This window comes from Janthinobacterium goodfellowi, assembly GCF_051380695.1.
In the GTDB taxonomy this organism is placed as follows: Bacteria; Pseudomonadota; Gammaproteobacteria; order Burkholderiales; family Burkholderiaceae_D; genus Janthinobacterium.
Map to the genome: position 1 here is coordinate 167,523 of NZ_JBNYXN010000008.1, position 102,581 is coordinate 270,103.

General features: G+C 63.2%; 100 protein-coding genes, 1 other RNA gene and 1 riboswitch (1 of these 102 only partly in view). Of the genes, 62 read left to right on the forward strand and 39 right to left on the reverse strand.

The window, feature by feature from the left end:
* The 4 genes from ACQ4WQ_RS25690 to ACQ4WQ_RS25705 form a co-directional block, all read left to right on the forward strand.
* Nucleotides 1–94, forward strand: partial view of a hypothetical protein gene (locus tag ACQ4WQ_RS25690; RefSeq protein ID WP_326458233.1) — the end only. It extends 347 nt beyond the left edge of the window; the window shows 94 of its 441 coding nt (coding positions 348–441); the start codon falls outside the window, past its left edge; its stop codon occupies nt 92–94.
* Nucleotides 95–130: 36 nt separating this feature from the next.
* The gene (locus ACQ4WQ_RS25695) at nt 131–3,829 is read left to right on the forward strand and encodes a tubulin-like doman-containing protein (protein ID WP_436500950.1); all 3,699 of its coding nucleotides are present in this window, start codon (nt 131–133) and stop codon (nt 3,827–3,829) included.
* A gap of 285 nt (nt 3,830–4,114) precedes the next feature.
* Entirely contained in the window at nt 4,115–5,095 is a 981-nt protein-coding gene (locus tag ACQ4WQ_RS25700) for a hypothetical protein (protein ID WP_436500952.1), read from the forward strand.
* 16 nt (nt 5,096–5,111) lie between these two features.
* Nucleotides 5,112–5,858 carry a hypothetical protein gene (locus tag ACQ4WQ_RS25705; RefSeq protein WP_326458236.1) on the forward strand — a complete coding sequence of 249 codons (747 nt, stop codon included), beginning with the start codon at nt 5,112–5,114 and terminating at the stop codon, nt 5,856–5,858.
* Here the strand turns inward: ACQ4WQ_RS25705 and trmL are convergent, their stop codons facing one another.
* Entirely contained in the window at nt 5,859–6,329 is a 471-nt protein-coding gene (trmL, locus tag ACQ4WQ_RS25710; protein ID WP_133988631.1) for a tRNA (uridine(34)/cytosine(34)/5-carboxymethylaminomethyluridine(34)-2'-O)-methyltransferase TrmL, read from the reverse strand.
* Between the two features lie 42 nt (nt 6,330–6,371).
* Nucleotides 6,372–7,121, reverse strand: a complete 750-nt coding sequence (locus tag ACQ4WQ_RS25715) for a phosphoribosyltransferase family protein (protein WP_436500954.1) — start codon at nt 7,119–7,121, stop codon at nt 6,372–6,374.
* Between the two features lie 57 nt (nt 7,122–7,178).
* On the opposite strand from ACQ4WQ_RS25715, the gene ACQ4WQ_RS25720 reads away from it, so the two are divergent.
* The 7 genes from ACQ4WQ_RS25720 (at nt 7,179) to ACQ4WQ_RS25750 (ending at nt 13,238) form a co-directional block, all read left to right on the forward strand.
* Nucleotides 7,179–8,102: a methyltransferase domain-containing protein gene (locus tag ACQ4WQ_RS25720; RefSeq protein WP_436500956.1), complete on the forward strand. Its 924-nt coding sequence runs from the start codon at nt 7,179–7,181 to the stop codon at nt 8,100–8,102.
* Nucleotides 8,103–8,566: 464 nt separating this feature from the next.
* Nucleotides 8,567–9,775 (forward strand): cytochrome c oxidase subunit II, encoded by a 1,209-nt coding sequence (coxB, locus tag ACQ4WQ_RS25725; RefSeq protein ID WP_326458240.1) that lies wholly within the window; start codon nt 8,567–8,569, stop codon nt 9,773–9,775.
* A 13-nt stretch (nt 9,776–9,788) separates the two neighbouring features.
* Nucleotides 9,789–11,393: a cytochrome c oxidase subunit I gene (ctaD, locus tag ACQ4WQ_RS25730; protein ID WP_436500958.1), complete on the forward strand. Its 1,605-nt coding sequence runs from the start codon at nt 9,789–9,791 to the stop codon at nt 11,391–11,393.
* 51 nt (nt 11,394–11,444) lie between these two features.
* Complete coding sequence (locus ACQ4WQ_RS25735) at nt 11,445–11,552, forward strand: cytochrome oxidase small assembly protein (RefSeq protein WP_216354567.1); 108 nt, start codon at nt 11,445–11,447, stop codon at nt 11,550–11,552.
* A complete protein-coding gene (locus tag ACQ4WQ_RS25740; protein WP_436501073.1) occupies nt 11,549–12,121 on the forward strand; it encodes a cytochrome c oxidase assembly protein in 573 nt (190 codons plus the stop codon). Before ACQ4WQ_RS25735 ends, ACQ4WQ_RS25740 begins: the two co-directional genes overlap by 4 nt.
* Before the next feature lie 9 nt (nt 12,122–12,130).
* Complete coding sequence (locus ACQ4WQ_RS25745) at nt 12,131–12,337, forward strand: DUF2970 domain-containing protein (RefSeq protein ID WP_131387350.1); 207 nt, start codon at nt 12,131–12,133, stop codon at nt 12,335–12,337.
* Between the two features lie 40 nt (nt 12,338–12,377).
* Nucleotides 12,378–13,238, forward strand: a complete 861-nt coding sequence (locus ACQ4WQ_RS25750) for a cytochrome c oxidase subunit 3 (protein WP_070222559.1) — start codon at nt 12,378–12,380, stop codon at nt 13,236–13,238.
* A 123-nt stretch (nt 13,239–13,361) separates the two neighbouring features.
* Here ACQ4WQ_RS25750 and ACQ4WQ_RS25755 read toward each other — a convergent pair whose 3' ends face one another.
* Nucleotides 13,362–13,562: a twin transmembrane helix small protein gene (locus tag ACQ4WQ_RS25755; RefSeq protein WP_046683386.1), complete on the reverse strand. Its 201-nt coding sequence runs from the start codon at nt 13,560–13,562 to the stop codon at nt 13,362–13,364.
* Nucleotides 13,563–13,598: 36 nt separating this feature from the next.
* Here ACQ4WQ_RS25755 and ACQ4WQ_RS25760 point away from each other — a divergent pair, with 36 nt between their 5' ends.
* The 6 genes from ACQ4WQ_RS25760 to ACQ4WQ_RS25785 are packed head-to-tail and all read left to right on the forward strand — an operon-like array spanning nt 13,599 to nt 18,761.
* Complete coding sequence (locus tag ACQ4WQ_RS25760; protein ID WP_326458242.1) at nt 13,599–14,345, forward strand: SURF1 family protein; 747 nt, start codon at nt 13,599–13,601, stop codon at nt 14,343–14,345.
* Nucleotides 14,326–14,955 carry an SCO family protein gene (locus tag ACQ4WQ_RS25765; RefSeq protein WP_436500961.1) on the forward strand — a complete coding sequence of 210 codons (630 nt, stop codon included), beginning with the start codon at nt 14,326–14,328 and terminating at the stop codon, nt 14,953–14,955. Before ACQ4WQ_RS25760 ends, ACQ4WQ_RS25765 begins: the two co-directional genes overlap by 20 nt.
* Before the next feature lie 18 nt (nt 14,956–14,973).
* A complete protein-coding gene (locus tag ACQ4WQ_RS25770; RefSeq protein ID WP_436501075.1) occupies nt 14,974–16,149 on the forward strand; it encodes a COX15/CtaA family protein in 1,176 nt (391 codons plus the stop codon).
* Nucleotides 16,150–17,049, forward strand: a complete 900-nt coding sequence (cyoE, locus tag ACQ4WQ_RS25775) for a heme o synthase (RefSeq protein WP_070222556.1) — start codon at nt 16,150–16,152, stop codon at nt 17,047–17,049. It begins immediately after the preceding gene.
* Complete coding sequence (locus tag ACQ4WQ_RS25780) at nt 17,046–17,639, forward strand: SCO family protein (protein WP_326458244.1); 594 nt, start codon at nt 17,046–17,048, stop codon at nt 17,637–17,639. The genes cyoE and ACQ4WQ_RS25780 overlap by 4 nt, the downstream gene beginning before the upstream one ends.
* Nucleotides 17,640–17,681: 42 nt before the next feature.
* Complete coding sequence (locus ACQ4WQ_RS25785; RefSeq protein WP_326458245.1) at nt 17,682–18,761, forward strand: AI-2E family transporter; 1,080 nt, start codon at nt 17,682–17,684, stop codon at nt 18,759–18,761.
* Here the strand turns inward: ACQ4WQ_RS25785 and ACQ4WQ_RS25790 are convergent.
* From ACQ4WQ_RS25790 to nhaR, 3 genes are all read right to left on the reverse strand, one after another.
* Nucleotides 18,758–20,098: a hemolysin family protein gene (locus tag ACQ4WQ_RS25790; protein WP_326458246.1), complete on the reverse strand. Its 1,341-nt coding sequence runs from the start codon at nt 20,096–20,098 to the stop codon at nt 18,758–18,760. The genes ACQ4WQ_RS25785 and ACQ4WQ_RS25790 overlap by 4 nt on opposite strands.
* A 119-nt stretch (nt 20,099–20,217) precedes the next feature.
* Nucleotides 20,218–21,552 (reverse strand): MFS transporter, encoded by a 1,335-nt coding sequence (locus ACQ4WQ_RS25795; RefSeq protein WP_436500964.1) that lies wholly within the window; start codon nt 21,550–21,552, stop codon nt 20,218–20,220.
* A gap of 123 nt (nt 21,553–21,675) precedes the next feature.
* A complete protein-coding gene (gene nhaR, locus ACQ4WQ_RS25800; RefSeq protein WP_436500966.1) occupies nt 21,676–22,590 on the reverse strand; it encodes a transcriptional activator NhaR in 915 nt (304 codons plus the stop codon).
* 117 nt (nt 22,591–22,707) lie between these two features.
* On the opposite strand from nhaR, the gene ACQ4WQ_RS25805 reads away from it, so the two are divergent.
* From ACQ4WQ_RS25805 to ACQ4WQ_RS25825, 5 genes are all read left to right on the forward strand, one after another.
* Entirely contained in the window at nt 22,708–23,781 is a 1,074-nt protein-coding gene (locus ACQ4WQ_RS25805) for a DUF475 domain-containing protein (protein ID WP_070222545.1), read from the forward strand.
* A 131-nt stretch (nt 23,782–23,912) separates the two neighbouring features.
* The gene (locus ACQ4WQ_RS25810) at nt 23,913–24,488 is read left to right on the forward strand and encodes a TerD family protein (protein WP_436500968.1); all 576 of its coding nucleotides are present in this window, start codon (nt 23,913–23,915) and stop codon (nt 24,486–24,488) included.
* A gap of 73 nt (nt 24,489–24,561) precedes the next feature.
* Nucleotides 24,562–25,257, forward strand: coding sequence for a TIGR00266 family protein (locus ACQ4WQ_RS25815; protein ID WP_436500970.1), 696 nt, complete (start codon nt 24,562–24,564; stop codon nt 25,255–25,257).
* 38 nt (nt 25,258–25,295) lie between these two features.
* Complete coding sequence (locus ACQ4WQ_RS25820) at nt 25,296–25,877, forward strand: TerD family protein (RefSeq protein WP_326458250.1); 582 nt, start codon at nt 25,296–25,298, stop codon at nt 25,875–25,877.
* A gap of 93 nt (nt 25,878–25,970) precedes the next feature.
* Nucleotides 25,971–26,189 carry a hypothetical protein gene (locus tag ACQ4WQ_RS25825; protein WP_034784905.1) on the forward strand — a complete coding sequence of 73 codons (219 nt, stop codon included), beginning with the start codon at nt 25,971–25,973 and terminating at the stop codon, nt 26,187–26,189.
* A gap of 85 nt (nt 26,190–26,274) precedes the next feature.
* On the opposite strand, the gene ACQ4WQ_RS25830 is transcribed toward ACQ4WQ_RS25825, so the two are convergent.
* The 4 genes from ACQ4WQ_RS25830 to ACQ4WQ_RS25845 all read right to left on the reverse strand — a co-directional run bounded on the left by ACQ4WQ_RS25830 (nt 26,275) and on the right by ACQ4WQ_RS25845 (nt 31,738).
* Nucleotides 26,275–27,915, reverse strand: coding sequence for a patatin-like phospholipase family protein (locus tag ACQ4WQ_RS25830; RefSeq protein WP_436500972.1), 1,641 nt, complete (start codon nt 27,913–27,915; stop codon nt 26,275–26,277).
* An 84-nt stretch (nt 27,916–27,999) separates the two neighbouring features.
* A complete protein-coding gene (locus ACQ4WQ_RS25835) occupies nt 28,000–30,321 on the reverse strand; it encodes a CPBP family intramembrane glutamic endopeptidase (protein WP_436500974.1) in 2,322 nt (773 codons plus the stop codon).
* Complete coding sequence (locus tag ACQ4WQ_RS25840) at nt 30,318–31,043, reverse strand: ABC transporter ATP-binding protein (protein WP_436500978.1); 726 nt, start codon at nt 31,041–31,043, stop codon at nt 30,318–30,320. Before ACQ4WQ_RS25840 ends, ACQ4WQ_RS25835 begins: the two co-directional genes overlap by 4 nt.
* Nucleotides 31,040–31,738 (reverse strand): ArsR/SmtB family transcription factor, encoded by a 699-nt coding sequence (locus tag ACQ4WQ_RS25845; protein ID WP_436500980.1) that lies wholly within the window; start codon nt 31,736–31,738, stop codon nt 31,040–31,042. Before ACQ4WQ_RS25845 ends, ACQ4WQ_RS25840 begins: the two co-directional genes overlap by 4 nt.
* 76 nt (nt 31,739–31,814) lie before the next feature.
* Here ACQ4WQ_RS25845 and ACQ4WQ_RS25850 point away from each other — a divergent pair, with 76 nt between their 5' ends.
* Both ACQ4WQ_RS25850 and ACQ4WQ_RS25855 read left to right on the forward strand, forming a co-directional pair.
* The gene (locus ACQ4WQ_RS25850) at nt 31,815–32,921 is read left to right on the forward strand and encodes a cytochrome P450 family protein (protein ID WP_436500982.1); all 1,107 of its coding nucleotides are present in this window, start codon (nt 31,815–31,817) and stop codon (nt 32,919–32,921) included.
* On the forward strand, nt 32,918–33,265 hold the full coding sequence (locus ACQ4WQ_RS25855) for an antibiotic biosynthesis monooxygenase family protein (RefSeq protein ID WP_436500984.1): 348 nt from the start codon (nt 32,918–32,920) through the stop codon (nt 33,263–33,265). The genes ACQ4WQ_RS25850 and ACQ4WQ_RS25855 overlap by 4 nt, the downstream gene beginning before the upstream one ends.
* On the opposite strand, the gene ACQ4WQ_RS25860 is transcribed toward ACQ4WQ_RS25855, so the two are convergent.
* Complete coding sequence (locus ACQ4WQ_RS25860) at nt 33,262–33,714, reverse strand: hypothetical protein (RefSeq protein ID WP_326458258.1); 453 nt, start codon at nt 33,712–33,714, stop codon at nt 33,262–33,264. The genes ACQ4WQ_RS25855 and ACQ4WQ_RS25860 overlap by 4 nt on opposite strands.
* Before the next feature lie 177 nt (nt 33,715–33,891).
* On the opposite strand from ACQ4WQ_RS25860, the gene ACQ4WQ_RS25865 reads away from it, so the two are divergent.
* Nucleotides 33,892–34,158 (forward strand): hypothetical protein, encoded by a 267-nt coding sequence (locus tag ACQ4WQ_RS25865; RefSeq protein ID WP_034748940.1) that lies wholly within the window; start codon nt 33,892–33,894, stop codon nt 34,156–34,158.
* An 88-nt stretch (nt 34,159–34,246) separates the two neighbouring features.
* Here the strand turns inward: ACQ4WQ_RS25865 and rpoH are convergent, their stop codons facing one another.
* The 5 genes from rpoH to ACQ4WQ_RS25890 form a co-directional block, all read right to left on the reverse strand.
* Complete coding sequence (rpoH, locus tag ACQ4WQ_RS25870; protein WP_070222520.1) at nt 34,247–35,140, reverse strand: RNA polymerase sigma factor RpoH; 894 nt, start codon at nt 35,138–35,140, stop codon at nt 34,247–34,249.
* A 408-nt stretch (nt 35,141–35,548) separates the two neighbouring features.
* On the reverse strand, nt 35,549–36,469 hold the full coding sequence (ftsX, locus tag ACQ4WQ_RS25875; RefSeq protein WP_070222518.1) for a permease-like cell division protein FtsX: 921 nt from the start codon (nt 36,467–36,469) through the stop codon (nt 35,549–35,551).
* Nucleotides 36,466–37,209, reverse strand: a complete 744-nt coding sequence (locus tag ACQ4WQ_RS25880; RefSeq protein ID WP_326458260.1) for a cell division ATP-binding protein FtsE — start codon at nt 37,207–37,209, stop codon at nt 36,466–36,468. The genes ftsX and ACQ4WQ_RS25880 overlap by 4 nt, the downstream gene beginning before the upstream one ends.
* A gap of 8 nt (nt 37,210–37,217) precedes the next feature.
* The gene (gene ftsY, locus ACQ4WQ_RS25885; RefSeq protein ID WP_436500987.1) at nt 37,218–38,276 is read right to left on the reverse strand and encodes a signal recognition particle-docking protein FtsY; all 1,059 of its coding nucleotides are present in this window, start codon (nt 38,274–38,276) and stop codon (nt 37,218–37,220) included.
* A gap of 164 nt (nt 38,277–38,440) precedes the next feature.
* Complete coding sequence (locus ACQ4WQ_RS25890) at nt 38,441–39,382, reverse strand: MerR family transcriptional regulator (protein ID WP_436500989.1); 942 nt, start codon at nt 39,380–39,382, stop codon at nt 38,441–38,443.
* 204 nt (nt 39,383–39,586) lie between these two features.
* On the opposite strand from ACQ4WQ_RS25890, the gene ACQ4WQ_RS25895 reads away from it, so the two are divergent.
* From ACQ4WQ_RS25895 to ACQ4WQ_RS25940, 10 genes are all read left to right on the forward strand, one after another.
* The gene (locus ACQ4WQ_RS25895; protein ID WP_436500991.1) at nt 39,587–40,897 is read left to right on the forward strand and encodes an NAD(P)/FAD-dependent oxidoreductase; all 1,311 of its coding nucleotides are present in this window, start codon (nt 39,587–39,589) and stop codon (nt 40,895–40,897) included.
* Complete coding sequence (locus ACQ4WQ_RS25900) at nt 40,887–41,684, forward strand: DUF1365 domain-containing protein (RefSeq protein WP_436500993.1); 798 nt, start codon at nt 40,887–40,889, stop codon at nt 41,682–41,684. Before ACQ4WQ_RS25895 ends, ACQ4WQ_RS25900 begins: the two co-directional genes overlap by 11 nt.
* Nucleotides 41,681–42,922, forward strand: coding sequence for a class I SAM-dependent methyltransferase (locus ACQ4WQ_RS25905; protein WP_436500995.1), 1,242 nt, complete (start codon nt 41,681–41,683; stop codon nt 42,920–42,922). The genes ACQ4WQ_RS25900 and ACQ4WQ_RS25905 overlap by 4 nt, the downstream gene beginning before the upstream one ends.
* Nucleotides 42,923–42,924: 2 nt before the next feature.
* Nucleotides 42,925–43,473: a chalcone isomerase family protein gene (locus ACQ4WQ_RS25910; protein WP_436500997.1), complete on the forward strand. Its 549-nt coding sequence runs from the start codon at nt 42,925–42,927 to the stop codon at nt 43,471–43,473.
* Entirely contained in the window at nt 43,470–44,750 is a 1,281-nt protein-coding gene (locus tag ACQ4WQ_RS25915; RefSeq protein ID WP_436500999.1) for an MFS transporter, read from the forward strand. Before ACQ4WQ_RS25910 ends, ACQ4WQ_RS25915 begins: the two co-directional genes overlap by 4 nt.
* Nucleotides 44,738–45,295 carry a DUF3833 domain-containing protein gene (locus ACQ4WQ_RS25920; RefSeq protein ID WP_436501001.1) on the forward strand — a complete coding sequence of 186 codons (558 nt, stop codon included), beginning with the start codon at nt 44,738–44,740 and terminating at the stop codon, nt 45,293–45,295. The genes ACQ4WQ_RS25915 and ACQ4WQ_RS25920 overlap by 13 nt, the downstream gene beginning before the upstream one ends.
* Entirely contained in the window at nt 45,292–46,059 is a 768-nt protein-coding gene (locus tag ACQ4WQ_RS25925; RefSeq protein ID WP_436501003.1) for an SDR family NAD(P)-dependent oxidoreductase, read from the forward strand. Before ACQ4WQ_RS25920 ends, ACQ4WQ_RS25925 begins: the two co-directional genes overlap by 4 nt.
* Nucleotides 46,056–46,493 (forward strand): nuclear transport factor 2 family protein, encoded by a 438-nt coding sequence (locus ACQ4WQ_RS25930; RefSeq protein WP_436501005.1) that lies wholly within the window; start codon nt 46,056–46,058, stop codon nt 46,491–46,493. Before ACQ4WQ_RS25925 ends, ACQ4WQ_RS25930 begins: the two co-directional genes overlap by 4 nt.
* Nucleotides 46,494–47,467: 974 nt before the next feature.
* On the forward strand, nt 47,468–48,532 hold the full coding sequence (locus ACQ4WQ_RS25935; RefSeq protein WP_215405644.1) for a porin: 1,065 nt from the start codon (nt 47,468–47,470) through the stop codon (nt 48,530–48,532).
* Between the two features lie 151 nt (nt 48,533–48,683).
* Nucleotides 48,684–49,223, forward strand: coding sequence for a hypothetical protein (locus ACQ4WQ_RS25940; protein WP_436501007.1), 540 nt, complete (start codon nt 48,684–48,686; stop codon nt 49,221–49,223).
* A 73-nt stretch (nt 49,224–49,296) separates the two neighbouring features.
* On the opposite strand, the gene ACQ4WQ_RS25945 is transcribed toward ACQ4WQ_RS25940, so the two are convergent.
* Nucleotides 49,297–51,000: a thiamine pyrophosphate-binding protein gene (locus tag ACQ4WQ_RS25945; protein ID WP_436501009.1), complete on the reverse strand. Its 1,704-nt coding sequence runs from the start codon at nt 50,998–51,000 to the stop codon at nt 49,297–49,299.
* Between the two features lie 200 nt (nt 51,001–51,200).
* Between ACQ4WQ_RS25945 and rnpB the strand changes: the two genes are divergently transcribed.
* From rnpB to ACQ4WQ_RS26030, 17 genes are all read left to right on the forward strand, one after another.
* Nucleotides 51,201–51,540: RNase P RNA component class A (gene rnpB / locus ACQ4WQ_RS25950), an RNA gene on the forward strand.
* Between the two features lie 663 nt (nt 51,541–52,203).
* Nucleotides 52,204–52,632 (forward strand): division/cell wall cluster transcriptional repressor MraZ, encoded by a 429-nt coding sequence (gene mraZ / locus ACQ4WQ_RS25955; RefSeq protein ID WP_034748899.1) that lies wholly within the window; start codon nt 52,204–52,206, stop codon nt 52,630–52,632.
* Between the two features lie 9 nt (nt 52,633–52,641).
* Nucleotides 52,642–53,619 carry a 16S rRNA (cytosine(1402)-N(4))-methyltransferase RsmH gene (rsmH, locus tag ACQ4WQ_RS25960; protein WP_436501011.1) on the forward strand — a complete coding sequence of 326 codons (978 nt, stop codon included), beginning with the start codon at nt 52,642–52,644 and terminating at the stop codon, nt 53,617–53,619.
* Nucleotides 53,616–53,885, forward strand: coding sequence for a cell division protein FtsL (ftsL, locus tag ACQ4WQ_RS25965; RefSeq protein ID WP_326458273.1), 270 nt, complete (start codon nt 53,616–53,618; stop codon nt 53,883–53,885). Before rsmH ends, ftsL begins: the two co-directional genes overlap by 4 nt.
* Nucleotides 53,885–55,663, forward strand: a complete 1,779-nt coding sequence (locus ACQ4WQ_RS25970) for a peptidoglycan D,D-transpeptidase FtsI family protein (protein ID WP_152254313.1) — start codon at nt 53,885–53,887, stop codon at nt 55,661–55,663. Before ftsL ends, ACQ4WQ_RS25970 begins: the two co-directional genes overlap by 1 nt.
* A gap of 8 nt (nt 55,664–55,671) precedes the next feature.
* A complete protein-coding gene (locus ACQ4WQ_RS25975) occupies nt 55,672–57,180 on the forward strand; it encodes a UDP-N-acetylmuramoyl-L-alanyl-D-glutamate--2,6-diaminopimelate ligase (RefSeq protein ID WP_436501013.1) in 1,509 nt (502 codons plus the stop codon).
* Complete coding sequence (locus ACQ4WQ_RS25980; protein WP_436501015.1) at nt 57,180–58,610, forward strand: UDP-N-acetylmuramoyl-tripeptide--D-alanyl-D-alanine ligase; 1,431 nt, start codon at nt 57,180–57,182, stop codon at nt 58,608–58,610. The genes ACQ4WQ_RS25975 and ACQ4WQ_RS25980 overlap by 1 nt, the downstream gene beginning before the upstream one ends.
* A gap of 2 nt (nt 58,611–58,612) precedes the next feature.
* Nucleotides 58,613–59,788, forward strand: coding sequence for a phospho-N-acetylmuramoyl-pentapeptide-transferase (gene mraY / locus ACQ4WQ_RS25985; protein WP_326458275.1), 1,176 nt, complete (start codon nt 58,613–58,615; stop codon nt 59,786–59,788).
* Entirely contained in the window at nt 59,788–61,344 is a 1,557-nt protein-coding gene (gene murD / locus ACQ4WQ_RS25990) for a UDP-N-acetylmuramoyl-L-alanine--D-glutamate ligase (protein WP_436501017.1), read from the forward strand. Before mraY ends, murD begins: the two co-directional genes overlap by 1 nt.
* Nucleotides 61,344–62,555: a putative lipid II flippase FtsW gene (ftsW, locus tag ACQ4WQ_RS25995; RefSeq protein WP_326458277.1), complete on the forward strand. Its 1,212-nt coding sequence runs from the start codon at nt 61,344–61,346 to the stop codon at nt 62,553–62,555. Before murD ends, ftsW begins: the two co-directional genes overlap by 1 nt.
* Nucleotides 62,552–63,646 (forward strand): undecaprenyldiphospho-muramoylpentapeptide beta-N-acetylglucosaminyltransferase, encoded by a 1,095-nt coding sequence (murG, locus tag ACQ4WQ_RS26000; protein WP_436501020.1) that lies wholly within the window; start codon nt 62,552–62,554, stop codon nt 63,644–63,646. Before ftsW ends, murG begins: the two co-directional genes overlap by 4 nt.
* Nucleotides 63,647–63,656: 10 nt before the next feature.
* Nucleotides 63,657–65,060 (forward strand): UDP-N-acetylmuramate--L-alanine ligase, encoded by a 1,404-nt coding sequence (gene murC, locus ACQ4WQ_RS26005; protein ID WP_035824839.1) that lies wholly within the window; start codon nt 63,657–63,659, stop codon nt 65,058–65,060.
* Between the two features lies 1 nt (nt 65,061).
* A complete protein-coding gene (locus tag ACQ4WQ_RS26010; RefSeq protein WP_436501022.1) occupies nt 65,062–66,030 on the forward strand; it encodes a D-alanine--D-alanine ligase in 969 nt (322 codons plus the stop codon).
* Between the two features lies 1 nt (nt 66,031).
* The gene (locus ACQ4WQ_RS26015; RefSeq protein ID WP_230506305.1) at nt 66,032–66,850 is read left to right on the forward strand and encodes a cell division protein FtsQ/DivIB; all 819 of its coding nucleotides are present in this window, start codon (nt 66,032–66,034) and stop codon (nt 66,848–66,850) included.
* Between the two features lie 49 nt (nt 66,851–66,899).
* Nucleotides 66,900–68,132, forward strand: a complete 1,233-nt coding sequence (ftsA, locus tag ACQ4WQ_RS26020) for a cell division protein FtsA (RefSeq protein WP_010394955.1) — start codon at nt 66,900–66,902, stop codon at nt 68,130–68,132.
* Between the two features lie 154 nt (nt 68,133–68,286).
* Nucleotides 68,287–69,495 carry a cell division protein FtsZ gene (gene ftsZ, locus ACQ4WQ_RS26025; protein ID WP_436501024.1) on the forward strand — a complete coding sequence of 403 codons (1,209 nt, stop codon included), beginning with the start codon at nt 68,287–68,289 and terminating at the stop codon, nt 69,493–69,495.
* A gap of 223 nt (nt 69,496–69,718) precedes the next feature.
* Nucleotides 69,719–70,225 (forward strand): peroxiredoxin, encoded by a 507-nt coding sequence (locus ACQ4WQ_RS26030; RefSeq protein WP_070290164.1) that lies wholly within the window; start codon nt 69,719–69,721, stop codon nt 70,223–70,225.
* A 158-nt stretch (nt 70,226–70,383) separates the two neighbouring features.
* Here the strand turns inward: ACQ4WQ_RS26030 and ACQ4WQ_RS26035 are convergent, their stop codons facing one another.
* Complete coding sequence (locus ACQ4WQ_RS26035; protein ID WP_436501027.1) at nt 70,384–71,151, reverse strand: class I SAM-dependent methyltransferase; 768 nt, start codon at nt 71,149–71,151, stop codon at nt 70,384–70,386.
* A gap of 104 nt (nt 71,152–71,255) precedes the next feature.
* Between ACQ4WQ_RS26035 and ACQ4WQ_RS26040 the strand changes: the two genes are divergently transcribed.
* The 3 genes from ACQ4WQ_RS26040 (at nt 71,256) to lpxC (ending at nt 74,043) form a co-directional block, all read left to right on the forward strand.
* On the forward strand, nt 71,256–72,029 hold the full coding sequence (locus ACQ4WQ_RS26040; RefSeq protein ID WP_326458280.1) for a helix-turn-helix transcriptional regulator: 774 nt from the start codon (nt 71,256–71,258) through the stop codon (nt 72,027–72,029).
* 160 nt (nt 72,030–72,189) lie between these two features.
* A complete protein-coding gene (locus tag ACQ4WQ_RS26045) occupies nt 72,190–73,032 on the forward strand; it encodes a DMT family transporter (protein ID WP_436501078.1) in 843 nt (280 codons plus the stop codon).
* Nucleotides 73,033–73,107: 75 nt separating this feature from the next.
* Nucleotides 73,108–74,043, forward strand: coding sequence for a UDP-3-O-acyl-N-acetylglucosamine deacetylase (gene lpxC, locus ACQ4WQ_RS26050; RefSeq protein WP_436501029.1), 936 nt, complete (start codon nt 73,108–73,110; stop codon nt 74,041–74,043).
* 109 nt (nt 74,044–74,152) lie between these two features.
* Here lpxC and ACQ4WQ_RS26055 read toward each other — a convergent pair whose 3' ends face one another.
* Nucleotides 74,153–74,662, reverse strand: coding sequence for a DciA family protein (locus tag ACQ4WQ_RS26055; RefSeq protein ID WP_436501031.1), 510 nt, complete (start codon nt 74,660–74,662; stop codon nt 74,153–74,155).
* A 291-nt stretch (nt 74,663–74,953) separates the two neighbouring features.
* Between ACQ4WQ_RS26055 and secA the strand changes: the two genes are divergently transcribed.
* Nucleotides 74,954–77,722 (forward strand): preprotein translocase subunit SecA, encoded by a 2,769-nt coding sequence (gene secA / locus ACQ4WQ_RS26060; protein ID WP_326458283.1) that lies wholly within the window; start codon nt 74,954–74,956, stop codon nt 77,720–77,722.
* An 80-nt stretch (nt 77,723–77,802) separates the two neighbouring features.
* Here the strand turns inward: secA and ACQ4WQ_RS26065 are convergent, their stop codons facing one another.
* Complete coding sequence (locus tag ACQ4WQ_RS26065; protein ID WP_436501033.1) at nt 77,803–79,056, reverse strand: alpha/beta hydrolase; 1,254 nt, start codon at nt 79,054–79,056, stop codon at nt 77,803–77,805.
* Between the two features lie 330 nt (nt 79,057–79,386).
* Here ACQ4WQ_RS26065 and argJ point away from each other — a divergent pair, with 330 nt between their 5' ends.
* The 5 genes from argJ (at nt 79,387) to ACQ4WQ_RS26090 (ending at nt 82,673) form a co-directional block, all read left to right on the forward strand.
* A complete protein-coding gene (gene argJ, locus ACQ4WQ_RS26070) occupies nt 79,387–80,625 on the forward strand; it encodes a bifunctional glutamate N-acetyltransferase/amino-acid acetyltransferase ArgJ (RefSeq protein ID WP_436501035.1) in 1,239 nt (412 codons plus the stop codon).
* Nucleotides 80,622–81,503 carry an ATP-binding protein gene (locus ACQ4WQ_RS26075; RefSeq protein ID WP_326458285.1) on the forward strand — a complete coding sequence of 294 codons (882 nt, stop codon included), beginning with the start codon at nt 80,622–80,624 and terminating at the stop codon, nt 81,501–81,503. Before argJ ends, ACQ4WQ_RS26075 begins: the two co-directional genes overlap by 4 nt.
* Nucleotides 81,500–81,922: an NUDIX domain-containing protein gene (locus tag ACQ4WQ_RS26080; protein WP_230506300.1), complete on the forward strand. Its 423-nt coding sequence runs from the start codon at nt 81,500–81,502 to the stop codon at nt 81,920–81,922. Before ACQ4WQ_RS26075 ends, ACQ4WQ_RS26080 begins: the two co-directional genes overlap by 4 nt.
* Before the next feature lie 121 nt (nt 81,923–82,043).
* The gene (locus ACQ4WQ_RS26085) at nt 82,044–82,253 is read left to right on the forward strand and encodes a FitA-like ribbon-helix-helix domain-containing protein (protein WP_436501038.1); all 210 of its coding nucleotides are present in this window, start codon (nt 82,044–82,046) and stop codon (nt 82,251–82,253) included.
* A 3-nt stretch (nt 82,254–82,256) separates the two neighbouring features.
* On the forward strand, nt 82,257–82,673 hold the full coding sequence (locus ACQ4WQ_RS26090) for a PIN domain-containing protein (RefSeq protein WP_436501040.1): 417 nt from the start codon (nt 82,257–82,259) through the stop codon (nt 82,671–82,673).
* A gap of 3 nt (nt 82,674–82,676) precedes the next feature.
* Here ACQ4WQ_RS26090 and yacG read toward each other — a convergent pair whose 3' ends face one another.
* The 6 genes from yacG to ACQ4WQ_RS26120 all read right to left on the reverse strand — a co-directional run bounded on the left by yacG (nt 82,677) and on the right by ACQ4WQ_RS26120 (nt 88,093).
* Nucleotides 82,677–82,868, reverse strand: coding sequence for a DNA gyrase inhibitor YacG (gene yacG, locus ACQ4WQ_RS26095; RefSeq protein WP_034785391.1), 192 nt, complete (start codon nt 82,866–82,868; stop codon nt 82,677–82,679).
* An 18-nt stretch (nt 82,869–82,886) separates the two neighbouring features.
* Entirely contained in the window at nt 82,887–83,642 is a 756-nt protein-coding gene (gene zapD / locus ACQ4WQ_RS26100) for a cell division protein ZapD (RefSeq protein ID WP_326458287.1), read from the reverse strand.
* Between the two features lie 62 nt (nt 83,643–83,704).
* Nucleotides 83,705–84,352, reverse strand: a complete 648-nt coding sequence (gene coaE / locus ACQ4WQ_RS26105; protein WP_121668509.1) for a dephospho-CoA kinase — start codon at nt 84,350–84,352, stop codon at nt 83,705–83,707.
* Nucleotides 84,353–84,374: 22 nt separating this feature from the next.
* A complete protein-coding gene (locus tag ACQ4WQ_RS26110) occupies nt 84,375–85,244 on the reverse strand; it encodes a prepilin peptidase (RefSeq protein ID WP_070219386.1) in 870 nt (289 codons plus the stop codon).
* 106 nt (nt 85,245–85,350) lie between these two features.
* Nucleotides 85,351–86,547, reverse strand: coding sequence for a type II secretion system F family protein (locus ACQ4WQ_RS26115; protein WP_436501042.1), 1,197 nt, complete (start codon nt 86,545–86,547; stop codon nt 85,351–85,353).
* Nucleotides 86,548–86,620: 73 nt separating this feature from the next.
* Nucleotides 86,621–88,093, reverse strand: a complete 1,473-nt coding sequence (locus ACQ4WQ_RS26120) for a DHA2 family efflux MFS transporter permease subunit (RefSeq protein WP_326458289.1) — start codon at nt 88,091–88,093, stop codon at nt 86,621–86,623.
* A gap of 206 nt (nt 88,094–88,299) precedes the next feature.
* On the opposite strand from ACQ4WQ_RS26120, the gene ACQ4WQ_RS26125 reads away from it, so the two are divergent.
* Nucleotides 88,300–89,445, forward strand: a complete 1,146-nt coding sequence (locus ACQ4WQ_RS26125) for a hypothetical protein (protein WP_436501044.1) — start codon at nt 88,300–88,302, stop codon at nt 89,443–89,445.
* Between the two features lie 68 nt (nt 89,446–89,513).
* Here ACQ4WQ_RS26125 and ACQ4WQ_RS26130 read toward each other — a convergent pair whose 3' ends face one another.
* From ACQ4WQ_RS26130 to cobT, 13 genes are all read right to left on the reverse strand, one after another.
* Nucleotides 89,514–90,968, reverse strand: coding sequence for a cobyric acid synthase (locus ACQ4WQ_RS26130; RefSeq protein WP_436501046.1), 1,455 nt, complete (start codon nt 90,966–90,968; stop codon nt 89,514–89,516).
* Nucleotides 90,965–91,771 carry an ABC transporter substrate-binding protein gene (locus ACQ4WQ_RS26135; protein WP_436501048.1) on the reverse strand — a complete coding sequence of 269 codons (807 nt, stop codon included), beginning with the start codon at nt 91,769–91,771 and terminating at the stop codon, nt 90,965–90,967. Before ACQ4WQ_RS26135 ends, ACQ4WQ_RS26130 begins: the two co-directional genes overlap by 4 nt.
* Complete coding sequence (locus ACQ4WQ_RS26140; protein WP_436501050.1) at nt 91,768–92,679, reverse strand: cobalamin-binding protein; 912 nt, start codon at nt 92,677–92,679, stop codon at nt 91,768–91,770. The genes ACQ4WQ_RS26135 and ACQ4WQ_RS26140 overlap by 4 nt, the downstream gene beginning before the upstream one ends.
* Nucleotides 92,676–93,662 (reverse strand): threonine-phosphate decarboxylase CobD, encoded by a 987-nt coding sequence (gene cobD / locus ACQ4WQ_RS26145; protein WP_436501052.1) that lies wholly within the window; start codon nt 93,660–93,662, stop codon nt 92,676–92,678. Before cobD ends, ACQ4WQ_RS26140 begins: the two co-directional genes overlap by 4 nt.
* The gene (gene cbiB, locus ACQ4WQ_RS26150; RefSeq protein WP_436501054.1) at nt 93,655–94,608 is read right to left on the reverse strand and encodes an adenosylcobinamide-phosphate synthase CbiB; all 954 of its coding nucleotides are present in this window, start codon (nt 94,606–94,608) and stop codon (nt 93,655–93,657) included. The genes cobD and cbiB overlap by 8 nt, the downstream gene beginning before the upstream one ends.
* Nucleotides 94,602–95,168, reverse strand: coding sequence for a bifunctional adenosylcobinamide kinase/adenosylcobinamide-phosphate guanylyltransferase (gene cobU, locus ACQ4WQ_RS26155; RefSeq protein WP_436501056.1), 567 nt, complete (start codon nt 95,166–95,168; stop codon nt 94,602–94,604). The genes cbiB and cobU overlap by 7 nt, the downstream gene beginning before the upstream one ends.
* A 7-nt stretch (nt 95,169–95,175) precedes the next feature.
* Nucleotides 95,176–95,808, reverse strand: a complete 633-nt coding sequence (cobO, locus tag ACQ4WQ_RS26160) for a cob(I)yrinic acid a,c-diamide adenosyltransferase (RefSeq protein ID WP_326458297.1) — start codon at nt 95,806–95,808, stop codon at nt 95,176–95,178.
* Complete coding sequence (locus ACQ4WQ_RS26165) at nt 95,805–96,578, reverse strand: ABC transporter ATP-binding protein (protein WP_326458298.1); 774 nt, start codon at nt 96,576–96,578, stop codon at nt 95,805–95,807. Before ACQ4WQ_RS26165 ends, cobO begins: the two co-directional genes overlap by 4 nt.
* A gap of 7 nt (nt 96,579–96,585) precedes the next feature.
* Nucleotides 96,586–97,611, reverse strand: coding sequence for a FecCD family ABC transporter permease (locus ACQ4WQ_RS26170; RefSeq protein WP_436501059.1), 1,026 nt, complete (start codon nt 97,609–97,611; stop codon nt 96,586–96,588).
* A gap of 88 nt (nt 97,612–97,699) precedes the next feature.
* Nucleotides 97,700–99,571, reverse strand: a complete 1,872-nt coding sequence (locus ACQ4WQ_RS26175; RefSeq protein ID WP_436501061.1) for a TonB-dependent receptor domain-containing protein — start codon at nt 99,569–99,571, stop codon at nt 97,700–97,702.
* Nucleotides 99,572–99,698: 127 nt separating this feature from the next.
* A riboswitch (cobalamin riboswitch) is annotated at nt 99,699–99,940 on the reverse strand.
* Between the two features lie 44 nt (nt 99,941–99,984).
* Complete coding sequence (locus ACQ4WQ_RS26180; protein WP_326458301.1) at nt 99,985–100,539, reverse strand: histidine phosphatase family protein; 555 nt, start codon at nt 100,537–100,539, stop codon at nt 99,985–99,987.
* Nucleotides 100,540–100,543: 4 nt separating this feature from the next.
* A complete protein-coding gene (locus ACQ4WQ_RS26185) occupies nt 100,544–101,350 on the reverse strand; it encodes an adenosylcobinamide-GDP ribazoletransferase (RefSeq protein ID WP_436501063.1) in 807 nt (268 codons plus the stop codon).
* Between the two features lie 4 nt (nt 101,351–101,354).
* Nucleotides 101,355–102,395 carry a nicotinate-nucleotide--dimethylbenzimidazole phosphoribosyltransferase gene (gene cobT / locus ACQ4WQ_RS26190; protein ID WP_436501065.1) on the reverse strand — a complete coding sequence of 347 codons (1,041 nt, stop codon included), beginning with the start codon at nt 102,393–102,395 and terminating at the stop codon, nt 101,355–101,357.
* Nucleotides 102,396–102,581 lie beyond the last annotated feature (186 nt).

Consider the following 102,581-nt stretch of genomic DNA (forward strand, 5'->3'; position numbering starts at 1 on the left):
TGCGCATAAATTCCTCGCGCCATTGTTCATGGGACCGCTGGTGCTGGTGGGCCTGGTCGCTTTACTGTTGACCTTTACTTCCAGCCGCCGCTAAGAATACGCCGTTGCACGCATCATCGAAGGAATCACCATGGCAGAGAACCTGAACCAAACCATCACCGGCGGCGCCAGCGAGCGCAAGCAGGACAAGATCATCGAACTGCGCCCGACCCTGTTCATCGGCATCGGCGGCACGGGCATGCAGGTGCTGATGCGCGTGCGCCGGCGCATCCTCAACACGCTGTGGGGCGGCGCGGGCAACCGCACGCGCATCGAGGGCCTGGCCGACTTTCCCATCGCGCAATTCATCCATTTCGACCTGGACAATGGCGCCGTGATCGAAAGCGGCGAGTCGCAGGCGAAGGACTTGCAGTTCGACCAGGTGAAGTTCACGGATGACGACAAGGTGGTCGAATCGTTCGACATGGACAAGTACAGCCGCGATGAAGATTCCCTGGAGAAATATCCGCACATCAAGGAATGGCTGCCGCTGACGCCGCAGCGCATCCGCGAACTGCGTTTCGACATGAGCAGCGGCGCCGGGCAGATCCGCGCCGTGTCGCGCCTGTATTTCTTCGACAAGTACGCGAAGATCCGCGACAAGATCCGCTTGAAATTGAAAGCATTGAAGGCGGGCCTGTCGCACGAGCGCCAGCTGGCCGAACTGGGTTTGCGCATGGAAACGAACCGTTTCCGCATCGTCATCGTCGGTTCCGTGGCGGGCGGCACGGGTTCCGGTTCCTTCCTCGACATGGGCTTGCTGGCGCGCTGGCTGGCGCGCAGCGAAGTGGGCGCGGCCGACGTCGAGCTGATGCTGTTCTTGCCGACCGGCTACACCAAGGCCAACAAGGACCGGGTCGAGGCCAACGGTTATGCGGCGCTGATGGAGCTGGAATCGGCCATGATGGGCAACAAGGGTTATGTGGGCCGCTGGGATGCGTATGACCGTCCGGAACTGACGCGCGAGCCGTACAGCGAGGTCTACCTGATCGATTCGGGCAACCTGGCCCAGCAGCACACCAAGGATGTCAGCGACGTCTACCACATGGTGGCCGATTCGCTGTTCGAGGATTTCGCCTCGGCCGACTTCGCCCGCGCCAAGCGCTCGATCGCCGTCAACCAGGCGCAGCACAAGAACTCGCTGTACAACGCGCCCGTGCCGCAAGACCGCTTCGGCGACATGCGCCTGTATTTCTCGAAGCGCTTTTCCTCGTTCGGCATGGCCGTGCTCGATACGCGCCAGGAAGCGGCGCGCGACGAGCGGGCCCACCGCTGGGCCGGCGCCATGCTGCAGGCGTTCTTCGGCGTGGGCGGCACGGATGCGGGCGCCAACCGCGCCACGGATACGCAGCGCGATAATTTCCTCGCCGCTAATATGTTCCTGAAGGGCACGCCCTTCAGCGATTTCCCCGAGTTTTCCGACAAGAGCATCGAACTGAAGCGCTCCAGCGGCGACTTCATCGATTTCCGCGTCGTCGACGAATTGCTGGAAGACCGCCACGGCCACCTGCTGGCCGGCGTGGAAAACCGCGTCAACACGCGCATCAACGATATCCGCACGGGGTTCGACCGCAGCGAATGGCCGGCGCAGGTGCGCGACGCCATGAAGCACCTGGAGCGCGACGCCGTGCGCGACCAGGATTCCACGGCCGACACGACGGAAGACCGCATCAGCAAGCGCCGCCGTGAAGTGCTCGACGACGTCAAGAAAGTCGTGCGCGACCAGCTGTACGGCTATCTTGATAATAAAGAATTCGGCGGCCTGGAATACGTGCTGTCGCTGGTGGAACAGATCAAGGACCGCATCGAGGCGCCGGGCAGCGGCTTGACAGCGCAGATCGGCGCGAATGCCGAGCGTTACCGCGAAATCAAGGAAGCCGTGCGCTCGCGCGAATACGAGCGGCTGCTGAACAACCTGGAACAGACGCGCAGCACATTCGGTTTCCTCAGCAATGGCGAAAAGCAGGCGGGCGTGGTGATGGACCATCTGCGCACGGAAATGGCGAATGCGCTGAAATTCCATCTGCGGGCCAAGGCGGCGGACGAATCCGTCATCCTGCTGGGCGACCTGTCGCGCTGGCTGGGCAACCGGATCGGCGTCGATGCGCAGGGCCGCGCGCAGTGGAATGGCCTGGTGGGCGAACTGCAAACGGGCCGCGAAGGCGTGCTGGCCATGCTGGCGGAATTGAAAACGGCCAATACCATCTTGCAAAAGGACCTGGACAAGGAACACGCGACCCTGATCGTCATTCCCGTCACTGAAAAAGACATCGCGCTGCCGTCGGCGGCCACCTTGCGCCAGTGGGCCGATGAAGCGTTCAAGGACATGGGCGGCTCGAAAGCGCTGTTCCCCATGCTGGGCGAACCGGCGCAACGGGGTTTGATCCTGGCCAAGGTCACGCGCATGGCCGAGAACATGATCGCCACGGCGGGCCTGGCGGAAGGGGCGACGAGCACGCCCGACCCGCTGTTCGAAGCGCTGGAACAGATGGACGTGTCCGAACGCCTGGACCGCTTCCGCAAGCTGCTGGCCTGCTCCATGCCGTGGATCGACGCCAATATGGCGGGCGACTTCACGGTCGTGTCGGACCAGTTCAAGTGCGTGATCGGCGTGGCCAACGCGGCCGCCTTCAAGGCGAAGTTCGGCGCCGAGCTCGAATCGTGCGTGCCGACCCAGGTGGGCATCACGGTGAGCCAGCTGGAAATCGTCGAGACGGGCATCCGCGGGCGCGCCGTCTGCTATTGCGAGCTGGCGGGCGTGCCGATGACGGTGCTGCGGGGCCTCGAAGGCTGGCGCACCAGCTACCGCAAGGAAGGCGACAACGACAAGGCGCCGACGCACACGCATATCGATCCGACGCAATTCACGCACCCGATCGCGCCGAACACGGACGAGATGAAGCGCCTGGCCGAGGATTTCGGCGAGTTCCTGCAAGCGATCATGCTGGGCGTGCTGACGCGCCATACGGGCAGGGTCGTACCGCCTGGCCAGTACCAGTTTGCCGTCGAACCGGGCGACTTGCGTCGCATCGGCAATGAGCGGGCCATCCGCCAGAACGGCATGCCTGCTTCGTACGAGAAAAATATCGCGCTGCGCATCGAAGAAAAATTGACGGCGCTTGACGCCGTGCAGACGGCGGCGCTGGCGGCGCTGGCAAAATACTATGAACGCACCGTGTATGCGCCCAAGCTGGTGGCGCAGGCCGATGGCTCGCAGCTGCCCTACGTCGGCTTTGGCAGCGCCATTTCGGCCGAAGTGGGCGCGCGGTTGCGCGAATCGGCGCGCCGCAAGGGCATGGCCAGCGATGAGCTCGACCGCACGGTGCAAGCCTTGCTGGGCCGCCTGAAGGAGTGGGCGAACGTCATCGGCGACTCCGACAGCGATGCCTACGACTGGGAAGTGCGCGAGCCGGAAGCGGACGGCCAGCCCCGGCTGAAATATACGATCAAGGGGGAAATGCTGGAAGCGGGGCGGCTCGAGCAATTGCTGCGCCCGGCCAGCACGCCGGCGGCTGGCGTGGCGCCGGCCTTCGGCATGGCGCCGCCACCGCTGGGCGGCATGCCGCCGCCCCTGGTGGAATACCAGTATTTCCTGGGCATAAACGGCCAGCAGCAGGGACCGTTCACGGCCCAGCAGATCGTGCAGTACGTCCAGGCAGGGCAGGTCGCACCCGGCACCACCAAGGTGTGGCGCGCCGGCTTGCCGGCCTGGGCCGAGCTGGCCCAGTTCCCCGAGCTGGCGCCCTTGTTCCTCAGTGCGCCGCCACCGTTGATGCCGCCGCCTTTGTGAACGCTGGAATGACGTTGGAATGAAGGATTAGTTTTGGATATCTGCAACAAATGCAAGACGGGCCTGTGGACCGTTGTTAGCCATTGCCCGTACTGCGGTCAGGCGCAGGCCGGCGCAGCCAAGTCAGCCGCGGCCGTGCTGCCGCCGCTGCCTGTGCCCGCGCCGGTGCCTGTGCCTGTGCCAGTATCACCGCCAGTGGCGCCCAAGCCGCCGCCCCAGCCGGTGGCGCCCGCGCCTGCGCCGAAAGCGCCGCCCAAGCCGGCTCCGGCTCCGGCTCCGGCTCCGGTGCCGCCGCCAGCCGCGCCGAAGCCCGTGCCGGTGCCGCCATCGGCGCCTGCACCGACAGTCCCAGTCCCGCCGCCGCCGCGCAAGTGGCTGCGCTGGCTGGGCGGCGCCGTCGTGCTGGCGGCCGTCATTGTCTATATGAATGGCAAGCCGGGCGGCAAGAGTGAATCGGCCTGCAACGACGCCATCGACAGCGGCTTGAAACTGGTGGCGAACGGCAGCCTGGACGGCGCCCGCCAGAAGCTGGCGACGGCGAAGAATGTGTGCACGGGCAAGTCCAGCGCCAAGGCCGACGATTTGCAGGCGGCGATCGGCAAGGCCGGTGCCGCATCGGGCAGTTGCCAGCGCGGCGTGCGCGCCATCGAGCGCGCTATTGACGGCCATCAATTGCAAAGCGCCGCCAGGGGCATTGCCGGGCTCGACATCGATTGCGCGGGCGCTGCCAGCGTGGATTCCTTGCGCAAGCAGCTGGCGCGCCAGCAGGCGGCAGCGGCGTCCGTGCTGGTCGGCGTGCGCCAGGCGCTCGATGGCAAGGATGCCACGGCGGCAAGCAATGGCATCGCCAGGCTGGAAGCGATCGACCGCGAAGCGGCGGAATTGCCGCAGCTAAAGGCCGACGTGCAGGCGCTGTCGGCGGCCGCTGTGCCTGCCCCCGCGCCCGTTTCAGCCCCGGCGCCGGCAGCAATGCCGGCACAGCAGGAACCGGCGCCCGCGCGCGCGGTCGAACGTCCAGCGTTGACCGAACGCCGTCCGCTGGAAACGTCGCCCGTCGATAGCGGCGCAGCCATGCGCAACGAGATGGCGCAATCATTCCTGCGCGATGCCGAGCGCTCTTTGCTGGAAGGTAAGTTCGATGCGGCCAAGACCTATCTGGAAAGTGCGCGCCGCGTCGATCCGGGCAATGCGCGCATCGACAACCTGTCGCGCCGCATCCGCGAGCGCGAACGGCAAGTGCTGCAGACGGAAACAACAATCAATTAGTCATCTGGGAGTCACCATGCTGAATCACACCACCTTGCGCGCGACCGCCGCACTGACCATCGCGGCCATGCTGGCCGGCTGCGCCACGGCGCCGATGAACCCGAATGGCGTGCGCCAGGACAATTCCTATCCGCAAGGCGGCGCCCAGGCGGCCACGGATGAGGACCCGTGCAGCGTGGGCACGTCGGCGGCGGCCGGCGCGGCCGTGGGCGCGCTGCTGGGGGCATTGGCGGGCGGCAAGAATGGCGCGCTGAAAGGAGCGGCCATCGGCGGCGGCCTGGCGGCGGCCGGTTGCCTGGCCATCAATGTCAATTCGCGCCAGACCAAAACGGCGGCGCAGGCGGACCGCGACTACATCCGCTCGCGCGGCGCCTTGCCGCGCGAGCCGCAAGTGGTGTCGTATACGCCGCAGCTGAGCGCGTCGACCGTCAAGCGCGGCCAGCCGTTCAAGGTCAATTCGGTGGTGGAGCTGGTCAACGGCAGCGCGCAAAGCGTCAACGACGTGCGCGAAGAACTGGTGGTGCTCGACCCGCAAGGCCAGCCATTCAAGTCCGGCTCGAAGGCGCTGGCCAGCAACAACAAGTCGGGTGGGCGCTTTGAAAACTCGTTCGAGCTGACCTTGCCGGCCGGCGTGTCGCAAGGCGTGTACGGCGTCAAGACGAATCTGTACGTGAACGGCAAGCTGGCCGCCACGCGCGACTTGCGCACGCAGCTGGTGATGCTGGAGGCGGACGGCGCCGCGCCCCAGCTGGCGCTGCGTTAGTTAAGCGCCCCCAGAGTATCCGTGCTGGCGCCAGGCCTCGTAGACGACGACGGCCACCGTATTCGATAAATTCAAACTGCGGTTGTCAGGGCGCATGGGCAGGCGGATGCGCTGTTCGGCAGGAAAGCCGTCGCGCAGGGCCGGATCGAGGCCCTTCGTTTCCGAGCCGAACACGAACACGTCGCCCGGCAGGAAGGCCACGTCGCCGAATGGGCGCGAGCCGCGCGTGGTCATGGCGAACATGCGGGCCGGATCGGGCTGGGTGTCGGCCAGGAACGCTGCCCAATTCTTGTGCACCTTCATCTTGGCGTAATCGTGGTAATCGAGGCCGGCGCGCTTCATCTTGGCGTCGTCGAGGGGAAAGCCCAGCGGTTCGACCAGATGCAGCTGCGCGCCCGTGTTCGCGCACAGGCGGATGACGTTGCCCGTATTGGGCGGGATTTCAGGTTCTACCAAAACAACGTGAAACAAAATGCTCTCCTTGGGTCTATCTGTATCTAATATGTCGCTCATCTAATGCGGCGGCGTGCGCGCCACGACCAATATGCTGACCCTGGCCGCCCCTGCGCGCTTGCAGGCGGCCGCCAGCGCGTTGACGGTATGGCCGCTGCTCATCACGTCGTCGACGATGCCCACATGGCATCCTTGCAATAACGGCGCGTATTCCGGTGCGATGGCGAACGCGTGCGCCAGGTTGGCTTGCCGTTCCTGCGGCGCCACGCCGCTTTGCGCCCGCGTTTCGCGCACCCGCAGCGCCAGGCGGGGCTGCAACGGTACGTCCAGCAGGCGCGCCAGCGGCCGCGCGATTTCCAGCGCCTGGTTGTAGCCCCGCTCGGCCAGCCGGGCCGGGCCCAAGGGCACCGGGCACAGCAACTGCGGCGCCTGCCATTCCTGTTGTTGCTGAATGGCAACATGCAGCAGTTCGGCCAACAGGGGCGCCAGCGCCAGGCGCGCGCCGAATTTCAGCTGCAGCAGCAACTGGTCGACTGGCGCCGCATAGTCAAACGCCGTGACGGTGCCGTCATACGCGGGCCGCTGGCGCACGCAGCGGCCGCACAGCAGCGCCACATCGTCGAGCGGGTTGGCGCACTGGCGGCAGCGCCTACGCCTGTGTCCCAGGTATTGCGCGCGACAGGGCGAACACAGCACTTGCGGGCAGCCGATGCCGCACAGCGCGCATTGCGCCGGCAGCAGCGTGGCGCCCAGCCACAGTCGCAGCGCCTGCCAGGCGCCATCAAGGCGTTGCCGGTTGGCGGTCCGCATCGCGATGGCGTCGTTCCATGTACACTGCCGACATTATCTCACCTCACCCGATTCAACATGCCAGTTCCCACCACTCCGCCCAAAATGAGTGCGCCCATCGATGCGGTGCAAGTACGCGATTTCTTTTCCCGTCCGGCGCGCGTCGCGCCGTCGGACTTCCTGCGCCGCGAAGTGTCGGCGCGCATGCACGAGCGCCTGGAGCTGGTGAAAATCACGCCGCATCGCGTGCTTGACGCCGGCTGCGGTCCCGGCGCGGACCTGGCGCAGTTGCAAAAGGATTATCCCGCCGCGCAGATTATCGGTCTCGATGCAGCGCAAGCGATGATGCACGCGGCGCGCGCGCCCGCGTCGAAACTGGCCAGCCTGAACCAGTTCCTCAGCAAATTATTGCCGGCCAAGACAGGCGTGGATTTGTTGTGCGGCGACCTGGGCGACCTGCCGCTGGCGCAGGGCAGCATCGACCTCGTGTGGTCCAACCTGGCGCTGCATTGGCATGCCCAGCCCGACCGCGTATTTGCCGAATGGCGGCGCGCACTGCGCCTGGATGGCTTGCTGATGTTTTCCTGCTTCGGCCCCGACACCTTCCGCGAAGTGCGCGACGCGTTTGCCGAGGCTGATTTATATCCGCATGCCTTGCCCTTTGTCGACATGCACGACTTTGGCGACATGCTGGTCGAGACGGGCTTTTCCACACCCGTGCTGGACATGGAGATCATCACCGTCACCTACGATACGGCGGAAAAGCTGCTGGCGGACGTGCGCGCCTTTGGCGGCAACCCGCTCACCACGCGCCGGCGCGGCCTGATGGGCAAGGCGGCCTGGCAGCGCATGCTGGCCGCGCTGGAAAAGACGCGCCGTCCCGACGGCAAGCTGGGCCTGAGTTTCGAGGTCATCTATGGCCACGCCTTCCGTCCCGCGCCGCGCGTGACGCGCAATGGCGAGGCCATCATCCGCTTCGACCTGCCGCGCAAACCGCAATAAAAGCATAAAGAAACCGACACTTGGTCGGCATCCGCGCGCAATGTGGCAGCTTGGCGTTGCAAAGCGCGCGGCGGCCGGCAGAAGGGCGCGCACAAAGCCGATTATTGCTTGATGGATTCAAGTTTACTTGATTATAATCGTTGATTGTTTGTCAGCTTGTTAAGTACAAAAAACAAGGGCTGCATACAAAATAAAAAAACAAAGCGAGACTAATTCGAAGTTACTGCATTAGTATAGTAACCATCTTCCACACGGAGACATTTCACTGTGGGGCAGAAAAACAGGGTTCCAGCATGGTTGCGCGCCGCCGTTTTTGCTGCGGCAGCCAGCATGGAATTCGCTGGTGCTTGACGCACATGGCCATGTTTTGGCCGTGTTGCTTTCATGGAGGAGCGGCAGCGGTCCAGTACGGAGAAATCCGCAGCCGTTTAAAATATCATTATTTTTGGGTGGTTGGGGAAAACATGACACATGCAAAGCGACTTCAATCGTTGCTGCTCGGGCTGTCTTTGACAGCGTTTGGCATCGGGCGATGGGCCACGGCGGCACCGGCTGCCGGCACCTATCCCGGCACCGGCGGTCCCGTGCCGTTCGAAATGAATCTGCAACCGCCGGCGACACAGATCGCCCATGAAATCTACGATTTGCACACCCTGATGATGATCATCTGCCTGGTGATCTTCGTAGCCGTGTTCGGCGTCATGTTCTATTCCATCTTCAAGCACCGCAAGTCCCTGGGCCACAAGCCGGCCACCTTCCACGAAAGCACCACCGTCGAGATCGCCTGGACCGTCGTGCCTTTCCTGATCGTCATCGGCATGGCCCTGCCTGCCACGCGCACCGTGGTCGGCATGAAGGACACCTCGAACGCCGACATCACCATCAAGGCCACCGGCATGCAGTGGAAATGGGGCTATGACTACCTGAAAGGCGAGGGCGAAGGCATTTCCTTCCTCTCCAATCTGGCTACGCCGCGCTCGCAAGTGGGTGCGCCGGGCGCGCCGCCGACGGAAAAACGGGGCGAAAACTACCTGATCGAAGTCGATAACGAAGTCGTCGTGCCGGTCAACAAGAAGATCCGCGTGGTGCTGACGGCCAACGACGTCATCCACGCCTGGTCCGTGCCCGCCTTTGGCGTCAAGCAGGATGCGATCCCCGGTTTCGTGCGCGATACCTGGTTCAAGTCCGACCATATCGGCACCTTCCGCGGCAATTGCGCCGAACTGTGCGGCAAGGAACATGCGTTCATGCCCATCGTCGTCAAGGTTGTCTCCGCCGACGACTACAAGGCCTGGGTTGATGTAAAACAAAAGGAAATGGCCGCATTGGCTGATGATCCAAGCAAGGTGTGGACCATCGACGAATTGAAGGTCAAGGGCGAGAAAGTGTATACGGCCAACTGCGTGGTCTGCCACCAGGCGACCGGCAAGGGCGTGCCCGGTGCCTTTGCAGCACTGGACGGCTCGGCAGTGGTGAACGGCCCGAAAGCCGATCAGATCCACGTCTTGCTGAACGGGCAGAAGAGCGGCAAGTATCCCGCTGAAATGCCGGCATGGAAACAGCTGTCCGACACGGAAATTGCCGCAGTGATCACTTACACGCGCAATTCCTGGTCGAACAAGGCCGCAGAGAACATCGTTCAACCAGCCGAAGTCGTGGCTGCACGCAAGTAATTAGGAGCCGCAGATGAGTACTAGCACGAGCACCTTGGACCACGCCGGTCACGATCACGATCACGACCATGCCCACGACCACCCGAGCGGCTACCGCCGCTGGCTGTTTGCCACCAACCACAAGGATATCGGTACCCTGTACCTGTGGTTCTCGTTCATCATGCTGCTGTCGGGCGGCGTGCTGGCCCTGATGATCCGTACGGAACTGTTTCATCCAGGCTTGCAATTCTTTCACCCGGAATTTTTTAATCAACTGACCACCATGCACGGCCTGGTGATGGTGTTTGGCGCCATCATGCCGGCCTTCGTCGGCTATGCCAACTGGATGATCCCGCTGCAAGTGGGCGCGTCCGACATGGCGTTTGCCCGCATGAACAATTTCTCGTTCTGGCTGCTGCCGCCGGCCGCGCTGCTGCTGGCCACGTCCTTCCTCGTGCCGGGCGGCGCCACGGCTGCCGGCTGGACCCTGTATGCGCCGCTGTCGACGCAGATGGGCCCCGGCATGGACATGGCGATTTTTGCCATGCACCTGATGGGCGCCTCGTCCATCATGGGTTCGATCAACATCATCGTCACCATCCTGAACATGCGCGCTCCCGGCATGACCCTGATGAAAATGCCGATGTTCTGCTGGACCTGGCTGATTACCGCGTATCTCTTGATCGCCGTCATGCCCGTGCTGGCCGGCGCCATCACCATGACCTTGACGGACCGCCATTTCGGCACTTCCTTCTTTAATGCGGCAGGCGGCGGCGACCCCGTCATGTACCAGCACATCTTCTGGTTCTTCGGCCATCCCGAGGTCTACATCATGATTCTGCCGGCTTTCGGCATCGTCTCGCAGATCCTGCCCGCGTTTGCCCGCAAGCCCCTGTTCGGCTATGCCTCGATGGTCTACGCCACGGCGTCGATCGCGATCCTGTCCTTCATCGTCTGGGCGCACCACATGTTTACCACCGGTATGCCGGTGACGAGCCAGCTGTTCTTCATGTACGCGACCATGCTGATCGCCGTGCCGACGGGCGTGAAAGTGTTCAACTGGATCGCCACCATGTGGAAGGGCTCGATGACGTTCGAAACGCCGATGCTGTTCTCGGTCGGCTTCATCTTCGTGTTTACCATGGGCGGCTTCACGGGCCTGATCCTGGCGGTGACGCCGATCGACATCCAGCTGCAGGATACCTATTACGTGGTGGCGCACTTCCACTACGTGCTGGTGGCCGGTTCGCTGTTCGCCCTGTTCGCCGGTTTCTACTACTGGTCGCCGAAATGGACGGGCCACATGTACAACGAGACGCGCGGCAAGATCCACTTCTGGCTGTCCCTGATCACGTTCAACGTGACCTTCTTTCCGATGCACTTCCTGGGCCTGGCCGGCATGCCGCGCCGCTACGCCGATTATCCGGCGCAGTTCACGGACTTCAATATGATCGCCTCGATCGGCGGCTTCGGTTTCGGCCTGATGCAGGTGTACTTCCTGTTCTTTGTTGTCTTGCCGACCATCCGCGGCGGCAAGGCTGCGCCAGCGAAACCATGGGAAGGCGCGGAAGGCCTGGAATGGACCGTGCCGAGCCCGGCGCCTTTCCACACGTTTGAAACGCCGCCGACAGTGAAATGAGGTATCGCGGGCCGGCGTGTTGCGCGGCCCGTCCTGAATAAAGTGCCTGTCATGACCGAACGTAAAAAACCGAACAACCTGCGTACCGGGCTGATCTTGGCCGCCCTGGCGGCCTTCTTCTTCCTGTCCGTGTTCGCCAAGCGGCTGTGGCTGACGTGACGACGCCCGCGCAACAGGAAACACGCGGCCTGAACCGCAAGATGCTGGGCAAGCTGCTCGTCATTGCCGTGCTGATGTTCGGCTTTGGCTATGCCCTGATTCCCGTCTACAAGCAGATTTGCGAAGTGATGGGCATTAACGTGCTGACGCAAAAAGATGGCACGGTGGCTTACGACAACAATACGCAGGTCGATACGACGCGCAGCATCACCGTCGAGTTCGACGGTAATGCGCAGGGCCCATGGCGCTTCCGCCCGACCGTGTCAAGCATGCAGGTGCATCCGGGCGAGCTGGTGACCGTCCTGTATGAAGTGGTCAACACGCAAAACCGCATCGTCAACGCGCAAGCGATCCCCAGCTACGCGCCGCAGAGCGCCACGCCGCATTTCAAGAAGGTCGAGTGCTTCTGCTTCAAGCAGCAGACCTTGAAGCCCAACGAAGCGCGGCAGATGCCGGTGGTGTTTTTCCTCGATCCGGCCCTGCCGAAAGAAGTGAAGACCATCACCCTGTCGTACACGTTTTTCGAGATTGCCGGTCTGAGCCAGGCTCAGACGCCGGCCGTCCAATAGGAGAGTGCCATGGGCGAATCCAAGCAGCCTGAAAAAGCATCGTTCCTGTATTCGCTGCGGGCCGTCGTGTGGTCGTTCACGGGACTGCGCCGCAAGAGCGATTTCGACACGGATTCGGCCAAGCTCAATCCCGTGCACATCGTCATCGCCGGCTTTCTGGCGGTGGCTTGCCTGATCGGCATCCTGATTTCAATTGTTAAATTCGTCGTTTTATAAATTATAAAAAACCACCCTACAAGTTTTTGAGGAGATGATGATGAGTTCCAACCACGCCGCCGTACCCTATTATTTCGTGCCCGGCCCGTCGCGCTGGCCCATGCTGGGCGGCGCCAGCCTGCTGCTGACCATGATCGGCGCCTCGGCCTGGGTCAACGACGTCTCCTGGGGCCCATACGTGAATTACCTGGGCATCGCGGGCATCCTGCTGGTGCTGTATTTCTGGTTTGGCGACGCCATCAGCGAATCGGAGCAGGGACTGTACAGCGAGCGTATCGACCACTCCTTCCGCTGGAGCATGAGCTGGTTCATCTTTTCGGAAGTCATGTTCTTCGCCGCCTTCTTCGGCGCCCTGTTTTACGCGCGCAGCATCTCCATGCCATGGCTGGCCGACCTCGACCACAAGGTGATCTGGCCCGATTTCGCCGCCCACTGGGGCAATACGGGCCCGGCCGGCACGGTGCAGGAATTCACCACCATGACGCCGTTCTGGATTCCGACCATCAATACGGCCCTGCTGCTGACGTCGGGCGTCACCCTGACGATTTCCCACCACGCGCTGCGCGCCGGCCACCGCGCCATGACGGCCCTGTTCCTGTTCGCCACCATCGTGCTGGGCGCCATCTTCATGGGCTTCCAGGTCTACGAATACATGCACGCCTACAGCGAACTGAACTTGAAATTGACGTCCGGCATCTACGGCGCCACCTTCTTTATGCTGACGGGTTTCCACGGCTTCCACGTGACCTTGGGCGCCATCATGCTGTCCGTCATCCTGTACCGCGTGCTGAAAGGCCACTTCACGCCCGAGCACCACTTCGGCTTCGAAGGCGCCGCCTGGTACTGGCACTTTGTCGACGTCGTCTGGCTGGGCCTGTACGTGGTCGTGTATTGGTTATAATGGCGGGGCAGGGCGCGCGTTGTTGAGGGGCGCGCCGGCACCATAAAAAAAGCCGTACCGGGACATCCTGGGTACGGCTTTTTTCTTAGTGTGAAGATTTTGCCAATCAGGCAATGCCGGGCCTTAATGAATTCCTGTCGGCTGGATGTAACCCAGATGATGCGCCAGCAGGATCAGCAAAAACAGGGTGATCGACAAGCCCACGCGCAGGGCCAGCGCCTGCACGGTGCGGTTGCTCTTGCCCTTGTCGCGCATGAGGAAGAACAGGGCCGAGCCCAGGCTGCCCAGGATCAGGATGAAGGCGATGGCAACGAGGATTTTCATGGATGGTAGCGCCAAGCTTGAGGAGGTTTCATTGTAATGCGTATCCGCTTCCATTTTAGATGGATTCCATTTGTTGTAATGCTGCTACTGGTGGCGCTGGGCGTGTCGCTGGCGCAATGGCAGCAGCGCCGTGCCGATGAAAAAGTCGCCCGCGCGGCCAAACTCGAGGCGGGCAACCAGGCTGCGCCGCTGGCCTTGACGGCCGCGCCCCTGCTGCCGGACGATGCGCAAGCGATCGAATACCGCCGCGTTACCGTTACGGGTCATTTCGTGCCGGCCTGGACGGTCTATCTGGACAACCGCCCCTACAAGGGCCAGGCGGGTTTCCACGTGCTCACGCCATTTCAAATAGACGGTTCCGCCATGCACGTGCTGGTGGCGCAGGGCTGGTTGCCGCGTAACAATGCCGAGCGCACGCGCATCCCCGACTACGCCACGCCGGCCGGCACCGTCACCATTACGGGCATCGCGCGCCTGAACGCGGGCCATGTGATGGAACTGGGCACGGCGCCGGCCCTGGCGCCGCACGCCATCGTGCAAAATGCCGATATCGGCCAGCTGGCCCGGGCCAGCGGCCTTGCCTTGCAGCCATTTATTCTCGAACAAACAGTCGACCCAGCAGCGGCGCCAGCGTCCGGCCAGCTTCCCGTGCGCGACTGGCCGGCACCCGACCTGGGCGCCGACAAGCACCGCGGCTATGCTTTCCAGTGGTACGCACTGGCACTGATGGCTTTTTTATTTTTTGTCTTTACAGGATTTCGACGTGCAAACAAACAGCCCTGAAGCATCGCAAGACAACGGCAACAAGCAGCTGCAGAACACGGGACGGTGGAAACTGCTGGCCGTCGTGGCCGTGTGCGCCTTTCCCATCATCGCTTCGTATTTCACGTATTACATCATCAAGCCCACGGGCCGCAACAATTATGGTGCCCTGATCGACCCCCGCTTGTACCCGATACCGGAAGCGCAGCTGCAGGTGGCGGAACTGGACGGCAAGCCCGCGCCGCTGGCCCAGTTTAAGGGCAAGTGGGTGCTGCTGCAGACGGGACCGTCCGATTGCCAGGAAGCGTGCAAGAAGCAATTGTTTGACATGCAACAACTGCGTTTGATGCAAGGCAAGGAACGGGAACGTCTGGAACGGGTCTGGCTGGTGACGGATGGCCAGCCGCTCGACACGCTCGTGATGCGCGAATTCGACGGCACCAGCATGCTGCGCGTGAATAACGATGCCCTGAAATCCTGGCTGCCCGTGGAGCCGGGCGGCAAGACCAGCGACCATTTGTATTTGATCGATCCGCTGGGCAACCTGATGATGCGCTTTCCGAAAGACGCGGACCCGAACAAGATCAAGAAAGACATCGCCAAGCTGCTCAAAGCTTCGGCGATCGGTTGAGGAGTCTGCATGCCGACGATGCATCTCTCCGCGCTGGCCCAGCTGGGCCTGACGGGTCTGCTGGTGGCGCTGCTGCCGCTGACCATGGTCTGGGTGTCCGCGGACGCCAATAAATACCGCAAGCTCGTGTGGGTCGCCGTCTTCCTGACGGTCGACCTGATCATGTTTGGCGGTTTTACTCGGCTGTCCGATTCCGGCCTGGGCTGTCCCGATTGGCCAGGCTGTTATGGTTCCGCTAATCCTTTCCTGGCGCACGAGCACATCGTGGCAGCGGAAACCCTGATGCCGACGGGACCCGTGACGGTGGTGAAAGCGTGGATCGAAATGACGCACCGCTACCTGGCCATGGCCATCGGCGTCTTGATCGTGGCGATGATGGTGCAGGCGTGGCGCCAGTGGAAGAAAAACAAACGCGAGGAATTCGCCCCGGCCCTGCCGACGGCGCTGTTTTTGTTCGTCTGCCTGCAGGGCGCGTTCGGCGCCTGGACGGTGACCCTGAAACTGCAACCGGTGATCGTCACCATCCACTTGTTGCTGGGTATGGGCTTGCTGGCCATGCTGACGTGGCTGGGCGGGCGCCAGGACCATGCCGTCAAACCCTTGCTGCGCGCCGATGCGGATGCTGCCGTGCTACGCCCCGTGCGCGCGCTGGCCGTCATGTCGCTGGTGCTGCTGACGGTGCAGATCGCGCTGGGCGGCTGGGTGAGCACCAACTACGCCACCCTGGCCTGCACGGATTTCCCCCTGTGCGGCGGCAAGGTGATTCCGGAGATGGATTTCGAGCATGGTTTCCATCTGTGGCGCGAGCTGGGCAAGACGGCCGCCGGCCATTATCTGCCGTTTTCCGCGCTGACAGCGATTCACTGGGTGCACCGCAACTTCGCCTTCATCGTGCTGGCCGGCGTCGGCTATACGGTGTTACGCGCATGGAAACTGCCTTCCCTGCGCGGCACGGCCCGCTGGGTGGCGCTGGTGCTGGCCTTGCAGGCGGCCACGGGCCTGGCGACGATTTACCTGAGCTGGCCATTGTCGATTGCCGTCCTGCATAACGGCGGGGCGGCGCTGCTCGTGTTGTTGCTGACCATGTTAAACTACAAGGCTAAATTTCAACTCGATGTTGCGCGCAATGTTCAGCGCGCTTGCGCCGCCGCGCCAGTGCCCCCGGCACCAGCCAGTCCTTCCCGTACCGCATAAATGACTACTCAGACCATCAGCCGTAAACCATCCCCCCGCATCGCCCAGTACTGGGCGCTGACCAAGCCCCGCGTGACGCAGCTGGCCGTATTTTGCGCCGTCATCGGCATGTTCCTGGCCAGCGAGGAGTTGCCTGACTGGCACGCGGTGGTGTTCGGCACCATCGGCATCTGGCTGCTGGCCGGCGCCGCGTTTGCCGTCAATTGCCTGGCCGAGCGCGAGATCGATGCGCGCATGGCCCGCACGGCGCGCCGCCCGATGGCCATGGGCGACATCACGGTGAAACAGACGGTGGTGTTCGCGCTCGTGATCGGCGGCCTGGGCATGGCGATTTTGTATCACCTCGTCAATCCGCTGACCATGTGGCTGACCTTCGTCACGTTTGTCGGCTATGCCTTGATCTATACGATGGTGCTGAAACCGGCCACGCCGCAAAACATCGTCATCGGCGGCCTGTCCGGCGCCATGCCGCCCGCGCTGGGCTGGGCGGCCGTCGCCAACGACGTGCCCATGCAGGCGTGGCTGCTGGTCCTGATCATTTTCGTGTGGACGCCGCCGCACTTCTGGGCGCTGGCCATGTACCGGCGCGACGATTACGCGCGCTCGGGCCTGCCCATGCTGCCCGTCACGCACGGCATGCAATTTACGCAATTTCACGTCTGGCTGTACTCGATCGCGCTGGCCGCCACCACCTTGCTGCCGTACGCCGTGCGCATGAGCGGCCTGATCTACCTGGCTGCGGCCGTAGTGCTGAACGCCGGCTTCCTGTATTACGCGTGGAAGATGTATCGCCACTACACGGACTTGATCGCGCGCAAAGCGTTTACGTTTTCCATCATCTACCTGGCATTGCTGTTCGCAGCCTTGCTGGTCGATCACTACATTCCCCTCGGCACATGAAAAAATACCTGACCTTGTTGTTGGCGGCCGCGCTGGCCGTCGTCCTCGCCGGCTGCGGCAAGCCTGCCGCACCGAAGCTGGAATTCAAGAATACGGACGTGACGGGCCTGGGCTACGCGCGCGAGTTCGCGCTGACGGACCACACGGGCCACCCGCGCACCCTGGCTGACTACAAGGGCAAGCTGGTGCTGATGTTCTTCGGCTACACGCAATGCCCGGACGTCTGCCCCACGACCATGGCCGACATGGCGCAGGTGATGCAGGAAATGGGCCCGCAGGCGGACCAGGTGCAGGTGCTGTTCGTCACCGTCGACCCCGAGCGCGACACGCAGCAATTGCTGGCGCAGTACGTGCCCGCCTTCGACAAGCGCTTCGTGGGACTCTATGGCAGCCTGGAAGCGACGGCCAAGGTGGCCAAGGAATTCAAGGTGTATTACGCCAAGGTCGAGGGCGAGACGGACAGCAGCTACACGGTCGACCACACGGCCGGCACCTATGTCTTCGACCGCGAAGGCAAGATCCGCCTGTTCGTGCGCCACGGCGAAAAGCCTGCCGCCATCGCGCACGATCTTAAACTTCTGCTATCCTGATCCGGTCGCGCCCCCGGGCGCCATCTTCAGGATACGCAGTACATGGATAAACGTTTCGAGCCGCACGCCCGCCTGGCAGCCATCATCTTCTTGTTGATCGGCTGCTTTTTCGTCTTGCGGCCCTTCCTCGCCGCCATGCTGTTTGCCGCTTGCGTGGGCATTTCCAGCTGGCCCCTGTATATCCTCCTGCTCGACCGCCTGAAAGGCCGGCGCAACTGGGCGGCCGCCATCATGACCCTGTCATTGCTCCTGGTCATCGTGCTGCCGCTGGCCCTCGTCACCTACAACCTGGCCGATAACGTCTCGCGCATCTATGAACAGTTGCGCGCCGCGCTGGAAGCGGGCGGCCTGCATCCGCCGGCCTGGCTGGCCAGCATTCCCGTGGTGGGCGAAACCATCGACGGCTATGTGCGCCGGCTGCTGGACGACCGCGAGGAATTATTGAATTTGGGCAAGACCATGCTGGAGCCGGCGCGCCACTTCCTCGCTTCCGGCGGCATCCTGCTGGGCACGGGCCTGGCGCAGACCAGCCTGGCCGTGTTCGTCAGCTTCTTCCTCTACCGCGACGGCCAGCAGCTGAGCCGTGCCTTGATGACGGGCGCCGGCCGCATCATCGGCGACAGCGCACCGGGCGTGGGTCTGACCATCAGTCGCACCGTGCGCGGCGTCATGTACGGCTTGCTGGGCACGGCGCTGGCGCAGGCGCTGGTGGCCGTGGTGGGCTTCCTGATCGCCGGCGTGCCCGCCGTCGCGCTGCTGGGCGTGGCCACCTTCATCTTTTCGCTGATTCCCGTCGGTCCGCCCCTGATCTGGGGCGGCGCCGCCATCTGGCTGTTTTCAGACGGCCAGACGGGCTGGGGCATTTTCATGCTGGTGTGGGGCGCCTTGCTGATCAGCGGCGTGGATAATGTGGTCAAACCCATGCTGATCAGCCGCGGCAGCAGCCTGCCGTTCTTGCTGGTGCTGCTCGGTGTGCTGGGCGGCGTGCTGGCCTTCGGCTTCGTCGGCATCTTTATCGGCCCGACCCTGCTGGCCGTGCTGTACAGCCTGCTGCAGACGTGGACGGTGGGCGAAACCACCGTGCCGCAGGGCAAAGATACGATTACCTTGAAAAAAGACTAATCGCGCAAGTCCGCGTCGAGGTCGCGTTCCTGCTTCGGGATCACCTTGATCAGCACGATGCGGGGCCCGTTCATCTTCTTGACGACGATGTCGAAGTCGACGAAGGTGATGCGCTGGCCCTGCTTCGGAATGTCGCCCAGCTTGACCATGATCAAGCCGCCCACCGATTCCACGTCGTCCAGCCCCAGTTCCTCGTTTTCAATATCGATGCCGAGGATGCGTTCGAGCGAGAAGATGGGCAGGCTGGCCTTGCCGATCAGGGTGCCGTCGCTTTGCTTGAGCCAGTCGTTTTCATTGCGGCGGAATTCGTCGCGGATTTCACCGACCATGGCGCCGAGCAAGTTGTCCAAGGTGATGAATCCCAGCGGGCGCTTGCCCTTTTCGCCGATCAGGGCGAAGTGCGGCGCGCCGTCGCGAAAGCGGCGGAACAGCTCGAGCGCCGGCGTGCGCGCGGAAATGATGTCGACGGGACGCAGAAACGGCGTGAGCGAGGTGATCGGCTTGCCTGCCTGCTGGGCAAAGAACAGGTCCTTCAGGTGCACCACGCCCAGCACGTCGTCTTCATTCGTGTCGAAATACGGGTAGCGGCTGAAGCGGTTGCGCAGCACCGTGTCGAGGTTTTCTTCCAGCGTGTTCGAGGCGTGCAGGGCGATCACTTCATTGATCGGGCGCATCAGGTCCGATACCGTCATCTGTTCGAAATCGAGCGACTGGGCCAGGATGTTGCGCTCGTCGCGCGTAAACTTTTCGCCGGGCTGGCTGGTGCGCAGGATCAGTTTCAATTCTTCGGACGAATAATGGGCATCGTGGCCGCCCTTGCCGGACAGACCCGCCAGGCGCAGCACCCAGTTGGCGCTGGCGTTGAGCAGGTAGATGGCCGGGTACATGGTCCAGTAGAAGCCGTACAGGGGAATCGCGCTCCACAGGCCGACGGCTTCCGGGTTGCGGATGGCCATCGATTTGGGCGCCAGTTCGCCCACGACGATGTGCAGGAAGGAAATCACGCTGAAGGCGAGGACGAAGGAGATGCCGTGGATCAGCTCTTGCGAGGTGACGCCGACGGCGCCGAACAGCGGCTCCAGCAAGCCGGCGAACGCCGGTTCGCCGACCCAGCCCAGGCCCAGCGACGCCAGCGTGATGCCGAGCTGGCAGGCGGACAGGTAGGCGTCCAGCTGGCCATGCACCTTGGCCAGGATGCGGCCCCGCAGCCCTTGCGTCTTGGCGATGGCGCGGATGCGCGTGCGCCGCAAGGTGACGATGCCAAACTCGGCGGCAACAAAAAAACCGTTCAGCGCGACCAGGAAGAGGGCGAGCAGGACTAGCAAGACATTGTGCATGGGGGCGCAAAAGATGGGCTGTTAAAACGTCATCTTAAACGACGAAGGCCGCCATAGCCTAATTTAGCCGCGCGCCCCACCCGTGCAGGCGGGCGCGCGCGGCGGGTTTTTCGCGCTTTTCAGCCTTTGGCAGCCGTTTGCGGCCCGCCTCGCATGGCAAAGACCATGACGGCCGAGACGATGGCGGGGATGGCGACGACGAGGAAAATCGTGCTGTTGGGCCAGTTCAGGCGGATCAGCTCGCCACCGAGCACAGGGCCGATGATGGAACCGATGCGGCCCACGCCCAGGCTCCAGCCGATGCCCGTCGAGCGCAGCGTGGTCGGGTAGTAGCTGGCCGCCAGGGCGTTGACGGCAGGCTGGCCGCCCACCACGCAGAAACCGGCGATGAAAATCGTGATGAACAGGAAAGCCAGCGACACGTCCGGACGGCCGATCAGGGCAATGGCGACTGCAGCAACCAGGAAGCACGGCAGCAGGATGCGGCGGAAGCTGGAACGGTCGATCAGCTGACCCATGACGAGGGTGCCGATGGTGCCGCCCACTTGCAGCGCCGTGCCGGCCAGCACGGCGTTGGCCGTCGACAGGCCCGCTTCCTTGGCGATGGTCGGCAGCCAGTTGGACAGGAAATACAAGTTCAGCAAGTTCATGAAGTTGATGACCCACAACAAAATCGTCATCTTCGCGCGGCCGCCCGTAAACAATTGCAGCACGGGCGCGCCCTTGTGTTCCTTTTCATGCACGACGTATTGCGTGTCAGCCGTGATGTTGACGGTGGGATCGATGCGTTTGAGCCACTTGGCGACTTTATCCAGCTTGCGTTTCTTGAGCACCAGAAATTGCATCGATTCCGGCAGCAGGAAGAACATCAGCACGCCGATGACCAGCGGCACCACGCCGCCCACGTAAAACACGGATTGCCAGCCGAAGGCGGGAATCAGCGCGGCGGACAATAATCCGCCCAGCACGGCGCCCAGGGTAAAGCCGCACGAGACGAGCATCATCAGGGTGACTTTCTTGCGCAGGGGGCTGTATTCGCCGGCCAGCGCCATGGCGTTCGGCATCACGGCGCCCAGGCCCAGTCCCGTGATAAAGCGGATCAGCTGCAATTGCTCGATGGTGGTGGCCAGCGGCGTGACCAGCATGCACAGCGCAAAGAAGATGGTCGAGCCGATCAGCACGGGACGGCGGCCGAACTTGTCGGCCGTGATGCTGAAGACGAGCGAGCCGACCAGCATGCCCAGCAAACCCGCGCCAAACACGGGGCCCAGGTTGGCTTTGCTCACGTGCCAGTCGGCAATGATGGCGGGCGCCACATAGCCCATCGCCTGCACGTCGAAGCCATCCATGATGACGCACAGCCCGCACAGGATCAGCATGCCGATCTGGAAGGAGCCGATCCTGTTGTTATTGATGAGATCGGGAATATCGATCGTCTTGCCTGCCGTGGACATGGTGATGCTCCTGTTTTTTATGGTGATCGCGCCCTGCCGGCGAGGGAGGGGCGCGCGTTTGTCTCAGGCTTTATTACAATCGCTTTTGATTGATTATTCAAACGTTATTTTCGAATGGATTTATCAGTTTTCCTTGTGAATCTTTGGGTGGCCCTGGATGGCGGCCAGGATCACATCGAGTGCCGGGTGCATGATCTTGCGTTCGTTCGAAATCACATAAAACTGTTCGCGCAGGGACGAGGCGTCGCCCACCAGCACGGCGCCGAATTGCTCCTCGATATCGGCCGCCAGGCTGGCCGAGGCGAAGAACAGGCCCAGGCCCTTGCGGCCAAACGCGTTGAGCATGGCGTTGTCCTCGAATTCGCCGACCACGTCGGGCCGCACGCCCTGCTGCACCATCCATTCATCGATGCGCCCGCGCAAGGCGTTATTGCGCGCCGGCAGCAGAAATGGCGCGCCATGCAGGCTGTGCGGGAAATTGCCGCGGTATTGTGCGGCCAGCGCGGGGATGGCGAACAGCTTCATGGCACTTTCGCCCCACAGGTGGCTGGACACGCGCAGGCTGGCGCCGGCCGGCACGGCGCGGTCCGTCAACACCAGGTCCAGCTTGTGCAGGGCCAGGTCGGCCAGCAAGGATTCGAATTCGTCTTCCAGGCACACGAGCTTGACGGGCTGGTCCAGGCTGCGCGTGGCGTCGAGCATGCGGTAGGCCATCAGTTTCGGCAGGGAATCGGAAATGCCCACCGTCAGGCGCATCTTTTCCGCGTCCGTGTCGGCCAGTGCATCCTGCATCTGCTCGCCCAGCAAAAAAATCTGGTCCGCATAGCCGAGCGCCAGCCGGCCCGCTTCCGTCGGCACCAGGCGGCGTCCCTGCGGCTGCAGCAGCGAGCGGCCCAGTTCCTTTTCCAGCAAGGCCAGCTGGGTGCTGATGGTTTGCACGGCCAGTCCCAGCCGTTCAGCCGCGCGCGTCACGCCGCCTTCCTTGGCGACCACCCAAAAGAAGTACAAATGGCGGTAATTGAAGCCCGTGGTTTTCATCGCTGCATCCTCTATCTTCTGTTTTTACGAAGTAATACTTCCATTATCTTCTATTTTTAAATGTGTCACACGTCCCTATACTACGTTCCATTGAATTTGGATATAGAGGAACTATCGATGAAACATTTCAGAGTGTCATTTCTCGTGACATTCATCTGCCTGGGCATTTCCGCCTGGTGGGGTTACACGCACGGTGGCGTGCAGACGATGCTGGCGGCGCTCGGTATCGCGGTGATCCTGGGCGTGATGGAAGTCTCGCTGTCGTTCGACAACGCGGTGGTCAACGCCTCGGTGCTGAAGAACTGGGATAAATTCTGGCAGAACCTGTTCCTGGGCGTGGGCATCATCATCGCCGTCTTCGGCATGCGTCTGCTGTTCCCGCTGGTCATCGTGGCGCAAGCGGCGGACCTGGGCTTGATGGAAGTATGGAATCTGGCACTGAGCAATCCGGAACAGTATTCGATGCACCTGACGAATCACCATGCGGAAGTGGCGGCTTTCGGCGGCATCTTCCTGCTGCTGGTCTTCCTGAACTTCCTGCTGGACTCGGAAAAAGAAACGCACTGGCTGGGCCGTATTGAAGAAAAACTGGGCGCGCTGGGCAAGATCTCGTCGATTTCCGTGATGATCGCGCTCGGTACCCTGATGGTCAGCCTGTCGATGATCGAAGAAGGCCAGAAACTGGTGGTCTTGACGGCCGGCTTGTGGGGTATTTTGACCTACGTGGGCGTCGATGTGATCAGCGGCTTGCTGGAAGGCGATAACGGCGACGGCAACATGGGCGACATCATCAAGCGCGGCGGTATTGGCGGCTTCCTGTACCTGGAAGTGCTCGACGCCTCGTTCAGCTTTGACGGCGTGATCGGCGCGTTCGCCATCACCAAGGATGTCGTGATCATCATGCTGGGCCTGGCGATCGGCGCGATGTTCGTGCGTTCGATGACGGTGTTCCTGGTGCGCAAGGGCACGCTCGACGAGTTCGTTTATCTGGAGCACGGCGCGCACTATGCGATCGGTATCCTGGCCGTGATCATGTTGGTCAGCATGAAGTTCCACATTCCCGAGATTTTCACGGGTCTGATCGGGGTGGCCTTCATTCTCGCCTCGCTGTGGTCGTCGATCCGCTACAAGCGCAGGATGGCCCTCGAAGAAGGCCGCACGGAAGCGCTGGAAGCGGTCAAGGCAGTGTAAAGAATGCGCGGCAAACGACTACACCCGTTTGTCGGCAAGTTGCAGCAAGCGTCGCCGCCGGCCTGGGGAGTCAGGCCGGTGGAGGGCGCCAGGTGTTTGGTCATATACAACCCACATAGGAGAAATACATCATGGCAATCAGTCTGCAAAAAGGCGGCAACGTCAACCTGAGCAAGGAAGCCCCTGGCATTTCGAAGATGATCATCGGCCTGGGCTGGGATGCCCGCGCCACCGATGGCGCCGCGTTCGACATCGACGGTTCCGTGTTCCTGCTGAAGGCCGACGGCAAGGTTCGCGCCGACGTCGACATGATTTTCTACAACAACCTGAAGTCGAGCGACGGTTCCGTCACCCACTCGGGCGACAACACCACGGGCGCCGGCGATGGCGACGATGAAACCGTCGCCGTCGACCTGGCCACGGTGCCGGCCGAGATCGACAAGATCGCCGTCTGCGTCACGATTCACGATGCCGAAGCGCGCAAGCAAAACTTTGGTATGGTATCGAAGGCCTACGTGCGTTGCGTCAATGCCAACGGCAACACGGAAATCGCCCGCTTCGACCTGTCGGAAGACGGTTCGGCGGAAACGGCGATGGTTTTCGGCGAAATCTACCGCAATGGCGGCGATTGGAAATTCAAGGCCATCGGCCAGGGCTACAAGGGCGGTCTGGGCCCACTCGCCGCTTCATTTGGCGTCGGCGTGTAAGTCGTCAATAACAAGGGCGGTCCGCAGTACGGACCGCCGCCATCACCATCATCGTTGAGGAAGGAACAGTCAGATGCCAGTTTTTACTATTACCGGGGACGTTGACCCGTTCCTGCATGTGTCGCTTGCCAAGGGCGAGAAGATTTATTGCGAATCCGATGCGATGGTGATGATGGAAACCAATCTTGAGCTGAAAGGCAAGATGACGGGCGGCATAGGCGCCGCGCTGATGCGCACCTTTGCCAACGGCGAATCGTTCTTTCAGCAGCATATCGAGGCCATGCGGGGCGACGGCGATTGTTTGCTGTCACCCACCTTGCCCGGCGCGATGCGGGTGCTCGAGGTTGGCACCCAACAATACATGATCAGCGACGGCGCCTTCGTGGCCGCCAGTGCTGGCGTGGAATTGAAGGTGCGCACGCAAAGCCTTGGCAATGCGCTGTTTGCCCAGAGCGGTGGTTTTTTCATCACCGAGACGGCAGGCAGCGGCCAGTTGGCGGTGTCCGGTTTTGGCGCGATGTCGGAACTGGAAGTGACGCCTGGCAAGGACGTGGTGATCGATAACTCGCACGTCGTATGCTGGGACAACCGCCTGCAGTACGAAATTTCCATCACGACCGGCAGCAGCGGCGGCTTTCTGGGTAATTTGATCAATAGCCAGACCAGCGGCGAAGGCATGGTGCTGAAGTTTTCAGGCACGGGAAAAATCCTCGTGTGCTCGCGCAACCGTGCGGCCTTCCTCGCCTGGACGCAAAGCAAGCCGGCGTAAGAGTAGTTGATGCAACCAACCAAACAGGAGCTATGCGTATGTCTGTCAATTTGAGCAAGGGCCAGAAGATTTCTCTGGACAAAGAAGCTGGTGCCACCCTGACCCGTATCACCATGGGTCTGGGCTGGGATGCCGTCAAGACCAAGGGTTTCCTCGGTTTCGGTTCGAAGACGGAAGCCGTCGACCTGGACGCCTCGTGCGTCATGTTTGACGAGAACAAGGGCACGTCCGACATCGTCTGGTTCCGCCAGCTGAAAAGCAAGGACGGCAGCATCGTTCACACGGGCGACAACCGCACGGGCGCGGGCGACGGCGACGACGAACAGATCAATGTCGATCTGTCGACAGTGCCGGCGCACGTGAAAAGCCTGGTCTTCACCGTCAACAGCTTTACTGGCCAGAACTTCTCGCAGGTGGAAAACGCCTATTGCCGTATCTTGAATGCCAGCAATAATCAGGAAGTCGCGCGTTTCAACCTGTCTGTGCAAGGTTCCCACACGGCACAGATCATGGCCAAGCTGTACCGCCATAACGGCGAATGGAAGATGCACGCCATCGGAGAAAACGGCAACGGTCGCACATTTGACGACCTGATGCCGCAGATTGCCGTGCATCTATAAATTGTAGTTGTAAGGAGCAGTACGCAGCGGGCGGGGGACGGACCGGATACCGGCCCTTGTCCGCTGCTCTATTTTGAAGGAGAGTATGTCGTGATGCGATTGCTGATAGCCTTGCTACTTCCGTGTCTCACGTTTTTCATGCTGGGGCGCCCGCTGGCCGGTGCCGCCGCCTTGATCTTGCAGTGCACTGTGATCGGCTGGGCGCCGGCGGCCCTGTGGGCCCTGTACACGGTAAACCAGCATAAAACGGAGCAGGAACTGGAAGGTGCGTTAAGCCGCAGCTACATGCGCAGGCGTAGTCGCTTGATTTAAGGTCGAATGATCTAAATCAACCGGGCGCTTGGAATCCTTGCGCTAAAGCCCGTACGAGCGATCGTGCGGGCTTTTTTGTGCGCGCTCACTTCTTGCAGCGTATCGGCACGTTCACGGAATTGCCGTCCGAACTCAGGTTGCGGTACTGCAAATCTTCGCTTTCGATGGCGAAGCGAGGCACGGCGTGCACGTAGCGCTGCTTGCAGACGGTGTCGTCATTGATCAGCTTGCCCGCCAGCATGTAGTCGCACAGGGCGAAGCGCGATTCCTCGTCGTCGAGGATCAGCACGCGCGCGGCGCTGTACAAGGCCGATTGCAAGACGTCCGGGCTGCAATTTTCCGGCCCCGTCAGTTTCAGATGGGTTTTCGTCTGCGTGGCCAGGCGCTGCAGCTTGACGAGGGCGGCGCGCTCTTCCTTGCGCGCACTGTCGATTTGCGCATCGCCGCTGGACAGGCGCAGCGCCAGCGAGGCGATCTGGTCGATGGAAATATGCCAGGCAAAGCCTTCCAGCCACGTGCGGATCTGGCCGGGCAGCGGATCGGCCGCATCGACTTCGCAGCGGAACTGGCCCAGGTGGGGGCGGCACAGCACGGGGATGGCAAAGGCCGAGGTGCGCTTGCCCTTGACGAATTTCTGGCTCAGGTCGCCGAAGTTTTCATGCGTGATGGTATCGAAGCGGGCTTGCCCAAAACCCATCTTGACGAGGTTTTCCTTGCGCTGGCGCGAAAACAGGGCGTCGACGGCGTCGTAGATATTCTTGTTGAAGATGCGGTCCAGCGGCTGGCGTTCGTCCGACATCTTTTCGAATACGGCGCTGGAATTGGGGGCGTTGGCATCGATGGAAATGAGGATGAAGGGCTTGCTGTTCAGGCGCGGCGGCACGACGGCCATGTCGTTGCCGTACAGTTGCGTCAGGGCCACGTCCCACAGGGTTTCCACGCCCAGGTTGTCGGCCGCGCCGCCGTCGAACAGGTGCACGTAGGACGGCGATTCGCGCGACTCGGAACCGAGTTCCGGCACGAACGTATTTTTTGGACGGAAACGCTCGAAGGTGACGGAATCGAACACGCCGGGAAAGGCGGCCGAGGTGGCCACGGCCGTGGCCAGGCGGATATCCTGGATCGGCGAATGCAGGGTGCCGTAAAAATACTCATAGGAAAATACCACGCGCTTGCCGCCATCGGTGGCATCCGTCGCGTTGGCCAGGAAAATGGGGCCGTCGTGCGGCAAGTCCTCGTAGGTTTTCTTGTCGTACAGCACATCGTCGAACACGTCGGACAGGAACGAGGTGCGCGTCTTGTTCGTCAACAACATCGTCGTCAGGTTGGCCGGTTTCAAGATGGTCTGGCCAAAGAAATCCGTTTTCAGCTTGCTGCGCAGCAAAGGCCAATCCGTCTGCTTGCCATGCAGCGCATAGTAGCCGCCCGCGATGGCGCCGCCCGAGACGCCGGAGATGGCCGAGGCCCCGCTGACGAGACCGAACTGCTCCAGCTGCTCCAGCGAGGCGGCCGAGAAATTGGCTGCGCGGCTGCCCCCGCCGGACAGGGCGATGCCGATGAAGTGGTCGTTGGGCATGGGCTGCTGGATGCGCGCCTTGGGTGCGTCGATGCGCAGGCGCGGGGCTTCCTGCACGGTGAACGTGCGGTTTTCGACGCCGCTGTTGGGGCGCAGGGCGAGTACCGTGCAGCCGCTCAGCAGCGCAACGAGGATAAATGGGGTGAACAAGCGTGGCTTCATGCGTGATCTGTGCGTAGTCATTGGTTGGGATACGGACGGAAACGAGTGCGATTCTAGCAAAACCGGTGGCAATCACCTATTGAGCTGATAGCCGAGCATGGCGGCGTTGTACAGCGCGTGCGTGAGCATGGGCGCCAGCAGCGCGCCGCTGCGCTCGTACGCGATGCCCGTGCACACGCCCAGCACGAAGACGGGCAGCATCGACGCGGGGGGATGCACGATGGCAAACAGGGCGGCGCCGGTGCCGATCGCTTGCCAGGCTGGCAGCGAGCGGCGCAGGCCGCCCTGGATCAGGCCGCGGAAAATGAATTCCTCGCACAGGGGGGCGGCCAGCACGCCCAGGGCCAGCAGCCACAGGCTGTCCCACGAACTGCCGCCCACTGCCGCCGCAGGCGGTTGCAGCACGAGCGTATAGGCGATGCCGCAGAGAGCCGATACTGCCGCGCCTGCCGTACCCCAGCGCCAGGGGTGCCGGCCCCGTGCCATGCGCGGCACGCTGGCAGTCTTGCTGCGCCAGTAGACCAGGCGCAGCAGCACATACGTGAGCGCGCCAGCGCCGCCGAAGGCGATGGCCATTTGCGCCAGCGGCGCGGCCACCTTGCCTTTGAGCAGGAGCAAGGCCAGGGTCTGCAGGGTGAAGAACAGCATGGCGGCGATCAGGCCGTCCGACGCGGAAACGCGGGCCGGTGGCGAGGCGGCCGGGTCGAGCAAGTAGGGCACTTCATCGCGTGCTTTTTGCCACAGGGCCACGGCCAGCGCCGCCGCCAGCACGACAAACACCAGCTGCTGCGCCAGGCTGCCGGCCGCCAGCGCGGCGATGTACAGGCCGGTCAGCAGCAGGTATAGATACGTGTAGGCGGGCCTTATCTTTACCGCCGCCTCGGTGGCCAGCGGATCGCTGGCAAACACGCCCAGCGCCACGGCGATCGCCGAGTACAGGGGGATGCCGGCCAGGGCCAGCAGCATCAAACCCGCCATGTCCCACCGCCAGGCGTCTTGCCAGGCCAGCGCCGCGCCGAACAGGATCAGGGGGTAGAGCAGGGCCAGCGCGGCCCACAGCTGGGCTTTTTGCCGCAGCGCCTGGTCGACGGCGACGGGAAACGTGTACAGCAGCCACAGCGCGCCGCCTTCCTTGTTGATGGTCTGGAAGGCCGACATCATCAGCACATAAGTGCCGAGGAAAAAGCCGGTAGAGGCCAGCAAGGCGGGATTGGACAGCAGCGCGTGCAGGTCGCGCGCCTGGCCCGAGAACAGGGCCTGGCCACCGAGGATCAGCAAGGGCATCAGCAGGGTTTGCACGAGAAAGTTGCGGTCGCGCAGCAGCAAGGTCAGCTCGCGGCGCTGGATCACCGTGCCGATGCGGGCGCGCCACTGGCCAGCGTGCAGCGCCGCCGGCGAACGCTTGCGGCTGGCTTCGCGCTGGCCCGCGCCCACGACGCCATGGCGCAACTGGCGTCGCAGCAGGGCCATGCCCAGCAACATCAAGCACAGGCATTGCGCCAGCAGCAGGACGGCCGGCAAGGCCGCTGCCGCACCTTGGGCATTGAGCAAACTCACCAGCAGGCCCGGTGGCGTCCAGGCGCTCCAGGCCGGCATGGCCGCCGCCCACTCGTGGGCAAAGCCGCCCGCGCCCATGCCGAACGACATGCCCATATACATGGGAAACAGGCCGGCCACCGACAGCAGCGCCTGCAAGTTGCCCAGCTGCGCAGGATTGAGCGACAGGCGCAAGCCCGTGTCGATCAGGGTACGCAACATGGCCGCCAGGGCCAGCAGGAGCAGGCAGGCAAACAGCCCCGACAGCGGCGAAAACCAGCCCTGGCCCGAATACCAGGCGATCATGGTGGTGCCGGGCCACAGCACCAGCAGGCCGAGCGGGTTGACCAGCGTGCTCTCGAGCACGCGCGCCCACAGCAGGGTGCCCTTGTCGACGGGCAGGGTGACCAGCCATTCCAGGTCCCAGTCCGGTTTCGACAGCTCGCCCATGCCTAACGGCAACAAGACACTGACCAGCCACAACAGCATCAATTGCAGGGTCAGGCCGCCTGCCAGCGCCGTACTGAACGGGTGCCCGATCAATTCGGCGATGACGGGCGCCAGCAGGCGTTCACCCGCCTGCATGCTGCCTTGCGCTTGGCAGGCCGCCACCTGGTCGAGCAGGCAATGCATGTTGAGCACGCCATGGCGCGCGATGGTGCCGAAGGAAAACAACATCGGCAGCAATAGCAGCGCACCCGGCAGCCATCGGCCCCGTTTCTTGCCCGGCGTGGCGGGGCGGCTTTTATTGTTTTTCGTGAAGGAAAAGCCCCGGCCGCTGACATTGAGCAGGCGCTGCAGGCGCAAGCGTGTCAGCAGCCAGACGGCGCGCCAGGCGGTGGGCGGCGCCGGTGTCATGCGGTTTCGTCGGTGAGTTGCAAAAAGATCTCTTCCAGGCTGCCGTCGCTGGACAGCTGCTGGCGGATCTCGTCCAGGCTGCCGGTGGCGACCAGGGCGCCACGGTGGATGATGGCGACCCGGCTGCACAGCTTTTGCGCCATATCGAGCAAATGCGTGGAAACGAAGATCGTCGTGCCGGCGGCGGCGCAGCGCAGCAAGCGTTCCTGCACGTCGCGCGAGGCACGCGGGTCGAGGCCGTTGATTGGTTCGTCGAGGATCAGCACGGCCGGATCGTGGATCAGCGCGCAGGCCAGGCCCAGTTTTTTCTTCATGCCCAGCGAGTAATTGACGGCAAAATCCTCGCTCGCCTCGTCGAGGCCGAATTCCGTCAGCAGGCGCGCGGCGCGCGCGCCCGCCTCGGCGCGTGGATAGCCGTGCATTTCGGCCACGAATTGCAGGATTTCGCGTCCCCGCAAATAATCGTAGAAGATGGGATTGTCGGGCAGATAGCCCACCTTGCGCTTGACGGCCGCGCCATCGCGGTGGCAATCGAGGCCATCGATCAGCACGCGCCCGCTGCTGGGCACGAGGATGCCCATCAGCATGCGGATGGTGGTGGTTTTACCGGCCCCGTTCGGGCCCAGGAAGCCGAACACTTCTCCTTTTCCCACTTGCAAGGTCAGCGGCTTGACGGCCTCGAAGGTGCCGTACTGTTTGGCCAGGCCTTCGAAGGCGATCATGGCGCAGCCAGGGCGGCCAGCAGGCGCCGTTCGCCATCGGGCGTGAGGCGCAGAGCGCGGCTGTCGAGTTCGCGCTCGGCCCAGCGCTGGCGCAGGGCCAGCTGCAGCAGGGCCGCCCCCAGCGCGCCGCCCAGGTGGGCGCGCCGTTCGCTCCAGTCCAGGCAGGCACAGGCAAAGCGGCGGCGCTGGCGCTGCAATTGCGGCACGTCGATGCCCAGCGCCGCCATGCCGGCCGCGCCCGCTTCCGACAGGCAATATTCGCCTTCGCCGTCATCGTCGAGCAGCCAGCCTTGCGCGTGCAACTGGTCGTGCATGGCGACGGCGACCGTGCCGGCCATGTGGTCATAGCAGGTGCGCGCATGGCGCAAGCGGTCCGGCGTGGAGGGCGTAAACGGCGTTGCGGCTACGCCGGCCACCACCAGCAGCGCTTCCAGCGCCCGCGCCACCTCCACGCTGGCCAGGCGGTAATAGCGGTGCTTGCCCTGCGCCAGCATCGACAGCAAGCCATCGTCGCGCAAGCGCGCCAGATGGGCGCTGGCCGTCGAGGCGCCTACCTCGGCCAAGGTGGCCAGTTCCGTGGCCGTGCGCGCATGGCCATCGAGCAGGCTGCACAGCATGCGCGCGCGGGCCGGTTCGGCGATGGCGCCAGCCAGCTGCGCCAGGCCCATGTCGGCTGAGGGAAGTTTGTCATCCATGATTCGTCCGTGGGCGAAGTGTTGTGGTCGAAGGGGCAGCATACTCGTGTCCCCACATCACTGCAATGGAATGCGCATGCCGCTCGCCGACCCTTTTTCCGCCGTCACCCACGCGGCGCCGTATGACTACTATCGCCGCCTGGCGGAAGGCCCGCCCCTGCGTTTCGAGGCGTCGCTCGATTGCTGGTTGGCAACGGGAGCCGTTGGCGTGCAGGCCGTGCTCGAGCATCCCGCTTGCCGCGTGCGCCCGCCGGGGCAGGCCGTGCCGCTCAACCTGGCAGGCACGCCGTGCGGCGCGATCTTTGCCGAACTGGTGCGCATGAACGAGGGCGAGCGGCATGCCGTGCCGAAACAGGTGCTGGCGCGGGCGCTGGGCCAGGTGGACCTGGCGCGCCTGCATGAACGGGTGATGCAATTTGCCGGCGACCGCGTTCCCGCCTGCGCCGCGCAGCTGAACGAGGCGATTTTTGAGCTGCCCCTGTTCGCCATGGCGGACTTGCTGGGCTTTGCGCCAGCGCAATGGCCGGCGCTGGCCGCCTGGACGCGCGACTTTGTCGCCTGTTTGTCGCCGCTGAGCAATGGAGAACAACTGGCCGGCGCGCAGCGAGCAGCCGATGCCCTGTTGCACGGTTTTAGCGCCTTGCTGCGCGAGGCGGATGCCTTGCCTGGCAGCTTGCTGCACGACATCGTGACCGGGGCGGATGCCGTCGGCTGGCAGGCGTCTGGCGGCGTGCTGGCCAACCTCGTGGGCTTGCTGTCGCAGACGTGCGACGCCACGGCCGGCTTGCTGGGCAATGCCGTCGTGGCCTTGCGCGCGCAGCCGGAGTTATCCGCGCAACTGCGTGCCGCGCCCCGGCTGTGGCTGGCTATGCTGCGCGAGGTCAGCCGGCATGATCCCGCCATCCACAACACGCGCCGCTACACGGCCGATGCCGTGGAATTGCTCGGCGTGCGCATACCGGCCGGGCAGACGATCATCGTCGTGCTGGCCAGCGCCGGCCAGGCGGAGTCGGGCTTTGGCCATGGCCGCCACGCCTGTCCGGGCCAGTCCATCGCGCAGAGCATCGCCACGGCTTGCCTGCAGGCATGGGCCGGTGCATTGGAAGGCATGCCGCTGGCGTGGCGCTATCTACCGTCGCTGAACGCCCGCATCCCCGTGTTTGCGCAAGGAGACAACGCATGATTGCCGTGATTTTTGAAGTCTGGCCCAGCGCCGAAGGGCGCCAGCAGTACCTGGACCTGGCGGCCGCGCTGCGGCCCTTGCTCGACGAGGTCGATGGTTTCATTTCCATCGAACGCTTCAGCAGCCTGAGCGAGCCAGGCAAATTGCTGTCGCTGTCTTTCTTTCGCGACGAAGCGGCGCTGGCGCAGTGGCGGCAGCTGGAAGCGCACCGGGCGGCGCAGTCGGCCGGCCGGCACGGCGTGTTCGACGATTACCGGCTGCGCATCGCCAGCGTGGTGCGCGATTATGGCATGCTGGAGCGGCAGCAGGCACCCGCCGACAGCCAGCGCCGCCACGGTATTTAGCGGGGCAGCGCGCCCTGCGTAATCTTGACCTTGACCCGGTAGGTGGGCGCGGCCGTGTCTAGGGCGGGCGGCGTGGCCGGGTCGACGTCGAGCAGGGTGAACGTCAGGTGGTTGACGGTCACTGAACTGGCGGCGCCGGGCATGGACTCGGACAGGACGATGTCGGTGGCGCCCGCGCTGTTGAGCAAACTGAAACTGTAGCTGACGTAGCCTTTCCACACGCACACGGCGCCCTTGCGGCAGCGGCTGTCGTTGACGCGCTCGAGTTTCAGGGTATCGGTGGCCGTGATGGCCACCTGTTCTCCCGGCGAGAGCACGTAGGTGACGCTGCGCGGCGTGTTTTCCGCGTCGCCGGCGCTGCCGGCCGCGCCGCAGCCCGCCAGCATGGCCAGGCAGGCGATGAACAGGGGTAACAACCACGTTCGGTACGATTGATGTAGGTAGTGCATGCTTTTCCTTTCAGTTGGAGCGTCCCGGCGTGGCGTCCACGCGCGGGATGAAAATGATAATAACAAAATGATATTTTCCCGGCGCACCATTGGCGCGCTGCGGATGAATTGACGTGCCGGCCACGCGGCGCGCCGATTACTGCGTAGAATGGCTGTTTTGAAAATCAGGAAACAACCATGAAAAAAACCGACCTGGCCAAAAGCGATGCCAAGAAACTGATGGGAAAGATGAATGTTCCCGGCGCCGGTGCATTCGGTAAGGAAGCGGTGGTCGTCGACCGCCGCGAGCAGCGCAAGCGCGATCAGGCTCTGGGCCTGGTGCCGTTCGCCGTCAAGCTGAACAGCGATCTGGTGTTGCAATTGCAGACCCTGGCCAAGGAACGCGGCGCGGATCTGAATGAATTGGTCGCCGAAGTCCTTGTCAAGGGCTTGGCTGCAGCGTAAGGGCTGACAATATTTATCTGTTGATAAATATTATTTATAAACTAAAAGGCGCCTTGCGGCGCCTTTTGCATTGCGGCATTGCTTTCTATTACACGTAGGCCGCCAGGGCGCCCTTCATTTTCTTCAGCGCCGCCACTTCGATCTGGCGGATGCGCTCGGCCGATACGCCGAACTCTTCCGCCAAGGCGTGCAGGGTGGCGCCGGAACCGTCGTCGTTGGCCAGCCAGCGCGCTTCGATGATGCGGCGCGAACGGGCGTCCAGCTTGGACAATGCCGTTTCCAGGCCTTCCGATTGCAGGCGGGTCACTTGTTCCGCTTCCAGCACCTTGGTCGGCTCGCTTTGCTCCGACGACAGGTAGGCGATCGGCGAAAACTTGTCGTCTTCATCGTCGGTCGGCGATTCCAGCGCGATGTCGCGGCCGCTCAAGCGCGTTTCCATCTCGATCACTTCTTCGCGCTTTACGTCGAGCAGCTTGGCCAGCGCGTCGATCTGCTTCGGCGTCATCGCGTCCAGGCCCGTCTTGTGGCTGCGCAGGTTGAAGAACAGCTTGCGCTGCGCCTTCGTCGTCGCGACCTTGACCAAGCGCCAGTTTTTCAGGATGTACTCATGCATCTCGGCTTTCACCCAGTGCATGGCGTACGACACCAGGCGCACGCCCTGGTCCGGATCGAAGCGTTTCACGGCTTTCATCAAGCCGATATTGCCTTCCTGAATCAGGTCGGCATGCGGCAAGCCATAGCCCAGATAGCCGCGGGCAATCGAGACCACCAGGCGCAGGTGCGACAGCACCAGCTCTTGTGCGGCGGCCAGGTCATTTTTTTCGCGCAGGCGTTTCGCCAGCGAAATTTCTTCGTCGTGGGTCAACATGGGCAGACGATTCACGGCCGAAATATAGGCGTCGATATTGCCCAGATTGCCAGTGAACCCGAGGCCCAGCGCATTACTTTTGGTCGGAACCAATGCGGATGTTGCGGACATCATAGTCATGTTTTCTCCCTCGTAGTCTTGCTGTGTTCCAGTTGGCCACATCACACGATGTGGCCCGATTGTCTGTTCTGTTTTGCGTATTCGGTCTTGCACTTTGCAGATCGCGGCACCATCTTCATCTGGCGTCCATGGCGGTTCTGCTGTTGGTATGTCCCTATATTAGCACTCTCTGCTTGAGAGTGCCAATCAGCACATTTAATCGTCCTGATAGCCTAAATACTATGGCGATTCAATGCTTGATATATATCTCTAAACAGCGCGATATAGCGCTCAACGACAACATGGCCAGTCTACGGCCTCTGGCTGAAGCGAGCCTTAAGAATACTTGCTAAATATCAAGATAACAGCAGATGGGGGGGGAGGCGCATGGCGGCACCGCAGGCGCCGCCATGGGAGGGAAGGTCAGTTCAGGCGCGCCAGGTGGCGCTGTACGCAGAGGAAGGCGCCGATCAGGCCCAGGCCGGCGCTGACGGCCAGCAAGCCGGCCATCGGCAACGGCGCCAGCGGCACCAGCTGGAATTCGGACGCATACAGGCGTGCAAACTCGGCAATCGCGGTATTGAGCGGCTGCAAGGCCAGCGCCACGGCGCCCAGCGCCAGCGCACCGGCGCACAGGCCCAGCAGGGCACCCGTGTAATAGAAGGGACGGTGGATGAACGTGTCGGTGGCGCCGATCAGTTTCGAGATGCTGATTTCATCGCGCTGCTGCATCACCTGCAGGCGGATGGTATTGAAGACCACGGCGATGACGGCCACGCCCAACGTGATCGCCAGCAACAGCAGCACCAGGCGCAGCACGCCCAGCAGGGCCGCCAGGCGCTTGACCCAGGCCGAATCGACTTGCGCCGATTCCACGCCCGGCAAGTGGCGCAACTGTTCCGCTACGGCATCGACATCCTGCGCTTCGCTGGCGCTGCTGAAGGCGTCCAGTTTCAGTACATAGCTGTCGGGCAGGGGATTGTCGCCCAGGGTGCTCAGTACGTCGGCCAGGCCGTTCTTGTTCTTCAGCGTGTCGAGCGCCTGTTCGCGCGGGATGAAGACGATCTTTGCCTTTTGCTCGCCCACGATCTTGCGCATGGCACTGGCCAGGGCCACGGCTTGCTCGCGCGGCGTGTCGATCTTCAGGAAAACGCTGATTTCCGGGTCGACCGACATTTGCTCCGACATCGGGCGCACATTGTCGAGCATGGTCAAGCCGGCGAACGGCAGCGACAGGGCGATGGCGACGACGAGCACGTTCAGTAAAAAGCCGCCTGGCGACTTGCGCAAATGAATCAGCGCCGAACCGAGGGCGAAGCGGTGTTGACGGAACCAGCCTCTCATGCCTGTTCTCCCTGCGCGTCGTCCTGGTCGGGGGCGGGCGCGAAATCGGGATCGGGCGGCGCGAAGACGGGCGCTTGCGTGGCCTTGTCGATGGCGACCAGCTGGCCGTTTTTCAGGTGGATCACGCGGGCGGCGGCGTCGAGCATCTGTTCGTCATGGCTGGAAATGAGGCAGGTCACGCCCACCGAATGGAATGCTTTGAGGGCATCGAGCACCTTGTTGGCGCTGGCGCGGTCCAGGTTGGCCGTCGGTTCGTCGGCCAGGATGATCTGCGGCCGGTTGACGATGGCGCGCGCGATCGACACGCGCTGCTGCTCGCCGCCCGACAGCGACAGCGGGCGCGCCATGGCGCGGTCCAGCAATCCCACCTTGTCGAGCGCGGCGCGTGCGCGCTGCTCGGCGGCCACTTTATGCGCGCCGACGACGAGCAGCGGCAGCATGACGTTGGCCAGGATGGAGCGGTCGTTCAGCAGTTTTTGCTGCTGGAAGATCAGGCCCATGTTACGGCGCAAGAACGGCACGCCGGCTGGCTTGATCTTCGCCATGTCCTGGCCATTGACGATCAGCTTGCCCGACGTGGGGCGTTCCATGGCGGCGATCATTTTCAGCAAGGTGGACTTGCCGGCGCCGGACGGGCCGGCCAGGAAGACCAGCTCGCCCTTGGCAATATTGAGTGAAATGTCGCTGAGCGCCACGGCGTCGGCGGAGTATTGCTTGGAGACGTGCTGAAATTCAATCATGTATGGGCTTATCCGAGCAGCGCTTCGACAAATTCGGCAGCCACGAAAGGCTGCAAGTCTTCAATTTTCTCACCGATACCGATGAAATACACGGGTACGGGGCGTACGCGGGCAATCGCCGCCAGCACGCCGCCCTTGGCGGTACCGTCCAGTTTGGTGATCACCAGGCCGCTCAGCTGCAGGGCATCGTCGAATGCCTTCACTTGCGTGAGGGCGTTCTGGCCCGTGTTGCCGTCGATGACAAGCAGGGTTTCATGCGGCGCGCCCTCCATGCCCTTGCCGATCACACGCTTGATTTTCTTTAATTCTTCCATCAGGTGCAACTGCGTCGGCAAGCGGCCGGCCGTATCGACCATCACCACGTCGATGCCGCGCGCTTTCGCCGATTGCACGGAGTCGTAGGCCACGGCGGCCGGGTCGCCCGATTCCTGCGAAATCACGGTGACGTTGTTGCGCTCGCCCCAGACCATCAGCTGCTCGCGCGCGGCGGCGCGGAAGGTATCGCCCGCGGCCAGCAGCACGGACTGGTTATTCGACTGCATGTGCTTGGCCAGCTTGCCGATGGTGGTGGTCTTGCCGGCGCCATTGACGCCGGAAATCATCATCACCAGCGGCTTGTGGCGGCCCAGCTCGAAGCGCTTTTCCAGCGGACTCAGGAGCTCGATCAGCAGCACTTTCAGCGCGGCCTTGACGGCGGCGGCGTCGAGCAGCTTGTCTTCCTTGACCTTTTTCTTCAATTCCGTGAGCAGGAATTCGGTGGCGTCGATGCCGGCGTCGGACATCAGCAGCGCCGCTTCCAGCTCTTCGTACAGGGCGTCGTCGATCTTCGCGCCGACGAACAGCACGGACAAGGTGTTCGAGGTTTTCGACAGGCCCGCTTTCAGGCGCGTCATCCACGATTTTTTCTCGGGTTCGGCGGCCACGATCACGGGCACGCGCTCGGCCGGCGCGCCGCTCAGGGGCGCAGCGGCAGGCTGCGGGGCAGGCGGCGTGGCGGCGGGAAGGACGAGGGGCTCGGCTGGCGCAGCCTCGGGAGCGATGGGTTTTTTCTTGAAGAAACTAAACATGGATGTGTGGTGGCGGGTGCTGACCTAAGGCCCGGCGGCGCCGGACACTGTGTTACGGGCTATTCTACCAGAGCGCGCCCGGCCCTTCATGCTTTACTGTTCGATTGGCAACATTGCGCGCCTATCCACGGAGATCGCCGCAGTTGCCAGGCTTTCCAGCCGGATCAATGGGTTTGCAGGGCCAGCGCCTGGTGGCGGCGGCGCCAGTCGGCGATGCTTTCGTCGACTTGCCGCAAGTCCAGCACATGCAGGAAGGAGGGCGGCTGCCTGGTCAGCACGGGACTGCGTCCGCCGGCCCACAATTCCATGCTTGGTGGCAAGTTTGCATGCAGTTGCTGCAGGCTGTCGCGCGTCTGGCGCTGCTTGCTGGCGCTGGAAAACGACAGCGCCACGATGTCGGCCCGCTGCGCGCGGGCGGCCGCGACGATGTCCGTCAGCGGCGTTTCCACCCCCAGCGACATGCAATGGGCGCCCGCCGCCGCGCACAGCGCCTCGGCCATCAGCAGGCCCAGGCCATGCCGCTCCTGCGGCAAGGTGCTGAGGACGATGCGCGGCGTGCGCGTGGACGGGCTGCTTGCCTGTGGCAGGGAAAAGATGGCGTGGCGCATCACCGTCTGCAAGGTTTCGCTATACAGATGCTCTTCATACACGGCCAGTTCGCCGCACGCCCACGCTTCGCCCACCATGCCCGTGAGGGGCGCGATGACGTCGATGGTGAAGGCCTTCAAGCCCAGCACGGCCAGTGCCTGGCGCAGGGCGTCGCCCAGTTCCGCCATCTGGTGGCCACGGCACAGGGCCAGGTAGTGTTCGAGCTGCGGTGCCGGCGCGGGCGGCGGCGTGATGCCGGCGCTGGCCAGCTGCTGCAGTTGCACGGTGCTGTGCTGCATGATTTTTCCCGGCCGAAATCCGAGGTCCAGCAGGCGCTTGACCATGCGCAATTTTTGCACTTGCTCGGCGGGATAGCTGCGCTCGCCAAAGGCGTCGCGCTGGGGCTGGGGAAAGGCGTAGCGGCGTTCCCAGACACGCAAGGTTTCCTTGGCCAGCCCGGTGTCGCGTTCGACATCGCTGATGCTGAAGGCGGAAGTAGGTTGCAGATCAGTATCCATACCAGGGGGCTTTGCTCGCTTGCGGAAGAACGTTGCATGCATTTTACGCCTTCCGCCGCCCCGGACCAAATAGCTGAATCCGATTGAAAATTGCTTGCGTATAAGTTTGTGAATGGCTCGGAGCGCTCATTGACATAAGTCAATATTTCATCGATTATCCATCAGGCTCGTTTTGTCCAGGACAAACTTAATACAGGTGTATTCATGAAAATTGCCGTCGTCGGAGCAGGAATTGCAGGATTGTCATGTGCCTATCGCCTGGCGCAAGCGGGCCAGGACGTCACCTTGTACGAGGCGGGCGACTATTTCGGCGGCCACAGCCACACGGTCGATGTCACGCTCGATGGCGTCACGCATGGCGTCGACACGGGTTTTCTCGTGTTCAACCACGCCACCTACCCGAATCTGGTGCAGCTGTTTGAGGAACTCGGTGTCGAGGCGGCCGACAGCGACATGTCGTTTTCCGTGAAGATGCCGCTGGGCACCTCGTCCGATGCCCGCGTGCTGGAATGGGCGGGCGCCAATTTCGATACCGTGTTCACCCAGCGCAGCAATCTGCTGCGCCCCGCCTTCCTGCGCATGCTGCGCGACATCCTGCGCTTCAACCGGCAGGCCAGCGCCCTGGCCACGGCCAGCTTGCCGGCGCCGGCCATGTCGCTGGGCGAGTTCCTCGACCTGCACAACTATGGCGAGGAGTTCCGCCACTGGTATCTGCTGCCGATGGCTGCCTGTATCTGGTCGTGTCCGGCGCGCCAGATGCTGGCCTTTCCGCTGGCCACCTTCATTCGTTTTTGCCACAACCATGGTCTGCTGCAAGTGAGCGACCGGCCGCAATGGCGCACGGTGCGGGGCGGCTCGCGCGTGTACGTGGAAAAATTGCTGGCGGGCATACCGCAGCAGCGCCTGGCGTGCCCCGTGCTGGCCGTGCGCCGCCAGGCGCACGGCGGCGCGCGCATGGTCGAGCTGCATACGGCGGCCGGCGTCGAGCATGCCGATCACGTGGTGCTCGCTTGCCACAGCGACCAGTCGCTGGCCCTGCTGGCGGACATCCGCGACGACGAGCGCTCCGTGCTCGAAGCCGTGCGCTACCAGCCGAACCGGGCCGTGCTGCACACGGATGCGTCTTGCCTGCCGCAGCGCCGCCGTGCCTGGTCGGCCTGGAACTACCAGGGACGGCCGGCCGCGGAAGGGGAGGCGCCGCAGGTATGCGTGCACTATTTGCTGAACCAGCTGCAACCCTTGCCCTTTGCCACGCCCGTCATCGTCTCGCTCAATCCCCTCGATGAGCCGGACCCGGCATCCATCCTCGACGAATTTTCGTATGCCCACCCCGTGTTCGATGGCGCGGCGATTGCCGCCCAGGCGCGCCTGGCCGGTTTCCAGGGCGCGCAGCATACGTGGTTCGCGGGCGCCTGGACGGGCTACGGTTTCCACGAGGACGGCTTGAAGTCGGGCCTGGCCGTGGCGCAAGTACTTAATGGCATGGCGGCGGCGGAGCTTGGCCATGCCGCGTGATCCCGCGCAGCCGGCCCCGCCGCTGCCCCAGCTGTGCCTGGGGCAGGTGCGCCATGCGCGGTTGCGTCCGCGCGCGCATGCCTTTGGCTACGGCATGTTTTATCTGCGCCTGCCCTTGCGCAGCCTGGGTGCGCAGGACTTTCCCGCCCGTTTGATTTCGCGCAACGGCGCCAATGTGCTGTCCTTCCGCGACAGCGACCATGGCGATGGCACGACGCCGCTGCTGGACTGGATCGACGGCTTGCTGCGCCAGCACGGCGTGGTCGATGCCGGCGGCGAAATCTGGCTGCAAACCATGCCGCGGATGTTCGGCTACGTCTTCAATCCCGTCAGCTTCTGGTTTTGCCACCGCCCGGACGGTGCGTTGCGGGCCGTGGTCTGCGACGTGCGCAATACCTTCGGCGAGCGCCACCTGTACCTGCTCGAGCAGGGCGGCCCCATCGCCTATGGCAGCGAATTGCAGGCCAGCAAAATTTTCCATGTGTCGCCGTTTTGCAAGGTGGAAGGGCATTACCGCTTCCGTTTCCTGCGCAACAGCGAACACGATGGCGAACGCCACCTGGCCCGGGTCGATTACGACGATCTCGACGGTCCGCTGCTGCAGACGAGCTTGTCCGGTACGGCGCAGCCGCTGCGCGATGGCGCCATCGCCTGGGCGCTGCTGCGCTATCCCCTGATGACGTTTGGCGTGATGGCGCGCATCCATTGGCAAGCCTTGCGCCTGTGGCTGCGCCGCGTGCCGTTTTTCAGCAAACCCCACCCTCCACAAGAAAAGGTGTCCCGATGAGCTCCGATTCCCTGCCGACCGGCCTGCATGCGCGCAGCAGTTCCACTCCCTTGCATGGGCATGCGCATCTGGACATGCCCGCCAGCGCGCGCATGATCGTGCGCCTGCTGCAAAAATTGCAGCATGGCGCCCTGCGCCTGCGCACGCCTGACGGCAGTATCTTGCTGTATGGCGATGGCAGCCACCCCGTCACCCTGGATCTGCACAACTGGCGCCTGTGTGCGGCGGTGTTGCGCTCGGGCGACATCGGCTTTGCGGAAACGTTTATCGCCGGCGACTGGCGCACGGACAATTTGCCGGGCTTGATCGAATTGATGATACGCAACCGCGCACAGATTGAATCGCTGATCTACGGCAACTGGTGGGGCAACCTGGCCTACAAGCTGCGGCATTTGCTCAATCGTAATTCGCGCGCCGGCAGCAAGAAGAATATCCACGCCCATTACGACATCGGCAACGCTTTTTACCAGCTGTGGCTGGACCCGTCGATGACGTATTCGAGCGCCCTGTTTTCCGAAGGCGCCAGCCTGGAGCAGGCGCAAGGGGCGAAATACGCGCGCATCGCGGACCAGCTGCAATTGCCGCCAGGCGCCAAGGTGCTGGAAATCGGCTGCGGCTGGGGCGGTTTCGCGGAAACGGCGGCACGCGATTACGGTGCCCACGTGACGGGGCTGACCTTGTCGACCGAGCAGCTGGCGTATGCGCGACAGCGCCTGCAGGACCGGGGACTGGCAGGGCAGGCCGACTTGCAGCTGTGCGATTACCGCGACAGCCATGGCCAGTACGACGCCATCGCCTCGATCGAGATGTTCGAAGCCGTGGGGCAAAGCTACTGGCCCGGCTATTTCGCCTGCGTGGCGCGCAACCTGAAGCCGGGCGGACGGGCTTGCATCCAGACCATCGTCATCGCCGACGACTTGTTCGAGCGCTACAGCAAGAGCACGGATTTCATTCAACAGTACATCTTCCCGGGCGGCATGCTGCCGTCGCCAGCCGAGTTCCGTCGCGCCGCCGAGGCACAGGGCTTGCGCGTGGAAGATGCTTTCCGCTTTGGCCTCGATTACGCGGAAACCTTGCGCCAGTGGCGTGCCAGCTTCCTGGCCCAGCGCACGGCGCTGGAAAAGCAGGGTTTCGATGGCCATTTCCTGTTGACCTGGGAGTTTTACCTCGCATATTGCGAGGCCGCCTTCCAGGCGCACAACACGGATGTGATGCAATTTACCCTGGTGAAGGACTGACCATGCGCCGCTTGCTTGCCACTGTTGTGCTGTCATTGACCATGTTGGGCGCCGCGGCCGCGCCGCCGGCCTTTGTCGCCGCCGACGTGCCCGAAGCCCGCCTGGCGGGGGAGGGCGAATACACGTGGTTCGGCATGCGTATTTATCGGGCGCAACTGTGGGTGGGCGCGAACGGTTACCAGGGCGCGGCGTCGGCAACGGCGCCGTTTGTGCTGGAATTGCGCTACGCGCGCTCGCTCGACGGCAAGAAGATCGCCGAAGCCAGTTATGAACAGATGCAGAAAATCGGCGCCGGCACGCCGGAGCAGCGCCTGGCGTGGCTGGGCACCATGCAGCGCATCTTCCCGGATGTGAAGGAAGGCCAGCGCATCGCGGGCGCCTACCGGGCCGGCATCGCGCCCGGCGTGCGCTTTTATCTCGACGGCAAGATGCTGGCCGATGTGAGCGACGGCGACTTTGCGCGCGCGTTTTTTGCCATCTGGCTGTCGCCTGAATCGACGGCGCCCAAGCTGCGCGCGGCCTTGCTGCAGAGTGCGGCGCCGCTGCCATGAACGCCGGGGCCAGCGTGTTGAGCTTGCCGGCCTTGTTCAGTTATGGCCTGTTCGGCTTGCCGCTTGCCATGCTGGCGCTGCCCATCTATATCTATGTGGCGCCGTTTTATGCGCAGCGCAGCAGTCTTGATCTGGCGCAGATCGGCGCCGTGTTGCTGGCGGCTCGCATCGCCGCCGCCTTCATCGATCCCGCCCTGGGCGCCTGGATGGCGCGCGGCGGGCGCAGCTATGCCGTGTATGTCGCCGCCGCGCTGCCCTTGCTGCTGCTGGGCTTTGGCGCGCTGTTCCATCCGCCATCCCTGTCGCACGGGGCCACCTTGGCCTGGTTCCTGGCAGCCTTGCTGCTCGTCTACACGGCCTATGGCCTGGCCGGCATCGCGCACCAGAGCTGGGGCGCGGCGCTCACCCAGGCGTCCACGCAGCGGGCGCGGGTGGCGGCCGTGCGCGAAGGCTGCGGCTTGCTGGGCGTGATCCTGGCGGCCGGACTGACTTCCGTGCTCGGCTATGACGGCTTGTCGCTGGCCTTTGCCACCTGCCTGCTGGCGGCGGGGGCGTTGCTGCTGGCGCGCGCCCCGCGTCCGGCCTCATCCGGCGTCGCGCTGGCAGCGTCCCGTGGCGGCTGGCAGTTGCCATTTCGCCAGCGCGCGTTTCGCTGGCTGTTTGCCGTTCTGCTCGTCAATGGCGTGGCCGCCGCCATTCCCGCCACCCTGTTCCTGTTCTTTGCCGGCGATTATCTGCGCCTGGGCCATTATGCGGGGCCGTTCCTGATCGTCTATTTTTGCGCGGCGGCCGCCTCGATGCCCGTGTGGGTGGCGCTGGCGCGCCGTTTTGGCGAGGCGCGCGCCTGGGGCGGTGCCATGCTGCTGGCCGCGACCGTGTTTGTCTGGGCATATGGCCTGGGCGCGGGCGCCGCCTGGGGCTTTGCCGCCATCTGCCTGCTGTCGGGCCTGGCGCTGGGCGCCGACCTGGCCTTGCCGCCGGCCTTGCTGGCGGGATTGATCGGCGCGGCCGGCCATGCCGGGCGGCATGAAGCGGCGTATTTCGGCTGGTGGAACTGGGGCGTGCAAATGAGCCTGGCGCTGGCGGCCGGCATTGCCTTGCCACTGCTGGGCTGGCTGGGCTATGTGCCGGGCAGCAGCAAAGGCTTGCCGGCCCTGGCGGCGGCGTACGCCTTGCTGCCCTGTGCCTTGAAACTGCTGGCGGCGCTGCTGCTGTGGCGCGCGCCCTTGCAACATATATATAGCGAACATCGGGAGAACCACGCATGCGCCTCATGACATTGTGTACACGCGGCATGGCGGCTGCCTTGCTGCTGGCGCTGGCCGCCTGTTCCACGCCGCCCCTGCCTGCCATGTACGCGCAGGAATTGCCGAAACTGGACTTGCAGCAGTACTTCAACGGCACGCTCGACGCCCATGGCATCTTCCAGGACCGCTCCGGCAAGGTCGTGAAACGCTTCACCGTGGTGATGCGGGCCAGCTGGGCCGGTGACACGGGCACCCTGGACGAGGATTTCACGTATTCCGACGGCAGCCGGCAACGGCGCGTGTGGACCTTGCGCAAGACGGCGCCCGGGCGCTTCATCGGCACGGCGCCCGACGTGATCGGGGAAGCCATCGGCGAAGTGGCCGGCAATGCGCTGCGCTGGCAATACGTGCTGGCCTTGCCCGTCGATGGCACGGTCTACCACGTCGACTTCGAGGATTGGATGTTCCTGATGGATGAGAAGGTCATGCTCAACCGTGCCGCCATGAGCAAGTTCGGCTTCAGCCTGGGCGCCGTCACTTTGTCGTTCAACAAGCGTCCGCAGGCGGCCCCATGAATCGCAAGATCACCGGCTGGGCCGGCAAGCACGTGTGGGTCATCGGCGCGTCGAGCGGCATCGGCGCCGCCTGCGCCGCCTTGCTGCTGGAGCAGGGCGCCTGCGTGGCCCTGTCGGCCCGCCACCGCGCCAGCCTGGAGCAGCTGTGCGAGGGACAGCCGCTGGCGCAGGCCTTGCCGCTCGATATCACCCAGCATGCGCAGCTGCGGGCCGTCTGCCTGGAATTGCAGCAGCAGTGGACGCATATCGACCTCATCCTGGTCGTGGCGGGCGGTTATCAGGCCATGCGCGCCGATAGTTTCGACCTGGAAGCGGCGCAGGGCTTGCTGGCCCTGAACGTGGGCGGCGTCTTCAATTGCCTGGAGCAGGCCTTGCCGTGGCTGTTGCGCCAGGGCAGCGGCGGCATCGGCATCGTCGCCTCGGTGGCCGGCTATGGCGGCTTGCCGAAGGCGCTCGCATATGGCGCCAGCAAGGCGGCGCTGATCAACCTGACGGAGTCGCTGTATCTGGATTTGCAGCCGCGCGGGATTGACGTGTATCAAATCAACCCTGGTTTTGTCGCCACGCCGCTGACGGCGGACAACGATTTCACCATGCCGGCCCTGATGACGGCGCAGGACGCGGCCGCCGCCATGCTCGACGGCATCGAGCGGGGCCAGTTCCACATCCACTTTCCCAAGCGCTTCACGAATACCATGCGCCTGGCCCGGCTGTTGCCGTACCGCGCCTATTTTTGGCTGATCCGCAAGGTGACGGGCCTATGAACGCAACCATGGACGGCCCGCTGGCGCGCCTGGTAGCGTTTTACGAGCACCTGAGCCTGGAAAACCTGGCCCAGCTGGGCGCCGTGTACGCGCCGGACGCCCGCTTCAAGGACCCGTTCAACGAAGTGGTGGGCCATGCCGCCATCCTGGCCATCTTCGAGCACATGTTCGTGCAAGTCGATGCGCCCCGGTTTGTCGTGCTGGAAAGCCTGGGGCAGGGGGAGCAGGCGTTCCTGACGTGGGAGTTTCGCTTCCGCATGAAACGGCTGGTATCTGGCGAACAGTGCATTCGTGGCGCAACGCATGTGCGCTTCGATGCGCAGGGACGGGTGTGCATGCACCGCGATTATTGGGATGCGGCGGAAGAATTGTATGAAAAACTGCCGTTGCTGGGCCCTTTCATGCGCCTGCTCCGGCGCGCAAGCCAGCGCTAGCATTGTTTCTTGATGCTTTTAAGCAAAAAATGCGAAAAAGAAAAAGTAAATTGTGTGGAATGGGGCCGGCGAAAACTTGATTTCAATCAAAGTGTCGTTTTTTGGATACAAATATCTCAAAATATTCAGAAGGCAACATTGTAAGAAATTGTTTCAACTGATGCGCAATTTGCAAGCAAGAGTCGTCCTCATCCGTTTCAAACGGAGCGTTGCGGCGTTGGTTGAAAAACATGGAAAACATTTCTATGTGAGCAATTTAAATTACCGGAAAGTCAGTAATTGTGTTGGCACTCTGCCTATTTTTCCAACGCGCGCGCCGACGTCGAAAATGGCGCCTACGCCCCTGAATAATGCGGCAACGCACCAAAATTGGGCGCAAGATTTCCCGTTTTTGGGCGTTCGGCAGCAAACATTGGCGATGCCGTGTATGCTTCGTCCCGTTTATCCATTATCGCCTGACAAATTGTGCGCTTTATCGCGTAAATCTTCGAGGGCAAATGAGGGGTAAAGCATGTTGACGTTTTAATCACTCGCCTGATACTGTTGCACTAATACAACGGGTGCCAGCATGCCATGCGCTATGATGGAATGGTCAATCAGGCCAATGCATTGGTTGGCAAGGGGCACTGGCTCTGTCGCGTAGTACGGTTGGCGATGGTCGGGATGCCTGAAAAAGCCCCCGGCCTGGTACCGGAAGTAACATGTTGGAACTTGATGGAATGTGAAACGGTCGTTATAGTGCCGCTTCCGGTGCCGTTTGAGCACCGAACCGGCGCACGAATGACGGTCGTTATGCAGCCTTCAAGCTTATCGGTGCAATAGCGTGCCGATACCGATATGAATGTTCCCCTGACCGGAACAGCAATGTGGCAGGTGGAGACCTTGCCCTCACTCATAAAAAGCGCTCTGCTAGAGCGCAGCTCGAGATGCATAGGCTGTATTACTTTTTGCTTCAAAAATTAAAGGAAATCGCAATGAAAAAAACTCTGATCACCCTGGCAGTTCTGGCAGCAGCCACTGGCGTAGCCCAAGCTCAATCGAGCGTTGTTATCTACGGTACCGTTGACGCTGGTTTCGTCAGCGAGCGCGGCGGTGTTAACGGCAACGTTAACAAACTGGACAGCGGCATTGCTTCGGCTTCCCGTATCGGCTTCAAAGGCACCGAAGATCTGGGCAGCGGCCTGTCGGCACTGTTCGTTCTGGAATCGGGCTTCGGCGTTGACAACGGTCAACAAGACGTTGCTGGTACCTTGTTCAACCGTCAAGCTTACGTTGGTCTGAGCAGCAAAACGACCGGTACCCTGACCCTGGGTCGTCAATACACCCCTTGGTACAACACCCTGTCGAAAGTTGCTGATCCATTCGCAGCTGGCTACGCTGGTTCCGCTAAGAACTTGTTCCCAGCGAACACCCGCACCAGCAACACCGTGCTGTACACCTCGCCAAACTTCAACGGCTTTGACGCTGACGTGGCTTACACCTTCGGCGAGCAAGCTGAGTCGAACAAAATCGGCCGCAAAATCGGCGCGTCGGCTGGCTACTCGAACGGTCCTCTGAACGCTCGTATCGCTTACAACAACACCAGCAACGACACCGCGCTGACCGAAACCGGTAGCGGCCGTAACTGGTTGGCTGCAGCTAACTACGACTTCGCAGTTGCTAAAGCTTACGTCGCATACGGCGCAAACAAAGGCCAAAACAGCGCCATCCGCAACAACGGCAATGTTAACGCGTTCAACTACACTTCGGCTGGCTACAGCACCGACAGCAACAACATCCTGGTCGGCGCAACCGTACCTGTTGGCCCAGCTGGCACCGTAATGGCTTCGTTCATCCGCACGAACGACAAAACCGCCGCCAATGCTGACGCTGATCAATGGGCACTGGGCTACTCGTACGCTCTGTCGAAGCGCACCAGCACCTACGCTTCGTACGCTAAGATCAAGAACAAAAACAACGCTGGCTACACCGTTGGTAACAACAGCAATGTTGGTACGGGCGACAAAGCCTTCAACGTTGGCGTTCGTCACTCGTTCTAATATTCGCGCAAGCGAAGCTTAGTACCGCTGCAGACATCCCCTCGGGGATGTCTATCAGCAAGGAAACGCGTCTCCAGGCTAGTCCTGGCGGCGCGTTTTTGCATTCGCGGCGCCGGTTATAATGGCGCCGTTACTCAAGTAAAGGAATGCCATGAATTCATTGAAATCGCCGCGCTTGGCCGCCATGCTGGCCGCGCTGCTGCTCGCTGGCGCCACGGGCGCCGCTGTCGCTGCCGTCAAGGGCAAGAAGCCGGCCGGACTGGAGCGCTACGGCGTGGCCGTCTACTCCGACCTGTGCCTGCAGAAGGATAGCGGCGAAATCGGCGGCCAGCGCGTCACTCTGCACCGCTTTGTCGAGGCCGATTCCGTCATCTATGAATTCACGGCAGGCGCCCTGAGCTGGCCTATCGTGGCCAACGACGTCAACCTGGACGCCGCCACGGGCGCCTTCGATTTCACCATCGCCGGCGCCGACAGCGAAGAGCGCACCATCGTCGGCAAGTTTTCCAAGGATGGCCAGACCCTGACCCTGGAAGGCGATTACTGCGGCGGCAACGTGCGCATGCCGATGAAACTGAGCCGCGTGCGCGATTTCGGCCGCCCCCTGAAAAACTGCACGCCATGCCCGCCGATGCCGGAAGCGCCGGCGCAGGCGCCAGCGCAGGACGGCGCCGAGGCGCCCGCCGCCTGACGCGGTTGTGACTTGCACATGAAAAAGGCCCGGTATCGACCGGGCCTTTGTTATTTCTCGCTTGGCAAGAGGCTTATTGGGCCGCTTGCGCCTTTTCCGCATTCGCGCGGATGGTGGCGAGCGTCGCGTTCGGCGTGATCAGGTTGCCGTCATAGCGCAGCTCGATCAGGGCCGGCAAGTTGTGCGCCCTGGCGTGCGCCAGCGCCCGCTGCAGGGCAGGGGCGAACTCTTCCGTCGTATTCACCACTGCGCCATGCGCGCCATACGCTTGCGCCAGCGCCGCAAAATCCGGGTTGTGCAGGGTCGTGCCCGACACGCGGCCCGGGTAATCGCGTTCCTGGTGCATGCGGATGGTGCCGAACATCTGGTTATTGAAGACGATGATGACGACGCCCGCCTGGTATTGGACGGCCGTGGCCAGTTCCTGGCCATTCATCATGTATTCGCCATCGCCGGCGAAGGTGATGACGGTGCGCTCCGGATGCACGATCTTCGCCGCCACGCCCGACGGCACGCCGTAGCCCATGGCGCCATTCGTCGGCGCCAGCTGTGTGCGCATGCCGCCGTAGCGATAAAAACGGTGTGCCCACGAGGCGTAATTGCCGGCGCCGTTCGTCAGGATGGTGTCGGCCGGCACCTGCGCCATGATCTCCTGCGTCACTTGCCACAGGTCCAGCGGCGCCTGGCCATCCTGGAAGATGGGCGGCTGCTCCTGGTAGGCGGCCAGTTCGGCCTTCGCTTCGGCCAGCGTATGTTGCCACGCGGAAGCATCGACGGGGACCATGGCGGCCAGCATGGCGCAGACCTGCGGCATGCCGCTGTTGATCATCAGCTCGGCCTGGTAAACGCTGCCCAGTTCCTCGGCATCCGTATGGATGTGTACCAGGCGCTGGCGCGGCACGGGCGAGTCGAACAGGGTGTAGCCGCCCGTCGTCATTTCGCCCAGACGCGGGCCGATGGCGATGACCAGGTCGGCATTTTTCACACGCGCGGCCAGTTTCGGGTTGATGCCGATGCCGACGTCGCCGATGTAGTTCGGGTGCGCATTGTCGAGCAAGTCCTGGAAGCGGAAGGCGCAGGCGACGGGCAGGTGGTTGCTTTCCGCGAACTGCTGCAGGTCGGCGCACGCTTGCGGCGTCCAGGTGGTGCCGCCCAGCAAGACCAGCGGCTGCTTCGCCGTCGCCAGCATGCTGCGCAGCTGCTGCAGCTGGGCGTCGGATGGCGCCGCCTGCACGGCTTGGTAGGCGCGCGTATCGGCGACAGTCGCCATGGAGATCAGCATGTCTTCCGGCAAGGCCAGCACGACGGGGCCGGGGCGCCCGCTGGTGGCGACCTGGAAGGCGCGCGCCAGGTATTCGGGGATGCGCTCGGCGCGGTCGATCTGCGCCACCCACTTGGCCATCTGGCCGTACATGCGACGGTAGTCGATTTCCTGGAATGCTTCGCGGTCGACGAAATCATTGCCCACCTGGCCGATGAACAGGATCATCGGGGTGGAGTCCTGGTAAGCCGTGTGCACGCCGATCGAGGCGTTGGTGGCGCCCGGCCCGCGCGTGACGAAACAGATGCCCGGCTTGCCCGTCAGCTTGCCGTAGGCTTCGGCCATGAAGGCGGCACCGCCTTCCTGGCGGTTGATGATGAAGCGGATGCCCGAATCGTGCAGGGCGTCGAGCACGTCGAGGTAGCTTTCGCCAGGCACGCCAAAGGCGGTGTCGACACCGTGGATCTGCAGGGCATCGACCAGGATCTGGCCGCCGGTACGGGGTTGTTGCGTCATGTTCGGCTCTTTATATTCTAGTTGGGTGGCAAATAAAATGGGGCAAGCGGTGCGCATGCGCCTGCATGCAAGCAGCTTGCCCCATTCTATGTGAGCCGATTTGGCCCGGCTTTTGAAATGGCGACACCGAATTACACAATCCCCCGGCTGGCGTGGCGCGCTTTTGCAGAAACATGCTGCGGCGCGGTACAATGGCGGGTGAAGCAGGCCAGACAGTCGCTGGCCGGCGCAGCAATGCGCTGGCGGGAGGAAGGTCCGGACTCCATAGAGCGGGGTGACGGTTAACGGCCGTCCGCTGAAAGCCGCAAGGTATAAGGCGAGGAATAGGGCCACAGAGACGAGCGTATTAAGTTACGGTGAAACGCGGTAACCTCCACCTGGTGCAATTTCAAATAGGCACGCGATGATGCTGCTCGCGGAGCGTGCGGGTAGAAAGCTTGAGCGCCCGAGTAATCTGGCGCCTAGAGGAATGACTGTCATAGCGCCGACCTGCAAGGGAATGCGCCGTAACAAAATCCGGCCTATCGGCCTGCTTCACTGGAATTCCTGCTCCCTGGCTTGCCAGGGAGTATCTCGGCGGCAGCGGTTTTCCTGCTGCACGCCGCGCCAAAAGCCCCCGCAACGGGGCTTTTTTTGTTTCTAAAATTATAGCAGTAAAGATAAAGTTGTATATACAACTAAAAGTGGACAATTGGTTAAAGTTTCCGACTTCCAATTAATTGCTGCATTGCAAAAATAGTTTTCCTGCGTCAGGCCAGCCCCGGAAAACAGGGCCGGTACGCGCCATCGGCGATTATTTTTTGCTTTAAACCAAGTCTTTCGCTGCGGCTGATTGCTGTTGTGCCTGGATGACGAAAGTATTGTCATGTGTCAACTAACTGTAAAAAATTCAATTTTTTGATTTCGTTTTTTTCGATGTTTACGGTAGGAAAACACATGTGTGCAGATGAGGTAGCACATTCACTATCTTTCATAAGTATCTAATTTATCGATATATTTTTATTTGAGACTCCTTCAACGATATGCGCTAAGTCCTTAATTTCATTAATAAAATTCCTGTTTTACCAATCGGAAACCGCTTGACCACTATCTTTGCTTCCTCTAAAGTGGGCAACTGTGTGAAAAAGTGTGTTTTTGTGGGAAATTTTCCCTTTTCATCGCGATGCGCAAGCGTCGCAAGCCAAGCTCAAAAAAAGGTCTTCCGTGTTTCAAGGCGCGTCCGCAATCAATCTCGATGCCAAAGGCAGGATGTCTATCCCTGCCAAGCACCGTGACGCGCTGGCGATTCAATGCGAAGGCCGTTTGACGCTGACCAAACACCCCGATGGCTGCCTGCTGTTTTTCCCCCGTCCCGTGTGGGAAAGCCACCGCCAGCAGATCGCCGCCTGGCCCATGTCGGCGCGCGCCTGGCAGCGCATCTTCCTCGGCAACGCCGTCGACGTCGAGCTGGACTCGGCGGGCCGCGTGCTGATCTCGCCCGAATTGCGCAATGCCGTCGGGCTGGCGCGCGAAGTCATGATGATCGGCATGGGCAGCCACTTTGAAATATGGGATGCCGCCAAATTGGCCGACAAAGAACAGCAGGCGATCGATGCCGGCACCCCCGATGTACTTTCCAATTTTTCTTTCTAAGGCTCCGTAATGACACAACTCACGGTGCCGGAATTTCAGCATCGCACGGTGCTGCTCGATGAAGCGGTCGATGCGCTCGACCTGACGGGCGACCGTGCGCACGGCGTTTACGTCGATGGCACGTTTGGCCGCGGCGGCCATAGCCGCTTGATCCTGTCGCGCCTGGCATCCGACGCGCGCCTGATCGGCTTCGACAAGGACTTGCAAGCCATCGCCACGGCCGAACAGATCGGCGACCCTCGCTTTGAAATCGTCCATGACAGCTTTGCCACCATGACGGCCAGCCTGGCCGAACGCGGCGTACGGCAGGTGGACGGCATTTTGCTCGACCTGGGCATCTCGTCGCCGCAGGTCGACGACGCGGCGCGCGGTTTCAGCTTCCGCAACGACGGACCGCTGGACATGCGCATGGATACCACGCGCGGCATTTCCGCGGCCGAGTGGCTGGCGGTGGAAACCGAGCAGAATTTAGAGAAAGTGATACGCGATTATGGGGAAGAACGGTTTGCTTTTCAGATTGCAAAGGCGATTGTTGCTGGCCGGGCAGTCCAGCCAATTTCAAGCACACGACAGCTTGCCGGCATCGTGGCAGGCGCCGTCAAGACCCGCGAGAAGGGTAAGGACCCCGCTACCCGCACCTTTCAGGCAATCCGCATTTTCATTAACAAAGAGCTCGAGGATCTCGAGATCGGTCTGAACCAGGCGTATGCCTGCCTGGCGCCCGGCGCGCGCATGGCCGTGATCAGTTTTCATTCGCTGGAAGACCGCATGGTCAAGCGCTTCTTCGCCTCGAAGGCGAACGTGGAGCAGCCTGACCGCCGCCTGCCGATCCGCGCGGTGGACTTGCCGCAGCCGGAAATGAAGCTGATTTCGAAGATGAAGCCGTCCGACGCCGAGATCGAGGGCAATCCCCGTTCGCGCTCGGCCGTGATGCGCGTGGCGCAGCGCCTGCCGCTGGCCGCCCCTGCAAACGGCGGCGCCCGATGACTGGCAAGCTGTGTGTCCTGCTGTCGGCCCTGCTGGTGTGCTGCGGCCTGTCGCTGGTGAACGCGCAGTACCAGTCGCGCCACCTGCTGATCGACCTGGAACGCGCGCAAGCGCTGTCGCGCCAGCTCGACATCGACTGGGCGCAACTGCAGCTGGACCAGTCCACTTTGGGCAAGCATGAACGCATCGAATCGATCGCGCGGCGCGACCTGAGCATGACGCCGCTGACGGCGGCGCGTACGCAATACCTGACGGAGGGCGAATAATGAAGTTGGGCGGTAATAGCAACGGCCGGGTGGCGGCATCGAAAGGCGTGCCATTCTCGAAGAACCCCGTACTGGCGGTGCGTCTGCCCGTCTGGCGTTCGCGCGTCGTGCTGTTCCTGCTGTTCTTCGCTTTCGCCGGCCTGGGCGCGCGCGCCCTGTGGCTGCAAGGCGTGTCGACGCAGTTCCTGCAAAAGCAGGGCAAGGCGCGCTATGAGCGCACGCTGGAATTGCCGGCCACGCGCGGCAAGATCACCGACCGCAACGGCCAGGTGCTCGCTTCGTCCGTCCCCGTGAAAGCCATCTGGGCCATTCCCGACGACGTGCTGCAGGCGTCGCCCGAGAAAATCAACGCGCTGGCCGGCCTGCTGGAAATGAACGTCAACGAATTGCGCAAGAAGCTCGATTCGGACCGCAGCTTCGTTTACCTGAAGCGACAGGTCGAGATGGATGTGGCTGACAAGATTTCCAAGCTGGGCATCGACGGCATCGATGAGCGCAAGGAATACAAGCGTTTCTATCCGCAGGGCGAAGTGATGACCCACGTGGTGGGCTTTACCAACGTGGAAGACGTGGGCCAGGAAAGCATGGAACTGGCGCAGCAGAAAACCCTCGTCGGCACCACCGGCAGCCGCCGCGTGATCAAGGACCGCTTGGGCCACATCGTCGAAGACATCGGCTTCATCCACGAACCGCATGACGGCAAGGACCTGACCCTGTCCGTCGACAGCAAGATCCAGTACATCGCCTTCACGCAGCTGAAGGAAGCGGTGGAAAAATTCAACGCCAAGGCCGGCGGCGCCGTGGTGCTCGACGTGCACACGGGCGAAGTGCTGGCCCTGGCCAATTACCCCAGCTACGACCCGAACGACCGCCGCAAGCTCACGGGCCAGCAGCTGCGCAACCGCGTCATGACCGATACCTTCGAACCTGGTTCGACCCTGAAGCCGATCACGGTATCGCTGGCGCTCGACACGGGCCGGGTCAAGCCGACCACCTTGATCGACACGGGCCCGGGCCGCTACACGATCGCCGACCGCACGATTACCGACACCAAGCCGCACGGCGTGATCAACGTCTCCGAAATCATCGAGATGTCGTCGAACATCGGCACCTCGAAGATCGCGCTGGGCATGCCGTCGCAGGAAATGTGGGAAATGTTTACCAAGGTCGGCTTCGGCCAGCAGCCGAAATGGGGCTTCCCCGGCGCTGTGGCCGGCCGCGTGCGTCCATATAAATCGTGGCGCCCGGTGGAACAGGCGACCATGAGCTACGGTAACGGCATTTCCGTGTCGCTGATCCAGCTGGCGCGTTCCTACATGATGTTCGCGCGCGACGGCGACACGATTCCCCTGTCGTTCCAGAAGGTCAATGAACTGCCCGTGGGCCAGCAAGTGATCAAGCCGAAGACGGCCGCCGAAATGCGCGCCATGCTCGAACTGGTGGTCTCCGGCGCGCACGGCTCGGCCAAGCGCGCCCAGGTTGCTGGCTACCGCGTGGGCGGCAAGACGGGTACCGCCTATAAGGTGGAAAACGGCCGCTATGCGATGCCGCGCAAGTACATCGGCTCTTTCGTGGGCATGGTGCCGATGTCGGCGCCGCGCTTCATCATCGCCGTGATGATCGATGAACCGACCGGCCCCGCCCACTATGGCGGCCAGGTCGCCGCTCCCGCTTTCGCGGCGATTGCGACCAACGCGCTGCGCGCGATGAACGTACCGCCCGATTCCTCCGTTACCGAAATCGTGGTCCCGGCCAATGCCGGCCCGGAGGCCATGTGAAGTCACTCATGACCATACAAGACATCAGTTTGTGGATCAAAACGGCTGCCCCGTCCGGGCAGCTGACGTCCGATTCGCGCCGCGTGCAGCGCGGCGACGTGTTTTTCGCCTATGCGGGCGCCACCGATTTCATCGCCGCCGCCATCGCGCAGGGCGCCGCCGCCATCGTGCATGACGCCGTGGAATGGAACGCCGCTTGGAGCGTGCCGCACCTGCTGGTCAGCGACCTGAAACGCCTGGCCGGCCCTGTGGCGCATGCTTTCTACGACATGCCCGACAGCGCCATGTTCAGCGCCGGCGTGACGGGCACGAACGGCAAGACTTCGTGCGCGCTGTGGCTGGCGCAGGCCCTGGCGCGCCTGGGCGAAACCTCGTCCGTCATCGGGACGTTGGGCGTGGGCCTGTGCAAGCCGCGCGGCGCCATCGAATTCGACGTCACCGGCTACACCACGCCCGACGCCGTGCTGCTGGCACGCAAGCTGGCCGCCATGCGCGACGCTGGCGCCAAGGCCGTCGCCATCGAAGTGTCGTCGATCGGCCTGGACCAGGACCGCGCGGCCGGCATGCATTTTGACGTCGCCATGTTTACCAATCTGACGCGCGACCACCTCGACTACCATGGCGACATGGCGGCCTACGAGGCGGCCAAGGTCAAGCTGTTCGACTGGCCCGGCCTGAAAACGGCCGTCATCAACCTGGACGACCCCATGGGTTTGCGCCTGGCGGCGCACGTGGATGGCAAGCTGGCCGGCGAATATCCCGTCATCGGCTACACCCTGCAGGATGCGGCCGCCTTGCCCGACCTGCCGGGCGTGCTGATGCTGCGCGCCAGCCAGTTCCGCAGCCGCAATGCCGGCACCGACTTCCACCTCGAATGCGCGCTGGGCGTGGCGCTGGTCAAGACGCAGCTGGTGGGCCACTTCAATATCAGCAACGCGCTGGCCGTGCTGGGCGCCTTGCTGGCGCACGGCACCGGCCTGCGCGCCGCCATCGACGGCATCGAATCCTTGCAGCCAGCCCCGGGCCGCATGCAGCAGGTGGGCGGCCAGGAAGCACCGATGGTCGTCATCGATTACGCGCATACGCCGGACGCGCTGGAAAAGACCCTGGCCGCCTTGCGCCAGGTGGCGCAGGAGCGGGGCGGCCAGCTGTGGTGCGTGTTCGGCTGCGGCGGCGACCGCGATCCGGGCAAGCGTCCGCAGATGGGCGCCATCGCGCAACTGGCCGATCACGTGCTCGTCACCAGCGACAATCCGCGCAGCGAAGACCCGCACGCCATCATCGCGCAGATCGTCGCCGGCATGCGCGCAGACGGCCCGCAGCCGCAGGCCATCGAAGACCGCGCCGCCGCCATCCTGTCGGCCATCAAGCACGCGGCCAAGCCGGACGTGATCCTGTTGGCGGGCAAGGGCCATGAGCCGTACCAGGAAATCAAGGGCAAGAAACTGCCGTTCTCCGACGCCGACCATGCGCAGCTGGCCCTGTCCGCGCGCCTGACCATGATGAGGACGAACTGATGCGCGGCCCCCTGACAGAACTGATGCCGTCGCTGGACGGCGCGCAGCTGAAGGGCGACGCCGTTTTTGACGGTGTCTCCACCGACAGCCGCAGCGCCCAGGCCGGTTCGCTCTTCGTCGCCCTGCGCGGCGAGAGTTTCGACGCCCACGACTTCCTCGAGCAGGTGGCCGCCCGCGGCGTCGCCGCCGTGGTGGTCGAGCGCCTGCCCGCAGGCTGGGACAGCGGCAAGGTAGCGGCCATCGTGGTGCCCGATACCCTGGTCGCGCTGGGCCGCATCGCCAATTTCTGGCGTAGCCGTTTCAATGTGCCCGTCATCGGCGTCACCGGCAGCAACGGCAAGACCACCGTCAAGGAGATGATTGCATCCATCCTGGCGGCGGCTTTCGGCGAAGAGGCGCGCCTGGCCACGCGCGGCAACCTGAATAACGAGATCGGCGTGCCATTGACCCTGTTCCGCCTGAATGAAGAACACAAGGCGGCCGTCATCGAGATGGGCATGAACCATCCGGGAGAAATTGCGCGTCTGGCCGCGATCACCGCGCCGACCCTGGCGATGGTCAACAACGCGCAGCGCGAGCACCAGGAATTCATGCATACGGTCGAAGCGGTGGCGCGCGAAAACGGCGCCGCGCTGGCGGCATTGGCCGACGACGGCGTGGCCGTCTTCCCGCATGGCGATGAGTTCACGCCCCTGTGGCGCGAACTGGCCGGCGCGCGCGCCGTCATCACCTTTGGTTTGTCGAAGGAGGCGGATGTCAGCTGCACGCACCGCGCGGCCGAGGACTTTGGCAGCGACCTGTTCGTCAGCGTGCGCGCAACTGATGGCAGCTTGCGCCAGTTCTTCGTCGGCTTGCAGGCGGCGGGCGAACACAATGTGCGCAATGCGCTGGCGGCCGTGGCATGCGCGATCGGCGCCGGCATCGCGCCAGAACATATCAAGCAGGGCCTGGAGGCGTTTTCTCCCGTGAACGGCCGTCTGCAGAAAAAACGTGCCGCCAACGGCGCCACCATCATCGACGACAGCTACAACGCCAATCCGGATTCGGTGAAGGCGGCCATCGACGTGCTGGCGCAGGCAGCAAAGCCGCGCATCCTGGTGCTGGGCGAGATGGCCGAAGTTGGTACGCAAGGGCAGCAGTTCCACGAAGAGATCGGCGCCTACGCCGCCGCCAAAGGCATCGAACACGTGCTGGCGACGGGCGGCCTGGCGCGCCATCTGGTGAATGCGGCGCAGGCAGCCGCCAGCCAGGAATCAGGCACGGTCGTGGAGTATTTCGAACAGTTCGACGGCTTGCTGGCAGCGCTCGATGCGCATTTGTCCGGCCGTTCGGATGCAACAGTATTAATCAAGGGCTCCCGTTCCATGAAAATGGAGCGGGCCGTGCAGCATTTGATTGGTTCAAACAACAATAACAAGGAAGCTCACTAATCATGCTGCTCTGGCTCGCTCATTATTTCCAGGACGACATTGGCCCATTGCGGGTCTTTAACTTCATCACATTCCGCGCCGTCTTCGCCACCCTGACGGCGATCTTGATCGGCCTGTGCGCCGGTCCTGCCGTGATCCGCATGCTCACGCGCATGAAGGTCGGCCAGGCCGTGCGTACGGACGGCCCGCAAACGCATCTGAAAAAACACGGCACGCCCACCATGGGCGGTGTGCTGATCCTCATCGCCATCGGCATCTCCACCTTGCTGTGGGCCGACCTGTCGAACCGCTTCATCTGGCCGGTGCTGATCGTCACCCTGGGCTTTGGCGCCGTCGGCTGGGCCGACGATTACCGCAAGGTGGTGCACCAGGACCCGGAAGGTATGCGCTCGCGCGAAAAATACTTCTGGCAGTCGCTGATCGGCATCGTCGCCGCGTTTTACCTGGCGTTCTCCGTCTCCGTGTCGGAACCTGACGCGGGCCACGTGTGGAACCTGATCTACGCCTGGGTGCAGTCCGGCTTCGCCATGGACCTGCCGCCGAAGGCCGATTTGATCGTCCCGTTCTTCAAGACCATCAGCTATCCGCTGGGCGTGTGGGGCTTCATCGCGCTGACCTATTGCGTCATCGTCGGCACCAGCAACGCCGTCAACTTCACGGACGGTCTCGATGGCCTGGCCATCATGCCGACCGTGATGGTGGGTACGGCCCTGGGTCTGTTCGCCTACCTGACGGGTAACGCCACGTATGCGCGCTACCTGTTCATCCCGCACATTCCGGGCGCCGGCGAACTGGTGATCTTCTGCGGCGCGCTGGCCGGCTCCGGCCTGGCCTTCCTCTGGTATAACACGCACCCCGCCAAAGTGTTCATGGGCGACGTGGGCGCACTGGCACTGGGCGGCGCACTGGGTACCATCGCCGTCATCGTGCGCCAGGAAATCGTCCTGTTCATCATGGGCGGCATCTTCGTCGTCGAAACGCTGTCCGTGATCATCCAGGTCGTCTGGTTCAAGTACACCAAGAAGCGCTTTGGCGCTGGCCGCCGCATCTTCCTGATGGCGCCATTGCATCACCATTTTGAACAAAAAGGCTGGAAGGAGACGCAGGTAGTCGTGCGTTTCTGGATCATCACCATGATGCTGGTGCTGCTCGGCCTGACCACCTTGAAGCTGCGCTGATGATGTACGACGCTAAAACCGCACTGGTACTGGGCCTCGGCGAATCGGGGCTGGCGATGGCCCTGTGGCTGGCCCGCAGCGGTGCTTGCGTGCGCGTGGCCGATACGCGCGAGGCGCCCGAGCGCCTGGCCGCGTTGCAGGCCGCCGTGCCGCAGGCGCAATTCATCGCCGGCGCCTTCACGGCCGACCTGCTCGATGGCGTCGACTTCGTTGCCGTCAGCCCCGGCCTGGCGCCGGGCCGCGAACTGGCTGGAATCGCCCCGGCCGCGCAGGAAAAAAATATCCCCGTATGGGGCGAGATCGAACTGTTCGCGCAGGCACTGGCCGCGCTCAAGGCGGAACGCGGCTATGCGCCGAAAGTCATCGCCATCACGGGCACGAATGGCAAGACGACCGTCACCAGCCTGGTGGGCCTGCTATGCGAGCGCGCCGGATTGATCACGCGCGTGGCCGGCAATATCAGCCCGGCGGCGCTGGACGTGCTGCGCGAAGTGCTCGATGCCGAGCCCGCGCCGCAGCCGGTGGAGGCGGGCGCTGAAGCGGCGGAACCCGTCGCCAGCACCTTGCCGCAAGCGTGGATACTCGAGTTGTCCAGCTTCCAGCTGCACACGACGTTCAGCCTGCAGGCCGATGCGGCCACGGTCCTGAATCTGTCGCAGGATCACCTGGACTGGCATGGCGACATGGCCGCGTATGCCAAGGACAAGGCGCGCATCTTCGGCGACCAGACCGTGCGTATCCTGAACCGCGACGATGCGGCCGTGATGCGCATGGCCGATCCGCTGGCCGAGACGATCACCTTCGGCACGGGCGAGCCGGCGGAAGTGGACAGCTTTGGCCTGGTCAATGAACGCGGCATCTTCTGGCTGGCGCAAGCCGTGCCCAGCGAAGAAGTGATCGAGAAAAAACGCAAAAAGAACGATCCGGCGCCGGAGCCGGTGCCGACGATGGCCAAGAAACTGATGCCGGCCGACGCGCTGAAAATCCGCGGCCAGCATAACGCCTCGAATGCGCTGGCGGCGCTGGCCCTGTGCCGTGCCATCGGCTTGCCATTCGCGCCGCTGCTGCACGGCTTGCGCGAATACCAGGGCGAGCCGCACCGCGTGGAGCTGATCACGGCCGTGGCCGAGGTCGAATATTACGACGACAGCAAGGGCACCAACGTGGGCGCGACAGTGGCCGCGTTGTCCGGCCTGGGCAAGGCGTTTGGCGGCGCGGAACAGCGCCTGGTGCTGATCGCCGGCGGCGACGGCAAGGGGCAGGATTTCTCGCCGCTGGCCGAACCGGTCTCGCGCTACGTGCGCGCCGTGGTGCTGATCGGCCGCGACGCGCCAGCCTTGCGCGCGGCGCTCGAGCCGGCCGGCGTGGACATCATCGATTGCGCCACCTTGCCGGAAGCCGTCAAGCGCGCCAGCAGCCTGGCGCTGGCCGGCGATGCCGTGCTGCTGTCGCCCGCATGCGCCAGCCTGGACATGTTCAAGAACTATGCGCACCGCGCGCAGGTGTTTGTCGACGCCGTGCGCGACATCGCCCTGGAAAACGGACAGGATATCTGATGGCCTTCCAACTGCCTTTCCGCTTTGGTTCCGGCTCGGCTGCCAAGCCGCTGGACAGCCGCGCGCGGCAGTCGAAGATGATGGACTATGACAAGCCGCTGGTATGGGTCGTCCTGTTGCTCATGCTGCTGGGCATGGTGATGGTGTATTCGGCGTCGATTTCGCTGTCGGACGCGCGCAAGTTCGCCGCCTATACGAACAATTATTTCGTCGTGCGCCAGGCGCTGTTCATCGGCGTGTCGATCATCGTCGGCGCGATGGTGTTCCGCATCCCTGTCGCCACCTGGCAAAAGATCGCGCCGTGGCTCTTCATCGGCACTCTGGTGCTGCTGGTGATGGTGCTGATACCGGGCCTGGGCGTGTCGGTCAACGGCGGTCGCCGCTGGCTGAATTTGCCGGGCCTGCGGCCGCAGCCGTCCGAGCTGATGAAGGTGGTGATGGTGCTGTACGCGGCCGACTACACGGTGCGCAAGCAGGAATACATGCACAAGCTGACCAAGGGCTTCATGCCGATGGCGCTGGCTGTGAGCTTCGTCGGCTTGCTGCTGCTGATGGAGCCCGACCTGGGCGCCTTCGGCGTGATCGTCTGCATCGCCATGGGCATCCTGTTCCTGGGTGGCGTCAACGCCATCTGGTTCGGCGGCATCGGCGCCATGCTGACGGCGATCTTCGTCACCATTATCGCCCTGTCGAAATTCCGCCGCGAGCGGTTTTTTGCGTATCTCGATCCGTGGCAGGAAGACAATGCGCTGAACAAGGCTTACCAGCTGACGCACTCCTTGATCGCCTTCGGGCGCGGCGAGCTGTTTGGCGTGGGCCTGGGCGGCAGCGTGGAAAAACTGCATTACCTGCCCGAAGCGCATACGGACTTTTTGCTGGCCGTGATCGGCGAGGAACTGGGCCTGGTGGGCGTGCTGGTCGTGATCGGCATGTTCTACTGGATTATCAAGCGCGCCTTCGACATCGGCCGCCAGGCGATCGCCATCGACCAGACCTTTGCCGGCCTGACGGCAAAGGGCATCGCCATCTGGATCGGCGTGCAGACCTTCATCAACATGGGCGTGAACCTGGGCCTGCTGCCGACCAAGGGACTGACCTTGCCCTTGATGAGTTATGGCGGCACGGGCGTACTGATTAACTGTATCGGCCTGGCGATTTTGCTGCGCATCGATTACGAAAACCGGATCCTGATGCGCGGAGGCCGGCTATGAACAACGTGACGAATTTGAAAACGACGAAAAGACTGATGATCATGGCGGCCGGCACCGGCGGCCATATCTTCCCGGGCCTGGCGATTGCGCAGACGATGCGCGCCCGCGGCTGGGAAGTGAGCTGGCTGGGCACGACCCATGGCATGGAGCAGGAACTGGTGCCGAAAAGCGGCATTCCCATGGATGCCATCGCGTTCTCGGGCATGCGCGGCAAGGGCCTGGCGCACACGGTCAAAGGCGGCTTCAGGATGCTGGCCAGCTTCTTTGCCATCCGCCGTTTCATCGCCAGCCGCAAGCCGGACGTGGTAATGGGCATGGGCGGCTACGTCACCGTGCCTGGCGGCCTGATGGCGCGCCTGAAGGGCGTGCCGCTGGTGCTGGTCAATGCCGATGCGGCGCTGCTGTTGTCGAACAAGACGCTGGTGCCGCTGGCGCAGCAGGTGTGCTTCGGTTTCCCTGCCGATTTCGGCAGCGCCGCCGGCAAGGCCGTCGTCACGGGCAATCCCGTGCGCGCCGAGATCCTCGCCATGGCGCCGCCGGCCGCGCGTTTCGCGGGCCGCAGCGGCCCGCTGCGCATCCTGGTGGTGGGCGGCAGCCTGGGCGCGAAGGCGCTGAACGACAGCCTGCCTGCGGCGCTGGCGCTGATGCCGGAAGGCGAACGCCCGCTGGTGACGCACCAGTCGGGCAAGAAGAATATCGACGCCCTGCATGCCGCGTATGCGCAGGCGGGCGTGCAAGCGAACGTGGTCGACTTCATCGATGACATGGCCAGGGCGTATACCGAAGCCGACCTGGTGATTTGCCGCGCGGGCGCGATCACCCTGTCGGAATTGACGGCGGCCGGCGTGGCCAGCGTGCTCGTGCCGCTGGTGGCGTCGACCACCAGCCACCAGCGCGACAACGCGCAATGGATGGCAAAACAAGGCGCGGCGATTCATCTGCCGCAGACGGAAATGAGTGCGGCGTCGCTGAGCACCCTGCTGGCGTCCTTGACGCGCGATACCTGCCAGCAGATGGCGCAGGCGGCACTGGCAGCAGGCAAGCGCGACGCCAATGAGGCGATCGCACACGTATTGGAAAAACTGGCATGAGGTTAGCTCTGTGAAGCATAAAGTAAATAATATCCACTTTGTCGGCATTGGCGGCAGCGGCATGAGCGGCATCGCCGAAGTGCTGGTCAACCTCGGCTACAAGGTGTCGGGCTCCGACCTGGGCAGCAATGCGGCGACGCAGCGCCTGGCGAGCCTGGGCGCGACGGTCATGCTCGGCCACGCGGCCGAGAACATCGGCGACGCCGATGCGGTGGTGACGTCGGGCGCCGTCCCGCAAGACAATCCGGAAGTGGCGGCCGCGCGCGCGCGCAAGATCCCGCTGGTGCCGCGCGCCGTGATGCTGGGCGAGTTGATGCGTCTGAAACGCGGCATCGCCATCGCCGGCACGCACGGCAAGACGACGACCACCAGCCTGGTCGCCTCCGTGCTGGCGCAGGGCGGTCTCGACCCGACTTTCGTCATCGGCGGCCGTCTGACCAGCGCCGGCGCGAACGCCAAGCTGGGCTCGGGCGACTACCTGGTGGCCGAAGCCGATGAATCGGACGCCTCGTTCCTGAACCTGACGCCGATGATTGAAGTGATCACGAATATCGACGCCGATCACATGGACACCTACGAGCACGATTTCGAGAAGCTCAAGCAGGCCTTCGTGCAGTTCACGCACCGCTTGCCTTTCTATGGCCGCGCCATGCTGTGCATCGACGATCCGCACGTGCGCGCCATCATCCCGTCCGTCACCAAGCCCGTCACCACCTACGGTTTCGCGGAAGACGCGCAAGTGCGCGCCATCAACGCGCGCGCCGTGGGCCTGGAAATGCACTTCACCGTGCTGCAGGAAGGTTATCCGGACCTGGATGTGGTGCTGAACCAGCCCGGCATGCACAATGTGCAGAATGCCTGTTCGGCGATCGCCATCGCGCGCGAAATCGGCATCGCCGACAGCGCCACGCAGCAGGGCCTGGCCGAGTTTTCCGGCGTGGGCCGCCGCTTTACCCGCTATGGCGACGTGGCGCTGCCGAACGGCGGCAGCTTCGCGCTGGTCGACGATTTCGGCCACCATCCGGTGGAAACGGAAGTGACCCTGGCCGCCGCGCGCGCCGCCTATCCGGGCCGCCGCCTGGTGCTGGCTTTCCAGCCGCACCGCTACAGCCGTACGCGCGACCTGTTCGAGGATTTCGTCAAGGTGCTCGGTGCGCCCGACGTGCTGCTGCTGTCCGAAGTGTATGCGGCGGGCGAAGCGCCTATCGTCGCCGCCGACGGCCGCGCACTGGCGCATGCGCTGCGCGCGCGCGGCAAGATCGAACCGATTTTCGTCGAGTCCATGACGGACATGGCCGACACCATCATGAGCGTGGCGCGCGACGGCGACGTCGTGCTGACCATGGGAGCCGGTTCCATCAGCGGCATCCCGCAACAACTGACAACGTATCAATCTCACACTGTAAAGGCCTGACGTGAACCAAGCTTCAGCTATCGACGTTAAACAATTGGGCAAGGTCGGCGTCCTGTTCGGCGGCCGCTCGGCCGAGCGCGAAGTGTCGCTGATGTCCGGCGCGGGCGTGCTGGCCGCATTGAAAAGCCATGGCGTGGATGCGCATGGCTTCGACACGGGCGAACGCAGCCTGGCCGAACTGGCCGCTGAGAAGTTTGACCGCGTCTTCATCGCGCTGCACGGCCGCTTCGGCGAAGACGGCAGCCTGCAGGGCGCGCTGGAACAGCTGGGCATTCCCTACACGGGCAGCGGCGTGATGGCCTGCTCGGTGGGCATGGACAAGGTCTATACCAAGATGATCTGGCTGATGCACGAGCTGCCGACGCCGAAGTACGCGGTGCTGGACGACAGCTCCGACCTGGCCAAGGTCGCCGCGGAACTGGGCTTGCCGCTGATCGTCAAGCCGCCGCACGAAGGCTCGACCATCGGTATCACCAAGGTCAGCGAGGCGGGCGCCTTCCAGGCCGCCTACGACATCGCCGCCGGGCTCGACGACTCGGTGCTGGCCGAGGAATTCATCACGGGACGCGAGTTCACCGTGGCGATCCTGGGCAAGGGCGCCGCGGCGCGCGCGCTGCCGGCCGTCGAGATTGTTGCGCCACAGGGCAATTACGATTACCAGAACAAGTATTTTACCGACGATACGCAGTATTTCTGTCCGCCGCAGCTGGACCCGGCCATCATCGCCGAGATGGAACGCATCGCGCTGGAAGCCTACCGCGCCCTCGGCTGCGAAGGCTGGGGACGGGTCGATGTGCTGATGCGCGCGGCCGACAGCAAGCTGTTTTTGCTGGAAGTGAATACCTCGCCCGGCATGACGGGCCACTCGCTCGTGCCGATGGCGGCGCGCGCGGAAGGCACCAGCTATGAAGACCTGTGCCTGGAAATCGTTTCCGGCGCAAGCCTGAAAATGCACAAGGGACAGCGCTGATATGTGGCATGACGCTAAAAGCCTCAATACGACTGCCAACGGCTTGCTGGCCGCGGTTCTGGTCGTGTGCGTGGCCGCCGGCGTCTGGTGGGTGTCGCAGCGTCCCATGTTCGACCTGCGCACGATCAAGGTGGAGAGCGCGGACGACAAGGGCCTGCGCCACGTGAATTACCTGACCCTGCGCAGCGGCACTTTGGGCCGTATCAAAGGCAATTTCTTCACGACCAACCTGGAAAGCGTGCGCGGCGTGTTCGAATCGGTGCCCTGGGTGCGCCGCGCCAGCGTGCGGCGCGAGTGGCCGAACCAGCTGATCGTGGCGCTGGAAGAACATGAAGCGCTGGGCACCTGGGGCGAAGATGGACGCCTGCTGTCGGTCAAGGGCGATGTATTTACCGCCAATGTGGCCGAAGCGGAGGACGACCATGAGTTGCCTGCGTTTGCCGGCCCCGATGGCAGCGAAAAGGAAGTACTGGCCACCTATGTGCAGCTGGCAAAGTGGTTTTCGCCGTTGAAGATGGTGCCCGAATCGCTGTCGCTGTCGAGCCGCTATGCGTGGACGGTGAAACTGGATAACGGCATGAGCGTGGCGCTGGGGCGCGAGCAGAATCATACGACCCTGAAGGCGCGGGTGGACCGGCTGGTGGGCATCTACCCGCAGCTGGCGAGCCGGCTGGAGAATATCGATACGATCGATATGCGCTACCAGAATGGCCTGGCGCTCAGTTCCGCCGGCCTGGTGATACCGGCCGAAGGCAAGGATGGCAGGCCGGCGCCGGCGATCAAGAAGAAGAATGGCAGTCCGATTAAAAAACCGGCTTAACCGAATACTCAATTAATCAATTAATAGCCCAAAAAACTAGGCGAAAGAAATGACAAAAGACGCGAAAAACCTGATCGTCGGCCTCGACATCGGCACCTCGAAAGTGGTGGCGGTGGTAGCCGAAGTGATGTCCGACGGGCGCCACGAAGTGATCGGGCTGGGCCAGCACGAATCGAAGGGCCTGAAAAAGGGCGTGGTGGTCAATATCGAGGCCACAGTGGAGTCCATCCAGCGCGCGCTGGAAGAGGCGGAGCTGATGGCCGACTGCAAGATCCGCAATGTGTACGCGGGCATTGCGGGCAGCCATATCCGCAGCTTCAATTCCAGCGGCATGGTGGCCATCAAGGACAAGGAAGTGACGGCCACCGACGTGGCGCGCGTCATCGAGACGGCAAAAGCGGTTAACATTCCGACCGATCAGCAATTGCTGCACACGGTGCCGCAAGAGTTCATCGTCGACAGCCAGGAAGATGTGCGCGAGCCTATCGGCATGAGCGGCATCCGCCTGGAGGTGAAGGTGCATATCGTCACCGGCGCAGTGTCGGCGGTGCAGAACATCGTCAAGTGCGTGCGCCGCTGCGGCCTGGAAGTGTCGGACCTGATCCTGCAGCCGATGGCCTCGGCCGATGCGGTGCTCACGCCCGACGAGAAGGAACTGGGCGTGGTGCTGATCGACATCGGCGGCGGCACGACCGATGTGGCGGTATTCTCCGATGGCGCGATCCGCCATACGGCAGTCATTCCCATCGCCGGCGACCAGATCACCAACGACATCGCCATGGCCTTGCGTACCCCGACCGCGGAAGCGGAAGAAATCAAGATCCGCTATGGCGTGGCCAAGCAGGTCCTGGCCGACCCCGGCGAATCGCTGGAAGTGCCTGGCCTGGGCGACCGCGGCCCGCGCAATCTGTCGCGCCAGGCGCTGGCGGCAGTGATCGAGCCGAGGGTCGAGGAGCTGTTCGCGATGGTGCACCAGGTGGTGCGCGAATCCGGCTACGAAGGCGTGCTGTCGTCGGGCATCGTGCTCACGGGCGGCACCTCCATCATGCCCGGCATGGTGGAAATGGCGGAAGACATCTTCCTGAAACCGGCGCGCCTGGGCACGCCCGAGTATCGGGGCCAGCTGGCCGACGTGGTGCGCAGTCCGCGCTATGCCACGGTATTGGGCCTGCTGCTGGAAGCGAAGAAGCAATACCTGCGCGGCCACATCGTGACGCGTCAGGACGGCTCGGTGAAGGCAGTCTGGCAACGCATGAAGGAATGGTTTTTAGGGAATTTTTAAGGGCATGATTTTCGCCCGGCAGCACAGGTTTTTTGGCAGCATCGCAGGTACACACACATAACTTTATTTTATATTTAACCGCAGTTTTCAATCTCCAGTTCTCCTACCAATATGAGGCCTGGCGCTTGGAAACCGCATCTGATAGGAGCACATCATGGAGTTCGATATGGTCGATAACACAGCTTTAGGTACCGTCATCAAGGTCGTCGGCGTCGGCGGTGCGGGTGGCAATGCAGTCCAACACATGATCAACAAAGGCATGTCGGGTGTGGAGTTCATTGCCGCCAACACCGACGCACAGGCCCTGTCGACATCGAAGGCCCACAACATCATCCAGATCGGCGATACCGGTCTGGGCGCAGGCATGAAGCCTGCCGTCGGCCGCCAGCTGGCCGAAGAATCGCGCGCGCGCATCGCCGATTCGCTGCGCGGCGCGCACATGGTCTTCATCGCCGCCGGCATGGGCGGCGGCACGGGCACGGGCGCCGCTCCTATCGTGGCCGAAGTGGCCAAGGAACTGGGCGCGCTGACGGTGGCCGTGGTCTCCAAGCCATTCTCGTACGAAGGCCAGAAGTGCATGGACATCGCCGACGAAGGCCTGGAGCAGCTGTCCCTGCACGTCGATTCGCTGATCATCATCCTCAATGAAAAACTGGAAGAGATCTACGAAGACGAAAGCATGCTGGAATGGATGCAGCATGCCGATGATGTGCTCAACAACGCGGTGGCCGGCATTGCCGAGATCATCAACGTGCCTGGCCATATCAACGTCGACTTCAACGACGTGAAAACCATCATGGGCGAGCAGGGCAAGGCCATGATGGGCACGGCGACGGCTTCCGGCGTGGACCGCGCGCGCATCGCCGCCGAACAGGCTGTCGCTTCGCCGCTGCTCGACGGCATTGATCTGTCTGGCGCGCGCGGCGTGCTGGTCAACGTCACGGCCAGCCGCGGCTTGAAAGGCAAGGAGATCAAGGAAGTCATGGCCGCCGTGCGCGCGTTTGCCGCGCCGGACGCGTCGATCGCGCAAGGTATCGCCTACGACGACGCCATGGGCGACGACATCCGCGTCACCGTGGTGGCCACGGGCCTGGGCCGCGCCAAGAAAAACATCCAGCTGGTACCGCAGCAAGTGCTGCGCACCGGCACCCACAACAGCCCGCTGACCCCGTCGGCTGCCATGGGTAGCGCGCAAGCGGCGGCGACGACGGTTGGCGTAGCCACGCCGGCAGCCGGTTTCGACGGCATGAAGGCACCAGCCGTATGGCGCCGCGAATCGGCTTCGGAGCAAGTGCGCGCGATGGAAAAGAATGGCATGGAAACCTACGACATTCCAGCGTTCCTGCGTAAGCAAGCAGATTAAGGTGATCTGATGTCAGTAACGATGACGGCGGCCTGAGGGCCGCCGTTTTTTTTGCTGTTTTTTGACTTTTGGCTTTGCCTTTCCGCCCATTTTCTGCACAAATGCGGCAAGTCAGGCATACTATCGCGCAGTGTCGGCATCATGCCGGCAGAACCAGATCACGGGCGCCGCCCGCTCCATGGAAGGGGCGGCGTCCTTAACCGACAGTACACAAGGAGTCAACATGACCATCAAGATCGGCGACACCCTGCCAGAAGGCACCCTGGCTGAATTCATCGAAAGCGAAACCGAAGGTTGCGCACTGGGCCCGAACACGTTCAACGTGCAAGACCTGGTCAAGGGCAAGAAGATCGCCATCTTCGGCCTGCCAGGCGCCTACACCCCGACCTGCTCCGCACAGCACGTGCCAGGCTACGTTAAGCACGCCGCCGACCTGAAAGCCAAGGGCGTCGATGAAATCTGGTGCATCTCCGTCAACGACGCGTTCGTGATGGGCGCCTGGGGCCGCGACCAGAAAGCCACCGGCGTCGTACGCATGATGGCTGACGGCAACGCCGCCTACAGCAAGGCCCTGGGCCTGGACGCCGATTTTTCCAAGCACGGCATGGGCACGCGCTCGCAGCGCTACTCAATGCTGGTCGACAATGGCGTCGTGACGCAATTGAACATCGAGCAAGGCGGCAAGTTTGAAGTGTCGAACGCGGAAACCTTGCTGGGCCAGCTGGCCTAAGCAGATCTTAGATCGCAGGTCGGCGTAGGTCGGCTTAGCGCAGCGTAAGCCGACGAGCGGAATTGGCATCACGTTTGCTCTGGCATTGTTGGATTACGCGCTGCGCGCTAATCCAACCTACGCAATAAAAAACGGCGCCATCGGCGCCGTTTTTACGTTTACTGTACCGATGGCTTGGTCGCCTCGAACATGGCCGCATCGATGCTGAACGAATAGTCGTCCTGCAGCGCGAAATACCGGCGGGCTTCCTCTGGCGCGCCATCGAACAGGTTGCGGATGGCCGCCACTCTTTCGTTCGGCGTGCGCATGCGCGCCACCCACTCGTCGAACTGCATCGTCAGTTTCCACACGCTGCGCAAGCTGTGCGTGAATCCCGCGTTGTTGAACTTGGCGCCCCATTCGCAGGTGCGGTAGTCGCGCACATGCGAGGCGTCGCGCAGCATTTCCACCGCCTGCAAGGTGCTGTCGTACAGGGCCGTCTTGGGCGCCACGATATCGACCACCAATAACGTGCCGTTCGGGCGCAGCACGCGCCACGCTTCGGCCAGGGCGCCCGCCACGTCGTTCCAGTGGTGCGCGGAAAAGCGCGTGACGACCATGTCGAAGCTGGCGTCGGCAAACGGCAGACGCGCGACGTCGCCCTGTTGCGTGCGGATGTTGTGCAAGCCGCGCTGCGCCTTGGCGTGGTCGACCACGTCGAGCATGGGCTGCGCCAGGTCGTAGGCGACGACGGATGCCGCCACGGGAGCGACGGCGAAGCTGGCGTGGCCGGCGCCGCAGCCCAGGTCCAGGACGACGGGCTTGCCGTGCCGGCGCGCGCATTCCTGCATCAGCACCAGGTCGGCGCCTTGCGCGTGCACCGCGCTGCTCAGGTAGGCATTGGCCGTCTTGCCAAACTGTTCGGTAACGACATCGCGCTGCTGCATGGTTTTCTCCTGTTGATGGGTGAGTTCCTGCAGAATAAGGATAAAATTATCCTGTAACAAGACCATAACTTATACTGGTATATCTACTACCATGGATCGCTGTCATGTCGAACAAGCTCGCTGAATTCATCCGCGCCCGGCGCGAAGCCGTCACCCCCGCCATGGCCGGCTTGCCCGGTGGCGGGCGTCGGCGCACGCCCGGTTTGCGGCGCGAGGAACTGGCGCAGCTGTGCGATGTCAGTCCCACGTGGCTGACGTGGCTGGAGCAGGGGCGGCCCGTGTCGGCGTCCGCGAAGATGCTGGCGCGCCTGGCGCAGGTGCTGCAGCTGAGCGCGGCCGAGCGCGCCTACCTGTTCGAGGTGGCCGACAAGCATGATCCCAGTCACGGTACGGGCGAGGGCGCTGGGCCTGCCAGCGCCGAGCTGGCCGCCATCGTCGCCGTCATCGGCGCGCCCGCGTACATCCTCGACCGCGAATGGAACGCCGTGGCGTGGAACGGGGCGGCGTCCGCCTTGTTCACGGGCTGGCTGCATGGCGACGGGGACGCGCCGAACCAGCTGCGCTTCATGTTCCTGGAACCTGGCGCGCGCGACCTGATCGTCGGCTGGCCCGAGCGGGCGCAGCGGCTGGTGGCGGAGTTTCGCGCCGATATCGGCCGCCAGGCGGACCAGGCGCCGCTGGCCGGCCTGATCGCGGAGCTGGCCGACGCCAGCCCTGAATTTCGCCAGTGGTGGGGCGCGCAGCAGGTGCAGGGCCGCGATGGGGGCTTGCGCCGCTTCCAGCATGCGCAACAGGGCGCGCTCAGCTTCAACCAGGTCACCTTGCACCTGGCGCGCCAGCATGAATTGAAACTGGTGATGCTGTTGCCTGTGTCATAAGGTAAAACAGCCGCGCTTGCTATAATCTGGCGGACCGCCTGGCCCTGCCTTTCCAGACCATGCTGTCCTGGCTCCGGCCGTCGCCATGATGACGGTCCCGCTCTTTCGCCAGGAGTCTGTCCTGATACCCCGCAATCAAAACCTGCGCAGCATCTATGTGATGCTGGTCGCCGTCGCCATGTTTTCCCTGATGGACACGGCCATGAAGCTGTTGTCCGCGCATTATCCGCCCATGCAGGTGACGGCCTTGCGTGCCCTGTCGTCCTTGCCGCTCGTCTGCCTGTACCTGCTGTACCGCGGCGCCTTCAAGAACGTGCTGAAGGTGCGCTGGCCGCTGCACTTGCTGCGCGGCATACTGGGCGTGCTGATGATCAGCTTGTTCGCGTACGGCTTGAAGCGCATGTCGCTGGCCGAGACGTATGCGCTGTTCTTTGTTGCCCCCTTGCTGATCACGGTGCTGTCGGTTTTTATCCTGAAGGAAAAAGTCGACGTCGCGCGCTGGTGCGCCATCGCCGTGGGCTTGCTGGGCGTGCTGGTGGCGCTGCGCCCCGATGGTTCGGGATTCTTCTCGCTGGCCGGGCTGGCGGTGCTGGGCTCGGCCGCCTGTTACGCCATTTCCGCCGTCACGGGCCGCATCCTGAGCCGCACGGATGCCAGCGAAAGCATGGTTTTCTGGCTGATGGTGATGATGGCCATCGGCGGCGTGGCCCTGTCGGCGCACGAGTGGGTGGGTATCCGCCGCGAAGACTGGTGGCTGCTGGCCGGTTTGTCGCTGAGCGGCTTCCTGGGGCAGCTGGCCATCACGGAGGCATTTCGTTTTGGCAAGGCATCGAGCGTGGCGCCGTTCGAATACTCGGCCCTGGCCTGGGGCATGGCCCTGGACTGGATGCTGTGGCGCGCCTTGCCCGACGAATACACCTTGATCGGCGCGGCCATCATCATCGGCAGCGGCATTTACCTGGTGCGGCGTGAAGCCGTGCATGCGGAAAGCGAGCATCCATGACGGCCGAATGTGGTTTTTCTGGCGTAGGCCATGCCGCACCGCAACGACAATCCGGCAAATAGATATAATCGACAGATGTTAAAACAACGCACCATCAAACAACAGGTCCGCACCATCGGTGTCGGTTTGCACTCTGGCACCAAGGTCGAACTGACCTTGCGTCCTGCCGCGATCGACACGGGCATCGTGTTTCGCCGCATCGACCTCGATCCCATCGTCGAGTTTCCCGCCAGCGCCATGGCCGTGGGCGATACGCGCATGGCGTCCGTACTGATCAAGGATGGCGCCAGGGTTTCCACGGTGGAACATCTGATGTCGGCCGCGGCCGGTCTGGGCGTCGACAATATGTACATCGACGTGAATGCGGAAGAAATTCCCATCATGGACGGTTCCGCCTCGTCCTTCGTCTATCTGCTGCAGCAGGCCGGGGTGGAAGAGCAGCAGGCGCCGAAGAAATTCATCAAGGTCATCAAGCCCGTGGAAGTGCGTCAAGGCAAGGGCGATGCTGAAAAATGGGCGCGCTTGTCGCCGTACGACGGCTTCAAGCTCGATTTCTTCATCGAATTCAATCACCCGGCCGTCGATGGCACGATGCAGCGCGCTTCCGTCGATTTCGGCGACGTGTCCTACGTGCACGACGTGGCGCGCGCGCGCACCTTCGGTTTCATGCAGGACGTGGAAAGCTTGCGCGGCATGGGCCTGGCCCGTGGCGGTTCGCTGGAAAACGCCATCGTGATGGACGAATACCGCATCCTCAACGCCGACGGCCTGCGCTATGAAGACGAGTTCGTGCGTCATAAGATCCTCGACGCCATCGGCGACCTGTACCTCGTGGGCCACCCGCTGCTCGCCTACTACACGGCGCACAAGTCGGGCCACGCGCTGAACAACCAGCTGCTGCTGGCGCTGCTGGAGCAGCCGGAATCGTATGAAATCGTCTCGTTCGATACCAACGAAGCGGCGCCGCAGTCGTATTTGCGCCAGATGGAGCGCGAGTGGTCGTTGACGTAGGTCGGATTAGGCCGCAGGCCGTAATCCGACAACCCCGCAGGCGCCAACAATGTTGTCGGATTACGGCCCGAAGGGCCTAATCCGACCTACGTGCTGCCGCCTGGCGTTGCTAATCTTTTGGTTCGCGGTGGTGGCGCAGCATATTGCGCAGCGCCGCGATTAGCTGTTCGTTCTGCTTCGATGCCGGCAGGGCCGTGCTCAGCTCTTCCAGGGCCGACATGGCCTTTTCCGGCAAGACCAGCGCCCGCGTATGCACGATGGGCGCGATGCTCTTGATGACTTGCACTTTCAGCTTGATGCCTGCAATCTGCCAGCCCTTTCTTTCCAGCTCCCCTTGCAACTTCGGCAATTGCTGCTTGAGTTTGGCCGCCAGCGCCGCGTTCGGCGTGGCCAGCACCAGTTGGCCGCCTTCGAATTGCAGGATGTCGCAATGCTCGAACATCGCCGGCAGGGCCTTGGCGCAATCTTTTTGCAGGGCGGCCAGGCGCGTGACGGTGGGCATCAGGGAAGCCATCGTCGCGTTGCCGCGCAGAAAATCGGTTGCCCCCGTCGCGGCCGGGCCGGAACGGGCAAAGCCGTAGCCGCGGCGCGGCGCCGGAGAGTAAGTGGGAGTTCGCATGGCCGAAACATAGCACACTCGCCCGCGCATGACGAGTGCGGCGGCGAGTGCGGCGGCGGGTGCAGTGCAGGCGGGCGGGCCGCATTGCCTTACAGTATGGGAAATGTCCGCAATTTCTGCCATTTGTTTGTCATTAAGCTATTGTTATATGGTGCATTACCCCAACCTTGGCGGGAACGCATGATAAAATCATCGTCTTTTGCCATAGTCGAACTCCGTGCGGTCACGCGATTGTTACCTCGCTGTCAGCTACCGAGCTTTTTTTAACGGCGTTTTTTCAAGAATTCAAGCATGTCATTACTGACCCAGATTTTCGGTAGCCGCAACCAGCGGCTGCTCAAGCAATACCAAAAAACGGTACGCGAGATCAATGCGCTCGAGCCGGCCATCGAAAAGCTGTCGGATGCCGAGCTGCAAGCGAAGACGCCTGCCTTCAAGGAACGCATCGCCGCTGGCGAATCGCTCGATGCCTTGTTGCCGGAAGCGTTTGCCGTTTGCCGCGAGGCCAGCAAGCGCGTCCTGCGCATGCGCCATTTCGATGTGCAGATGATCGGCGGCATGGTCTTGCATTTCGGCAAGATCGCGGAGATGGGCACGGGCGAGGGCAAGACCCTGATGGCAACCTTGCCAGCCTACCTGAATGCCCTCTCGGGCAAGGGCGTGCATATCGTCACCGTCAATGATTACCTGGCGCAGCGCGATGCCGAGACCATGGGCCGCCTGTATGCATGGCTGGGCCTGTCGACAGGCGTGAACATGTCGCAGATGGAGCACAGCGCCAAGCAGCAGGCGTATAACTCCGACATCACGTACGGCACGAACAATGAATTCGGTTTCGACTTCTTGCGCGACAACATGGTCTACGAAGCGCGCGAGCGCGTGCAGCGCAGCCTGAACTTCGGCATCGTCGATGAAGTCGACTCGATCCTGATCGATGAAGCGCGTACGCCGCTGATCATTTCGGGCCAGGCCGAGAACCATACCGACCTGTATTACAAGATCAATGAATTGCCTGCGCGCCTGACCTTGCAGATCGGCGAAGAAACGCCGGACGGCAAGGGCAAGGTTGAAGTGCCGGGCGACTACACCAAGGATGAAAAAGCGCACCAGGTGCTGCTGACGGAAGCGGGCCACGAAAAGGCCGAAGGCATCCTGATGGAGATGGGCCTGCTGCCGGAAGGCGCGTCGCTGTACGATTCGGCCAACATCACCCTCGTGCACCACCTGTATGCGGCCCTGCGTGCGCATGCGCTGTACTTCAAGGATCAGCACTATGTGGTGCAGAACAATGAAGTGGTGATCGTCGATGAATTCACGGGCCGTCTGATGACGGGCCGCCGCTGGTCCGATGGCCTGCACCAGGCCGTCGAAGCGAAAGAAGGCGTCAAGATCCAGAACGAGAACCAGACTCTGGCCTCGATCACCTTCCAGAATTACTTCCGCATGTACGCCAAGCTGGCCGGCATGACCGGTACGGCCGATACCGAAGCGTACGAATTCCAGGAAATCTACGGCCTGGAAACGGTCGTGATTCCGCAAAACCGTCCGCTGCAGCGCAAGGACCGCCAGGATCAGGTCTACAAATCGTCGGCGGAAAAATATAACGCGATGTTGAACGACATCCGCGACTGCTACGAGCGCGGCCAGCCCGTGCTGGTGGGCACGACGTCGATCGAAAACTCGGAACTGCTGTCGGGCATCCTGACCAAGGCCGGTTTGCCGCACAACGTGCTGAACGCGAAGCAGCATGCGCGCGAAGCGGAAATCATCGCCCAGGCAGGCCGTCCGAAAGCCATCACCATTGCCACCAACATGGCAGGCCGCGGTACGGACATCGTGTTGGGCGGTAACGTCGAAAACCAGATCAAGTTCATCGAGGCCAATGCTGAACTGAGCGACGCCGACAAGGCAGCCCAGTCGCAGACCTTGCGCGATGAGTGGCAGTCGCTGCACGACCACGTGGTCAATGCGGGCGGCTTGCACATCATTGGCACCGAACGCCACGAATCGCGCCGCGTCGACAATCAGCTGCGTGGCCGTGCCGGCCGCCAGGGCGATCCGGGTTCGTCGCGTTTCTACCTGTCGCTCGACGACGCGCTGCTGCGCATCTTCGCCGGCGACCGCGTGCGCGCCGTGATGGACCGTTTGAAAATGCCGGAAGGCGAACCGATCGAGGCAGGCATCGTCTCGCGTTCGATCGAATCGGCCCAGCGCAAGGTTGAAGCGCGCAACTTCGACATCCGCAAGCAATTGCTGGAATACGATGACGTCGCCAACGACCAGCGCAAGGTCATCTACCAGCAGCGTAACGAGCTGCTGGAAACGACCGATATTTCCGAGATGATCGGCTCGCTGCGCCATGGCGTGTTCACCGACCTGGTGCACGAGTACGTGCCGCGCGAATCGGTGGAAGAGCAGTGGGATATCAAGGGCCTGGAAAATACCCTGTCGAGCGAATGGCAGCTGGACCTGCCGCTGCAGCAAATGCTGGAAGCCGATTCGACCCTGACGGACGAAGAGATCCTGGAAAAAGTGCTGGCCGCGGCCGATGCCGTGTACCAGTCGAAGATCGATATCGTCGGCAAGGAATCGTTTGGCGGCTTCGAGCGCAATGTCATGCTGCAAAGCGTGGACAGCCACTGGCGCGAACACCTGGCGGCGCTCGATCACCTGCGCCAGGGTATTCACCTGCGCGGTTATGCGCAGAAGAACCCGAAACAGGAATACAAGCGCGAAGCGTTTGAACTGTTTGGCCAGATGCTCGACATGATCAAGAACGACGTCACGAAGCACGTGATGACGGTGCGTATCCAGTCGCGCGAAGAAGTCGATGCGGCCGAACAGGCGATGCAGCAGTCGCACGTGGAAAACGTGCACTACCAGCACGCCGAATTCGACCCGAACGCGGCGCCGGAAGAACTGCTGGCGCCTGTCGCCGGCGGCAATATGGACAATGTCGACGACATGAGCGTGAGCATGGGCGTCAAAGTGGGCCGCAACGACCCATGTCCTTGCGGCAGCGGCAAGAAGTACAAGGCTTGCCACGGCAAGCTCGCTTAAGCGCGGTTTGTCAGCGTGAACAAAAAACGGAGACCGCGGTCTCCGTTTTTTTATGTCCGGCATACCGTGCCAGGCCCTGCTCAGGGAAAGGCCCAGTATTGCGGCGCCTGCGAGGGAATGCCTTTCAAGCCGCCACGGTTCCTGGCCCGTTGCCCCGTCTTGATCATGGTGGCGATATCGGTCAGCAGGACGCGGTTGCTGGCGAAGTAATCGTGTCCCATGAAATTCATGATGACGGCAGAGGCGTCGACGAGCTCCACGCCGGGGATGCCGACGACGGGCGCGCGGATGTCGCCTATCCTGTCCCAGTCGGCAAAATTGTAGGAAGCGCGGATGGCCTTGTCGTTCGCGGACGCGTACAGGGTGGCGGGAAGCTTGAGGCTGGCAAAACGGGGAGCGATCTGCTCGCGGAAGATATCTGCATTGATGTCCGGCGCCGCCAGCACCACCTGCTTGAACAGGGGCCGCAGCTCGGGGCGCTTTTCCAGCAGGTTGGCCAGGGCCACGGTCATCGGACGGTTGCCCATACTGTGGGCGATGATGTAGATATCGGTGGCGGAAGAGTGCTCGGCGAAGTCGGCCAGGAAGGCCTGCAGGTGCGCCTGCGTCCATTCGGCGGCATTTTCATCGAATTCATAGCCGGCCAGGGTGCCTTTCGATGGCCAGCTGTAGAACACGGGCAGGGCGCCGATGTCGAGGTCGACCGCCATCTGCGCCGTGCGCCGGGCAGCGTCGTCAAACGAGTTGCTGTAGCCGTGGATGTAGATGAAGGCGGCGTGCCGTTCCGGGGCGGCCCGTATCCTGGCCTTGACGGCGGCGAGAAAATCCGCGCGCGACAGGCGCGTGGTTTCCTTGATCAGCACATATTTTTGCGCATTGTCGCTGGCAAGGATGGCGTACCAGGGCGGCAAGGGCAGCTCGCCCGGCGCTCTTTTCTCCGGGATGCTCACCACGACGCTGCCATAGCTCAGGTAGGGCGCCACGCGGTTGGGCTGCCAGCCATAATTGCGGCTGCTGGGCTGGTATTTCCTGTCGGTGGCGTAATACACGGTGACGTGCGTGGCGCCGGGCGGCGGCGCATCGTTGTCGGACCTCAGCGTGCCACCGCTGCCGATGCTGCCGACCAGGTTGCCGAGGTTGCCGAGCAGGCCGCCCGTGCCCGACCATGCGCTGCTCCCCGGGCTGGCAAACGGTGGCCGCCGCCCTACGGTAGTGGCTGGCGCGTGAGGCGCTGCCGCGGCAGGAGCGGGCGGTGGTGGCGGCGGGGCAGGCGGCGCTTCGGATGCCTGTTCGGTGACGCGGATGCTGGCGCCATCCGCGGGGCCACGCGGCACCGTACAGGCTGTCAAGCAGGCCAGCAGGCAAAGCAGGGATGGCCGACGCAACAGGCGCGGCAGGCCTGAAGCGCTGCGCTGCATCCGGTTTGACTGACCCTGCGCCATGACATCCTTCCCTGGACGGTGCGATTGCAAGGCTCACCATCATCCATTCCCATACCTTAGCGCCGCCAGGCGGCATGGTTCTGATAAATCGCAAGCCTGGCCGCACCACCGGCCCGTCTCGGCGCCGCCGTGGCTGGCGCGACTATTCACTTGCCGCATGATCACCCGCGCCGCGAAGGCGCTACAATAGCGCTTCCATTTTCCCTCGCAGAAGAAATCACCATGGCCGTCAATTCTCCCAAGCCCGTCGCCGCCGACTTGAAAGCCGTCGCCGGCATTGAAATCGGTGTTGCCGAAGCCGGTATCAAGAAACCCAACCGCAAAGATTTGCTGGTATTGAAACTGGCGCCGACGGCTACCGTGGCCGGCGTGTTCACCCTGAACCGCTTCTGCGCCGCGCCCGTGCAAATCTCGAAAGCCAACCTGGCGGCAGTGACGGCCGGCGCCGCGCCGATCCGCGCGCTGCTGGTCAATACGGGCAACGCGAATGCGGGCACGGGCGAATCGGGCCTGGCCGACGCGCAGGCCAGTTGCGCCGCGCTGGCCGAGCTGCTGGGCTGCACGCCGCAGCAAATCCTGCCGTTTTCCACCGGTGTGATCCTCGAACCGCTGCCCGTGCAGCGCCTGGTCGCCGGCCTGCCGCAAGCCGTGGCCGCCCTGACCTCGGATAACTGGTTCTCGGCCGCCGAAGCCATCATGACCACCGATACGCAGCCGAAAGCCGGTTCGCGCACGGTCACCATCGGCGGCCATGCAGTGACCCTGACGGGCATCAGCAAGGGCGCCGGCATGATCAAGCCGAACATGGCCACCATGCTGGGTTTCCTCGCGTTCGACGCCACCGTGGCCCAGCCAGTGCTGGACCAGCTGGTGAAGCAGGCGGCCGACAAATCGTTCAACTGCATCACCATCGACGGCGACACGTCCACCAATGACTCGTTCATGCTGGTGGCCACGGGCGCCGGCAGCCTGGTCATCGATTCGATCGATTCGCCGCACTATGCGGAACTGGCCGCCGCCGTCACCGAACTGTCGACCTTCCTGGCGCAAGCCATCGTGCGCGACGGCGAAGGCGCCACCAAATTCATGACCGTGACCGTGGAAGACGGCCGCACCGTGGAAGAATGCCGCAAGATCGCCTATTCCATCGCCCATTCGCCGCTGGTGAAAACGGCGTTCTTCGCCTCCGACCCGAACCTGGGCCGCATCCTGGCCGCCATCGGCTACGCGGGGGTGGACGACCTGGACGTGGGCCAGTTGAACCTGTACCTGGACGACGTGTGGGTGGCCAAGAACGGCGGCCGCAACCCCGACTACCAGGAGCAGGATGGCCAGCGCGTGATGCAGCAAAGCGAAATCACCATCCGTGTAAAACTGGCGCGCGGCGATGCCACGGCCACCCTGTGGACGTGCGACCTGTCGCATGATTACGTGTCGATCAACGCCGACTACCGCTCATGACCGCCCTCGATCAATTCCTGATCCGCGCCGAAGCCCTGCTGGCGCGCGTGGAAGCGATCCTGCCGCAGCCGATGCCCGCACCGGACTGGAACAGCTTTGCCTTCCGCTGGCGCCGCCGGCAGGGTGCCGCCAGCCATCTGCAGGCGGTGGCGCACGTGTCGTCCATCGCCCTGGATGACTTGCACAACATCGGCACGCAGAAAGCGCAGATCGAGCAGAACACGCGCCAGTTCGTCGCCAGTCGCCCCGCCAACAACGTGCTGCTGACGGGCGCGCGCGGCACGGGCAAGTCCTCGCTGATCAAGGCATGTCTGAACCAGTTCGCCGGCCAGGGCTTGCGCCTGATCGAAGTGGACAAGGCGGACCTGGCCGACTTGCCCGACATCGTCGACCTGGTGGCGGCGCGCCCCGAGCGCTTCATCATCTTTTGCGACGACCTGTCGTTCGAAGAGGGCGAAAGCGGCTACAAGGCACTGAAAGTGGCGCTCGACGGCAGCATCGCCGCGCAATCGGACAATGTGCTAATCTACGCCACCTCGAACCGCCGTCACCTGATGCCCGAACGCATGTCGGACAACAGCAGCTACAAGACGGACGACGATGGCGATTTGCATCCGGGCGAGACGGTGGAAGAGAAAATCTCGCTGTCCGAGCGCTTCGGCCTGTGGCTGTCGTTCTACCCGTTCAAGCAGGACGATTATCTCGACATCGCCGCGCACTGGCTGGCCTCGTTCGGCTGCACGCCGGAACAGATCGCGCAAGCGCGCGGCGACGCCCTGCGCTGGGCCTTGCAGCGCGGTTCGCGTTCGGGCCGGGTGGCATGGCAATTCGCGCGCGATTATGCTGGGAAACTACCTGCGGGAAAGCTGCCGCAATGAGCGAGATGAAAGTGAAACCGGTCGATGTGGCCGTCGGCATCCTGATGAAACCGAATGGCGACGTGCTGCTGGGCCAGCGTCCGGCCGGCAAGCCGTATGATGGCTATTGGGAATTTCCTGGCGGTAAAGTCGAACCAGGCGAAGCCATTTTGGACGCCTTGAAACGCGAGTTTGTCGAGGAGCTGGGTTTGTATATCGACAGCGCCGAAGCCTGGTGCGGCGTCGAATATGTGTATCCGCACGCCCATGTGCGCCTGCATTTCTATATCAGCCGCAACTGGCGCGGCGAGCCGCAAAGCCTGGAAGGGCAGGCGTTCGCCTGGCAGGGCACGGTGGGCGTGGAACCCTTGCTGCCGGCCACCATTCCCCTGCTGGAATGGCTCGACGCGGTACGCCGGGAATCCCTGATACCTGCCTGATCTCCACTTGTGCCGGCGGGCAGCACCATGCTGCGTGCTGGCGCAAGCTTTCCTGTGACTTTCCTTGTATCGTGCGCGCTTTGCGCTACAGTGCTTTCATCAAGCACAGGGGGAGTCTCGCATGCCGCTGACACTGACCTTTACCGATACCGATGAATTGCTGATCGCCGCCTTGCACAAGCGTGCCCGCGCGCATGGGCGCAGCATCGAAGACGAGCACCGCGACATCCTGCGCAGCGCCTTGCGGCCCCTGCCGAAGCGCCCGCTCGACGATATTTTGCGCGGCATGCCCGACGTGGGGCTGGACGCGGATTTCGAGCCCCGCCCCTGAGTCATGCCCGCTTACCTGGTCGATACGGATGTGATCGTTGCCGCGCGCAAGGGCAGCGCTGCGCCGGCGGGCGTGGCTGGCTTTTTCGAGCGGGTAGCGCCGGAGATGCGCTATGTGCCGGTGCAGGTGATCGCGCAATTGCGCGCAGGCATACAGTGCAGCTGGCGGCGCGAAGCGGCGCTGGAAGCACTGGCGCTGGAAGGCTGGCTGGAAGCCGTGCTGGCGGAATATGCGCCGCGGCTGCTGGAATTCGACCTCGATTGCGCGCTCGTGTGCGCGCGTCTGCAGGGCCGCGGTCACGCGCATGGCGTCGATGGGCAGATCGCGGCGATGGGCATTGCCTATGGCTTGACGGTGGTCAGCGGCAGGCTCGACAGTTTCGCGGCGCAGGGGCTGCGCCTGGAAAATCCATTCAAATGAAGCTTACTGCGGCTTGTTGTCTTCGTCTGCCAGGGGATCTTCGAACGGATCGGCGGCGGGGATCGTGTATTTCTCTTCGGCCCAGGCACCCAGGTCGATCTGCTTGCAGCGTTCCGAGCAGAAGGGGCGGTATTTATTGGCTTCAGTCCACTCGACTTTGGCGGCACAGGTAGGGCAGTTAACGACGGTCATGATGGGGCAAATAAGTAACAGTTAAAAATTACAGAGCGTGAGCTCGAATGGTACATCTTCTTCCAGCGGCTTGGGTTTCAAGTCGCCGCCCTGGGTAGTGAAGCGTACCCACAGCATATATTTGTTGGCGGAAATTTCCGGGATGGCGCCGCTGGTTTCATCGAGGCTCAGGCGCAGCATCTGATACACCTTGCCTTGCAGCATTTGCTGGTAGCTGCCGCCATTGGCGATCAGTTTGACGGGGCCGCCGGAATCGCGCAGCAGGCGCAAGACCAGGGCCAGCGCGTCGAACAGGGGCGCCAGCGGGGCGAACCAGGCCTGGATATCGGTCAGGCGCTGCTCGGAGCTGCGTTTTTGCCAGGCAAAGTACGACGGCAAGTCGAATTCGCAGGCGCCGCCCGGGATGATGGTGCGGCCGCGGATGCTCATCAGCCATTCATTGTCGCGGATATTCTGGCCCGTCTTGCCCTGCGCCGCCACGAGGGCGCCGCTGACACTGTCGAGTTCACCGAGGATGGCGTCCAGGGTTTCCGGCTCCACGTTCGGATTGCTGCGGTAGCCCAGCAGGCTCTGGCGCTGGCGCTCGAGTTCCTGCAGCAGGTCCGATTTCAGGTCGGCGCGGCCGGCCACTTCAAGCATGTCGAAAATAGTTGCCAAGGCAACATGATGCTGCATTGCATGCTCTTGCTGGATGAAGAACTTGAATTTGTCGTACAGGTCTTCCAGCCGCAACAAGGTACGTATGCGTTCGTTGAAAGGGTATTCGTAGACAATCAAAATAATTCCCTTAAGTAAGGACCTGCAAACAATCCCGTGATTTTGAACCAAGCGTCGACAAATTACAAACGTTGCGGCCCGATTCCAGCCATTCTTTTTGAAAATGCCAGATATAAATCGTGCAACTGGGCAATCTGCGGCGCCAGGGCCGCCAAATCGCCATTATTGTCGATCACATCGTCCGCCGCCGCCAGGCGCATGGCACGCGTGGCCTGCGTGGCCATGATGGCTTTGACTTGTTCTTCCGATAAGCCATTGCGCGCCATCACGCGCGACACTTGCAGGCTTTCCAGGCAATCGATGACCAGTACGCGGTTGACCCGCTCCACCCAGCCGCCGGACTCGACCAGCAGGGGCACGGCAAAGATCACATAGCTGCCTGTCGCTGCGGCGGCCGCCTCCAGGGTCGCCTGGCGGATGCGCGGGTGCAGGATGGCTTCCAGTTTCGCCTTGGCGGCGGCGTCGGAAAACACCAGGTTGCGCATTTTTGTACGGTCGAGGGCACCGCGTGCATCGGCGTAGCCGGGGCCAAATTCCGCCACCAGGGCTGGCATGGCCGCGCCATTGGGCGCCGTCAGGCTGTGCGCGATCTGGTCGGTATCGACGATGGAGGCGCCGCGCGCGGCGAACAGGTCGGCCACCGTGCTCTTGCCGCAACCGATGCCGCCGGTGAGTCCGACGCTGAAATAGGGGGCGTTTTGTAATTGCATGTGTGTATCCATAAGGGGCCGGTCAGCCGGTCAGGCCCAGCGTGAGCCGCGACAGGGGCGTGCCGTACAGTAGCGCGATCAGGCCTGCCGCCGCCAGGTAGGGGCCGAAGGGAATCGGTTTGTCGCGTCCCCGCTTGGCGAACACGATCAGGCCGATGCCGACCACGGCGCCGACCACCGACGACAGCAATATGATCGTCGGCAACATGGTCCAGCCCAGCCACGCACCGAGCGCCGCCAGCAATTTGAAGTCACCATAGCCCATTCCCTCCTTGCCTGTCGCCAGCTTGAAGGCCCAGTACACGGCCCACAGGGCCAGATAACCGGCGGCCGCGCCGATGACGGCGTCCTGCAGCGGCACGAAGGTGCCGTTGATATTGACCAGCAAGCCGGCCCACAGCAGGGGGAAGGTGAGGTCGTCCGGCAGCATTTGCGTATCGGCATCGATGAAGGTCATGGCGATCAGCAGCCAGGCAAACACGAGCGTCGCCAGGCCCGTCCAGCCGCTGCCGAAGTGCCAGATCAACAGGGCCGACAGCGCGCCCGTCAGCAGTTCCACCAGCGGATAGCGCACGGAGATGGGCGCCTTGCAGGCGCTGCACTTGCCACGCAGCAGCAGGTAGCTGATGACGGGGATGTTTTCCATGGCCGTGATGCGGTGGCCGCAAGCGGTGCAGTTCGAGTGCGGCAGCATCAGGTTGTAGCGGTCCGTGTGCGGCAAGGGCAAGCCGCTTTCTTCCGCTACATAATTAGCGGAGTCGCGCTCCATCATTTTCGGCACGCGGTGGATCACCACGTTGAGGAAGCTGCCGACGATCAGGCCGAACAGGGCGGCGACGAGGGCGACGGGAAGATTGCCGGGCGCGGCGAACAGCAGGGTATCTTGCAGCATGGTGGAGTTGTCTGAGGTGATGATGTTGCCGGGCAAACATTGCATGGCACTGCCGCAGTGTAAAACATCTGCCAGCGCATGGGGACGTTTTGCGCAGGGTGAATGGTCAAATCACAGCCCCCAGCTTGAAAATCGGCAAATACAGGGCGATCACGAGGGAACCGACGAGCACGCCCAGTACCACCATCAACGCCGGTTCCAGCAGCGAGGAAAGGGTGGTCACGGTGGCGTCGATGTCCGCTTCGATGATCTCGGCCGCGCGCGACAGCATGGCGTCGAGCGCGCCCGATTCCTCGCCGATCAGGGCCAGTTGCGTCAGCAGAGGGGGAAATACGCCGCTGTGCTCCATGGCCAGGGCCAGGCTGCCGCCGGCGCGGATTTCACGCTCGATGCGCGTCGTCGCCTCCTGGTACAGCGCGTGGCCGGCGGCGGCGCCCACCAGGCCGAGCGAGTCGAGCAGCGGCACTCCGGCGGCGAACATGGCGGCCAGGGTGCGCGTCCAGCGGGCGATCGCCGCCTTGCGCAGCAGGGGGCCGAACACGGGCAGGCGCAATGCCTGCAGTTGCGTGTGTCGCCGCAAGGCGGGCCAGCGGCGCCAGGCCAGGTGCAGCAGCACGCAAGCGAGCACGAGCGCCGTCAGCAAGGCCAGCCAGTAGCGGAGCAGGAAGGTGGACACTCCCATGACGACCAGGGTAGGCAGTGGCAAGGGCGCGCCGAAGCTGTCGAAGACCTGGCGGAAGGCGGGCACGACCACGCTCATGATGATGGCCGTGACAACGATGGCGACGAGCACGATGACCAGCGGATACATCAGCGCGCCACGCACTTGCCGCCGCAGGGCGATGGCTTTTTCCTGGTGCGTGGCCAGGCGCGCCAGCAAGTCCTGCACGATGCCAGCCTGTTCTCCCGCCGCCAGCAGGTTGCAATACAGCTCGTCAAACAGCAGGGGAAACTGGCGGAACGCTTGCTGCAGGCTGCTGCCCGCTTCGATGTCGTGGCGCAAGTCGCGCATCAGCTCGGTGATCGCGGGTTTGGCGTGGCCCTTGCCGGCGATGTCAAAGGCGTGCAGCAGCGGCACGCCGGCCGCCATCATGGTCGACAGCTGGCGCGTGAACAGGGCGATATCCTTGCGCGTGATGGCCTTGCCCGGTGATCTGCGCGCAGCCTGCACCCGGGTGGCCAGGATGCCCTGGCGTCGTAGCGCGACCGTGGCCGCGCCGGCGTCGGCGGCGCGCAAGACGCCTTCGGCCGCCTTGCCATGGCGGTCCGTGCCCTTCCACGCAAAGCGCCGTTCGGCCGCCATGTGCACCTCCTGCCGTCACGGTAGCAGCGCCGGGCAAAAGCACCAGCGGCGCTGGCGGCAAGCTTGATGTGGCTCAGCCTTTCGTGGTTTGCACTTCCGTCTGTACAACGGCCTGGGCCTTCACGTCGGCCGCATCGTCCTCGTCGCTGTCCGTGCCCTTGCTGATGCTTTCGCCATCGTCGCGGCGCAGGGTCCAGAAGGTCAGCGAAGACAGCACCGTCAGGGCAGCCAGGGTGAGGAAGGCGTGGTGCAGGGCCGTGCTGAGCATGGCGCGGTCCGACTGCGGCATGTCGCCCAGGTACCAACCCGTGATCAGCGAGCCGAAGGCGAGGCCAAAGCTCATCGACAGTTGCTGCATCGAGCTGGCGATGGTGCTGGCCATGCTGGAATCGGCCTTGTCGACGTCGGCGTACGCGATGGTGTTCATGCTGGAAAACTGCAGCGAATTGAAAAAGCCCATGCACAGGCTGATGGCGACGATCACGTACAGGGGCGTGCCCGCGCTCACCTGCGAAAACATGGCGATGGTAATGCCGATCAGCACGGTGTTGACGATCAGCACCTGGCGGTAGCCGAAGCGGGCCAGCACGCGCGCGGAAATGAATTTCATGCCCATGGCGGCCGCGGCCGACGGCATCATCAGCAAGCCCGATTGCCAGGCGGGCAAGCCCAGGCCCAGCTGGTACAGCAGCGGCAACAGGAAGGGCAGGCCGCCCACGCCCAGGCGCGTGACGAAGCCGCCCACCACGGAGACGCGGAAAGTGCGGATCTTGAACAGGGTCAGGCGCAGCAGCGGGTGCAGCACTTCGCTCGAATGCCAGGCATATGCGGCCAGCAGGCTGATGGAAATGAACAGCAGCACGGCAAACGAAGTGCCGTCGATGCGGTGTTCGCCGAAGATTTCCAGCAGCCATGACAGCAGCGCGATGCCCGTGCCGAACAGCACCAGGCCGATCAGGTCCAGCGGACGGGGCTTATCGCCGTAATAGTCGGGCATGTAGCGGTGCGCCAGGTACAGCGCCGCCAGGCCGACAGGCACGTTGACGAAGAAAATCTCGCGCCACGACAGCCAGTGCACGATCAATCCTCCCACCGTGGGGCCCAGCAGGGGGCCGATCAGGGCAGGGATGATGACGAAATTCATGGCTGCGAGCAATTGCGACTTGGGAAAGGTGCGGATGATGGTGAGCCGGCCCACCGGCATCATCATCGCCGCACCCACCCCTTGCAGCAGGCGCGCGGCCACCAGCATGGGCGCATTGACGGACAGGCCGCACAGGATGGAGGCGATGGTGAAGATGGCAACGGCGGCGGAAAACACGCGCCGCGTGCCGAAGCGGTCGGCCATCCAGCCGCTGATGGGAATGCACACGGCCAGGCTCAGGATGTAGCTGGTGACGACGGCCTTCAGGCTCAGCGGCGTCACATGCAGGCTGGCGGCCATGGCGGGAATGGCGGTGTTGACGATGGTGGAGTCGAGTTGCTCCATGAACAGGGCGGTGGCGACCACCCAGGGAAGGTAGCTTTTAATCGGGGAACTGGTCATGGATGCGAGCCTGAGGAGGTAAGACGGAGCCGACAGTACGATGAATTGTCACATAAATGGCGTCCGCGTGCCGCCCGCGCCGTTCATTCTGGCATCGCGCCGGGGGCAGAGTCCATGGAACATTTGTTCCATGGCAATAGATTGCGGGCAAGGCTAGCATGTGTCTTCCGGCAATTCCGGCCCCTCCTTCCCGAAAGTCCTATCACATGAAAAATGCACTTACCTTCCTTGTCCTGGGCGCCGCGCTGTCCGCCTGCGGCGGCGGCAGCGATCACGCTGCGCCGGAAGCGCCGGTCACGCCGCCCGTCGTGGTCACGCCCGTCACCGATCCCGTGACGGTCGCCTCGCAAGCGGTCGCGGCCCAGGCTGGCCTGGCCGTGATCGCCGGCGCCAATGCGGACGAGACGGTGTATGACGTGGCCGCCGATATCGGCGACACGTGGCGCATCACGTTCGACAACGTCAAGAAAACCTACGCCATCCGCGTGCTGTCGACGCAGTTCGGCTTGAGCGACCGCAGCGGCACGTTCAGCGCTGTCACCGCCGGCCATCTCACCATTTACACGGCAACGGATTTCAGCGTCACCGTCGATGCGCGCACGCGTCTTCTGTCGGGCAATATCAAATTGGGTAATATGGCGTCGACCGTCAGCGGCACCGGCTATGCGGTGGGTGACGTGGCCAGGCTGGCCGGCAGTTATATCTTTCTGGGCGCCATGCGCAATGCCTCGAATGGCGGCGACCGTTTCAATCCGAAAGGCAGCCTCAAGGTGGCGGCCGATGGCAGCGCGCAACTGTGCAATGGTGGCGTATTCAATGCGCAAGGCGTGTGCTCCGCGGTATCGCCGCAGCTGGAAGCGGAAAGCGCCAGCCTGACCCTGGTCAAGGATGCGAAGAACGGTTTGCTCGTCGCCCGCCAGGGCGGCCAGGATTTCGGCATCGTCCACGTGCATGCGGGGGACCGGGGGCTGGCGCTGTTCATCGACCGCTACAGCCGCAACCAGCAGAACGTGCTGCGCGTGGGGACCATCGTGGCCGCCAGACAACAGAAGATCGGCAGCGAAATCGCCGGCAGCTACGCCTGTGCGGCGCCGGGCATCAGCGCCAAGATCGAGATTGCGGGCAACACCGCCACCTTGACGAACAACACGAGCGGCAAGACGCATGCGGAAACCATCACAGTCAACAAGCTGGGCCTGGGCGCGCAAGCCGCCGATTTCGATGGCATCGCCGTGTTCAAGGACCCGGCCGACGTGCCGGCAGATTACTCGATGTTCATGCCGGTGTCGTCAAGCATGGCGGTCGAATTTTCGACCGACCGCTCGTATATGGGCATGTGCCTGAAAAAATAGCCGCTGGAGTTTGATCTGATCCACCAAGTAGGTCGGGTTAGCCGGTACGGCGTAACCCGACAACATCATCAGCCCGGTAATCGTTCCAATGCATCCATCAACGGCAGCGCCGCATCGGCGATGCGCTCCAGGCTCGCCTCGCGCAGCGCGGCGGTGTCCACCGTCTGGCCGGAGTCCAGCCCCGCCCAGCGCAGCAGCGCAGCACACGCGGCGGGCGTGTCGAACATGCCGTGCAAATAGCTGCCGAGGATTTGCCCGTCGTCCGACACGACCCCTTCCGGCCGGCCGTCGATGACGAAGGCCGGCTGCGCCAGCGCCGCGCCATGCGACACGCCCATGTGGATTTCATAGCCTGCCACGGGCGCGTTTTCCGCGCCGGCAAACGCGCAGCGGCCGCGCACCTGTTCCAGCCGCTTGTCGCTCGTCAGCTCCGTCACCAGGTCGAGCAAGCCCAGTGCCGTTGACTCTCCCGCCACGCCTTCCACGCCCAGCGGATCGTTCACTGACTTCCCCAGCATCTGGAAGCCGCCGCAGATGCCGAGCACCTTGCCGCCGTAGCGCAGGTGTTTCGCCAGGTAGGCGGGCCAGCCCTGCTGCAGCAGCCAGGCCAGGTCGCTGCGCGTGTTCTTGCTGCCGGGCAGGATCACCAGGTCGGCCGCTGGAATCGGCTGCCCCTGCTGGATGAATTGCAGGTCGATGCCGGGGTGGGCGCGCAGCGCATCGAGATCCGTGTGGTTGCTGATGCGCGGCAGTTGCGGCACCACCACCTTGAAGGCACCCCGTTCGGCCTGCGTCGCTTCGACGGCGTCTTCCGCGTCGAGGAACAGGCCTTGCAGGTAGGGCAGCACGGCCAGCACGGGTTTACCCGTCTGCTGTTCCAGCCACTCGATGCCGGGCGCAAGCAGCGAGATATCGCCACGGAAGCGGTTGATGACGAAGCCGACGATGCGCGCGCGCTCGCTGTCGGACAAACAGGCCAGGGTGCCGATGATGTGGGCGAAGACGCCGCCGCGGTCGATGTCGGCCACCAGGATCACGGGGCAGTCGACGGCTTCGGCAAAGCCCATGTTGGCGATGTCGCGCGCGCGCAGATTGACTTCGGCAGGGCTGCCCGCGCCTTCGACGATGACGGCGTCGTACTGCCGGCGTAATCGCGTGAAGGATTCCAGCACGGCGCCCATGGCGATGGTTTTATATTGCTGGTAGTCGCGCGCATCCATCTCGGCGCGCACCTTGCCGTGGATGATCACTTGCGCGCCCGTGTTCGACGATGGTTTCAAGAGCACCGGATTCATGTCCGTGTGCGGCGCGATACCGCAGGCGAGCGCCTGCAAGGCCTGGGCGCGGCCGATCTCGCCGCCGTCGCTCGTCACTGCGCTGTTCAAGGCCATGTTTTGCGGCTTGAACGGGGCTACCGTCACGCCACGGCGCTTCAACAAGCGGCACAGGGCCGCGACGACGGTGCTCTTGCCCGCGTCGGACGTCGTGCCCTGCACCATCAGGACGGGGAAGGGAAGCGTCATGCCTGCTGCTCCTGCAGATGTTGCCAGCGCGCGATGATGTCGCTGATCTGGCGCAGCCCTTCGGTAATCGCCGCCGGGCCGGGCGACGGGATGTCGGGCGACTTGATCTCGAACAGCATTTGATTTTTCACGGCAGGAATCGCATCCCAGCCCGGGCGCGCCGCCAGTTGCGCCGGTTGGAATTTCTTGCCGCACCAGCTGGCGAGAATGATGTCGGGCGCGCGTGCGACCACGTCATGGGAATCGGCGATGATGCGCTCCTTCGCGCCCGGCTGCACGGACAATTCCGGGAAGGCGTCCGTGCCGCCGGCGATGGCGATCAGTTCCGCCGCCCAGCCGATGCCGCTCATCAGGGGATCGTTCCACTCTTCAAAGTAAATCACGGGCTTGCGCGTCCAGGCGGCGGCACGGGTTTGTGCGGCGGCGATGTCCGCGCGCAGGCTGGCGATCAGCAATTTGCCCGCTTCCTCGCGCTGCACCAGCGCGGCCAGCACGGCGATCATGCGCAGGATGCCGTCGACCGTGCGCTGGTTAAACTGGTGCACTTCGATGCCGGCCTTGACCAGGTCGCGGCAGATATCGGCCTGCATGTCGCAAAAGCCGATCACGAGATCCGGTTCCACTGCCAGGATGCGTTCCAGGTTCGTGGACGAAAAGCCGCTGATCTTGGTTTTTTCCTCGCGCGCCCTTGGCGGACGCACGGTAAAGCCAGAGATCCCCGCGATGATGTCCTCGGCGCCCAGCGCGTACAGCGTCTCCACGGCTTCCGTCGACAAACAGGCAATGCGCTGGTAATGACTCATGGCGCCGCCTTGGCTGCGGGAGCGCTGCGGCGCTGGCGCGCCGTTTCCAGCTGTTCGCACATGGCGGCCGTGCCTTCGATCATGCGCGGGCCGGCGCGGTTCAGCAGGTCGCCATTCAGGCGGAACAGGTTATTTTTGCGCACGGCCGTCATCGACGGGAAGGCGCGCCACATGGCCAGGCCGCCTTCGCTGCGCGCATCGCTTTTTTCGCTGGTGCCGAAGATGACTTCCGGGTCTTCCTGTAGCACGCCTTCCGGCGTGACGACGGGCGCCACCACCTTCATCGCGGCAAACACATTCTGGCCGCCGCACACGCGCATCGAATCGCTGATGATGCTCGCGCCGCTCAAGGTATATAGAGGCTTGTCCCACACCTGGTAAAACACGCGCACGGGCGGGCGCTGTGCGTATTGCGCCGTCAGGCTGGCCAGCTTGGCGCGCAGCTGGGAGGCGGCCGGTTTGGCGGTTTTTTCCGTTCCCATCAGCTGACCCAGGCGTTCCATGCTGTCGGGGATGTCGGCCAGCTTGCGCGGCTCGCTGTGATAGATGGGCACCTTCAGCTGGCGCAGCATGGCGATCTGGCGCTCGGCGCTGCCATGCATCCAGACGACGATCAGGTCCGGCTTCATGGCGATGATGCGTTCCATGTCGTACTGGCGGTTGTCGCCCACTTGCGTGATCTTCTTGGCCGCTTCCGGGTAGTCGCTGTAGCTGACGACGCCGGCGATCTTGTCGCCGCCGCCGGCCGCGAACAGCAGTTCCGTGATGTGCGGCGCCAGCGCCAGGATGCGCTGTGCCGGTTTTGCCACGGTGACGGTATTGCCGTCGTCGTCGCGCACAGTGATAGCGGCATGCGCCTGCAGCGAGACCAGTCCGGCCAACAGTAGCGATATTTTCAGGATTTTCATGTGTGCTTCCATGCAGTGAGGGCCTGCTGCAGGCGCAGCCAGGCATGTTCGTCGGGGGGCAGGCCCAGGCGGATGCCGTGGGCGGCGTGGCGGAACAGGCGTACCCAGATGCCCGCTTCCGCCATGTGGCGCCAGAGCGCCTCGGCGCGTGCTTCCGGCCACCATTGAAACAGCGCCGTGCCATTGCTGGCGATGCCGTGCGCCGCCAATAACTGGTGCAGGTGGGCGCCTTCGCCGCGCAGGCGCTCGCGCATCGCGTCCTGCCAGTGCGTGTCGTTCAAGGCGGCCAGCGCCACTTGCTGTGCCGGGCCGCTGACGGTCCACGGACCCAGCATGTCGGCCAGCTGTGCCAGCAGCGGGGGATGGGCGGCGACAAAGCCCAGGCGCAGGCCCGCCAGGCCAAAGAATTTGCCTAACGAGCGCAGCACGATCAAGCCTGGCCGATGCGTATGGGGACCCAGGCTGGCGTGTGACTCCGTGTCGCCAAACGCTTCGTCGACCACCAGCCAGCCGCCGCGCGCGGCCAGCTTGCCGGCCCACTCCAGCAGCAGTTCCGGTGCGATGCGTTCGCCCGTGGGATTGTTCGGATTGCAGATGACCAGCACGTCGCAGCTGCCCACGGCGGCGGCCAGTTGCGCATACGGCACCTGGCGTAAATCGTGGCCGTGCTGGCCCCAGTGGTGCGCATGTTCCGCATACGAGGGCGCGGCCACTGCCACGCGCGACGGCGTGCGCAGCCGGGGCAGGGCCTGGATGGCGGCTTGCGTGCCTGCCACGGGCAGCATGGCCGGCGCGTCGTAATAAGCGCAGGCGGCGGCCGCCAGCGCGGGATCGGCTTCCGGCAGCCGGTGCCAGGCGTTGGCGTCTGGAGCCGGCGCTGCATACCAGTGCGGGTTGATGCCGGTCGACAGGTCGATCCAGTCGGCGATCGGCCGGCCGTATTCGCGCGCCGCGTCGCGCAGATTGCCGCCATGTTCAAGCAAGATAGGTCTCCCGCAGGTAGGACAGGCCCGCCAGCAGCGCCACCCAGATCAGCCACAAGACAGCCGTTTCGGCGACCAGGCGCCAGGCACGGTCGATGTCGCGCGCTTCGGCGGGACGGCCAGCGCCCAAAGGCGGGCGGCGTTCCAGCTCGCCGTCGTAGATGGCGTCGCCGCCCAAGGCAAGGCCCAGGGCGCCGGCGCCGCTGGCCATCACGGGCCCCGCGTTCGGGCTGCCCCAGTTGGGCGCCTGCGTGCGCCAGCAGTGCCATGCGTTTTTTTTGTCCGCCATGCTCTTGCCCAGCAAGACATAGGACAAGGCCGTCAGGCGCGCCGGCAGGTAATTGAGGATGTCGTCGATGCGCGCGGCGCAGCAGCCGAACCAGTCGTAGCGCGCATTGCGGTAGCCCCACATGGCGTCGAGGGTATTGGCCAGGCGGAACAGCACGGCGCCGGGGCCGCCCGCCACGGCAAACCAGAACAGGGTGCCGAAGACGGCGTCGTTGCCGTTTTCCAGCAAGGACTCCGTGCTGGCCTTGGCCAGGCTGGCCGCATCGGCATTGGCCGTGTCGCGGCTGACGATGCGCGCCGTCAGCAGGCGCGCGTTGTCCAGATCATCGATGGCCAAGGCATCGGCGATCGGCTGGTTGTGGTCGCGCAGGCTGCGCAGGCCCAGGCACAGATACAGCAGGAAGACGTGCAAGGCCGCGCCGGCCAGGCCGCACAGCCACCAGGCGGCATAGCTGATCGGCAGCACGGCCAGCGACCAGGCCAGCGCGCCGCGCAGGAACCGCCCACGGCCCCGGTTCAGCAGGCGCTCGAGCGCGCTGGCGAGGCGGCCAAAGCCCACCAGCGGATGCCAGCGGCGCGTTTCTCCCAGCAGCATGTCGAGCAGCACGCCGGCCGTCATCAAGGCGGCCAGCATGGGCAGGGACAGGCCGCTCAGCATGGACCGCCTTTCAGGTACAGGGGCAGGCCGGCGGCGACCAAGACAGCCTTGTCGCACACGGCCGCCACGGCCTGGTTCAAGCGGCCCGCTTCATCGGTGAAGCAGCGCGAGATGGCGCCGTAGGGAACGATGCCCATGCCCACTTCGTTCGAGACGAGCACAAGGTCGCAGCCGGTGTCTTCGATTTCGGCCAGCGCGTACAGCAGGTGCGCGCGCTCGCTGTGGAACAGTTCGGGCAGGGCGATGTCGCCCACGTCCGGATACGTCGCGCCGCTGGAAAACATCAGATTCGTCAGCCACAAAGTCAGGCAGTCCACCAGCAGCAGCCTGCCGGGCCGTGCTTGCCGCAGGATGGCGTCGCCCAGGCGCAGTGGTTCTTCCAGGGTTGCCCACTTGGCCGGGCGTTGCGCACGGTGATGCGTGATGCGCGTGGCCATCTCGTTATCGCCCGCCTGCGCGGTGGCGATGTAGAGCACTTCCTTGCCGGACTCGCGGGCCAGCTTTTCCGCATAGGCGCTCTTGCCGGAACGGGCGCCGCCGAAGACCAGGGTGCGCGTCATGGCGCTGTTACCACTCGGTGCCGATTTGTGCGCCGATGCCGGCCGCGTACGCATGCTTGACGACGGCCATTTCGGTGACGGTGTCGGCGATGGCGATCAATTCGTCCGGTGCGCCACGGCCCGTGATGACCACGTGCTGCATGTGCGGGCGTTCCAGCAGGTCGGCGATGACTTTATGTACGTCGAGGTAGTTGTATTTGAGGGCGATATTGAGTTCGTCGAACAGCACCAGGCCGTAGCTTGGGTCGGCCAGGAAGGTCTTCGCCTGCTCCCATGCCAGTTCGGCTTTTTCGATGTCGCGCTCGCGGTTCTGCGTTTCCCAGGTATAGCCTTCGCCCATCGCATGAAAACTGATTTCGTCGGGGAAGCGGCGCAGGAATTTTTCTTCGCCCGTGGACATGGCGCCCTTGATGAACTGCACCACGCCCACCTTCATGCCGTGGCCCATGGCGCGGATGGCCATGCCGAAGCCGCTCGAACTCTTGCCTTTGCCGTTGCCCGTGTTGACGATGATGATGCCGATTTCCTTGTCGGCCTTGGCGATGGCCGCATCGATGATGGCCTTTTTTCTCTCCATGCGCACGCGGTGGCGCTCGTTGATTGCGGCTGTTTCTACGTCGATAGGTTTGTTGTCGCTCATGTCTGATCCTCTTTCGGTATGAATATCTTGCGTTTTCCGTGATCGATGATCTCGATAGGGTGGCCCAGGTAGTCGCCCAGGATGGACGCCTGCATCACGTCGGCCACGGGGCCGGCCAGCCAGCCGCCGTCGCCCATCAGCAGCAGCGCATGGGTCGAGACGCTGTGCGCCAGGTTCAGGTCATGGCCTACCATGACCACGGTTTTATTCTGTTCGCGGCACAGCCTGGACAGCAGGCCCATGACGCTGACCTGGTGCGCCAGGTCCAGCGCGTTGGCCGGTTCATCCAGCAGCAGCAGGGGCGTGTCCTGTGCCAGCATGGCGGCGATCGCCACGCGCTGGCGTTCGCCGCCGGACAGGCTGCGCACGTCGCGCTCGGCCAGGTGTTCCACTTCCATCGAGGCCAGTGCCGCCAGGGCGATGCGCTGGTCGTCGCTGCCTTCCCAGTAATGGTTGTCGTGATACGGGTGGCGCGCCGACAGCACCGTTTCGATGACGCGGTACGAGAACGCGTCGTGCCTCGCCTGCGCCAGGAAGGCCCGTTCGCGCGCCAGTGCTTCCAGCGGCCAGTCGATCAGAGCGCGGCCCTGTATCGTCACGTGGCCGGCATCCGGTTCGCGCAAGCCAGCCAGGGTGCGCAGCAAAGTACTCTTGCCGGCGCCGTTGCGGCCGATGATGCTCCAGCATTCACCATCTTTGATCTGCCAGGTCAGGTTTTCCACGAGGGAGCGCGTGCCCGCCTTCAGGCCCAGTTGGTAGGTACGTATCATGCTTTTTTCATCTCCTGCGCAGCCGGTGCAACTGGTACAGGAAGACGGGGGCACCGATCATGGCTGTCACCACGCCGACTGGCAGCTGCAATGGCGCCAGCACGGTGCGCGCCAGGGTATCTGCCAGTACCAGGAAGGTGCCGCCGGCCAGCGCGGCAGCCGGTATCAGCAGGCGGTGGTCGGGGCCGCAGGCGAAGCGCAGCGCATGCGGCACGATCAGTCCCACGAAGCCCACGCTGCCGGCGCTGGTGACGGCGCTGGCCGTAAGCAGGCCGGAACAGAAGAACAGGCCCTTGCGCAGGGCGCCCACGCGCACGCCCAGAGTGCTGGCCGCTTCCGCGTGCAGGGCCATGACGTTGAGCGAACGCGCGCAGCGCAGCGCAAAGACCATGGCGCAGGCCAAAACCAGCCAGGGCATCAGGCGCGCTGGCGCGCCGGACAGGTCGCCGATCATCCAGAACACCATGCTGCGCAAGCGGCTTTCCGGGGCGATGGAGAGCATCAGGGTGACGATGGCCATGCAGGCCGAGGCCAGGATCACGCCCGTCAGCAGCAAGAGCGAGGCGCCGCCTTCGGCCGCCGTGCCGCCGCGCAGGTCGCGCCGGGCAAAGAAGTACAGCAGCATGGACACGCCGACGGCGCCGGCGAATGCCGCCGCATCGACCACCCACAGCGCGCACATGAACAGCAGCGCGGCCAGCGCGCCGACGGAGGCGCCGGCGGAAATGCCCAGCACATACGGGTCGGCCAGGGGATTGCGCAACAGAGCCTGCATCATCAGGCCGGCCAGCGACAGCGCCGCGCCGGTGACAAAGGCGGTCAGCGCGCGGCCCAGGCGCAGGTCGAGCAGGGTGGCGGCGAGGGTGTCGGTCTTGCCCTGTACGATGTGGAACAGGGCGGAAGGCAGGTCGGCGAGCGGAATCGCGATCGAGCCGATCATGCCGGAGAAAATCAGGCTGGCAACGGCGCACGCGACCAGCACCGTGAGGATCACGGTGGCGCGGTGGCGCATGTTGCGAAAGAATGGGTGCATGTACTGCCTTGGAAACGGGGACTGCAGGACTGCATCTGCGGGCAATGGCACGACGCCATCGCCCGCAGCTTACATCATGACGACGTGCTTATTTCATGCCGTAGCGTACACCGACGAAGACTTTCGAGCCTGGCGTCGCATAGAAACGGGCCAGTTCGTAGTCCTTGTTGGCGATGTTGTTCCAGCGTGCCAGCACCGACCACTCAGGAGCAAACTGGTAGGTGGCATACAGATTGACCAGGCCATATCCGCCCAGGACGTTCTTGTTGGCGGCATCGTCGTAGCGCTTGCCCGACAGCTGCCATTCGGCGCCCGAGGTCAGGGCGCCCAGCGTGTAGTCAACGGCGACATTGGCGTGCTGCTTGGCACGGCGTACCAGTTGCTTGTCCTTGGTTTCATCGCGCGGGTCTTGCAGGTCGATGTTGCCGCTGACATTGAAGGCGCCAAACTTGCGGCTGGCCGCCAGGGTCACACCTTCGAGCACGGCCTTGTTGACGTTGTAGGCACAGCCATAGCTGCCGTTGAACAGCGGATCCGGGCAAGGCGTGGTGTTGACCAGCAGGTCGGTGACCTTGTTATGGTAGTAGCTGGCGCTGGCTTGCGATACGCCGTCGTTGTAGTGCAGGCCGATTTCCGCGTTGCGCCCTGTTTCCGGCTTGTTCGATGCCAGGCCATAACCCGGGTAGTACAGCTCATTGAAGGTCGGTGCACGGAAGCTGGTGCCGTAGCTGGCGTTTGCGCGCAGTGCATTGCTGATGCGGTAGCCGTAGGCGACGCTGCCCGTGTTGTGCGAGCCGAATGCCGAGTTGTCGTCGCGGCGGCCGCTGATATTGAACAGGTGCGCGCCGCGTACCATGTTGTACGCCGCTGCGTAGGACTTGGTATTGCGTGCGCCCGTCACTTCCGGCGTGCTGCTCGACATGACATCTTCATCGCGGTAGCTGGCCAGCAATTGCAGGTTGTCGCGGCCAATACGGATGTCGTTCTGCCAGGTGATGTCGGTCTGCTTCGTGTCGATCTGGCTTTTGCCATACGAAGCGGCGCTGCTGTCGTCGCCCGACTTGTCGCGCGCTTCCGCGTAGCGCAGTTCGCTGGTCCAGTTGGGCAGGAACTCGTTCTTTGTGAAGACGGAGATGTTTTCCAGTTTCTGGTTGCTGCGCGCATCGTAGCCAGGACCGGCGTCGTACTGTGCCTTCAACTTGCTGTTCAGGAGAACCAGGCCGACTTCATGGCCCTTGGCCATCTGGTAGCCGAACTGGCCACTGATGCTTTCCTTGTCGTAGCCGTCCTTGTCCGGGTTGTAGGTGAACGAGGAAGCGCCCAGTTTCGAGGCGGAGAAGCCGTCCGACTTTTCCTTGCCAGCGGTCAGCGCGTAGCTGAAGCTGTTCGCGCCGCCCGTCGAACCGGCAACGCTGGCTTCCGCCTGGCGCGTGTTGTTGCTGCCGTAACCGGCGAAAGCGGAGAAGCGCGTGGCGCCGTCGCCTTTCTTGGTGAAGATCTGGATCACGCCGCCGATGGCGTCGGCGCCGTACATGGTGCTCAAGGGGCCGTAGACGATTTCAACGTGGTCGATGCTCGACAGGGGCAGGGCGCTCCAGTTGGCCGTGCCCAGGGTGGACGAGCCGATGCGCACGCCGTCGACCAGGACGATATTCTGGTTGCTGTTCGCGCCGCGAATGAACACGCTGGCCGAGGTGCCTGCGCCGCCATTGCGGGTGACCTCGATACCGCGCTGCTTTTGCAGCAGGTCGATCAGCGAGCCGGCGCCCGAACGGGCAATTTCTTCCGAGCTGATGGTCTGCGTATCGCTCAGTACTTCGCTCAGGTGCTGCGGGTAACGGTTGGCGGTGACGACGATGGGATCGAAGGTGTTGGGCGTAGATTGGGCGAAAGCGGCAGGCGCGGCAATGGCTAGCGCGAGCGACGTGAGCGCCGCGTGGCGGGAAACAGCATGGGTCATGATAATTTTCAGTTAGTAATATGCAACCAGCCGACGTCCCCGTAGGCCAGATTGAACAGAAGTGGGAACTGAAGATGACGATCGAAGATGACCATGGGCCATTCGGATCGCGAACATCCCCGTTCGCACACTTCCACCTGTCCTGGCCGGTATCCGGGCTGGCAAGTACGGCTATCCCACCTTCCCATGCTCGATGATTGCAAGCACAGTGGTTGTCAGAGATAGCTTGTCGTCCGCTTCCTGTAGGCAGGGGCGACACTTGCTTACCGTTGCGGGGGCAGCACACGTTCGCCGCGGGCGCGGCATCGTGTTTCCCGTTTAACTGCGCTCATGGACATGAGCGCGGGCACCAAAACCCGGTCATTATACGTGCAGTGGGCGTGGACTGATATGGCTGGCTGGACGATTCGATATCAGAAATCGACGACGACCGTCGCACCATAGGCGATTTTGTGGGCGGAATGGGCGGCCAGCAGGGCCGTTTCCTCCAATGGCAGCCGCGCCTGCAATGCCGACAGCAGGCGGATGGTGCCCGCATGGCAGATGATGATCGCCGTGTCGTGTTGTTCGCGCAACAGGTCGCCTAAAAACGCATCGACGCGGGCAGCCATCGCCAGCACATTTTCGCCGCCGCCGGGGTGGTACCAGGCCAGGTCGGCGGCCCAGGCATCGATGTCCGCGCGCGCAATCGCGTGCCAGGGCTGCATTTCCCAAGTGCCGAAATCCATTTCGGCCAGCCGGGCATCAAAGTGCAATTCGCTCGCGGGCAGATCTTGCGCCAGGGCCGTCGCCAGGCCGGCGCAGCGGCGCAGCGGACTGGCGTAGAGCGGCAAACCGGGTGGCAAGGTCGCTTGCAGATGGGCGCGCACCCTCGCGATTTCATGCGGCGCCACCGCCACGTCGCTGCGGCCATAACAGGTGCCGCTGGTCACCTGCGGCGTGGGGTGGCGAACGAGGAGCAGGCGCATGGTGTCAATAGAAGCGTGTAGGCGGCTGGAAGCTGGAAAGGATGGCCAGGTAAATCGCCACTTCCGCCACCTGCTGCACGGCGCCCAGGCAGTCGCCCGTGTAGCCTTGCAGGCGGCGCTGGCATTTGCGGCCCAGGCAGAATGCGGCAGCCGCCGCCGCCACGATGGCAAGGACCAGCGCCGCCCAGTCAACTATCCCCAGCATGCCGCAGACGATGGCAGGCAGCAGGGCGCAGGCGGCGGCGATGATGAATTCCCCCGTCGTCATTTCCTGGGCCATCGGTTTGGCCTTGCCTTCATCGCGCGCATAGTCCATGAGCCAGATCAGCGAGACGGCGGCCAGGCGCGAGAGCGGATGGGCGATGAACAGCGTCGCCACGATGGTGGCAGGCGGCAGCGAAGCGAGCGCCGCGCACTTGATGGCCAGCAGGCAGACGATGCCGATGGCGCCATACGCGCCGATGCGCGAATCCTTCATGATTTCCAGTACCCGCTCGCGCGTCAAGCCGCCGCCGAAGCCGTCGCACATGTCGGCAAAACCGTCTTCATGGAAGGCGCCCGTCAGGTAGATGCCGGCGGCGACGGCCAGCAGCACGGCCACGGCCGAAGGCAGGAGCCAGCTGGCCAGCAGATACACGGCGCCGCAAATCGCCGCCACCACCATGCCGACCAGCGGGAAGTAGCGCGAGGCGTGCTGCAGCCAGGCCGGCTCGAACCCCACCCAGCGCGGTATCGGCAGGCGCGTGAAGAACTGCAGCGCGATGAAGAACAGGCGGCACTGATGGACTGCGGTGGAAACGGGGTTGCTCATGATCTTAGTCTGGCGTGGATTTTTCGCTGACCTGGGCCGAGGCGAAGGTGGCCATCTCGCGCATGAAGTTGACGGCCGCGTGCAGCAGCGGCAAGGCCAGCGCCGACCCCGTGCCTTCACCGAGGCGCAAATCGAGGTGCAGCAGCGGACGCGCATCCAGGCTGGCCAGCAACTGGCGGTGGCCGTTTTCATCGGAGCAGTGCGAAAACACGCAGTAATCGAGGATGGCTGGCTGCAAACGAGCCGCCACCAGCAGGGCGCTGCTGACGATGAAGCCGTCGATGAGCAGAATCATGCGCCGTTCGGCTGCCTTCAGCATGGCGCCGGCCATCATGGCGATCTCGAAACCGCCAAAGGTGGCTAGCACGTCGAGCGGCTCATGGACTGCCGCATGATGGGCGACGGCCGCCTCGATCACCTGCTGCTTGTGCAATATGCCTTCCTTGGACAGGCCGGTACCGGCGCCCACGCAGTCGGCGACCGGCGTTTGCGTCAGCTTGTGCATCAGTGCGGCGGCGGCAGTGGTATTGCCGATGCCCATTTCGCCAAAGCCCAGCACATTGCCGTCCAGGGTGGCGGCCAGGTCCATGCCCGCCTGCATGGCGGCCAGGCATTGTTCCCGGCTCATGGCGGGTTCGTGGGCAAAATTGCGGGTGCCGGGGCCTTGCTTGCGGTCAAGCAAGCCGTCGCGCGGGCCGAAGTCGTGGTTCACGCCGGCGTCTACTATATAGAGGGCGCAATCGGCCTGGCGGGCAAAGACATTGATGGCGGCGCCGTTGCCGAGGAAGTTCTCCACCATTTGCCAGGTCACGCTTTGCGGATAGGCGGAAATGCCTTCCGCAACGACGCCATGGTCGGCCGCGAAAACGATGATGGCCGGCTGCTGCAATGCCAGTTGCGTGCTTTGCTGGATCAGGCCGATCTGGCGGGCCAGGGTTTCCAGCATGCCGAGACTGCCCAGCGGCTTGGTCTTGCTATTGATGGCATGTTCGAGGGCGTTGGCCAGTGCGGGATTGGCTGTGGGGACGATGTGTGGAATAGGCATGGGAGTCAAGGTGATGAGGCAGGGGATTGTTGGCGCTACGATATCACACAGCAATATTTGCCCAGCTGCAAAATAGCGCTTGCGGGCCGCGCGGAGCAGGGCTATAATTCGCCCCCTCGCTGAACGACGCATGCAAATGCCGAGTGAGACGAGAAAAAGAAGGAGTTGACGGATGTAGTGAAATGC

Bases quoted from the DNA above. Each gene is read 5' to 3' on its own strand.
- nhaR (WP_436500966.1), bottom strand. From the start codon at position 22,590: ATGAAAACCACGGGCTTCAATTACCGCCATTTGTACTTCTTTTGGGTG.
- ACQ4WQ_RS25895 (WP_436500991.1), top strand. From the start codon at position 39,587: ATGAAAATTGCCGTCGTCGGAGCAGGAATTGCAGGATTGTCATGTGCC.
- ACQ4WQ_RS25910 (WP_436500997.1), top strand. From the start codon at position 42,925: ATGCGCCGCTTGCTTGCCACTGTTGTGCTGTCATTGACCATGTTGGGC.
- ACQ4WQ_RS26135 (WP_436501048.1), bottom strand. From the start codon at position 91,771: ATGAGTCATTACCAGCGCATTGCCTGTTTGTCGACGGAAGCCGTGGAG.
- ACQ4WQ_RS25920 (WP_436501001.1), top strand. From the start codon at position 44,738: ATGCGCCTCATGACATTGTGTACACGCGGCATGGCGGCTGCCTTGCTG.
- ACQ4WQ_RS25695 (WP_436500950.1), top strand. From the start codon at position 131: ATGGCAGAGAACCTGAACCAAACCATCACCGGCGGCGCCAGCGAGCGC.
- murG (WP_436501020.1), top strand. From the start codon at position 62,552: ATGAACAACGTGACGAATTTGAAAACGACGAAAAGACTGATGATCATG.
- ACQ4WQ_RS26035 (WP_436501027.1), bottom strand. From the start codon at position 71,151: ATGCAGCAGCGCGATGTCGTTACCGAACAGTTTGGCAAGACGGCCAAT.
- ACQ4WQ_RS25850 (WP_436500982.1), top strand. From the start codon at position 31,815: ATGCCGCTCGCCGACCCTTTTTCCGCCGTCACCCACGCGGCGCCGTAT.
- ACQ4WQ_RS25935 (WP_215405644.1), top strand. From the start codon at position 47,468: ATGAAAAAAACTCTGATCACCCTGGCAGTTCTGGCAGCAGCCACTGGC.
- ACQ4WQ_RS25735 (WP_216354567.1), top strand. From the start codon at position 11,445: ATGACCGAACGTAAAAAACCGAACAACCTGCGTACCGGGCTGATCTTG.
- ACQ4WQ_RS26170 (WP_436501059.1), bottom strand. From the start codon at position 97,611: ATGCACCCATTCTTTCGCAACATGCGCCACCGCGCCACCGTGATCCTC.
- ACQ4WQ_RS25900 (WP_436500993.1), top strand. From the start codon at position 40,887: ATGCCGCGTGATCCCGCGCAGCCGGCCCCGCCGCTGCCCCAGCTGTGC.
- secA (WP_326458283.1), top strand. From the start codon at position 74,954: ATGTCATTACTGACCCAGATTTTCGGTAGCCGCAACCAGCGGCTGCTC.
- ACQ4WQ_RS25855 (WP_436500984.1), top strand. From the start codon at position 32,918: ATGATTGCCGTGATTTTTGAAGTCTGGCCCAGCGCCGAAGGGCGCCAG.
- ACQ4WQ_RS26080 (WP_230506300.1), top strand. From the start codon at position 81,500: ATGAGCGAGATGAAAGTGAAACCGGTCGATGTGGCCGTCGGCATCCTG.
- ftsZ (WP_436501024.1), top strand. From the start codon at position 68,287: ATGGAGTTCGATATGGTCGATAACACAGCTTTAGGTACCGTCATCAAG.
- ACQ4WQ_RS25760 (WP_326458242.1), top strand. From the start codon at position 13,599: ATGCGTATCCGCTTCCATTTTAGATGGATTCCATTTGTTGTAATGCTG.
- ACQ4WQ_RS25815 (WP_436500970.1), top strand. From the start codon at position 24,562: ATGCCAGTTTTTACTATTACCGGGGACGTTGACCCGTTCCTGCATGTG.
- ACQ4WQ_RS25860 (WP_326458258.1), bottom strand. From the start codon at position 33,714: ATGCACTACCTACATCAATCGTACCGAACGTGGTTGTTACCCCTGTTC.
- ACQ4WQ_RS26180 (WP_326458301.1), bottom strand. From the start codon at position 100,539: ATGCGCCTGCTCCTCGTTCGCCACCCCACGCCGCAGGTGACCAGCGGC.
- ACQ4WQ_RS26140 (WP_436501050.1), bottom strand. From the start codon at position 92,679: ATGAAAATCCTGAAAATATCGCTACTGTTGGCCGGACTGGTCTCGCTG.
- coaE (WP_121668509.1), bottom strand. From the start codon at position 84,352: ATGCAATTACAAAACGCCCCCTATTTCAGCGTCGGACTCACCGGCGGC.
- coxB (WP_326458240.1), top strand. From the start codon at position 8,567: ATGACACATGCAAAGCGACTTCAATCGTTGCTGCTCGGGCTGTCTTTG.
- ftsX (WP_070222518.1), bottom strand. From the start codon at position 36,469: ATGAGAGGCTGGTTCCGTCAACACCGCTTCGCCCTCGGTTCGGCGCTG.
- ACQ4WQ_RS25785 (WP_326458245.1), top strand. From the start codon at position 17,682: ATGGATAAACGTTTCGAGCCGCACGCCCGCCTGGCAGCCATCATCTTC.
- ACQ4WQ_RS26090 (WP_436501040.1), top strand. From the start codon at position 82,257: ATGCCCGCTTACCTGGTCGATACGGATGTGATCGTTGCCGCGCGCAAG.
- ACQ4WQ_RS25945 (WP_436501009.1), bottom strand. From the start codon at position 51,000: ATGACGCAACAACCCCGTACCGGCGGCCAGATCCTGGTCGATGCCCTG.
- ACQ4WQ_RS25805 (WP_070222545.1), top strand. From the start codon at position 22,708: ATGAAACATTTCAGAGTGTCATTTCTCGTGACATTCATCTGCCTGGGC.
- ACQ4WQ_RS26085 (WP_436501038.1), top strand. From the start codon at position 82,044: ATGCCGCTGACACTGACCTTTACCGATACCGATGAATTGCTGATCGCC.
- ACQ4WQ_RS25795 (WP_436500964.1), bottom strand. From the start codon at position 21,552: ATGTCCACGGCAGGCAAGACGATCGATATTCCCGATCTCATCAATAAC.
- ACQ4WQ_RS26120 (WP_326458289.1), bottom strand. From the start codon at position 88,093: ATGACCAGTTCCCCGATTAAAAGCTACCTTCCCTGGGTGGTCGCCACC.
- ACQ4WQ_RS25865 (WP_034748940.1), top strand. From the start codon at position 33,892: ATGAAAAAAACCGACCTGGCCAAAAGCGATGCCAAGAAACTGATGGGA.
- ACQ4WQ_RS25975 (WP_436501013.1), top strand. From the start codon at position 55,672: ATGACCATACAAGACATCAGTTTGTGGATCAAAACGGCTGCCCCGTCC.
- ACQ4WQ_RS26185 (WP_436501063.1), bottom strand. From the start codon at position 101,350: ATGAGCAACCCCGTTTCCACCGCAGTCCATCAGTGCCGCCTGTTCTTC.
- murD (WP_436501017.1), top strand. From the start codon at position 59,788: ATGATGTACGACGCTAAAACCGCACTGGTACTGGGCCTCGGCGAATCG.
- ACQ4WQ_RS25790 (WP_326458246.1), bottom strand. From the start codon at position 20,098: ATGCACAATGTCTTGCTAGTCCTGCTCGCCCTCTTCCTGGTCGCGCTG.
- ACQ4WQ_RS25845 (WP_436500980.1), bottom strand. From the start codon at position 31,738: ATGGATGACAAACTTCCCTCAGCCGACATGGGCCTGGCGCAGCTGGCT.
- cyoE (WP_070222556.1), top strand. From the start codon at position 16,150: ATGACTACTCAGACCATCAGCCGTAAACCATCCCCCCGCATCGCCCAG.
- cobT (WP_436501065.1), bottom strand. From the start codon at position 102,395: ATGCCTATTCCACACATCGTCCCCACAGCCAATCCCGCACTGGCCAAC.
- ACQ4WQ_RS25905 (WP_436500995.1), top strand. From the start codon at position 41,681: ATGAGCTCCGATTCCCTGCCGACCGGCCTGCATGCGCGCAGCAGTTCC.
- ACQ4WQ_RS25980 (WP_436501015.1), top strand. From the start codon at position 57,180: ATGCGCGGCCCCCTGACAGAACTGATGCCGTCGCTGGACGGCGCGCAG.
- ACQ4WQ_RS26040 (WP_326458280.1), top strand. From the start codon at position 71,256: ATGTCGAACAAGCTCGCTGAATTCATCCGCGCCCGGCGCGAAGCCGTC.
- ACQ4WQ_RS25770 (WP_436501075.1), top strand. From the start codon at position 14,974: ATGCATCTCTCCGCGCTGGCCCAGCTGGGCCTGACGGGTCTGCTGGTG.
- rsmH (WP_436501011.1), top strand. From the start codon at position 52,642: ATGACACAACTCACGGTGCCGGAATTTCAGCATCGCACGGTGCTGCTC.
- ACQ4WQ_RS26125 (WP_436501044.1), top strand. From the start codon at position 88,300: ATGAAAAATGCACTTACCTTCCTTGTCCTGGGCGCCGCGCTGTCCGCC.
- ACQ4WQ_RS26165 (WP_326458298.1), bottom strand. From the start codon at position 96,578: ATGATACGTACCTACCAACTGGGCCTGAAGGCGGGCACGCGCTCCCTC.
- ACQ4WQ_RS25720 (WP_436500956.1), top strand. From the start codon at position 7,179: ATGCCAGTTCCCACCACTCCGCCCAAAATGAGTGCGCCCATCGATGCG.
- ACQ4WQ_RS26045 (WP_436501078.1), top strand. From the start codon at position 72,190: ATGCTGGTCGCCGTCGCCATGTTTTCCCTGATGGACACGGCCATGAAG.
- mraY (WP_326458275.1), top strand. From the start codon at position 58,613: ATGCTGCTCTGGCTCGCTCATTATTTCCAGGACGACATTGGCCCATTG.
- ACQ4WQ_RS26055 (WP_436501031.1), bottom strand. From the start codon at position 74,662: ATGCGAACTCCCACTTACTCTCCGGCGCCGCGCCGCGGCTACGGCTTT.
- ACQ4WQ_RS25715 (WP_436500954.1), bottom strand. From the start codon at position 7,121: ATGCGGACCGCCAACCGGCAACGCCTTGATGGCGCCTGGCAGGCGCTG.
- ACQ4WQ_RS25970 (WP_152254313.1), top strand. From the start codon at position 53,885: ATGAAGTTGGGCGGTAATAGCAACGGCCGGGTGGCGGCATCGAAAGGC.
- ACQ4WQ_RS26075 (WP_326458285.1), top strand. From the start codon at position 80,622: ATGACCGCCCTCGATCAATTCCTGATCCGCGCCGAAGCCCTGCTGGCG.
- ACQ4WQ_RS25915 (WP_436500999.1), top strand. From the start codon at position 43,470: ATGAACGCCGGGGCCAGCGTGTTGAGCTTGCCGGCCTTGTTCAGTTAT.
- lpxC (WP_436501029.1), top strand. From the start codon at position 73,108: ATGTTAAAACAACGCACCATCAAACAACAGGTCCGCACCATCGGTGTC.
- rpoH (WP_070222520.1), bottom strand. From the start codon at position 35,140: ATGATGTCCGCAACATCCGCATTGGTTCCGACCAAAAGTAATGCGCTG.
- ftsA (WP_010394955.1), top strand. From the start codon at position 66,900: ATGACAAAAGACGCGAAAAACCTGATCGTCGGCCTCGACATCGGCACC.
- ACQ4WQ_RS25820 (WP_326458250.1), top strand. From the start codon at position 25,296: ATGTCTGTCAATTTGAGCAAGGGCCAGAAGATTTCTCTGGACAAAGAA.
- ACQ4WQ_RS26015 (WP_230506305.1), top strand. From the start codon at position 66,032: ATGTGGCATGACGCTAAAAGCCTCAATACGACTGCCAACGGCTTGCTG.
- ACQ4WQ_RS25745 (WP_131387350.1), top strand. From the start codon at position 12,131: ATGGGCGAATCCAAGCAGCCTGAAAAAGCATCGTTCCTGTATTCGCTG.
- ACQ4WQ_RS26130 (WP_436501046.1), bottom strand. From the start codon at position 90,968: ATGACGCTTCCCTTCCCCGTCCTGATGGTGCAGGGCACGACGTCCGAC.
- ftsW (WP_326458277.1), top strand. From the start codon at position 61,344: ATGGCCTTCCAACTGCCTTTCCGCTTTGGTTCCGGCTCGGCTGCCAAG.
- cobO (WP_326458297.1), bottom strand. From the start codon at position 95,808: ATGAGCGACAACAAACCTATCGACGTAGAAACAGCCGCAATCAACGAG.
- ACQ4WQ_RS25890 (WP_436500989.1), bottom strand. From the start codon at position 39,382: ATGGATACTGATCTGCAACCTACTTCCGCCTTCAGCATCAGCGATGTC.
- ACQ4WQ_RS25780 (WP_326458244.1), top strand. From the start codon at position 17,046: ATGAAAAAATACCTGACCTTGTTGTTGGCGGCCGCGCTGGCCGTCGTC.
- ftsL (WP_326458273.1), top strand. From the start codon at position 53,616: ATGACTGGCAAGCTGTGTGTCCTGCTGTCGGCCCTGCTGGTGTGCTGC.
- ACQ4WQ_RS25930 (WP_436501005.1), top strand. From the start codon at position 46,056: ATGAACGCAACCATGGACGGCCCGCTGGCGCGCCTGGTAGCGTTTTAC.
- cobU (WP_436501056.1), bottom strand. From the start codon at position 95,168: ATGACGCGCACCCTGGTCTTCGGCGGCGCCCGTTCCGGCAAGAGCGCC.
- ACQ4WQ_RS25810 (WP_436500968.1), top strand. From the start codon at position 23,913: ATGGCAATCAGTCTGCAAAAAGGCGGCAACGTCAACCTGAGCAAGGAA.
- ACQ4WQ_RS25755 (WP_046683386.1), bottom strand. From the start codon at position 13,562: ATGAAAATCCTCGTTGCCATCGCCTTCATCCTGATCCTGGGCAGCCTG.
- ACQ4WQ_RS25835 (WP_436500974.1), bottom strand. From the start codon at position 30,321: ATGACACCGGCGCCGCCCACCGCCTGGCGCGCCGTCTGGCTGCTGACA.
- ctaD (WP_436500958.1), top strand. From the start codon at position 9,789: ATGAGTACTAGCACGAGCACCTTGGACCACGCCGGTCACGATCACGAT.
- ACQ4WQ_RS25840 (WP_436500978.1), bottom strand. From the start codon at position 31,043: ATGATCGCCTTCGAAGGCCTGGCCAAACAGTACGGCACCTTCGAGGCC.
- ACQ4WQ_RS25880 (WP_326458260.1), bottom strand. From the start codon at position 37,209: ATGATTGAATTTCAGCACGTCTCCAAGCAATACTCCGCCGACGCCGTG.
- ftsY (WP_436500987.1), bottom strand. From the start codon at position 38,276: ATGTTTAGTTTCTTCAAGAAAAAACCCATCGCTCCCGAGGCTGCGCCA.
- ACQ4WQ_RS25705 (WP_326458236.1), top strand. From the start codon at position 5,112: ATGCTGAATCACACCACCTTGCGCGCGACCGCCGCACTGACCATCGCG.
- ACQ4WQ_RS26030 (WP_070290164.1), top strand. From the start codon at position 69,719: ATGACCATCAAGATCGGCGACACCCTGCCAGAAGGCACCCTGGCTGAA.
- ACQ4WQ_RS25940 (WP_436501007.1), top strand. From the start codon at position 48,684: ATGAATTCATTGAAATCGCCGCGCTTGGCCGCCATGCTGGCCGCGCTG.
- ACQ4WQ_RS25750 (WP_070222559.1), top strand. From the start codon at position 12,378: ATGAGTTCCAACCACGCCGCCGTACCCTATTATTTCGTGCCCGGCCCG.
- ACQ4WQ_RS25925 (WP_436501003.1), top strand. From the start codon at position 45,292: ATGAATCGCAAGATCACCGGCTGGGCCGGCAAGCACGTGTGGGTCATC.
- ACQ4WQ_RS26175 (WP_436501061.1), bottom strand. From the start codon at position 99,571: ATGACCCATGCTGTTTCCCGCCACGCGGCGCTCACGTCGCTCGCGCTA.
- ACQ4WQ_RS26110 (WP_070219386.1), bottom strand. From the start codon at position 85,244: ATGCTGCAAGATACCCTGCTGTTCGCCGCGCCCGGCAATCTTCCCGTC.
- ACQ4WQ_RS25825 (WP_034784905.1), top strand. From the start codon at position 25,971: ATGCGATTGCTGATAGCCTTGCTACTTCCGTGTCTCACGTTTTTCATG.
- cbiB (WP_436501054.1), bottom strand. From the start codon at position 94,608: ATGCTGAGCGGCCTGTCCCTGCCCATGCTGGCCGCCTTGATGACGGCC.
- argJ (WP_436501035.1), top strand. From the start codon at position 79,387: ATGGCCGTCAATTCTCCCAAGCCCGTCGCCGCCGACTTGAAAGCCGTC.
- ACQ4WQ_RS26115 (WP_436501042.1), bottom strand. From the start codon at position 86,547: ATGGCGGCCGAACGGCGCTTTGCGTGGAAGGGCACGGACCGCCATGGC.